This is a genomic window from Pseudonocardia sp. DxW (genome assembly GCF_058448985.1).
Map to the genome: position 1 here is coordinate 1 of NZ_JBZFLK010000020.1, position 111697 is coordinate 111697.

At 74.3% G+C, this 111697-nt stretch carries 116 protein-coding genes, 1 tRNA gene, 2 pseudogenes and 2 riboswitches (1 of these 121 cut by a window edge); of the genes and pseudogenes, 52 read left to right on the plus strand and 67 right to left on the minus strand.

Annotation, left to right across the window (positions count from 1 at the left end; translation table 11 throughout):
• Nucleotides 1-205: 205 nt before the first annotated feature.
• Nucleotides 206-277: transfer RNA gene (locus ACVJO7_RS26110), tRNA-Asn, on the minus strand.
• 174 nt (nucleotides 278-451) lie between these two features.
• Between ACVJO7_RS26110 and ACVJO7_RS26115 the strand changes: the two genes are divergently transcribed.
• Complete coding sequence (locus ACVJO7_RS26115; protein ID WP_358482736.1) at nucleotides 452-652, plus strand: hypothetical protein; 201 nt, start codon at nucleotides 452-454, stop codon at nucleotides 650-652.
• A 19-nt stretch (nucleotides 653-671) separates the two neighbouring features.
• Here ACVJO7_RS26115 and ACVJO7_RS26120 read toward each other — a convergent pair whose 3' ends face one another.
• The 5 genes from ACVJO7_RS26120 to ACVJO7_RS26140 form a co-directional block, all read right to left on the minus strand.
• Nucleotides 672-1442: a trans-aconitate 2-methyltransferase gene (locus ACVJO7_RS26120; RefSeq protein ID WP_491675068.1), complete on the minus strand. Its 771-nt coding sequence runs from the start codon at nucleotides 1440-1442 to the stop codon at nucleotides 672-674.
• Nucleotides 1439-1954, minus strand: coding sequence for a hypothetical protein (locus ACVJO7_RS26125; RefSeq protein WP_358482731.1), 516 nt, complete (start codon nucleotides 1952-1954; stop codon nucleotides 1439-1441). Before ACVJO7_RS26125 ends, ACVJO7_RS26120 begins: the two co-directional genes overlap by 4 nt.
• Nucleotides 1951-3816: a DNA primase gene (gene dnaG / locus ACVJO7_RS26130; protein WP_344020129.1), complete on the minus strand. Its 1866-nt coding sequence runs from the start codon at nucleotides 3814-3816 to the stop codon at nucleotides 1951-1953. The genes ACVJO7_RS26125 and dnaG overlap by 4 nt, the downstream gene beginning before the upstream one ends.
• 24 nt (nucleotides 3817-3840) lie before the next feature.
• The gene (locus ACVJO7_RS26135; protein ID WP_491675069.1) at nucleotides 3841-4779 is read right to left on the minus strand and encodes a DMT family transporter; all 939 of its coding nucleotides are present in this window, start codon (nucleotides 4777-4779) and stop codon (nucleotides 3841-3843) included.
• 136 nt (nucleotides 4780-4915) lie between these two features.
• The gene (locus tag ACVJO7_RS26140) at nucleotides 4916-5179 is read right to left on the minus strand and encodes a hypothetical protein (RefSeq protein ID WP_491675070.1); all 264 of its coding nucleotides are present in this window, start codon (nucleotides 5177-5179) and stop codon (nucleotides 4916-4918) included.
• Between the two features lie 111 nt (nucleotides 5180-5290).
• Here ACVJO7_RS26140 and ACVJO7_RS26145 point away from each other — a divergent pair, with 111 nt between their 5' ends.
• The 3 genes from ACVJO7_RS26145 to sigJ all read left to right on the plus strand — a co-directional run bounded on the left by ACVJO7_RS26145 (nucleotide 5291) and on the right by sigJ (nucleotide 7534).
• A complete protein-coding gene (locus tag ACVJO7_RS26145) occupies nucleotides 5291-5662 on the plus strand; it encodes a helix-turn-helix domain-containing protein (protein WP_344020135.1) in 372 nt (123 codons plus the stop codon).
• A 143-nt stretch (nucleotides 5663-5805) separates the two neighbouring features.
• Entirely contained in the window at nucleotides 5806-6252 is a 447-nt protein-coding gene (locus ACVJO7_RS26150; protein WP_344020137.1) for an Hsp20/alpha crystallin family protein, read from the plus strand.
• A gap of 43 nt (nucleotides 6253-6295) precedes the next feature.
• Complete coding sequence (gene sigJ / locus ACVJO7_RS26155) at nucleotides 6296-7534, plus strand: RNA polymerase sigma factor SigJ (protein WP_491675071.1); 1239 nt, start codon at nucleotides 6296-6298, stop codon at nucleotides 7532-7534.
• On the opposite strand, the gene ACVJO7_RS26160 is transcribed toward sigJ, so the two are convergent.
• Nucleotides 7501-8091: a carboxymuconolactone decarboxylase family protein gene (locus ACVJO7_RS26160; protein ID WP_344020141.1), complete on the minus strand. Its 591-nt coding sequence runs from the start codon at nucleotides 8089-8091 to the stop codon at nucleotides 7501-7503. The two genes, sigJ and ACVJO7_RS26160, sit on opposite strands and share 34 nt — an antisense overlap.
• Nucleotides 8092-8392: 301 nt before the next feature.
• Between ACVJO7_RS26160 and ACVJO7_RS26165 the strand changes: the two genes are divergently transcribed.
• Both ACVJO7_RS26165 and ACVJO7_RS26170 read left to right on the plus strand, forming a co-directional pair.
• Complete coding sequence (locus ACVJO7_RS26165) at nucleotides 8393-9265, plus strand: HNH endonuclease family protein (RefSeq protein ID WP_491675072.1); 873 nt, start codon at nucleotides 8393-8395, stop codon at nucleotides 9263-9265.
• A 47-nt stretch (nucleotides 9266-9312) separates the two neighbouring features.
• Nucleotides 9313-10029, plus strand: coding sequence for a YwaF family protein (locus ACVJO7_RS26170; protein ID WP_491675073.1), 717 nt, complete (start codon nucleotides 9313-9315; stop codon nucleotides 10027-10029).
• A 10-nt stretch (nucleotides 10030-10039) separates the two neighbouring features.
• Here the strand turns inward: ACVJO7_RS26170 and ACVJO7_RS26175 are convergent, their stop codons facing one another.
• Complete coding sequence (locus ACVJO7_RS26175; protein WP_491675074.1) at nucleotides 10040-11449, minus strand: sodium:solute symporter family protein; 1410 nt, start codon at nucleotides 11447-11449, stop codon at nucleotides 10040-10042.
• Between the two features lie 45 nt (nucleotides 11450-11494).
• On the minus strand, nucleotides 11495-12526 hold the full coding sequence (locus ACVJO7_RS26180) for a MurR/RpiR family transcriptional regulator (RefSeq protein WP_491675075.1): 1032 nt from the start codon (nucleotides 12524-12526) through the stop codon (nucleotides 11495-11497).
• Nucleotides 12527-12603: 77 nt separating this feature from the next.
• Between ACVJO7_RS26180 and ACVJO7_RS26185 the strand changes: the two genes are divergently transcribed.
• Nucleotides 12604-13860, plus strand: a complete 1257-nt coding sequence (locus tag ACVJO7_RS26185) for a metal-dependent hydrolase family protein (protein ID WP_491675076.1) — start codon at nucleotides 12604-12606, stop codon at nucleotides 13858-13860.
• Between the two features lie 57 nt (nucleotides 13861-13917).
• Here ACVJO7_RS26185 and ACVJO7_RS26190 read toward each other — a convergent pair whose 3' ends face one another.
• The 3 genes from ACVJO7_RS26190 to ACVJO7_RS26200 form a co-directional block, all read right to left on the minus strand.
• Nucleotides 13918-15213 (minus strand): deoxyguanosinetriphosphate triphosphohydrolase, encoded by a 1296-nt coding sequence (locus ACVJO7_RS26190; RefSeq protein WP_491675167.1) that lies wholly within the window; start codon nucleotides 15211-15213, stop codon nucleotides 13918-13920.
• A 103-nt stretch (nucleotides 15214-15316) separates the two neighbouring features.
• A complete protein-coding gene (locus ACVJO7_RS26195) occupies nucleotides 15317-15934 on the minus strand; it encodes a YdcF family protein (protein WP_491675168.1) in 618 nt (205 codons plus the stop codon).
• Nucleotides 15935-16038: 104 nt separating this feature from the next.
• Nucleotides 16039-17079, minus strand: a complete 1041-nt coding sequence (locus ACVJO7_RS26200) for an XdhC family protein (protein WP_491675077.1) — start codon at nucleotides 17077-17079, stop codon at nucleotides 16039-16041.
• Nucleotides 17080-17417: 338 nt separating this feature from the next.
• Here ACVJO7_RS26200 and ACVJO7_RS26205 point away from each other — a divergent pair, with 338 nt between their 5' ends.
• Both ACVJO7_RS26205 and ACVJO7_RS26210 read left to right on the plus strand, forming a co-directional pair.
• Nucleotides 17418-18830: a hemolysin family protein gene (locus ACVJO7_RS26205; protein WP_491675078.1), complete on the plus strand. Its 1413-nt coding sequence runs from the start codon at nucleotides 17418-17420 to the stop codon at nucleotides 18828-18830.
• On the plus strand, nucleotides 18827-19816 hold the full coding sequence (locus ACVJO7_RS26210; protein ID WP_491675079.1) for a hemolysin family protein: 990 nt from the start codon (nucleotides 18827-18829) through the stop codon (nucleotides 19814-19816). The genes ACVJO7_RS26205 and ACVJO7_RS26210 overlap by 4 nt, the downstream gene beginning before the upstream one ends.
• Before the next feature lie 71 nt (nucleotides 19817-19887).
• Here ACVJO7_RS26210 and ACVJO7_RS26215 read toward each other — a convergent pair whose 3' ends face one another.
• Nucleotides 19888-21294: a glycine--tRNA ligase gene (locus tag ACVJO7_RS26215; protein WP_344020162.1), complete on the minus strand. Its 1407-nt coding sequence runs from the start codon at nucleotides 21292-21294 to the stop codon at nucleotides 19888-19890.
• 103 nt (nucleotides 21295-21397) lie between these two features.
• The gene (locus tag ACVJO7_RS26220; protein ID WP_491675080.1) at nucleotides 21398-21727 is read right to left on the minus strand and encodes an antibiotic biosynthesis monooxygenase; all 330 of its coding nucleotides are present in this window, start codon (nucleotides 21725-21727) and stop codon (nucleotides 21398-21400) included.
• Nucleotides 21728-21830: 103 nt separating this feature from the next.
• Between ACVJO7_RS26220 and ACVJO7_RS26225 the strand changes: the two genes are divergently transcribed.
• The gene (locus ACVJO7_RS26225; protein ID WP_344020166.1) at nucleotides 21831-22205 is read left to right on the plus strand and encodes an ArsR/SmtB family transcription factor; all 375 of its coding nucleotides are present in this window, start codon (nucleotides 21831-21833) and stop codon (nucleotides 22203-22205) included.
• Nucleotides 22206-22228: 23 nt separating this feature from the next.
• Nucleotides 22229-22666, plus strand: coding sequence for a Fur family transcriptional regulator (locus ACVJO7_RS26230; RefSeq protein WP_491675169.1), 438 nt, complete (start codon nucleotides 22229-22231; stop codon nucleotides 22664-22666).
• Between the two features lie 4 nt (nucleotides 22667-22670).
• Here the strand turns inward: ACVJO7_RS26230 and ACVJO7_RS26235 are convergent, their stop codons facing one another.
• On the minus strand, nucleotides 22671-24026 hold the full coding sequence (locus ACVJO7_RS26235; RefSeq protein WP_491675081.1) for an aminotransferase class V-fold PLP-dependent enzyme: 1356 nt from the start codon (nucleotides 24024-24026) through the stop codon (nucleotides 22671-22673).
• Between the two features lie 50 nt (nucleotides 24027-24076).
• Nucleotides 24077-24190, minus strand: a riboswitch (SAM riboswitch).
• 143 nt (nucleotides 24191-24333) lie between these two features.
• On the opposite strand from ACVJO7_RS26235, the gene ACVJO7_RS26240 reads away from it, so the two are divergent.
• Nucleotides 24334-25017 carry a hypothetical protein gene (locus ACVJO7_RS26240; protein WP_344020176.1) on the plus strand — a complete coding sequence of 228 codons (684 nt, stop codon included), beginning with the start codon at nucleotides 24334-24336 and terminating at the stop codon, nucleotides 25015-25017.
• Nucleotides 25018-25097: 80 nt separating this feature from the next.
• A complete protein-coding gene (locus ACVJO7_RS26245) occupies nucleotides 25098-25433 on the plus strand; it encodes a DUF2795 domain-containing protein (protein ID WP_491675082.1) in 336 nt (111 codons plus the stop codon).
• Between the two features lie 70 nt (nucleotides 25434-25503).
• On the opposite strand, the gene ACVJO7_RS26250 is transcribed toward ACVJO7_RS26245, so the two are convergent.
• The 17 genes from ACVJO7_RS26250 to ACVJO7_RS26330 form a co-directional block, all read right to left on the minus strand.
• Nucleotides 25504-25905, minus strand: a complete 402-nt coding sequence (locus ACVJO7_RS26250; protein ID WP_344020179.1) for a hypothetical protein — start codon at nucleotides 25903-25905, stop codon at nucleotides 25504-25506.
• Complete coding sequence (locus ACVJO7_RS26255; RefSeq protein ID WP_491675083.1) at nucleotides 25902-26699, minus strand: isoprenyl transferase; 798 nt, start codon at nucleotides 26697-26699, stop codon at nucleotides 25902-25904. Before ACVJO7_RS26255 ends, ACVJO7_RS26250 begins: the two co-directional genes overlap by 4 nt.
• 32 nt (nucleotides 26700-26731) lie before the next feature.
• Nucleotides 26732-27118, minus strand: coding sequence for a hypothetical protein (locus ACVJO7_RS26260; RefSeq protein WP_491675084.1), 387 nt, complete (start codon nucleotides 27116-27118; stop codon nucleotides 26732-26734).
• Between the two features lie 88 nt (nucleotides 27119-27206).
• On the minus strand, nucleotides 27207-28088 hold the full coding sequence (recO, locus tag ACVJO7_RS26265) for a DNA repair protein RecO (RefSeq protein ID WP_344020184.1): 882 nt from the start codon (nucleotides 28086-28088) through the stop codon (nucleotides 27207-27209).
• Nucleotides 28089-28134: 46 nt separating this feature from the next.
• Nucleotides 28135-29040 carry a GTPase Era gene (era, locus tag ACVJO7_RS26270; protein ID WP_491675085.1) on the minus strand — a complete coding sequence of 302 codons (906 nt, stop codon included), beginning with the start codon at nucleotides 29038-29040 and terminating at the stop codon, nucleotides 28135-28137.
• Nucleotides 29037-30317: an L-2-hydroxyglutarate oxidase gene (gene lhgO / locus ACVJO7_RS26275; protein ID WP_491675086.1), complete on the minus strand. Its 1281-nt coding sequence runs from the start codon at nucleotides 30315-30317 to the stop codon at nucleotides 29037-29039. Before lhgO ends, era begins: the two co-directional genes overlap by 4 nt.
• Before the next feature lie 79 nt (nucleotides 30318-30396).
• Entirely contained in the window at nucleotides 30397-31818 is a 1422-nt protein-coding gene (locus ACVJO7_RS26280) for a hemolysin family protein (RefSeq protein ID WP_491675087.1), read from the minus strand.
• Nucleotides 31819-31858: 40 nt separating this feature from the next.
• On the minus strand, nucleotides 31859-32404 hold the full coding sequence (gene ybeY / locus ACVJO7_RS26285; RefSeq protein ID WP_491675088.1) for an rRNA maturation RNase YbeY: 546 nt from the start codon (nucleotides 32402-32404) through the stop codon (nucleotides 31859-31861).
• Nucleotides 32405-32471: 67 nt separating this feature from the next.
• Complete coding sequence (locus tag ACVJO7_RS26290) at nucleotides 32472-33557, minus strand: PhoH family protein (protein ID WP_491675170.1); 1086 nt, start codon at nucleotides 33555-33557, stop codon at nucleotides 32472-32474.
• A gap of 124 nt (nucleotides 33558-33681) precedes the next feature.
• Nucleotides 33682-34389, minus strand: coding sequence for an alpha/beta hydrolase (locus tag ACVJO7_RS26295; RefSeq protein WP_491675089.1), 708 nt, complete (start codon nucleotides 34387-34389; stop codon nucleotides 33682-33684).
• Between the two features lie 402 nt (nucleotides 34390-34791).
• Complete coding sequence (locus tag ACVJO7_RS26300; protein WP_344020196.1) at nucleotides 34792-35556, minus strand: 16S rRNA (uracil(1498)-N(3))-methyltransferase; 765 nt, start codon at nucleotides 35554-35556, stop codon at nucleotides 34792-34794.
• Nucleotides 35553-35921, minus strand: coding sequence for a hypothetical protein (locus ACVJO7_RS26305; RefSeq protein ID WP_491675090.1), 369 nt, complete (start codon nucleotides 35919-35921; stop codon nucleotides 35553-35555). Before ACVJO7_RS26305 ends, ACVJO7_RS26300 begins: the two co-directional genes overlap by 4 nt.
• Before the next feature lie 101 nt (nucleotides 35922-36022).
• Complete coding sequence (gene dnaJ / locus ACVJO7_RS26310; protein WP_358482685.1) at nucleotides 36023-37195, minus strand: molecular chaperone DnaJ; 1173 nt, start codon at nucleotides 37193-37195, stop codon at nucleotides 36023-36025.
• Between the two features lie 53 nt (nucleotides 37196-37248).
• A complete protein-coding gene (gene hrcA / locus ACVJO7_RS26315) occupies nucleotides 37249-38268 on the minus strand; it encodes a heat-inducible transcriptional repressor HrcA (protein WP_491675091.1) in 1020 nt (339 codons plus the stop codon).
• Between the two features lie 51 nt (nucleotides 38269-38319).
• On the minus strand, nucleotides 38320-39522 hold the full coding sequence (hemW, locus tag ACVJO7_RS26320) for a radical SAM family heme chaperone HemW (RefSeq protein ID WP_491675092.1): 1203 nt from the start codon (nucleotides 39520-39522) through the stop codon (nucleotides 38320-38322).
• Between the two features lie 43 nt (nucleotides 39523-39565).
• Complete coding sequence (locus ACVJO7_RS26325) at nucleotides 39566-40357, minus strand: hypothetical protein (RefSeq protein WP_491675093.1); 792 nt, start codon at nucleotides 40355-40357, stop codon at nucleotides 39566-39568.
• An 11-nt stretch (nucleotides 40358-40368) separates the two neighbouring features.
• A complete protein-coding gene (locus ACVJO7_RS26330) occupies nucleotides 40369-40590 on the minus strand; it encodes a hypothetical protein (protein WP_491675094.1) in 222 nt (73 codons plus the stop codon).
• Between the two features lie 459 nt (nucleotides 40591-41049).
• On the opposite strand from ACVJO7_RS26330, the gene ACVJO7_RS26335 reads away from it, so the two are divergent.
• The 8 genes from ACVJO7_RS26335 (at nucleotide 41050) to ACVJO7_RS26370 (ending at nucleotide 48584) form a co-directional block, all read left to right on the plus strand.
• On the plus strand, nucleotides 41050-42717 hold the full coding sequence (locus tag ACVJO7_RS26335) for a nitrite/sulfite reductase (protein ID WP_491675095.1): 1668 nt from the start codon (nucleotides 41050-41052) through the stop codon (nucleotides 42715-42717).
• Between the two features lie 16 nt (nucleotides 42718-42733).
• Nucleotides 42734-42928: an Insertion element protein gene (locus tag ACVJO7_RS26340; RefSeq protein ID WP_344020209.1), complete on the plus strand. Its 195-nt coding sequence runs from the start codon at nucleotides 42734-42736 to the stop codon at nucleotides 42926-42928.
• Nucleotides 42925-43629 (plus strand): phosphoadenylyl-sulfate reductase, encoded by a 705-nt coding sequence (locus tag ACVJO7_RS26345; protein ID WP_491675096.1) that lies wholly within the window; start codon nucleotides 42925-42927, stop codon nucleotides 43627-43629. The genes ACVJO7_RS26340 and ACVJO7_RS26345 overlap by 4 nt, the downstream gene beginning before the upstream one ends.
• 18 nt (nucleotides 43630-43647) lie before the next feature.
• Nucleotides 43648-44568, plus strand: coding sequence for a sulfate adenylyltransferase subunit CysD (gene cysD, locus ACVJO7_RS26350; protein ID WP_491675097.1), 921 nt, complete (start codon nucleotides 43648-43650; stop codon nucleotides 44566-44568).
• Nucleotides 44568-45920 carry a sulfate adenylyltransferase subunit 1 gene (locus tag ACVJO7_RS26355; RefSeq protein WP_491675098.1) on the plus strand — a complete coding sequence of 451 codons (1353 nt, stop codon included), beginning with the start codon at nucleotides 44568-44570 and terminating at the stop codon, nucleotides 45918-45920. Before cysD ends, ACVJO7_RS26355 begins: the two co-directional genes overlap by 1 nt.
• A 360-nt stretch (nucleotides 45921-46280) precedes the next feature.
• Nucleotides 46281-46406 (plus strand): hypothetical protein, encoded by a 126-nt coding sequence (locus ACVJO7_RS26360; RefSeq protein ID WP_344020217.1) that lies wholly within the window; start codon nucleotides 46281-46283, stop codon nucleotides 46404-46406.
• A gap of 104 nt (nucleotides 46407-46510) precedes the next feature.
• On the plus strand, nucleotides 46511-47413 hold the full coding sequence (locus ACVJO7_RS26365) for a sulfite exporter TauE/SafE family protein (protein ID WP_491675099.1): 903 nt from the start codon (nucleotides 46511-46513) through the stop codon (nucleotides 47411-47413).
• Between the two features lie 67 nt (nucleotides 47414-47480).
• Entirely contained in the window at nucleotides 47481-48584 is a 1104-nt protein-coding gene (locus ACVJO7_RS26370; RefSeq protein ID WP_491675100.1) for a YeiH family protein, read from the plus strand.
• Nucleotides 48585-48620: 36 nt separating this feature from the next.
• On the opposite strand, the gene ACVJO7_RS26375 is transcribed toward ACVJO7_RS26370, so the two are convergent.
• Nucleotides 48621-50651 (minus strand): FAD/NAD(P)-binding protein, encoded by a 2031-nt coding sequence (locus ACVJO7_RS26375; RefSeq protein ID WP_491675101.1) that lies wholly within the window; start codon nucleotides 50649-50651, stop codon nucleotides 48621-48623.
• Nucleotides 50652-51097: 446 nt separating this feature from the next.
• On the opposite strand from ACVJO7_RS26375, the gene ACVJO7_RS26380 reads away from it, so the two are divergent.
• From ACVJO7_RS26380 to ACVJO7_RS26390, 3 genes are all read left to right on the plus strand, one after another.
• Entirely contained in the window at nucleotides 51098-51352 is a 255-nt protein-coding gene (locus ACVJO7_RS26380; RefSeq protein WP_358482663.1) for a hypothetical protein, read from the plus strand.
• Between the two features lie 82 nt (nucleotides 51353-51434).
• A complete protein-coding gene (locus tag ACVJO7_RS26385; RefSeq protein ID WP_344020900.1) occupies nucleotides 51435-52208 on the plus strand; it encodes an enoyl-CoA hydratase-related protein in 774 nt (257 codons plus the stop codon).
• 28 nt (nucleotides 52209-52236) lie between these two features.
• A complete protein-coding gene (locus tag ACVJO7_RS26390) occupies nucleotides 52237-53088 on the plus strand; it encodes an NAD-dependent protein deacetylase (protein ID WP_491675102.1) in 852 nt (283 codons plus the stop codon).
• Here the strand turns inward: ACVJO7_RS26390 and ACVJO7_RS26395 are convergent.
• Nucleotides 53060-53266 (minus strand): hypothetical protein, encoded by a 207-nt coding sequence (locus ACVJO7_RS26395; protein ID WP_491675103.1) that lies wholly within the window; start codon nucleotides 53264-53266, stop codon nucleotides 53060-53062. The genes ACVJO7_RS26390 and ACVJO7_RS26395 overlap by 29 nt on opposite strands.
• A 44-nt stretch (nucleotides 53267-53310) precedes the next feature.
• On the opposite strand from ACVJO7_RS26395, the gene ACVJO7_RS26400 reads away from it, so the two are divergent.
• Nucleotides 53311-54276, plus strand: a complete 966-nt coding sequence (locus tag ACVJO7_RS26400) for a zinc-binding dehydrogenase (protein WP_491675104.1) — start codon at nucleotides 53311-53313, stop codon at nucleotides 54274-54276.
• A gap of 251 nt (nucleotides 54277-54527) precedes the next feature.
• A complete protein-coding gene (locus ACVJO7_RS26405; RefSeq protein WP_344020237.1) occupies nucleotides 54528-54956 on the plus strand; it encodes a MarR family winged helix-turn-helix transcriptional regulator in 429 nt (142 codons plus the stop codon).
• Between the two features lie 88 nt (nucleotides 54957-55044).
• On the opposite strand, the gene lepA is transcribed toward ACVJO7_RS26405, so the two are convergent.
• Entirely contained in the window at nucleotides 55045-56907 is a 1863-nt protein-coding gene (gene lepA, locus ACVJO7_RS26410; RefSeq protein ID WP_491675105.1) for a translation elongation factor 4, read from the minus strand.
• Nucleotides 56908-57282: 375 nt separating this feature from the next.
• Here lepA and rpsT point away from each other — a divergent pair, with 375 nt between their 5' ends.
• The gene (rpsT, locus tag ACVJO7_RS26415; protein ID WP_344020241.1) at nucleotides 57283-57546 is read left to right on the plus strand and encodes a 30S ribosomal protein S20; all 264 of its coding nucleotides are present in this window, start codon (nucleotides 57283-57285) and stop codon (nucleotides 57544-57546) included.
• A gap of 77 nt (nucleotides 57547-57623) precedes the next feature.
• Here rpsT and holA read toward each other — a convergent pair whose 3' ends face one another.
• Nucleotides 57624-58610: a DNA polymerase III subunit delta gene (gene holA, locus ACVJO7_RS26420; protein WP_344020243.1), complete on the minus strand. Its 987-nt coding sequence runs from the start codon at nucleotides 58608-58610 to the stop codon at nucleotides 57624-57626.
• Nucleotides 58611-58737: 127 nt separating this feature from the next.
• A riboswitch (SAM riboswitch) is annotated at nucleotides 58738-58888 on the plus strand.
• Nucleotides 58889-58894: 6 nt separating this feature from the next.
• Between holA and thrC the strand changes: the two genes are divergently transcribed.
• Nucleotides 58895-60163, plus strand: coding sequence for a threonine synthase (thrC, locus tag ACVJO7_RS26425; RefSeq protein ID WP_491675106.1), 1269 nt, complete (start codon nucleotides 58895-58897; stop codon nucleotides 60161-60163).
• Nucleotides 60164-60502: 339 nt separating this feature from the next.
• Here thrC and ACVJO7_RS26430 read toward each other — a convergent pair.
• The 7 genes and pseudogenes from ACVJO7_RS26430 to rsfS all read right to left on the minus strand — a co-directional run.
• Nucleotides 60503-62694 (minus strand): annotated as a pseudogene (locus ACVJO7_RS26430) (ComEC/Rec2 family competence protein); the annotation flags it as partial.
• Complete coding sequence (locus ACVJO7_RS26435; RefSeq protein WP_491675107.1) at nucleotides 62694-63689, minus strand: ComEA family DNA-binding protein; 996 nt, start codon at nucleotides 63687-63689, stop codon at nucleotides 62694-62696. The gene ACVJO7_RS26435 and the pseudogene ACVJO7_RS26430, both read right to left, overlap by 1 nt.
• A gap of 196 nt (nucleotides 63690-63885) precedes the next feature.
• Nucleotides 63886-64743 (minus strand): DegV family protein, encoded by an 858-nt coding sequence (locus ACVJO7_RS26440; RefSeq protein WP_491675108.1) that lies wholly within the window; start codon nucleotides 64741-64743, stop codon nucleotides 63886-63888.
• Nucleotides 64744-64847: 104 nt separating this feature from the next.
• Nucleotides 64848-66287, minus strand: coding sequence for a xylulokinase (locus tag ACVJO7_RS26445; RefSeq protein WP_491675109.1), 1440 nt, complete (start codon nucleotides 66285-66287; stop codon nucleotides 64848-64850).
• On the minus strand, nucleotides 66284-67027 hold the full coding sequence (octT, locus tag ACVJO7_RS26450) for a diglucosylglycerate octanoyltransferase (RefSeq protein WP_491675110.1): 744 nt from the start codon (nucleotides 67025-67027) through the stop codon (nucleotides 66284-66286). The genes ACVJO7_RS26445 and octT overlap by 4 nt, the downstream gene beginning before the upstream one ends.
• Nucleotides 67020-67640 carry a histidine phosphatase family protein gene (locus ACVJO7_RS26455; RefSeq protein ID WP_491675111.1) on the minus strand — a complete coding sequence of 207 codons (621 nt, stop codon included), beginning with the start codon at nucleotides 67638-67640 and terminating at the stop codon, nucleotides 67020-67022. The genes octT and ACVJO7_RS26455 overlap by 8 nt, the downstream gene beginning before the upstream one ends.
• On the minus strand, nucleotides 67637-68029 hold the full coding sequence (rsfS, locus tag ACVJO7_RS26460) for a ribosome silencing factor (RefSeq protein WP_344020258.1): 393 nt from the start codon (nucleotides 68027-68029) through the stop codon (nucleotides 67637-67639). The genes ACVJO7_RS26455 and rsfS overlap by 4 nt, the downstream gene beginning before the upstream one ends.
• A gap of 144 nt (nucleotides 68030-68173) precedes the next feature.
• Here rsfS and ACVJO7_RS26465 point away from each other — a divergent pair, with 144 nt between their 5' ends.
• Nucleotides 68174-69016: a MaoC family dehydratase gene (locus ACVJO7_RS26465; protein WP_491675112.1), complete on the plus strand. Its 843-nt coding sequence runs from the start codon at nucleotides 68174-68176 to the stop codon at nucleotides 69014-69016.
• Between the two features lie 132 nt (nucleotides 69017-69148).
• Here ACVJO7_RS26465 and ACVJO7_RS26470 read toward each other — a convergent pair whose 3' ends face one another.
• Nucleotides 69149-69829: a hypothetical protein gene (locus tag ACVJO7_RS26470; RefSeq protein WP_491675113.1), complete on the minus strand. Its 681-nt coding sequence runs from the start codon at nucleotides 69827-69829 to the stop codon at nucleotides 69149-69151.
• A gap of 253 nt (nucleotides 69830-70082) precedes the next feature.
• Between ACVJO7_RS26470 and ACVJO7_RS26475 the strand changes: the two genes are divergently transcribed.
• The 5 genes from ACVJO7_RS26475 (at nucleotide 70083) to ACVJO7_RS26495 (ending at nucleotide 74820) form a co-directional block, all read left to right on the plus strand.
• Nucleotides 70083-71138: a FecCD family ABC transporter permease gene (locus ACVJO7_RS26475; RefSeq protein WP_491675114.1), complete on the plus strand. Its 1056-nt coding sequence runs from the start codon at nucleotides 70083-70085 to the stop codon at nucleotides 71136-71138.
• Nucleotides 71135-72238, plus strand: coding sequence for a FecCD family ABC transporter permease (locus ACVJO7_RS26480; RefSeq protein ID WP_491675115.1), 1104 nt, complete (start codon nucleotides 71135-71137; stop codon nucleotides 72236-72238). The genes ACVJO7_RS26475 and ACVJO7_RS26480 overlap by 4 nt, the downstream gene beginning before the upstream one ends.
• A 2-nt stretch (nucleotides 72239-72240) precedes the next feature.
• Nucleotides 72241-73101, plus strand: coding sequence for an ABC transporter ATP-binding protein (locus ACVJO7_RS26485; protein WP_491675116.1), 861 nt, complete (start codon nucleotides 72241-72243; stop codon nucleotides 73099-73101).
• Nucleotides 73098-74066 carry an ABC transporter substrate-binding protein gene (locus ACVJO7_RS26490; RefSeq protein WP_491675117.1) on the plus strand — a complete coding sequence of 323 codons (969 nt, stop codon included), beginning with the start codon at nucleotides 73098-73100 and terminating at the stop codon, nucleotides 74064-74066. The genes ACVJO7_RS26485 and ACVJO7_RS26490 overlap by 4 nt, the downstream gene beginning before the upstream one ends.
• Before the next feature lie 64 nt (nucleotides 74067-74130).
• Nucleotides 74131-74820: a class I SAM-dependent methyltransferase gene (locus tag ACVJO7_RS26495; protein ID WP_491675118.1), complete on the plus strand. Its 690-nt coding sequence runs from the start codon at nucleotides 74131-74133 to the stop codon at nucleotides 74818-74820.
• Here ACVJO7_RS26495 and ACVJO7_RS26500 read toward each other — a convergent pair.
• Nucleotides 74790-75527, minus strand: a complete 738-nt coding sequence (locus ACVJO7_RS26500; RefSeq protein ID WP_491675119.1) for a class I SAM-dependent methyltransferase — start codon at nucleotides 75525-75527, stop codon at nucleotides 74790-74792. The genes ACVJO7_RS26495 and ACVJO7_RS26500 overlap by 31 nt on opposite strands.
• 374 nt (nucleotides 75528-75901) lie before the next feature.
• On the opposite strand from ACVJO7_RS26500, the gene ACVJO7_RS26505 reads away from it, so the two are divergent.
• Nucleotides 75902-76204 (plus strand): DedA family protein, encoded by a 303-nt coding sequence (locus tag ACVJO7_RS26505; RefSeq protein ID WP_491675120.1) that lies wholly within the window; start codon nucleotides 75902-75904, stop codon nucleotides 76202-76204.
• A 49-nt stretch (nucleotides 76205-76253) separates the two neighbouring features.
• Here ACVJO7_RS26505 and ACVJO7_RS26510 read toward each other — a convergent pair whose 3' ends face one another.
• The 4 genes from ACVJO7_RS26510 to ACVJO7_RS26525 all read right to left on the minus strand — a co-directional run bounded on the left by ACVJO7_RS26510 (nucleotide 76254) and on the right by ACVJO7_RS26525 (nucleotide 80666).
• Nucleotides 76254-77297 (minus strand): alcohol dehydrogenase catalytic domain-containing protein, encoded by a 1044-nt coding sequence (locus ACVJO7_RS26510; protein ID WP_344020301.1) that lies wholly within the window; start codon nucleotides 77295-77297, stop codon nucleotides 76254-76256.
• Nucleotides 77298-77443: 146 nt separating this feature from the next.
• Nucleotides 77444-79264 (minus strand): helix-turn-helix domain-containing protein, encoded by a 1821-nt coding sequence (locus tag ACVJO7_RS26515; protein ID WP_491675121.1) that lies wholly within the window; start codon nucleotides 79262-79264, stop codon nucleotides 77444-77446.
• A gap of 5 nt (nucleotides 79265-79269) precedes the next feature.
• Entirely contained in the window at nucleotides 79270-80334 is a 1065-nt protein-coding gene (locus ACVJO7_RS26520) for an alpha/beta fold hydrolase (protein WP_491675122.1), read from the minus strand.
• Nucleotides 80335-80441: 107 nt separating this feature from the next.
• Complete coding sequence (locus ACVJO7_RS26525) at nucleotides 80442-80666, minus strand: hypothetical protein (protein WP_491675123.1); 225 nt, start codon at nucleotides 80664-80666, stop codon at nucleotides 80442-80444.
• Nucleotides 80667-80853: 187 nt separating this feature from the next.
• On the opposite strand from ACVJO7_RS26525, the gene ACVJO7_RS26530 reads away from it, so the two are divergent.
• Nucleotides 80854-81153 carry a hypothetical protein gene (locus ACVJO7_RS26530; protein ID WP_491675124.1) on the plus strand — a complete coding sequence of 100 codons (300 nt, stop codon included), beginning with the start codon at nucleotides 80854-80856 and terminating at the stop codon, nucleotides 81151-81153.
• Nucleotides 81154-81169: 16 nt separating this feature from the next.
• Here the strand turns inward: ACVJO7_RS26530 and ACVJO7_RS26535 are convergent, their stop codons facing one another.
• Nucleotides 81170-81589, minus strand: coding sequence for a pyridoxamine 5'-phosphate oxidase family protein (locus ACVJO7_RS26535; RefSeq protein ID WP_491675125.1), 420 nt, complete (start codon nucleotides 81587-81589; stop codon nucleotides 81170-81172).
• Nucleotides 81586-82467, minus strand: a complete 882-nt coding sequence (locus tag ACVJO7_RS26540; protein WP_491675126.1) for an NAD(P)H-binding protein — start codon at nucleotides 82465-82467, stop codon at nucleotides 81586-81588. Before ACVJO7_RS26540 ends, ACVJO7_RS26535 begins: the two co-directional genes overlap by 4 nt.
• An 81-nt stretch (nucleotides 82468-82548) precedes the next feature.
• Here ACVJO7_RS26540 and ACVJO7_RS26545 point away from each other — a divergent pair, with 81 nt between their 5' ends.
• Nucleotides 82549-83529 carry an AraC family transcriptional regulator gene (locus tag ACVJO7_RS26545; protein ID WP_491675127.1) on the plus strand — a complete coding sequence of 327 codons (981 nt, stop codon included), beginning with the start codon at nucleotides 82549-82551 and terminating at the stop codon, nucleotides 83527-83529.
• Between the two features lie 17 nt (nucleotides 83530-83546).
• On the opposite strand, the gene ACVJO7_RS26550 is transcribed toward ACVJO7_RS26545, so the two are convergent.
• A complete protein-coding gene (locus ACVJO7_RS26550; RefSeq protein ID WP_491675128.1) occupies nucleotides 83547-84452 on the minus strand; it encodes a LysR family transcriptional regulator in 906 nt (301 codons plus the stop codon).
• 161 nt (nucleotides 84453-84613) lie between these two features.
• On the opposite strand from ACVJO7_RS26550, the gene ACVJO7_RS26555 reads away from it, so the two are divergent.
• Together ACVJO7_RS26555 and ACVJO7_RS26560 are read left to right on the plus strand one after the other, a co-directional pair.
• Entirely contained in the window at nucleotides 84614-85213 is a 600-nt protein-coding gene (locus ACVJO7_RS26555; protein ID WP_344020319.1) for a hypothetical protein, read from the plus strand.
• Entirely contained in the window at nucleotides 85210-85983 is a 774-nt protein-coding gene (locus tag ACVJO7_RS26560) for an SDR family NAD(P)-dependent oxidoreductase (protein WP_491675129.1), read from the plus strand. Before ACVJO7_RS26555 ends, ACVJO7_RS26560 begins: the two co-directional genes overlap by 4 nt.
• 9 nt (nucleotides 85984-85992) lie before the next feature.
• On the opposite strand, the gene ACVJO7_RS26565 is transcribed toward ACVJO7_RS26560, so the two are convergent.
• Together ACVJO7_RS26565 and ACVJO7_RS26570 are read right to left on the minus strand one after the other, a co-directional pair.
• Nucleotides 85993-87429, minus strand: coding sequence for an ATP-binding protein (locus ACVJO7_RS26565; RefSeq protein ID WP_491675130.1), 1437 nt, complete (start codon nucleotides 87427-87429; stop codon nucleotides 85993-85995).
• Nucleotides 87426-89126, minus strand: a complete 1701-nt coding sequence (locus tag ACVJO7_RS26570) for an NAD(P)/FAD-dependent oxidoreductase (RefSeq protein WP_491675131.1) — start codon at nucleotides 89124-89126, stop codon at nucleotides 87426-87428. Before ACVJO7_RS26570 ends, ACVJO7_RS26565 begins: the two co-directional genes overlap by 4 nt.
• 414 nt (nucleotides 89127-89540) lie before the next feature.
• On the opposite strand from ACVJO7_RS26570, the gene ACVJO7_RS26575 reads away from it, so the two are divergent.
• The 3 genes and pseudogenes from ACVJO7_RS26575 to ACVJO7_RS26585 all read left to right on the plus strand — a co-directional run bounded on the left by ACVJO7_RS26575 (nucleotide 89541) and on the right by ACVJO7_RS26585 (nucleotide 90921).
• Nucleotides 89541-89996, plus strand: coding sequence for a hypothetical protein (locus ACVJO7_RS26575; RefSeq protein ID WP_491675132.1), 456 nt, complete (start codon nucleotides 89541-89543; stop codon nucleotides 89994-89996).
• Between the two features lie 230 nt (nucleotides 89997-90226).
• A pseudogene (locus ACVJO7_RS26580) lies at nucleotides 90227-90544 on the plus strand (PH domain-containing protein); the annotation flags it as partial.
• An 83-nt stretch (nucleotides 90545-90627) separates the two neighbouring features.
• Nucleotides 90628-90921 (plus strand): SHOCT domain-containing protein, encoded by a 294-nt coding sequence (locus ACVJO7_RS26585; RefSeq protein ID WP_491675133.1) that lies wholly within the window; start codon nucleotides 90628-90630, stop codon nucleotides 90919-90921.
• A 38-nt stretch (nucleotides 90922-90959) separates the two neighbouring features.
• Here the strand turns inward: ACVJO7_RS26585 and ACVJO7_RS26590 are convergent, their stop codons facing one another.
• Entirely contained in the window at nucleotides 90960-91106 is a 147-nt protein-coding gene (locus tag ACVJO7_RS26590) for a hypothetical protein (RefSeq protein WP_491675134.1), read from the minus strand.
• Nucleotides 91107-91739: 633 nt separating this feature from the next.
• Here ACVJO7_RS26590 and ACVJO7_RS26595 point away from each other — a divergent pair.
• Entirely contained in the window at nucleotides 91740-92651 is a 912-nt protein-coding gene (locus tag ACVJO7_RS26595; protein ID WP_491675135.1) for a putative RNA methyltransferase, read from the plus strand.
• Nucleotides 92652-92969: 318 nt separating this feature from the next.
• Here ACVJO7_RS26595 and nadD read toward each other — a convergent pair whose 3' ends face one another.
• Both nadD and ACVJO7_RS26605 read right to left on the minus strand, forming a co-directional pair.
• Entirely contained in the window at nucleotides 92970-93563 is a 594-nt protein-coding gene (gene nadD / locus ACVJO7_RS26600; protein WP_344020353.1) for a nicotinate-nucleotide adenylyltransferase, read from the minus strand.
• Between the two features lie 9 nt (nucleotides 93564-93572).
• Nucleotides 93573-94205, minus strand: a complete 633-nt coding sequence (locus ACVJO7_RS26605) for an alpha-ketoglutarate-dependent dioxygenase AlkB (protein ID WP_491675136.1) — start codon at nucleotides 94203-94205, stop codon at nucleotides 93573-93575.
• 62 nt (nucleotides 94206-94267) lie between these two features.
• Between ACVJO7_RS26605 and ACVJO7_RS26610 the strand changes: the two genes are divergently transcribed.
• Nucleotides 94268-94930, plus strand: a complete 663-nt coding sequence (locus ACVJO7_RS26610; RefSeq protein WP_491675137.1) for a DUF998 domain-containing protein — start codon at nucleotides 94268-94270, stop codon at nucleotides 94928-94930.
• An 80-nt stretch (nucleotides 94931-95010) separates the two neighbouring features.
• Here ACVJO7_RS26610 and ACVJO7_RS26615 read toward each other — a convergent pair whose 3' ends face one another.
• Both ACVJO7_RS26615 and ACVJO7_RS26620 read right to left on the minus strand, forming a co-directional pair.
• Nucleotides 95011-95373 (minus strand): hypothetical protein, encoded by a 363-nt coding sequence (locus tag ACVJO7_RS26615; protein ID WP_491675138.1) that lies wholly within the window; start codon nucleotides 95371-95373, stop codon nucleotides 95011-95013.
• A gap of 136 nt (nucleotides 95374-95509) precedes the next feature.
• Complete coding sequence (locus tag ACVJO7_RS26620) at nucleotides 95510-96550, minus strand: iron-siderophore ABC transporter substrate-binding protein (protein ID WP_491675139.1); 1041 nt, start codon at nucleotides 96548-96550, stop codon at nucleotides 95510-95512.
• A 75-nt stretch (nucleotides 96551-96625) separates the two neighbouring features.
• On the opposite strand from ACVJO7_RS26620, the gene ACVJO7_RS26625 reads away from it, so the two are divergent.
• On the plus strand, nucleotides 96626-97255 hold the full coding sequence (locus tag ACVJO7_RS26625) for a hypothetical protein (RefSeq protein WP_491675140.1): 630 nt from the start codon (nucleotides 96626-96628) through the stop codon (nucleotides 97253-97255).
• Between the two features lie 21 nt (nucleotides 97256-97276).
• Nucleotides 97277-98113, plus strand: a complete 837-nt coding sequence (locus ACVJO7_RS26630) for a hypothetical protein (protein WP_491675141.1) — start codon at nucleotides 97277-97279, stop codon at nucleotides 98111-98113.
• A gap of 4 nt (nucleotides 98114-98117) precedes the next feature.
• On the opposite strand, the gene ACVJO7_RS26635 is transcribed toward ACVJO7_RS26630, so the two are convergent.
• The 6 genes from ACVJO7_RS26635 to ACVJO7_RS26660 all read right to left on the minus strand — a co-directional run bounded on the left by ACVJO7_RS26635 (nucleotide 98118) and on the right by ACVJO7_RS26660 (nucleotide 104173).
• Nucleotides 98118-98738 (minus strand): DUF4232 domain-containing protein, encoded by a 621-nt coding sequence (locus ACVJO7_RS26635; RefSeq protein ID WP_491675142.1) that lies wholly within the window; start codon nucleotides 98736-98738, stop codon nucleotides 98118-98120.
• 74 nt (nucleotides 98739-98812) lie between these two features.
• Entirely contained in the window at nucleotides 98813-100249 is a 1437-nt protein-coding gene (locus tag ACVJO7_RS26640) for a vWA domain-containing protein (protein ID WP_491675143.1), read from the minus strand.
• A 113-nt stretch (nucleotides 100250-100362) separates the two neighbouring features.
• Nucleotides 100363-101274 (minus strand): serine protease, encoded by a 912-nt coding sequence (locus ACVJO7_RS26645; RefSeq protein WP_491675144.1) that lies wholly within the window; start codon nucleotides 101272-101274, stop codon nucleotides 100363-100365.
• Between the two features lie 155 nt (nucleotides 101275-101429).
• Entirely contained in the window at nucleotides 101430-102314 is an 885-nt protein-coding gene (locus ACVJO7_RS26650) for an AAA family ATPase (RefSeq protein WP_491675145.1), read from the minus strand.
• Between the two features lie 81 nt (nucleotides 102315-102395).
• Nucleotides 102396-103199, minus strand: coding sequence for an ABC transporter permease (locus tag ACVJO7_RS26655; protein ID WP_491675146.1), 804 nt, complete (start codon nucleotides 103197-103199; stop codon nucleotides 102396-102398).
• Nucleotides 103196-104173, minus strand: coding sequence for an ATP-binding cassette domain-containing protein (locus ACVJO7_RS26660; protein WP_491675147.1), 978 nt, complete (start codon nucleotides 104171-104173; stop codon nucleotides 103196-103198). Before ACVJO7_RS26660 ends, ACVJO7_RS26655 begins: the two co-directional genes overlap by 4 nt.
• A 102-nt stretch (nucleotides 104174-104275) precedes the next feature.
• Between ACVJO7_RS26660 and ACVJO7_RS26665 the strand changes: the two genes are divergently transcribed.
• The 4 genes from ACVJO7_RS26665 to ACVJO7_RS26680 all read left to right on the plus strand — a co-directional run bounded on the left by ACVJO7_RS26665 (nucleotide 104276) and on the right by ACVJO7_RS26680 (nucleotide 108785).
• Nucleotides 104276-105091: a TetR/AcrR family transcriptional regulator gene (locus tag ACVJO7_RS26665; protein WP_491675148.1), complete on the plus strand. Its 816-nt coding sequence runs from the start codon at nucleotides 104276-104278 to the stop codon at nucleotides 105089-105091.
• Nucleotides 105092-105125: 34 nt separating this feature from the next.
• Complete coding sequence (locus ACVJO7_RS26670) at nucleotides 105126-107237, plus strand: RecQ family ATP-dependent DNA helicase (protein ID WP_491675149.1); 2112 nt, start codon at nucleotides 105126-105128, stop codon at nucleotides 107235-107237.
• Between the two features lie 93 nt (nucleotides 107238-107330).
• The gene (locus ACVJO7_RS26675) at nucleotides 107331-108311 is read left to right on the plus strand and encodes an ABC transporter substrate-binding protein (RefSeq protein WP_491675150.1); all 981 of its coding nucleotides are present in this window, start codon (nucleotides 107331-107333) and stop codon (nucleotides 108309-108311) included.
• A gap of 39 nt (nucleotides 108312-108350) precedes the next feature.
• Nucleotides 108351-108785, plus strand: coding sequence for a nitroreductase family deazaflavin-dependent oxidoreductase (locus ACVJO7_RS26680; protein WP_491675151.1), 435 nt, complete (start codon nucleotides 108351-108353; stop codon nucleotides 108783-108785).
• Nucleotides 108786-108817: 32 nt separating this feature from the next.
• Here the strand turns inward: ACVJO7_RS26680 and ACVJO7_RS26685 are convergent, their stop codons facing one another.
• Nucleotides 108818-110080: a methyltransferase domain-containing protein gene (locus tag ACVJO7_RS26685; protein WP_491675152.1), complete on the minus strand. Its 1263-nt coding sequence runs from the start codon at nucleotides 110078-110080 to the stop codon at nucleotides 108818-108820.
• A 149-nt stretch (nucleotides 110081-110229) separates the two neighbouring features.
• Between ACVJO7_RS26685 and ACVJO7_RS26690 the strand changes: the two genes are divergently transcribed.
• Nucleotides 110230-110409, plus strand: coding sequence for a hypothetical protein (locus tag ACVJO7_RS26690; RefSeq protein WP_491675153.1), 180 nt, complete (start codon nucleotides 110230-110232; stop codon nucleotides 110407-110409).
• Nucleotides 110406-110846: a hypothetical protein gene (locus tag ACVJO7_RS26695; protein ID WP_491675154.1), complete on the plus strand. Its 441-nt coding sequence runs from the start codon at nucleotides 110406-110408 to the stop codon at nucleotides 110844-110846. The genes ACVJO7_RS26690 and ACVJO7_RS26695 overlap by 4 nt, the downstream gene beginning before the upstream one ends.
• Before the next feature lie 117 nt (nucleotides 110847-110963).
• Here ACVJO7_RS26695 and ACVJO7_RS26700 read toward each other — a convergent pair whose 3' ends face one another.
• Nucleotides 110964-111697, minus strand: partial view of an ABC transporter substrate-binding protein gene (locus tag ACVJO7_RS26700; RefSeq protein ID WP_491675155.1) — the 3' portion only. The gene runs 313 nt beyond the window's last position; 734 of the gene's 1047 nt are visible here — the last part of the coding sequence; the start codon falls outside the window, past its right edge; its stop codon occupies nucleotides 110964-110966.

The following is a 111697-nucleotide window of genomic DNA, read 5'->3' on the forward strand; positions in this document are numbered from 1 at the left end:
CAAGATCCGGTCCTGCCCGAGCCGGGCCGCCGAGCTCGTCGCCGCAGTTCAGACCCTCATGATCGCCAACGGATGATCAGGTTGGCAAAGGCTCAGTGACAGCCCTGGCGGCGGCCGAGGTGTGGGAAAGCAGGAATGTAAGCGGAAAGTAAGAAGCCGATCAGTCTGAGTACTGACCGACTGACCGGCTGACCTGCGGGAAGTGCTCCTCCGATTGGACTCGAACCAATAACCGCCCGATTAACAGTCGGGTGCTCTGCCATTGAGCTACGGAGGACCGTTCACGCCGCCCGAACCCTCGTCCCGGCGACGGACAGGACTCTACAACACGCTCCGGAGCGCCTCGGCAACCCCCCGTTCGGCCGCCGTTACCGCAGGTCGAGCCGGGATCCGGGTGCCGCACGACGGTCCCCGGCGGTCCGGGTACGGTCGCGGTCGGGAGGTGAGGGGAATGGTCAGGTTCCTCGTGGGGGTTGCCGTCGGGTACGTCCTCGGCACCAGAGCCGGGCGTGAGCGCTACGAGCAGCTCGTCCGCGCCTACCATCGCACCGTCGATCATCCCGCGGTCCAGGGCGCCGCGGGCGTCGCGCAGGCCGGGGTCGAGAACGTGGTGGGCAGGATCGGCGGCGAGCGCCGCGACGGCGAGAGCTGACGCGGGCCGGCGGCGCGGGTCAGCGGCGCCGGGCCACCGCGAACACCCGGCGGAACGGGAAACGGGTCCGGCCGTCGGGACCCGGCGGGTAGGCCGCCCGCAGGCGGGGCGCGAGCTCACCGACGAACCGGGCGTAGCCGGCGTCGTCGAGGGCGTCCCGGACCGGCCGCAGCGCGGTGCCCTCGATCCAGCGCAGGACGGCATCGTCGCCGTCCAGCGCGTGCAGGTAGGTCGTCTCCCAGACGTCGGCGTCGGCGCCGGCCGCGGACAGCAGCTCGGCGTAGCCGGCCGGATCGAGCACCGTCCCGGCAGCGCGGAGCGCGAGCCGGTCCCGCCACTGCGGCTGCGCGGCGAGCTCCCGGATCAGCACGTGCGACGGTGCGCCGAAGTTGCCCGGCACCTGCACCGCGAGCCAGGCGCCCGGCCGGAGCGCGGCCAGCCAGCGCCGCAGCACGTCGTCGTGCCCGGGCACCCACTGGAGCACCGCGTTGCTGACGATCGCCCCGGTGTCCGGCGCCGGTGTCCACTCGCGGACGTCGGCCGGTACCGCGTCGACGCCTGCGGCGCGGGCCGCACGGACCATCTCCGGCGAGGAGTCGAACGCCTCGACGGCCGCACCGGGGAACCGGGCGGCCAGCAGCCCGGTGAGGTGGCCGGGCCCGCACCCGGCGTCGACCACCCGGGGCAGGGCCGGATCGAGCGGCCCGATCTGCGCGACGAGATCGACGAACGGGCGCGACCGGTGATCGTCGAACGCCCGGTAGAGCGCCGGTTCCCAGGTCGGGTTCACGGGCTTCCGGGCAGCCGATCCGCCAGCCCCTCGGCGAGCCGGCGGGCGGCGACCGGGTCGGTGCCGGCGTCCGGACGGACCTGCAGGACCAGCCCGTCCCGGCCGGGCACCTTGCGCTGCAGCACCCAGGCCCCTCCCCCGGGCAGCTCGCGCCGGTTGCGGGTGCGGATGGACTGGGTGACCCGCTCGTGCACCGCCTGCGGCACCTTCCCCGGCTCGGTCAGCCGGTACCGGACCGGGCGGGAGTCGGTCAGCAGCTCGACGGCCGGCCCGACCTGCTCGGCGACCGTCGGCGTCACCACCAGCGAGGTCTTGTCCCAGGCGGCCTTGGCGATCTCGTGCCAGCCGATCCGCTCACCGGACGGCGGCCACACCCCCCAGGAGGTGACGACGAGCATCCCGCCGCCGGACACCTCGGCCGTCGCGACGACGGCCTCCTCGTCGGCGAGGTTGTCCGCGACCGCGTCCGGCACCGGATCGCGGCCGAACAACCGGCTCCACAGCCCCGTCACGACGCCACCCCCGATGCCTGTTCGCGGAGCGCGATCCGGTACTGCTCGAGCGGGACGAGCACGCCGAACAGCTCGTTGTACTCCTCGACGTCGGTGGTCGCGTTGGTCCGCTGCAGCTGCGACTTCAGGTCGGCGATCTCCCGCTCGACCAGGCCGAGCCGCACCCCGGCCAGCACGCCGTTGACGTAGCGCACCTCGTCGGTGTTCCGCTTGGGCAGCTCCAGATCCTCCACCGCCATCTCGCTGACCAGCCGCTTCACGTCCTCGGTCGCCACCTGCGCGACAACGGCGTCGAGCCACTCCGGGCCGTCCAGCCCGGACTGGACCCCACCGGCGGCCATGATCGCCCGGTGCACCGCCGCGAACTGCGGGTGCGTGAACCCGGCCTCGGGCAGCTCGTCGAACCCGGGCCCGACGACGCCGGGGATCTGCAGCGCCGCCTTCAGCGCCTCCCGCTGCAGGTGCAGCCGGGCGTCGCCGCGGGGCGGCGCGGGCGGCGCGGCCCGGCGCCGGGACCGGCCCTCGACCGGGGCGCCCGCGGTCTCCCGCACCCGGCGCACGACGACGGCGATGTCGTCCCAGCCGACCCAGCCGGCGAGCCGGCGGGCGTACTCGTCGCGCAGGTCCTCTCGCTTGATCCGGGCGACCAGCGGGACGGTGCGCTGCAGCGCCGCGACCCGGCCCTCGGCCGAGCTGAGGTCGTGCGAGCGGAGCTCGGTGCGGATCGCGAACTCGAACAGCGGCTCGCGCCGGGCGACCAGGTCCTTGACGGCCGCGTCGCCGTGGTTGTTGCGCAGGTCGCACGGGTCCTGCCCGTCCGGGGCGACGGCGACGAAGGTCTGCGCGGCGAAACTCTGGTCCCCCTCGAACGCCTTCATCGCGGCGCTCTGACCTGCGGCGTCGCCGTCGAAGGTGTAGATGACCTCGCCGCGGTCGAACGAGTCGTCGCCGATCAGCCTGCGGATGACCGAGACGTGCTCGGAGCCGAACGCCGTCCCGCAGGACGCGACCGCGGTCGGCACCCCGGCCAGGTGCATCGCCATCACGTCGGTGTACCCCTCGACGACGACGACCTGCCGCGACTTCGCGATCTCCCGCTTGGCCAGGTCCAGGCCGAACAGCACGTGCGTCTTGCGGTAGACCGGCGTCTCGGAGGTGTTGAGGTACTTGGCCTCGATGCCGTCGTCGTCGAACAGCCGCCGCGCCCCGAACCCGACGACGTCACCGCCGAGATCGCGGATCGGCCACAGCAGCCGCCGGTGGAACCGGTCGATCGCGCCGCGCCTGCCCTCCTTGGAGATCCCGGACTTGATCAGCTCCTCGAGCTGGAAGCCCTGGCCGAGCAGGTGCTTGGTCACGGTGTCCCAGCCGGCCGGGGCGTAGCCGCAGCCGAACGTCTCGGCGGCGGCGTCGTCGAACCCGCGCTCGGCCAGGAACTGGACGGCGGCCCGGCCGGCCGGGGTGCGCAGCTGCTCGGCGTAGAACTCGGCGGCCTTCTTGTTGATCTCCAGCAGACGGCTGCGGGTGCCGCGGTCGCGCTGCACCGACGAGCCGCCGCCCTCGTAGGTGAGCCGGACGCCGCACCGGTCGGCGAGCCGCTCGACCGCCTCGGGGAAGCCGACCATCTCCATCTTCATGATGAAGTCGATGACGCTGCCGTGCTCGCCGCAGCCGAAGCAGTGGAAGGTGCCGTGCGAGGGCCGGACCGTGAACGACGGCGACTTCTCGTCGTGGAACGGGCACAGGCCCTTCAGCGAGCCGGCGCCGGCGCGGCGCAGCGCCACGTACTCCTCGACGATCTCCTCGATCCGGGTGCGGTTGCGGACCTCGGTGATGTCTGAGTCCCGGATCCGTCCCGCCACGGGGACGATTCTAGGCGCGCCCGGTCAGGGTGGTGGGACGGCGGCCCCCGCCGCTACCGGCTCGGCGTCGCGTCCCGGCCGGTCCCGGCCCCACCGCCCGGGGAACCTGCCCAGGCCGACGAACATCCCGACCAGCGCGATCGCCAGGCCGAGCACCGCCTGCGCGGTGAGCGGCTCCCCCAGCACCGGGACCGCGGTGAGCGCGGTCGTCGCGGGCACCAGGTTCAGCAGCGACGACACGTACACCGTCGACCGCCAGCGCAGCAGCAGGAACATCAGCACGAACGCGCCCGCCGAGTTGATCACCCCGAGCCAGACCACCGCCAGCCAGCCGCCGGCCGTCGGCGGCAGCCAGGCCACCCCGAGGAACGGGAACGCCGCCAGGGTGGCGACCAGCGAGGTCGCCATCTGCACGACCACGCTCGTCACGACGGGGGTGCGGTCGTTGAACCGCTTCTGGTAGAGCGTCCCGGCGGTCAGCGCGAGCATGCCGAGCACCGGGAACACGACGCTCCAGCCCAGGCCGCCGCCGAGGTCGTCGGCCAGGACGACGTACACGCCGGTCGCCCCGATCAGCAGGCCGATCACCGGAGCGGGGCCGAGCCGGGTCGCGAGCAGCAGCGGGGTGAGCAGCCCGACCAGCAGCGGCGCCATGCCGAGGATCAGGCTGGACAGCCCGGCGGGCACCCCGGAGGCGAGCCCGGAGTAGACGAACGAGAACTGTCCGACCTGCAGCAGCAGCGCGGTGACGGCGAGATGCGGCCAGGCCCGGCCGACCGGCAGCGCGGGCCGCAGCACCGCCGCGGCCGCCAGCATCACGGCCAGCGCGATCACGAACCGCCACAGCAGGACCGCGGGGACCTCCAGATGGCCGGTGGCGATCTTGCCCGCGATGAATCCGGACGCCCAGAGCGGGACGAACAGCACGCTCAGTGCGGGCACCAGCCAGCGGGAACGGGTCACCGACCCACTCCATCGCGTTGCTAACGAGGTGGCAAGCCGAGGAGACCCGGGCCTCACCCGCACGGGCGGGGCCGACCGCGGCCCGACCGCGGCCCGACCGCGGCCCGGCCGCGCTCAGACCGGACTCAGACCCGGCTCAGACCGCGGTCAGGTCGCGGCCCGGTCGCGCCACCCGCCGGTCCGGCTCCGCACGGTTCCGGCGGGCGGCGGCCCACTCGTCGTACACGGCCAGCACGGCGGTCGCGAGCGGGATCAGCACCAGGGCCGCCACCACCCACACGACGTCCTCGCCCCGGTCGATCCACTCCACCGGGGTCCTCGCACCGAGCACCACCCACAACACCGCGGCCGCGGCGGCCAGGACCAGCAGCGGAAGCACCGCCCGCAACACCCTCGCCATCCCCTCCTCCTCGCCAGCACGTCACCGACACGACGTTATCTATAGTTGTAGCGGTAGATTTACCTCATCGGCAACTTCACCACCGGTACATCACCGGGAGAACGGAGACGCATGGGACTGGACCGGCTCGACGACCCCGACTACCCGTCGATGGCGATGGGCGAGGCCGCCCACGTCCTCGACGTCGAGCCGGCCTTCCTGCGCAGCCTCGACAGCGCGGGCATCGTCAGCCCGCACCGCTCGACGGGCGGACACCGACGCTACTCCCGCCGCCAGCTCGAACACGCGGCCAGGCTGCGCGAGCTGCTCGACGACGGACACTCCCTGGAGTCGGCGTCCTGCATCGACCAGCTGCGCTCGGACCTGACCGCGAGCGAGTCACAGCTCCACGCGGCGCACGCGGAGGTCGACCGGCTGCGGCGGGCGATCGAGGACCTCGGCGGATCGAGCGGGACGACGGCACCATCGGATCGGCAGCCTTGACAGTCGAAAATCTATAGTGCAGACTTGAGTTACGTCAGAGCACACCGGCTCTGACCATCGGAGAAGGAGACACGACACAGTCGGCCGGACCGCGGTTCCGCTGGCGCGGGCCCCGACCGGCCGCTGGGAAGGGGTGGTTCGACATGCTGATGCGGACTGATCCGTTCCGCGCACTGGACCGGCTCGCCGCGCAGGCCCTCGACGCGGGCGGGACCTGGTCCCGGCCGGCCGCGATGCCGATGGACGCCTGGCGCCACGGCGACGAGTTCGTGGTCGAGTTCGATCTTCCCGGCATCGACCCCGACGCGGTGGAGCTGTCGGTCGAGCGCAACACGCTGACCGTCAGGGCCGAGCGTCGACCGGCCGGTGCCGCCAACGCCGACCAGGTCGAGTGGGTCGCCTCCGAGCGCACCTACGGCGTCTACTCGCGCCAGCTGTTCCTCGGCGAGAACCTCGACACCGCCAACATCCACGCCTCGTACGAAGCCGGGGTGCTGCGCATCCGGATCCCGGTCGCCGAGTCGGCGAAGCCGCGCACGATCGCGATCGCGTCCGGGCACTCCACCGACCGCACGCAGATCAACGCCTGATCCCGGTCGCCCGCAGCGACCGGACGTGAGGGAGGTGGTGGAGGTGACCGCCGATCCCGCACCGACGCCCACGACGATCCCGGCCCCCGGGGACGCCGACGGCATCGGGCCCCGGATCGACGCGGTCTTCGACGAGGAGTTCCTGGCGGTCGTCGCCGCCTCCGGGCCGTGGCCCACCGGCACGGCCCCGCGGCGGGCGAGCGGGCGCGGGCGCCGGCCGGTCCGGGTCGGCACCCGGCCCCGTCCACCCGGGTCGCAGCACGGCGTCCGGCCCGCCGGGCGCCGCCGGCCGGCGGGCGGCCGGCACCGGCTCCGGCCCGACCAGCGATCTCCTCCGCAGGCCCGCGTGCACCGACCGGCACCGCCCGGGCGGGTCCGTCCCACGACCCGCCCGGGCCCGATCCCTCGTACCGTCGTCGGGGTGTCCGATCTCGCCGCGGCCTTCGAGACGCACCGGCCGCACCTGGTCGGCGTCGGCTACCGGATCACCGGGAGCCTCGCCGACGCCGAGGACGCCGCCCAGGAGGCGTGGCTGCGGCTGTCCCGGCTGCCCGATCCCGGCGCGGTCCGCGACCTGCGCGGCTGGCTGACCACCGCCGTCGCCCGGCTCTGCCTGGACCGGCTCCGGTCGGCCGCCGCCCGCCGCGAGCAGCACGTCGGCCCGTGGCTGCCGGAACCGGTCGTCGGCGGGGCCGATCCCGCGCTGGACGCCGTGCTGCGGGCCGACGACGTCCGGATGGCCGCGATGCTGGTGCTCGAACGGCTCTCCCCCGACCAGCGGGTCGCGTTCGTCCTGCACGAGGCGCTCGACCTGCCGTTCGCCGAGATCGCCGGGGTGCTCGGCTGTACCGAGGCCGCCGCCCGGCAGCGGGCGTCGCGGGCCCGTCAGGTGCTCGCCGACGCGCCCGTTCCGCCACCGGTCCCGGACGCCGAGGCCGCCCGCGTCCTGGCCCGCTTCGGCGCCGCACTGGCCACCGGCGACGCCCGCGCCGTCGCCGAGGTGCTGCACCCGGACGTCGTGTTCGTCTCCGACGGCGGCGGTGCCGTCCGGGCCGCCCTGCACCCGGTGCACGGCCCGGCGAAGGTGGCCCGGCTGCTGGTCGGGCTGGCCGGCCGCGGCGACCTGCCCGCCCGGCTGCGCCCGGCGACGGTCAACGGCGCCCCCGGCTGGCTGCTGCCCGGCCCGGACGGCGACCCGCCCGCGGCGGCCGCCGCCGTCGCGGTGCGGGACGGCCGGATCGTCGCGATCTACGGCGTGCTGGACCCGTCCAAGCTCCGGTGACCGGCCGGGACCGCGCACGCCGCGTCGAATCCCTGGTCGGTGATGCCGAGCGCGTGGTTGGCCCGGGCCCGCATGTTCTCGACCGCGATCATCTGGGTCAGCTCGACGAGCCCGGCCCGGCCGAACTCCCGTTCCAGCTCGGCCACCTGGTCGTCGGTGACGGTCATCGGCTGGGCGGTCATCGCGTCGGCGTAGCCGATCGCGAGCCGCTCGGCCGGGCTGAAGTGCGGGCTGGTCGGGTACTCGTCGATGTGCCTGAGCCGGTCCACGTCCAGGCCGGAGAGCCGCTGCAGCATGGTGCCGAAGTCGACGCACCAGGAGCAGCCGACGACGGTCGCCGTCCGGTAGACGGCGATCTCCCGGACGCCCGCCGGGAGCAGGGTCGCCGCCCGCTCCCAGCCGAGCTCGCTGACCACCGACGCCCAGAACAGCCGGCGATGGTGCCGGGCGACGGCGAACGGCTCGGGCACGGACCCGTAGCGGCGGCGGGCGATGCGGTAGGCGAGACGGCCGAGCGGGCCTGCGTCGGCGTCGGTGACGGCGGGGATGCGGGGCACGGGAACCTCCCGGGTTCGTGCGGACGGGTCACCGGTGGGACGGGACGGGCCGGCGATTCGTGACGGCCGCGCTCGTGACCTGTCTCACGACGCGGTCCGGCGCCGGGCCCGAACCCGGCCGGCGGACCGAGCGCCGCCCGACCGGCGGCTCGAAACGCCTGCACGACACGGTTGCGCGCGGCTGCGCGAGCGGTCCCGGCGCGGCTGCGCGCACGGTCCGTGTGCGACCGGGCGGCCGGCGTGAAGAATCCCCCGGCGTGTCCGGCGCGGTCCCGGCGTTCGCGATCGCGATCATCGTCGGGTGCGTGCTCGGGTCGATGTCGTCGCGGTGCTGGCGGCGGTTCTGGTGCTGGCCGGGTGTGGTGCCCCCGGATCGTTCGTGGACGTCTGGGCCGCCGGGCCCGGCACTCCGACCGTGGACACCGAGATCACCGACCCGGACGGCCCGCACGGCCAGCGCGGCACGGCCCGGTGGGCTCCCGCCGGCGACGCGGACGCGGCGGGTGGCGCGGTCCGGGCGGACGGGTCGGGCGGGACCGGCGGCACCAACGGCGCCGAGGCGGCCGGGAACGCCCTCGCCGTGCTCGGGACCCTCGAGGTCAAGGGCCGCGCACCGAAGACCGGGTACGCCCGCACCGAGTTCGGCCGCCGCTGGGCCGACATCGACCGGGACGGCTGCGACCAGCGCAACCAGGTGCTCGCCCGGGACATGGACCGGGAGACGTTCAAGGCCGGGACGAACGACTGTGTGGTGCTGACCGGCACCCTGCGCGACGCCTACACCGGGCAGACGATCTCGTTCACCCGCGGCCAGGGCACCAGCGAGCGGGTCCAGATCGACCACGTCGTCGCACTGTCGGACGCCTGGCAGAAGGGCGCCCAGCAGCTGGACGCCACCGCCCGCGAGCACATCGGCAACGACCCGCTGAACCTGATCGCGGTCGACGGCCCCACGAACAGCCGCAAGGGCGACGGCGACGCCGCCACCTGGCTCCCGCCGGACACCGGCTACCGGTGCGCCTACGTCGCGCGGCAGGTCGCGGTGAAGGCCAGGTACGACCTGTGGGTCACCGCCGCCGAGCGGGACGCCATCGCCCGGGTGCTGGGCAGCTGCCCGGACCGTTCGGTCCCGACCGACGCCGACGCGATGCTCCCGGCGGTCAGCCTGCGCTGAGCGCCGCCGGGTGGCGGCCCGGCCCGCACACCGGTAGAAGCGGAGGCGTGCAGCCGGACGACGACGTCTTCGTGCCCTACGGCACGACGCACTGGACGGCGCTGACGATCGGCGCGGCGGTCGCCGTGCTGCTGGTGCTCGCCGGGCGGCGGATGCGCGGGACCGCCACCCAGGTCACCACCGGCCGGGTGTTCGCGCTGGTGATCGTCGGCGTCCAGCTGTCGATGCAGGTCCGGCGGCTGCTCCCGGAGAACTGGGACCTCTACACCTCGCTGCCGCTGCAGCTCAGCGACCTCAGCTGGGTGGCCGCGGCGTACGCGCTGTGGACGCACCGCTGGTGGGCCTGCGCGCTGACCTACTACTGGGGCCTGACGCTCACCCCGCAGGCCCTCCTCACCCCGGCGCTGGACTCGCCGGACTTCCCGCGCATCGAGTTCCTGGACTTCTGGGCGCTGCACCTGTTCGTCACCTGGGCGGCGGTCTACCTGACCTGGGGCGTCGGGATCCGGCCGACCTGGCGCGGCATGCGCGCGACGGTCGCGGCGACCGTCGGCTGGGCGGTCGTGGCGTTCAGCGTGAACTCCTCGCTCGGGACCAACTACGGGTTCCTCAACCACAAGCCGTCGAACCCGTCGCTGCTCGACCTGCTGGGCCCGTGGCCGTGGTACCTGCTCGTGGAGTTCACGCTGGTGGTGGCCGGGTGGTGCCTGATCACCTGGCCGTGGACGCGCAGCCGGCAACGGGCGGACACCCGCGCCGGTTGATCCCGGCGGATCAGGCCGCCGCGGGTTCCTCGGCCGGCGCCACCCGGCGGGGGAACAGCAGCGCCGTGACCACCAGGGTCGCCAGTGCCGCGGGCAGCGACACCACGACCGAGTTCAGCTCCGACGCCCGGCCGGACACCTCCCACGCGACGGTCACCGCACCCCCGACCACGATCGTCGCGATCGCCGACACGGTGCCGGCCCGGCGCCAGAACAGCGCCGCCAGGATCACCGGGGTCAGCGCCGCGCCGTACATCGTGTAGGCGTACATCTGCAGTTCGAGCACCGTCGGGAAGAACTGGACCATCACGAAGGCCAGCACGGCGAGCAGCAGCACCGACGACCGCCCGACGGCGACCCCGAGCCGTCCCCCGGCGCGCTCGGGCCTGCCCAGGAAGACCAGGTCGTAGACGATGTTCGCCGAGCTGGTGAGCAGGTAGGACGAGCCGGTCGTGACGATCAGCGCGAACGCCCCGACCAGCAGCAGCCCACCGACGACCGGTGGCGTGAGGTCCCCACCGGCGAGCGCGAGCACCGCGGTGTCCGCCTCGATGCCCGGCAGCAGGAAGCTCGACGTCGAGGCCAGCAGCACGATCGGGGTGATCATCAGCAGCGCACCGCCGAAGAACAGCAGGGTCGCCCGGACCGCCGTCCGCGAGTCCCGCGCCGCGGAGAGGCGCTGGTGCATGTTCTGGTCGCCGAGGATCAGCAGGAACACCGGCAGGAAGTAGCCGAGCAGCGCCAGCGGCGGCAGGCCGCCGGTGATCGTGCTCAGCGCCGGGTCGAGCCGGTCGACGTAGCCGCCGAGGCCGCCGACGTCGGTGGCGAACAGGTAGACCAGGCACACGAACAGGCCGAGGACGACGAGCGCCGAGGACAGCGCATCGGTCCAGGCGACCGACTTCAGACCGCCGGACATCGACAGGACGGTGACCAGCACGGCGGCCACCACCGCGCCCTGGGTCTCCGAGACCGGCACCATCAGCGAGATGATGTATCCGGCGCCGGTGAACTGGTACGCCGTGATGCCCACGAATGCGATGATGATCATGACCGTGCCGACGTAGCGGGCGGCCGTCCCGTAGCGCTCCTGGAACAGCTCCGGCACGGTCCGGAAGCCGCCAGTGCGGACCCTCGTGACCAGGATCAGCAGGCAGAGAATGCCGATCAGCGTGCCGGCGAAGAAGAACAACCCGGGGATCGGACCGTAGGTGTAGACGAAGTTCGCCCCGCCGACGATGGAGCCGCTGCCGACGAACGTGGCGAGCATGGTCGCACCCAGCACCGTGGTCGACAGCGAGCGGCCGGCGAGCACGAAGTCCTCGCCGTCGCGCATCGCCGACGCCCGGGAGAACCGCAGGGCCACCACGGCCATGAAACCGAGATAGACCACCAGCAGGGTGACGTTCAGCGCGGACATGGCGGGATCGTAATTGCAATGTTCGTTGCAGTGAAGCCCCCGCGGTCACTCGTCCTCGACCACCCCCAGCGATTCCCACAGCTCGTCCAGCTCGGCGAGCCGGGCGCGGGTGGCAGCCGGCTCGGCGTCGGCGAGCAGCCGCAGGATCGTCTGGGTGACGCTGACCGCACAGACGATCGACGGCACGAACCCGCGCCCCTCGCTCGGCACCGCGATCACGACGTCGGCGAGCTCGGCGACCGCCGAGCGCCGGTCGACCACCGCGACCACGGTCGCGCCGGCCCGGCGGGCCACCTCCGCCGTCCGACGGACCGCCACCGAGGTGCGCCACAGGCTGAACGTCAGGAAGCAGTCGCCGGCACCGAGCAGCCGCGCACTGTTCAGCATCGCCGTCGCGGCGCCGTTCTGGACCGTGACGTCGTGCCCGATCATCTGTGCGACGTGCGCGAGCTGGATTCCCGGGGCGGCATAGGTGCCGGTGGCGAACACGACGGTCCGGCGGGCGGTGCGGATGACCTCGGCCGCCCGGTGCACGGCCGCCGGATCGACGCCGGCGAGCATGGTGCGCAGCAGGTGCACGTCGTGCCCGACAACCCGGTGCAGCACGTCCCCCGGATCGTCGCCCGGCGGCCCGCCACCGGTGCCACCTGCGGGCCCGCCCGGCACGCCGTCACCGACGCCGTCCCCGGGCCCGCCCGGCACGCCGCCACCCGCGGACCCGCCCGGCGCCCCGTCACCGGTCCCACCGTCGGGCCCGCCCGGCCGGCCCGGCGCACCGTCACCACCCGTCCCGCCGCCGGGCCCGGCGTACAGGTCGTAGATCCGGTCGACGGCCAGCGACGACAGGTAGCGGCTGCGCAGCTCGGTCGCGAAGTCCGGCCAGCCCCGGAACCCCACGGCCTGGGCGGCGCGTACCACGGTCGCCGGGTTCACCCCCGCCGCCCGGGCGACCGTGTGGGTGGAGGCGTAGGCGCACAGCTCGGGATCGGCCGCCGCCGCGTCGAGCACCGCGCGGACGCCGCGGCCGAGCGACCGCTCACCGGTCAGGCCGTCCAGCCACCGCCGCAGATCGGCCATCCGGTCGCCCCTCGCTTTCGTCGTCATCTGCAACATATACTGCAGTCACGTCGTCGCAACGTGTCGCTGGAGGCATCGTGCACCTGTCCCCCGTGCTGACCGCCGTCCGCAACGCCCGCGTCGTCGATCCCGGATCGGCGACGGTCAGCGAGCCGCGCGACATCCTGCTCCACGAGGGACGGATCACCGGGATCGCACCGCCGGGCACGGCCGGAACCGGCGCGGACGGGCTGGACGCCGGTGGCCGGATGGTCCTGCCGGGCCTGATCGATGCGCACGTGCACGTCACCGCGTCGACCGCGGATCTCGCCACGCTCGGGGACACCTCCCCGTACCTGGTCGCCGCGCACGCCCAGCGGTTGCTGCACGGCATGCTCGCCCGCGGGTTCACCACCGTGCGCGACGCCGCCGGGGCCGACCACGGGCTCGCCGAGGCGCTGGACCGGGGCCTGTTCGTCGGTCCCCGGCTGTACTTCGGTGGCAAGGCGCTGTCCCAGACCGGCGGGCACGGCGACGTACGCGGCCCCGGCACCCAGGTGCTCGACCGGCACGCCTGCTGCCCGCACCTGAGCGTCGTGTGCGACGGCGTGAGCGAGGTCCGCCGCGCAGCCCGCGACCAGCTCCGCACCGGCGCCGACCACGTCAAGGTCATGCTCTCCGGTGGGGTCGCGTCCCCGACCGACCGCGTCGACTCCACCCAGTTCTCCGACGAGGAGATCCGCGCGATCGTCGAGGAGGCCGAGGCCGCCGACCGCTACGTCCTCGGTCACGCCTACACCGCCCGCGCCGTCGATCGCGGGCTGCGGCTCGGGGTCCGGTCCATCGAGCACGGGAACCTGATCGACGCGGGCAGCGTGGCGCTGTTCCGCGAGCACGACGCGTACCTCGTGCCGACCCTGGTGACCTACGACCGGCTCGAGGCCGAAGGCGCCCGGCACGGCCTGCCCGTCGCGTCCCAGCGCAAGATCGGCCAGGTGCTCGCGGGCGGTCTCGACGCGCTGCGGCTGGCCACCGAGGGCGGGGTGAACGTCGTGTTCGGCACCGACCTGCTCGGCGAGATGCAGCAGCACCAGTCCACCGAGTTCCGCATCCGGGCCCGGGTGGTGTCCTCGGCCGAGGTGCTGCGCTCGGCGACGACGACGGCCGCCCGGCTGCTGCGCGCCGAGGGCGAGCTCGGGTTGGTCGCCCCCGGTGCGCACGCGGACCTGCTGGTCGTCGACGGGGATCCGCTCGACGACGTCACCGTGCTGGCCGATCCGGTACACGCCCTGCACGCGGTCGTCAAGGGGGGTCGTCCGGTCGTCGACGACGCCGGGCTCGTCGGGAGCGTCTGAGCACCGGCGGTCGGACCACCGCGCCGGCAGCTCAGGCCGCTCGGCGGCGCGGGGCACCTACCGGCATGCCCTCCGATGCCACGCGACGGCCTGCTGATCGGTGAGCAACGCGACCTGGTCGAGCACCACCCGCAGCCGGGCCCGGTCGTCCGGCGCGACGGCCCAGTCCTCGGCGCGGACCGGATCGAGCCCGGCCGGCCCGCGCGCGACCAGCGTCGCGACCAGCTCGTGCAGCAGCTCGCGCTGCCGGGCCTGCATCGCCAGCCGTTGCGGGTCGCTCATCACGTACCGGGTGGCGAGCTCCTTGAGCAGCACCACCTCGGCCTGCGCCTCGACCGGCACGACCAGGTCGGCGCGGTGCCGGGCGAGCGGCGCGTCGCCGTGGGCGTCGAGGGTGGCGTCGGTGGCGGCGAGCGCGAACCGGCCGACCAGCTCGCTGGTCATCCGCTTCATGGCGACCAGGTCGTCGCCGCCCGCGGTGCGCACGTCGAAGCCGTGCACCGCGCGGACCACCGGCAGCGCGTTCAGCTGCGCGGCCGCCTCGGCGCAGGCCTCGGCGTCGGTGCCGAACCGGCGGGCGGCCTCCGCGGCGAGCGCCTCCCGTTCGGACCGCGAGGACAGCACGGCCAGGTCCATCCGGCCGGCCAGCACCGCGTCCTCGACGTCGTGCACCGAGTAGGCGACGTCGTCGGCCCAGTCCATGACCTGCGCCTCCATGCAGCGCGCGCCGGGCCGGGCGCCGAGCCGCACCCATTCCAGGGCGGGCAGGTCGTCGACGTAGGCGCCGAACTTGCGCTCGGCGCCGCGCCGGGCCCACGGGTACTTCGTGGCGGCGTCCAGGGTCGCCCGGGTCAGGTTGAGCCCGCCGGGGCCGCGCCCGTCCGACGAGCGGGCCTTGGGCTCCAGCCGGGTCACGATCCGCAGCGTCTGCGCGTTGCCCTCGAACCCGCCGCAGGCGGCGCCCGCCTCGTCGAGCGCGCGCTCGCCGTTGTGCCCGAACGGCGGGTGGCCGATGTCGTGGGCGAGGCCGGCGGCGTCGACGACGTCCGGATCGAGGCCGAGCTCCTCGGCGATGCCGCGGCCGATCTGGGCGACCTCCAGCGAGTGCGTCAGCCGGGTGCGTGGGATGCCGGTGACCTCGGCGCCCTCCCCCGGCCCGACGACCTGGGTCTTCCCGGCGAGCCGGCGCAGCGCCGCCGAGTGCAGCACCCGGGCGCGGTCCCGGGAGAACGGGCTGCGCCGCTCCACCCGGCCGCGCTCCCCCAGGCCGGATCCCTTGGGCGGCTCGGGATGGCGCCGCTCGGCGTCGGCCGGGGTGTACCCGGGGGACGGCGCGACACCGGGCCGGGGCACCGACGAGATCCCCGGCGGCCCGGCCGGCCCGGCCTGCCCGGGCAGCACGGACGGCCCGGGTGTCCCGGGCGGCCCGGACAGCTCCGGCAGCTCGGCCACGGCCTCAGCCCTGCCCGGAGCTCGCCGTGTCGACCGAGGCGTGGGTCAGCGCGTAGAACAGCAGCGCCCCGGTCTCCCGGTAGATGTAGCGCAGCTGGGTCTCCCGGGTCTGCACGATCGGCCCGCTGCGGGTCGGCGACGTCCACGCCTCCAGCCCGGCGTCCCGCGCCATCGTGCGGGCCCGCAGGCTGTGCCACGGGTCGGACACCAGCAGCGCCGACGACCAGGCCTGCGACCGGGCGCTCGCGGCGACCGCCTGCAGGCTGCCGAGGGTGTCCGCGCCCTCCGGCACCGCCTCGACCGCCGACGCCGGGACCCCGCGGGCGACCAGCCAGTCCCGGCTGGCCTCGGCCTCGGTGTAGCGGTCGCCGGTGCGACCGCCGCCGACCGTGACGATCCGCGGGGCGACGCCGTCGGCGTAGAGCTGGGCGGCGTGCCGCAGCCGGGCGGCGAGCACCGCGCTCGGCTCCCCGTTGTACTGGGCGGCCCCCAGCACGACGACCGCGTCGACCGGGCGCTGGTCGTCGACCCGGGCGACCTGCCAGACCCGCAGCGCGGTCACGCCGACGACGGCGATCAGCATCACCAGCCCGCCGACCAGCAGCCGGGCCCCCCAGGTCATCCCGGTCCGGACCGGGCCGCGGGCCGGGGCCGGGCGGCCGCGGGCCGGGCCGCCGGGCGCCACCGGTGCCGCGCCGCCGAGGCCGCGGCGGGAGGAGGCTGCGCTCATCCGCCGATCCGTCCGGTCGAGCCCGCCAGCGCCGACGCCGACCGGCCGGCCCGCAGCGCGATCACCTGCGCGACGATCGACACCGCCGTCTCGGCCGGGGTGCGGGCGCCCAGGTCCAGCCCGACCGGGCCGTGGATCGCGGCGAACCCGGCGTCGTCGACACCGGCCGCGGCCAGCCGCTCCCGGCGGGCGGCCTGGGTACGGCGGGAACCGAGCGCGCCCAGGAAGCCGCGGCCGTGCGCCAGTCCCTCGAGCAGGATCGCGTCGAACGCCGGGGAGTGGTCGAGCAGGACCAGCACGTCGGCGTCGGTGAAGGCGGCGACCGCGGCCTGCGCGTCGGCCACCGTGGTGACGGTGCGCGCCGACCAGCCGAGCAGCCCGGCCTGCGCGTGCAGCGCGGCGCCCAGCGCACCCTCGCCGACCACCAGCAGCGACGGCACCGGCACCCACACGTCGACCAGCACCGGGGTGCCCGCGGCATCGCTCTGCTCGGTGGCGGTGGCGCCGCGGCGCAGCAGCGCGCGGGCCGCGGCGGTGGCCGCCTCGTCGACCGCGGGCGCGCCCAGCGACCCGTGCCCGGTCGCCAGGTCGGGCCCGGTCAGCACCAGCGCGGACGTGCCGTCGAGGGTGGACAGCAGGGCCGCGGGGCGGGCCGCCTCCAGCGCCTCGCCGAGTGCCGCGGCCGGGCCGGGCGGCAGCGGGTGCCCGAGCAGGGTGGCGCCGCCGGCGCAGGCCAGCCCGGCTTCCAGCGCGGAGGACTCGGCGACCCGGGTGTCGCGGACCGCCGCCGCACCCGCGGCCGCCTCGGCGGCCAGCGGACCGGCCGCGTCGTCCAGCGCGCCGAGGTAGAGCAGGCCGGCCAGCTCGCCGGCCGGGGTGCCGGCCAGCAGCTGGCCGGACTCGACCGAGCCGAAGCCGTGCCGCTCCAGCACCCGGACCACGCCGATCCCGGGCGCTCCGCCGGCCGCCCACCGGCTCAGGGCGGCGCCGAGCGCGCGGCGCGGATCGGCGGGGGGCTGGGACGGACCGGTGCTCACGGCCGCCAGGGTAGCGACGGGGACCGACATGTTCCGGAGGGGAGCGCGGCCGGCGGCGCCGGGGGACCTTCCGGGTCCGCCGCCGGGTCACAGGGCCGGGTCACGGGGCCGAGTCACAGTTCGGAGACACGTGAGGAGGCCGACACGACGAGTGCGGCGCGGAACCGTACTATTCCGGCACGCGTTGTACGCGTCGACGACACATCCGATCGCGAGTCAGGAGTCATGGACCCCAGCGACAGTCCCGGCGCCGTCCGGCACACACCCGGACGGCGACCCCGCATCGCCCTCGTTCCCGCCCGTACCCACGGGCCCGACCGCCGGGCGGTGACGCTCCGGTGATCGGCACGATCCTCGGAATTCTGCTCGGCATCCTGGTGGTCCTGGCGATCACCGCACTCACCGGCTACTTCGTGGCGCAGGAATTCGGCTACATGGCCGTCGACCGCTCCCGGCTCAAGGCCAAGGCGGCCGAGGGCGACACCGGAGCGATCCGCGCACTCGACATCACCCGGCGCACCTCGTTCATGCTGTCCGGCGCCCAGCTCGGCATCACCGTGACCGGCCTGCTGGTCGGTTACGTCGCCGAGCCGCTGATCGGCAACGGCATCGGCGAGCTGCTCGGCGTGGTCAACGTGCCGAGCGGCATCGGCGTCGCGATCGGCATCACGTTCGCGCTGCTGCTCGCCACCGTCGTCCAGATGGTCTTCGGTGAGCTGTTCCCGAAGAACCTGGCGATCGCCCGGCCGGAGCCCGTGGCGCGCTGGCTGGCGCTGTCCACGAAGACCTACCTGGCGATCTTCGGCTGGATCATCAAGCTGTTCGACGCCGCGTCCAACCTGCTGCTGCGCGCGCTGCGGATCGAGCCGGTGCACGACGTCGAGCACTCGGCCACCCCGCGCGACCTGGAAGCGATCATTGACGACTCGCGCGACTCGGGCGATCTCGCCCCGGAGTTCGCCGTCCTGCTGGACCGGGTCGTCGACTTCACCGACCGGACGGCGCGGGCCGCGATGATCCCGCGCCCGCGGGTGTCCTGGGTGCGCGACGACGCCACCGTGGAGAGCCTGATCGGCCAGATGGCCGTCCAGCACTCCCGCTACCCGGTGCTCGGGACGCCGCCCGACGCGGCCGACCCGGACAATGCGATGGAGCTGGTCGGCGTCGTCTGCCTCAAGGACGTGCTGGCCCTGTCCGAGCGCACCGACCTGGGTGGCCGCGGCGCGGCCGACGTCCTGGTCTCGGAGCTGATGCGGGCGCCGGTGCTGGTGCCGTCCTCGCTGCCGCTGCCGCAGGTGATGGCCCGGCTGCGGGAGGAGGGCGAGGAGCTCGCCTGCGTGCTCGACGAGTACGGCGGCCTGGCCGGCGTCATCACCGTCGAGGACGTGGCCGAGGAGCTGGTCGGCGAGATCACCGACGAGCACGACCAGGCGGGCACCGACCAGGCCCGGCAGGCCGAGGACGGCTGGGTGGTGCCGGGCGACCGGCACGTCGACGAGGTCGGCAGGCTGATCGACGCCGAGCTGCCCGAGGGCGACTACCAGACCGTCGGCGGCCTGGTGATGGCCGAGCTGCAGCGGCTCCCGGAGCCGGGTGACGAGATCGTCGTCATGATCCCGGCCGAGAGCCCCGACGACCCGCCCCGGGCGCTGCGGATCAGCGTCCAGGAGGTGGACCGGCGGGTCCCGTCCGCGGTGCACCTGGTGTGGACCGAGCCCGCCGGGGCCGATGAGCAGGAGGTGCGGGCATGAGCGTCACCTCGATCGTCGTCTCCATCGCCCTGGTCGGGCTGAGCGCGTTCTTCGTGGCGGTGGAGTTCGCACTCGTCGCCGCCCGGAACTACCGGCTGGAGGAGGCCGCGCAGACCTCGGCGTCGGCGCGCGCCGCACTGCGCAGCGCGAAGGACCTGTCGCTGCTGCTGGCCGGCTCCCAGCTGGGCATCACGCTGTGCACGCTGGGGCTCGGTGCGGTCGCGAAACCGGCCGTCGAGTACGCCCTGCGGCCGGTGCTGGAGGGATGGGGGCTGGCCTCCGGCATCGCCGCGGTCCTGTCGTTCATCCTGTCGCTGATCGTGGTCACCTTCGTCCACCTGGTGGTGGGCGAGATGGCGCCGAAGTCCTGGGCGATCTCGCACCCGGAGCGTTCGGCGATCATGCTGGCGATCCCGATGCGCGGCTTCATGGTGCTGACCCGGCCGATCCTGGTGCTGCTCAACGGCCTGGCGAACCGCTGCCTGCGGGCGGTCGGCGTCGAACCGGTCGACGAGATGGCCTCCGGCCGCAACGCCGACGACCTGCGCGAGCTGGTCGACCACTCGGCGAAGACCGGTGCGCTGGACCAGGAGCGGCGCGACCAGCTGGTCACCGCGCTGGAGCTGGAGCGGACGCCGCTGAGCGAGCTGGCGCACGAGCCCTCCGGGGTGGCGGCTGACGACGACGCCAGCACCGTCCAGGAGACCGCCCGGCGGACCGGCCACCTGCGGCTGATCGTCCGGGACGGGGACACCCCGATCGGCTACGTGCACGTGCGGGACACGCTGACCCGCGAGCCCGGCACCCGGGCCCGCGAGCTGATGCGGCCCGTCCTCACGCTCCCGGCGGACACCCGCTACAACGCGGCGGTGAACACGATGCGCGAGCAGCGTGCGCACCTGGCGCTGGTGGAGTCCGACGGCGACCTGATCGGCATCATCACGCTGTCCGACCTGGTGGAGCGGCTGCTGCCCGAGCCGGTGTAGCACCCGCGGCACGCAGATCGGCCCCCGCCCGTACCCACGGGCGGGGGCCGATCCGTGTCGTGCGGGGCCGGTCAGCAGCCGAGCAGGCGGGTGGCCAGGTAGGTCTCGACCTGGTCCAGCGCGACCCGCTCCTGGGCCATCGAGTCCCGCTCCCGGATGGTCACGGCCTGGTCGGTCAGGGTGTCGAAGTCGACCGTGATGCAGAACGGCGTGCCGATCTCGTCCTGCCTGCGGTAGCGGCGGCCGATCGCGCCGGCGTCGTCGAAGTCGACGTTCCAGCTCTTCCGCAGCTGCGCCGCGAGATCGCGGGCCTTCGGCGACAGCTCCGCGTTGCGCGAGAGCGGCAGCACCGCGGCCTTCACCGGGGCGAGCCTGCGGTCCAGCTTCAGCACGACGCGCTTGTCCACGCCGCCCTTGGCGTTGGGCGCCTCGTCCTCGGTGTAGGCCTCGATCAGGAAGGCCATCATCGACCGTCCGACGCCGGCCGCGGGCTCGATCACGTACGGCCGGTAGCGGGTGTCGGTGGCCTGGTCGTAGAACGACAGGTCGACGCCCGAGTGGTTCGAGTGCGTCGTCAGGTCGAAGTCGGTGCGGTTCGCGATGCCCTCGAGCTCGCCCCACTCCTGGCCGGTGAAGTTGAACCGGTACTCGATGTCGACGGTGCGCTTCGAGTAGTGGGAGAGCTTCTCCTTCGGGTGCTCGTACTGCCGCAGGTTGGCGCCGTCGATGCCCAGGTCGGTGTACCAGCGGGTGCGCTCGTCGATCCAGTACTGGTGGATCTCCTCGTCCTGCCCCGGCTCGACGAAGTACTCCATCTCCATCTGCTCGAACTCGCGGGTCCGGAAGATGAAGTTGCCCGGGGTGATCTCGTTGCGGAAGCTCTTGCCGATCTGGCCGATGCCGAACGGCGGCTTCTTGCGCGAGGTCGTCTGCACGTTCAGGAAGTTGACGAAGATGCCCTGGGCGGTCTCCGGGCGCAGGTAGGCCATGCCCTCCTCGGACTCCACCGGGCCGAGGAAGGTCTTGAGCATCATGTTGAACTCGCGCGGCGCGGTGAACTGGCCGCGGGTGCCGCAGTTCGGGCAGGGCACCTCGGACAGGTCGTTCGGGTCGGCGGCCTCCGGGTCACGGCCCTTGCGCTCGGCGAACTCCTCGGCGAGCTGGTCGGCGCGGTAGCGCTTGTGGCACGACGTGCACTCGACCAGCGGGTCGGTGAAGGCGTTGACGTGCCCGGAGGCGACCCAGGTCTGCCGCGGCAGGATGACCGACGAGTCCAGGCCGACGACGTCGTCGCGGCCGGTGACCATGGTCTTCCACCACTGGCGCTTGATGTTGTCCTTGAGCTCGACGCCGAGCGGACCGTAGTCCCACGCCGACCGGGTACCGCCGTAGATCTCCCCGGAGGCGAAGACGAATCCGCGACGCTTGGTCAGCGCGACGATGGTCTCGATCTTGGCGGAGGTCGGCTTGCTGGCCACTGGCGGTACTCCAGGTCCGGGATTCGGGAATGCCCACCCGCGGATTCGCAAGGTGGGTTCTACAGATTACCGGCCCCGCATGACCCGATTCCGGCCGCCCGGCTCAGCCGAGCAGCGAGGGGTGGTGGGCGACGGACGCGCCGGGAGCCACCGACAGCAGGGTCTCGTGCGTCGACTCGGTCGTGGTGTCGGCCTCCGCCAGCAACGGGTGCACGTGCTCGCGGACCGGGAACGGCCCGAGCGCCCGCCGGTAGGCGTCGACCGAGTCGAAACGGACCGTCAGCACCCACTGCTGCCGGTCCTCGATCGCTCGGCCCGCCTCGCCGCCCCGGCAGCCCGGCTGGGCGGCGAGCAGCTCCAGGGCGCGGGCGGCGCGCGCGGTGAAACGGGGGGCCTCGTCGGGCGACACGGTGAACCGGCAGACCAGCAGCACGGCGCGACGATAACGAACACGCCTACCATGTCGGGTGCGGCCGGCTGGGCTCGATCAGCGCCGGGGGTGTGGCCGCCATCTCCGGGGACGGGACGGAACCACGATGTCTGCCGCAGCGGAGACCACCCGGACCCCGGGGTCGGACGAGCACGCCGGGGAGCACCACCCCGCGCCGGCTCCCGGCCCGGTCCGCGATCCGCGCACCCTCGCGGCGGCCGGCGACCTGCTGCGCGCGCTGGCGGCGCCGGTGCGGATCGCGATCGTCCTGCAGCTCCTGGAGCACGCGCGCTGCGTGCACGACCTGGTCGACGCGCTGGGCGTCACCCAGCCGCTGATCAGCCAGCACCTGCGGGTGCTGAAGTCGGCGGGTGTGGTCGAAGGTGAGCGCAAGGGCCGGGAGGTGCTCTACTCCCTGGTGGACGACCATCTCGCCCACATCGTGGTGGACGCGGTGGCGCACGTGGAGGAGGACTCGTGAGCGATCAGGCGGTGCAGGACGGGGTGGAACAGACCGAGCGTGCCGAGCGCTCGACGGCCGGTCCGCGCGGCATCCGGGCGACCCGGCAGCGGGCGGCGGTGATCGCGCTGCTCGACCGGATCGAGGACTTCCGGTCCGCCCAGGAGATCCACGAGGAGCTCCGCCGCACCGGCGAGGGCATCGGACTGACGACGGTGTACCGGACCCTGCAGACCCTCGCCGAGGGCGGCGAGGTCGACGTGCTGCGGACCGGCTCCGGCGAGGCCGTCTACCGGCGCTGCGCCAGCGAGCACCACCACCATCACCTCGTCTGCCGGCGGTGCGGCGCCGCGGTGGAGATCGAGGGGCCCGCCGTGGAGTCGTGGGCGCAGTCGATCGCCGAGCAGCACGGCTTCACCGACCTGTCGCACACCCTGGAGATCTTCGGGCTGTGCCGGGCCTGCTCGGCGGGCCGCGGCTGATCCCTCAGCGGTCGCAGCCCGGCAGCCCGGGCCGCTCCCCCAGCCCGAACGGGTCCAGCGGGCGCGGGTCCGGGGTGGGCGTCCAGCGGCCGTCGACGACGGCGTAGGTCCATCGCGGGCCGCGCCGGGCCAGCCGGCCGAGGGCGTCCACCAGCCGGTCGACGTCGGACCCGGTGCTGCGCAGGCCGAGCGAGGCGCGGACGGCGTCGTCGCCGTCGTTGCAGCGGGCGAGCAGCGGGTGCGCGCAGAACCGGCCGTCCCGCACGCCGATGCCGTGCTCCGCGGACAGCGCGGCCGCGACCAGCCCGGCCGGGAGATCGCCGAGGGTGAACGAGACGGTCGCGGTCCGGTCCGGCGCGTCGTCGAAGATCGACAGCGTGCGCAGGCCGGGCACCGAGGCGAGCCCGGCGTGCAACCGTGCGGCGAGCGCCCGCTCGTGCGCGGGCAGCTCGTCGTCGATCACCGGCTCCAGCGCGCGGCAGGCCGCCGCCAGCGCGGCCGCACCGAGCACGTTCGGCGTGCCGCCCTCGTGCCGCTGCGGCGCGGGCAGCCAGGCCACCTCGGTGCGGTCCCCGGCGACCGCCACCGACCGCACGGCACCGCCACCGGCGAGGTGCGGCTCGGCGGCGTCCAGCCAGTCCCGGCGCCCGACCAGCACACCGGCCCCGAACGGCGCGTAGATCTTGTGCCCGGACAGCGCGAGGTAGTCGGCGCCCCAGCCGGCCAGGTCGAGCCTGCGGTGCGGGGCGAGCTGTGCGGCGTCCACGCAGACCCGGGCACCGGCGGCGTGCGCGATCGCCACGACGTCGGCGATCGGCAGCAGCTCACCGGTCACGTTCGACGCCCCGGTGACGGCGACCAGCGCGGCGTCCGGGCGGGCGATGAGCTCGGCACGCAGCGCGTCCAGGGTCTCGGCGATCGTGCGTCCGGCCCGGACCACCCGGTGCTCGCCGTGCCGCCAGGCCAGCAGCGTCGCGTGGTGCTCCAGGTCCAGCGTCACCACCGGCCCCGGGACCGCCCGGGCGAGCAGACCGAGCGCGTCGGTGGTGTTGCGGGTGAACACGACGACGTCGTCGGGCCGGGCGCGGACGAAGCGGGCGACGTCGGCGCGCGCGTTCTCCAGCAGCGACGTGCAGACCCGCGAGGTGTAGCCGGCACCCCGGTGCACGCTGCCGTGGTAGGGCAGCACCTGCGCGACGTGCGCGGTGACCGCGGCCAGCGCGGGCGTCGAGGCGGCCGAGTCGAGATCGCAGTACCGGACCGGCCCGTCGTCGACCAGTGGCACGGTGAGATCGGCGCCGGTGACCGCGGGGAGCGCGGCGGCAGGGCGGGTGGTGTCGTGAAGCAGGGCAGCGGTCATGTCCGTCCTCCGGATCACAAGGATCCGGGGCAGCCGTGCTGCGGGTGCCGGATCCGCGCTTGCCGGCGCGGGTTTCGCGACGGCCCGGTCATCACCCGGGGCACCCCACCGCGGAGGAGGGTTGCCGGCCAGCAAGCCGGGGCTTCGCGCTGGCACTCGTGACCTTTCGGTGCAGGAGGCTAGCACCGGCCGCCGGATCGGCGGCACGGTGGCCACCCGGAGAGGCACAGGTCACAGAACGTCTCATAACGCGACACCGTGCCGCGGCACCCGCCGATACCGTGATCCACCGGAGGTGGGGTCGACGATGACCGACACGCACGACGACGGCGCACCCGGTGACGGTGCCCCCGCGGCACCGACCACGGTGCGGCGGATCGACGTCCCGGAGTCCGGCGAGCTGGCACAGCTCGCGGCGGTCTTCGAGGACCTGCAGTACGTGCTGCGCTGCTGCGAGCACCTGGTGACCGCACTCGGCGGGCCGGAGTCCGGCCCGGTCCGGGTGGACGCCGATCCGGCCCTGGTCGAGGCGCTGTGGACGGGGGCGGTGATCGGCTACGTCCGCTGCTTCTCCGGCCGCACCAAGACCCTCACCAAGGCCGACCTGGAGAAACTGGAGCTCGACGGCGACGTCGGCGACTTCCACGAGATGGTGGTCAAGCTGCGCGACCACTACGCGTCGCGGCACGTGAACCCGCGCGAGTCGTACTCGATCGGGGTCGCCCAGTCGAACGACGGCACCCCGCGCGGCGTCGCGATCGTCTCCACCCCGCGGCCGCTGGTCGACGAGACCACGGTCCGCCTGCTCGGCCGGGTCGCCTACGGGCTGTCCGGGCTGGTCGACGCCCGGATGACGAAGTCGCAGAACGACGTGCTCGGCGTCGCCCACGACATGACGCCCGCCCAGCTCTCGGCGCTGCCGCTGGTCCATCTCGCCGGCGAGGCGGAGGCGGCCGGACCGGCCGACGGGGAGAGCCCCGCCACCGGGTGACGCCCGCGGTGCATGGATCGCCGCACACCGGTAACCCTCCTGTCGACGAGCACGATCGCCGACGAGGAGGCAGTCCCCAGATGACGACCCGCACGACCACCCCCGACGCCGTCCACACCGCGCTGGACGGCGTCACGTTCCCGGCCGGCAAGGACGAGCTCGCCGCCGGGGCGGAGCGCAACGGCGCCGACGCCGCGACCGTCGAGGCGATCCGGGCCGTCCCGGCCGCGGACTACGGCTCGGTCACGGACGTCGTCGCCGCGGTCGACACCGCCGACGAGTCGCGGGAGGAGACCGAGCAGCTGCGGGCCCAGCGGCGCGCCCGGCACACCCACCCGGGCCTGTCCGAGGCGACCAAGGACGTCGACCCGGTCAACCCGATCGCCGAGGAGCTCGGCACCAACCGCAAGCGGTGAGGACGGGGCCGGGCCGGGCGACCGGCCCGGCCACCGGCCCGGCCGTCACACAGCTCAGTCGTCCACGAGTTCAGTCGTCCACGAGTTCTGCGCGCATGCTCGACGCCGACGACACGACCAGCATCAGCAGCGTGCCCATCGGCGCCTCGGCCAGGCCGGACGCCGGGAACGCATAGCGCAGCGTCACGTCCCAGCCGCGCTCGCCGCGCACCACCCGCGGGGTCCCGAACAGGCCCTCCCCCACGCCGAGACCGACCCGCGACGGCACGTCCGGATCGGCCAGGTCCCACGCCACCACGCAGGTGATGTTGAGGACCGGCAGGCCCTCCTCCAGCTCGGTGCCCTGCACGACGCACAGCACGCCGCCGTGCGCGAAGGTCAGCGCACCGTCGTCGTCGACGACGACGTCGTGGAACCGCTCGAGCGCCGCCCGGGCCGTCCCGAGCATCCCGGTGATCACCGCGTCGGTCACTGGCTCCGCACCCCGTCCGCCGTGCCGGCGTTGTCCTGCGCCCCGCCGAACCGCCGGTCCCGGCGGGCGTAGATCTCGATCGCCTGCCAGATGTGCCGGCGGTCGAAGTCCGGGAACAGCGTGTCCAGGAATACCATCTCGGCGTACGCGCTCTGCCAGAGCAGGAAGTTCGACGTCCGCTGCTCCCCCGACGACCGCACGAACAGGTCGACGTCGGGCATGTCCGGCTCGTCCAGGTGCCGGGCCAGCATCCGTTCGTCGATCTTGTCCGGGTTGATCCGCCCCTCGGCGGCGAGCCGGGCGATCTGCCGGACCGAGTCGACGATCTCCGCCCGGCCGCCGTAGTTCACGCACATCGTGAGGTTCAGGACGTCGTTGTGCCGGGTCCGCTGCTCGGCGACCTCGAGTTCCTTGATCACCGACCGCCACAGCCGGGGCCGCCTGCCCGCCCAGCGGACGCGCACGCCCATCGCGTCCATCTCATCCACCCGGCGGCGGATCACGTCCCGGTTGAAGCCCATCAGGAAGCGGACCTCGTCCGGGCTGCGCCGCCAGTTCTCGGTGGAGAACGCGTACGCCGACAGCCAGCCGACACCCATGTCGATGCAGCCGCGGGCGACGTCCATCAGCGATGCCTCGCCGCGCTTGTGGCCCTCCGTGCGGGGCAGGCCGCGGGCGTTCGCCCAGCGGCCGTTGCCGTCCATCACGAGGGCGACATGGCGCGGTACCAGCGCCGCCGGGATCGCCGGGGGCCGCGCGCCGGACGGGTGCGGTGGGGGAGGCTGGAACGGCACGTCCTGCACCCTACGTCGGCCCCCGGGACGGCTCAGATCCGGAACTGCTCGTCCGGTTCCTCGCGCACCGGCCAGGCCGGCACCTCCGAGTCCTCCAGCCGCTCCACGGTCTCCCGCAGCTCCCGCATCCCGCGGCGGCCGCGGGCCCGGTCGACCTCGGACAGCGGCTCGCTGTCCTCCGGGCGGATCACCGGCAGCATCGGGATCGCCGGCCAGGCGCCGTCCTCGGTGCGGGCCCGGACCTGGCGCATCGCCCGCGTCGGGCCGTCCGGCGGGGACTCGGGCAGCAGCTCGGTCCGCAGCGGGATGAGCTGGGTGGGCGCGACCGGCAGCCGCTGGGTCGCAGCGGCGAGCCGGCGGGTGCGCTCGGTCGCGGCCGCGTCGTCCCGGCCGTCCCGGGTGTGGGGTGGTGGGGTCACGTGCGCCTCTCCGTCGGATCCGATCGGTCAGCTTCGATCACGGGAGCGTAACGAGCGGCGGAGCGGGGTTGCCCGGCGGAAGCCCGGATCACCCGGTGGAGTCGGCGGATGTGGCACGATACGCGACCGGCGGTCCACCGTCGGCGGGCCGGGCACCGGCCGGACCGTTCGACGCCGCCGGGAGGCCTTCCGGCGGGCGCTGCGGCGCAACCGGATCCGGCCCGGGACGGGTCCGGGGCCTGCGGTCCACCAGCGGCAACGAACGGAGCTGCCGCTCCAGGTGCCACTGCAGGTGGGCCGCGACCAGGCCGCTGGCCTCGCGGCGGGTCGGGTCGGCCGAGGCGTCGGCGACCGTCCAGTCACCGTGCAGCAGCGCCTCCAGCAGCGTGACCGTCTCGGCGGCCGGGGTGACCGACCCGGGCGGCCGGCAGCGCGGGCAGACCATCCCGCCGCCGGCGACGGTGAACGCCCGGTGCGGGCCCGGTGTCGCACAGCGCGCGCAGTCCGACAGCGACGGCGCCCAGCCGGCGTGGCTCATCGCGCGCAGCAGGAACGCGTCCAGCACCAGCGCCGGTTCACGCAGGCCGTCGGCCAGCGCCCGGGTCGCGCCGAGCAGCAGCAGGTACACCCGCAGCGACGGCTCCCCCTCCTCGGAGACCAGCCGGTCGGCGGTCTCCAGGATCGCGCAGCCGCACGAGTACGCCGACCAGTCGGCGACGATCGCCGGGGCGAACGCGTCGACGGTCTGGGCCTGGGTGACGACGTCGAGCGTGCGGCCGGTGTAGCACTGCACGTCGACGTGGTTGAACGGCTCCAGCCGCGCCCCCCAGCGCGACCGGGTGCGGCGCACACCCTTGGCGACCACCCGGATCTTCCCGCGCTGCCGGGTGAGCATCGTGACGATCCGGTCGGCCTCGCCGAGCTTCTGCACACGCAACACGATCCCGGTGTCGCGGTACAGCTGGGCCATGCACCCAGCGTAGGCGCTGCCCCGCGGCCCGGCGCGCAGGCTCGGCTCAGAAGCCGAGCTTGCGCAGCTGCTTGGGGTCGCGCTGCCAGTTCTCCGCAATCTTCACGTGCAGGTCGAGATAGACCTTCGTGCCGAGCAGCCGCTCGATCTGCCGCCGGGCGTCCGAACCGACCTGCTTGAGCCGGGCACCGCCGCGGCCGATCACGATCCCCTTCTGGCTGGACCGCTCGACCCAGACGATCGCGTGGATCTCCAGCAGGTTCGTCTTCTCGATTGTCTCCTCGACCGTGACCGCGATCGAGTGCGGCAGCTCGTCCCGCACCCCCTCCAGGGCGGCCTCCCGGATGAGCTCGGCGACCAGGGTCTCCTCCGGCTCGTCGGTGAGGTCGCCGTCCGGGTAGAGCTGCGGGCCCTCCGGCAGCTGCGCGACCAGCAGATCGGCGAGCAGCGACACCTGGAACCCGGACTGCGCCGAGGTCGGGACGACCTCGGTGAAATCCATCAGCCCGGAGACCTCGGCCAGCCGCTCCGCCACCTGTTCCGGCGGTGCCAGGTCGGTCTTGGTGACGACGGCGATCACCGGGGTGTGCACGGCGACCTTGCGCAGCTCCTCGGCGATGAACCGGTCGCCGCGGCCGACCTTCTCGTTCGCCGGGACGCAGAACCCGACGACGTCGACCTCCGCCCAGGTCTCGCGCACCACGTCGTTCAGCCGGGAGCCGAGCAGGGTCCGCGGCCGGTGCAGACCGGGCGTGTCGACCAGGACGATCTGGGCGTCCTCGCGGTGCACGATGCCGCGGATCGCGTGCCGGGTGGTCTGCGGCCGGCTGGAGGTGATCGCGACCTTCCGGCCGACCAGCGCGTTGGTCAGCGTCGACTTGCCGGCGTTCGGCCTGCCGACGAAGCAGGCGAAGCCGGACCGGAAACCCTCCGGGGAGGTCGGGAGCGTCACGCGGCGGCACCCAGCCGGCCGAGGATCTCCCGGCCGATCGGCAGGGCCGCGGTCGCCGCCGGGGACGGCGCGTTGAGCACGTGGAGGATGGACCCGGCCGCGCCGGCGCCGTCCGGGCCGGGCTGGTCGAGGAACAGGAAGTCGTCGACCAGGGTGCCGTCGGCCTTCACCGCCTGCGCCCGGACGCCGGCGCCGGCCGGGTGCAGGTCTTCCGCGGTCACGTCGGGGAGCATCCGCTGGATCTGGCGGACCATCGCCCGGCGGGACAGCGACCGCTGCACCTCGCCGATGCCGTAGCGCCAGTGCTTGCGGGCGATCCGGATCATGCCGGGGTAGGTGAGGGTGCCGAGCAGCTCGGCGGGCCGGATCGTGCGCCAGTCGTAGCCCTCCCTGGCCATCGCCAGTACGGCGTTCGGCCCGGCGTGCACGTGGCCGTCGATGCCGCGGGTGGCGTGCACCCCGAGGAACGGGAACTCCGGATCGGGCACCGGGTAGATCAGGCCGCGGACCAGCGACGCGGCCCGTTCGGAGAACCCGGAGTACTCGCCGCGGAACGGGACGATGCGCACGCCCGGATCGGCGCCGGCCAGGGTGGCCAGCTCGTCGCAGCGCAGGCCGCCGCAGACCACGACCCGCTTCCCGAGCAGATCGCCCTGCGAGGTCCGGACCACCACGTCGGACGGGCGCCGGGCGAACCCGGTGACGGCCCGGCCCAGGTGCACCTCGCCGCCCGCCTTCTCCACCAGCTCGCCCAGCTTCTCGGCGATCGCGCGGTAGTCGCAGATGCCGGTGGAGGGCACCCACAGCGCGGCGAGGCCGCGGACGTCCGGCTCGTAGGTCTTCATCCCGTGCTCGTCGAGCCGGTGGTTCTCCACCCCGTTCGCGTCGCCGCGGCGGGCCAGCTCGTCGAGCCGGGGCAGCTCCGCGGGCTCGGTCGCCACGACCAGCTTCCCGCACACCTGGTGCGGCAGGTCGTGCTCCCGGCAGAACGCGACCGTCTCCGCGCACCCGGCGACCGCGAGCCGGGCCTTGTAGCCGCCGGGCGCGTAGTACAGACCGGAGTGGATGACGTTCGAGTTGTTGCCGGTCTGGTGGTTCGCCAGCCGGGGCTCCCGCTCGACGACGGCGACCGACAGCCCGGCGGCGGTCGCGGCGAACGCGGTGGCCAGGCCGACGATGCCGCCGCCGACGACCACCAGGTCGTAGGACGGTGTCGGGGGCAGTCCGGCACCGGCCGGGATCGCCCCCGGGGCGCCGTCGCGGTCGCTTCCAGCCATCGGTTCCTCCTCCGGTCCCGCGGCGGGCGGGGCCGTTGTGCTGCTCGTCCGCACGGCCGGTCCGGGCCGTGCCGGGGTCTTACGCCCGGTCGGCGCGGACCGCGCCGCTGTGCTCCGCCGGATCGCCCGCGGCCGGATCGGGGCCGTCGTCGGGCTGCGCGGGCGTGGTCTCGTCGTCGTCTGCCACCGGTTCGAGCGGGCTGACCAGCACCGATGTGATCCGGATCCGGCCGCGGGCGTCCTTGCCGCCCTCGCCCTCCAGGCGGAGCAGGCCCTCCACCTCGGCGACCGCGCCGGGCAGCGGCACCTTGCCCAGGCGCTGGGCGAGCAGGCCGCCGACGGTGTCGACGTCGGCCGTCTCCAGCGCCCGGCGCAGCTCCTCCTCCCGCGGGGTGCCGCGGAAGCGCCCGGCGAACAGCTCCTCCAGGTCCTCGACCGGCAGCCGGGAGGCCACCCGGAACGCGCCGTCGTCGACCTCGGCGACCTCCGGGATCTCCTCGGTGTCGTACTCGTCGGTGATCTCCCCGACGATCTCCTCGAGGATGTCCTCGATCGTCACCACACCGGCCGTGCCGCCGTACTCGTCGACCACGACGGCCATGTGGTTGCGGGTGCGCTGCATCTCGCGCATCAGCTCGTCGCTGCGCTTGGAGTCGGGCACGAACGCGGCCGGCCGGAGGATCTCGGGCAGCGACTTCTGCGGGGCGCCGCGGAACTGCGCGTCGTCCCGGGCCCGGACCAGGTCCTTGAGGTACGCGACGCCGATCACGTCGTCGATGCCCTCACCGAGCACCGGGATCCGCGAGTAGCCGCTCTTGAGGGCCAGCCGGAGCACCTTGTCGACCGGGGTGTCGCGCTCGGCCCAGACCACGTCCGGCCGCGGCACCATGATCTCCCGGACCGGGGTCTCCCCCAGCTCGAACACCGAGTGGATCATCTTGCGCTCGCCCTCGTCGACCACGCCCCGGTTGCTGGCCATGTCGACCAGCTCGCGCAGCTCGACCTCGGTGGAGAACGGCCCGTCCCGGAAGCCGGGGCCGGGGGTGATCGCGTTGCCGAGCAGGATCAGCAGCTTCGCCAGCGGGGACAGCACGGTGCCGAGCGCCCGGATCGGCGCCGCGAGCAGCAGCCCGATCCGGTACGGGTGCTGGCGGCCGAGCGTGCGCGGGCCGACGCCGACCAGCACGTAGCTCGCGATCACCATGATCACCCCGGTCAGCAGGAGGCCGATCCACGGCGCGGAGAACAGCGGAGCGAGCGCGACCGCGAGCAGGATGACGGCGACGGTCTCGCAGGTCACCCGCAGCAGCATCAGCAGGTTGACGTGCCGCGGCCGGTCCGCGACGACCGCCGACAGCGCGTTGCCGCCGGCCCGGCCGCTGCGCACGACCGCCTCGACCCGGGCCCGCGAGATCGACATCAGGGCCGAGTCGGCGGCCGCGAACACCCCGGCCAGCAGAACGAGAAGAAGTGTGGCGACGATCAGCCAGACGGTGGTCACTGGTCCTCCGGAGCCGCGTGATCAGGGTCGGACGGTACGGTCACCGGCCCGTTTCCTCCTCGAAACCGGCGGCGCCGAGCAGCCGGTCGTCGCTGCGGCGCTGGGCCTCCCGGGCCCGCAGCTGGGCCCGGTCGTCACGCCAGCGGACCAGCAGCCGGTTCTGCAGCGCGAACATCTCGCGCTCGTCCTCCGGTTCGAGATGGTCGTAGCCGAGCAGGTGCAGGATGCCGTGCACGGTCAGCAGGTGCAGCTCGTCGGCCAGGGTGTGGCCCGCCTTGCGGGCCTGGTCCCTGGCGAACGCCGGGCACAGCACGACGTCGCCGAGCAGGGCGGGGCCGAGATCCGGCGCATCGGGGCGCCGGCCGTCCTCGGCGAGCGAGTCCATCGGGAAGGCCATCACGTCGGTGGGGCCGGGCTCCTCCATCCAGCGGACGTGGAGCTCCTCCATCGTGTCCAGGCCGACCGCGGTGACCGCCAGCTCGGCGGCCGGGTTCACCTTCATCGCGTCCAACGCGTACCGGGCGACCGACACGATCTGTGCCTCATCGATCGCGATCCCGGACTCGTTGACGACCTCGACGCTCACCCGTGTCGCCCCGTCCCCACCGTCTCGTCCGTCTGGTTCCCGGCCAGCGTAGACGGGTGGTCCGACACTATCGGCGGCGCCCGCCGTGCCGGGTCGGCGGACCGTTGCGCGGCGCCCCGTTCCCGGCGTTCACCGCCGCGCGGCGCTCGGACACCGCGTCGAACCGGGCGTAGGCGTCGACGATGTCGGACACCAGCCGGTGCCGGACGACGTCGGCGCTGTCGAGGTAGGAGAAGTGCACGTCCTCGATGCCCTCCAGGATGTCCTGCACCACGGCGAGCCCGGAGCGGGCGTTGCCGGGCAGGTCGACCTGGGTGATGTCACCGGTCACCACGATCTTCGAGCCGAAGCCGAGCCGGGTGAGGAACATCTTCATCTGCTCGGGCGTGGTGTTCTGCGCCTCGTCCAGGATGATGAACGCGTCGTTGAGCGTGCGCCCCCGCATGTACGCCAGCGGCGCGACCTCGATCGTCCCGGCGGCCATCAGCTTGGGGATCGACTCCGGGTCGATCATGTCGTGCAGCGCGTCGTAGAGCGGCCGCAGGTACGGGTCGATCTTCTCGAACAGGGTGCCCGGCAGGTAGCCGAGCCGCTCCCCCGCCTCGACCGCCGGCCGGGTCAGGATGATCCGGTTGACCTGCTTGGCCTGCAGCGCCTGCACGGCCTTCGCCATCGCCAGGTAGGTCTTGCCGGTACCGGCCGGGCCGATCCCGAACACGACGGTGTGCGCGTCGATCGCGTCGACGTAGCGCTTCTGGTTCAGCGTCTTCGGGCGGATCGTCTTGCCGCGCCGGGACAGGATGTCCAGGCTCAGCACCTCCGCCGGGGACTCGCCCAGCCGGCCGCACTCGGCGTCGGCGTCGGCGTCGGCGTCGGCGAGCATCGCCACGGTGCGCCGCACCGTGTCCGCCCCCACCAGCTGGCCACGCCCGGCGAGGGTGATCAGCTCGGTGAAGACCCGCTCGGCGAACGCGACGTCGCCGGGATCACCGGAGAGGGTCAGCTCGTTGCCGCGGACGTGGACGTCGGCGGCCAGCTCGTCCTCCGCGGTACGGAGGCTCTCGTCGCGCGAGCCGAGCAGCGAGAGCAGCGCGGTGTCCGGTACGGAGATCTTCGACCGGACGGTCCCGCCCGGTGCCGCGTCGGACCGCAGGTCGGTCCGGGGAATGGAGCCGGGGTCGGTGCCGGTCAAGGGTGTGATCGCCTGCCTCTGTCTCGCGCGGTCGGTTGCCGGAATGGTACCCGCGCAACGCCGCCCGGCACCCGCCCATTCCGGCTCACCCGTCGACGAGCCCCTCCAGTGCACCCAGCGCCGCGGCCCAGCCGGGATGCGCGGGATCGATGAGCTGCACGTGGTCGGCGCCCTCGACCCGGACCAGCTCCGCGGAGTCGCCCGCCGCGGTCGCCTCGGCGACGAACGCCTCGCTCTGCGCGATCGGGACGGTCGCGTCGGCGGTGCCGTGCACGCACACCGACGGCACCCCCAGCGGCACCCTGCGGATGGGGCTCGCGATCGCGTACCGCTCCGGCGCCGAGCGCGGGGTGCCGCCGACCAGGGCGTCCACCGCGCTGTCGCCCAGGGAGGCGGCCGCGGCCAGATCGAGCACACCGGCCAGCGGGACGACGCCGGCCATCCGCACCACCGGATCGGCACCCGGGTCACCGGGCTGCTGGCCCGGCCGGGCGGCCAGCCAGGCCGCCAGGTGCCCGCCCGCGGAATGCCCGAGCGCGTAGACCTTGCGGAGGTCGAACCGGGTGCTGCGCAGGGTGGACAGGTGGTCGGCGGCCATCGCGACGTCGTCGAACGTGGCCGTCCAGCCACCGCCCGCGTCGACCCGGCGGTACTCGACGTTCCAGGTGGCGAACCCGGCCGCGACCAGCGCGGCCGCCACCGGGCGCATCAGCCCGAGATCGCTGCCGGCCCGCCAGAACCCGCCGTGCACGACGACGACGATCGCCCGCGGCAGCGGCCGGTCCTCCGGCACCGTGAGCTCGCCGAACTGGTCGGGATGGCCGCCGTAGGCGATCCGCTGCGGCTCGGGCGGGGCGCGGTCGCGGTGGCCTCCGGCTCGGCGGGGACGTCGTCCCGGCCGCCGCAGGCACCGATCAGCGGCGTCGCGGCGAGACCGCCCAGGAGCACCCCGAAGGTGCGGCGGTCGATCCGCGGGGAGTGGTGTGGATCACGCACGCGGCGGATCATCGCACGTGAACGGGACGACGACGAGCAGATCGACCGGAACGGGACCGTCCAGATGCAGGGCGCGGACCGGACGGCGGCCTCCCGTCCCGGTCCGCCGGCGGTGCATCTGCGCCCGTCCGGTGGGCCGGGACGTGGCCCGCGCCGACCATCATCGGCCACCTGCTGCCGCACGAGGCCGCGCCGGCGCTCAGCCGCCCGGATCGGCGGCGTCCCAGCGCCCGGTCCGGACCGCGATCGCACCGAGTGCCACGCAGGCGGCGGTCGAGGCGCGCAGGACCTCGGGGCCCATCCGGACCGGGACCGCACCGGCCCCGGTCAGCGCGGCGAGCTCGTGCTCGTCCACCCCGCCCTCCGGGCCGACCGCCAGCAGCACCTCACCGGACCGCGGCAGCTCGACGTCGGCCAGGCCGGCCCGGGCGGACTCGTGCAGCACCAGCGCGAGATCCGCCCCGGCGACCCGCTGCGCGAGCTGCCGGGTGCTGACCGGCTCGCCCACCTCGGGCTGCCAGGGCCGGCGGGCCTGCTTCGCGGCCTCGCGGACCGTGCTGCGCCAGCGTTCCAGGGCCTTCGCGCCGCGCGGGCCGTCGTCCCACCGGGCCACGCAGCGGGCCGCCTTCCAGGGCAGGAACCCGTCGGCGCCCGCCTCGGTCGCGGTCTCCACCGCCAGCTCACCACGGTCGCCCTTGACCAGTGCCTGCGCGACGACGACGCGGACCGCCGGCCGGGGAACGTGCACCACGTCGAGCAGGCGGACCGCCAGCGCGTCGCGGCCGACCGGGGCGACCGCCTCGGCGTGCGCGACGGCGCCCCGGCCGTCGGAGAGCATCAGCGCCTCGCCGGGCCGGAGCCGCCGGACCGTCGCTGCGTGCCTGCCCTCCGGGCCGTCGAGGACCGTCTCGGCGCCGGCCGGGGCGTCGATGCCGTCGACCAGGAAGAGCGGCGCCGTCGTCACGACGGCGGTGGGAGGCGGCGCAGGATCTCGCGGAGCATCCCGGTGTGCTCGGCCAGCGTCGCGGTGTGCTCGGCCAACGTCGCGGTGTGCTCGGCCAGCATCGCCGCGTGCTGCTCGTGCAGCCGCGTGTGCTCGGCCAGCGTCGCCGCGTGCTGCTCGTGCAGCCGGGTGTGCTCGGCCAGCGTCGCTGTGTGCTCCGCCAGCGTCGCCGCGTGCTGTTCGTGCAGCCGCGTGTGCTCGGCCAGGGTGCCGGTGTGCCCGTCGACGATGTCGCGGACGTCCACGACGGTGTCGGCGACGGCACGGAGGGTCTCGTCCTGGGAGTCGACACGGCGGGTCAGCGCGGCGATCTCTGATCGGGTCACGCCGCCCACCATGACAGCCGGACCGGTCCCACCGCGGCGGTTCGCGAAGATCGGGAAACGGCAGCCGCGGACGTCGGCACGGACCCCCACGGCGGGGCGTCTCATCGCCCGCCCCAGGTGTCGCGCAGCCGGGAGAACAGGCCGTGCCCGTTGCGCGCGCCGCCGACCAGATCGGGCTGCTCCTCGCCGCGCAGCCGCGCCAGCTCGCGCAGCAGCTCGGTCTGCTCCTTGTCCAGCCTGGTCGGCACCGCCACCTCGATGTGCACGAGGAGATCGCCGTAACCGTCCACCCGGCCGGTGGAGCGCAGCCGGGGCATGCCCTTGCCGCGCAGCGTGCGGACCGCGCCGTGCTGGGTCCCCGCCTCGATCCCGATCTCCTCCACGCTGCCGTCGAGCAGGGTCAGCGGCAGCGTCGTCCCGAGCGCGGCGGCGGTCATCGGGAGCGGCAGCGTGCAGTGCAGGTCCGAGCCGTCCCGGGTGAAGATCTCGTGCGGGGCCTCCTCGACCTCGACGTACAGGTCGCCGGCGGGCCCGCCGCCCGCGCCGACCTCGCCCTGGCCGGCCAGCCGCACCCGCATCCCCTCGGCGACGCCGGCCGGGATCTTCACCGCGACGTTGCGCCGGGACCGGACCCGGCCGTCGCCGGCGCACTGCCGGCACGGCTCCGGGATGACCTCACCGAACCCGCGGCAGGTGGGGCAGGGGCGGGCGGTGACGACCTGGCCGAGGAACGACCGCTGCACGCTCTGGATCTCCCCGGAACCGCCGCAGGTGTCGCAGGCGGTCGGGTGGGTGCCCTCGGCGCAGCCGGATCCCTGGCACTGGGTGCACATCACCGCGGTGTCCACGGTGAGATCGCGCTGCACGCCCGCGGCGCACTCCTCCAGGGTCAGCTCCATCCGGATCAGCGCGTCCGCGCCGGGCTGCACCCGGCTGCGCGGGCCCCGGCCGCGGCCACCGGCCGCGGTGCCGCCGAAGAAGGCGTCCATGATGTCGCTGAACCCGCCGAAGCCGGCGAACGGATCGCCACCACCGGCACCGCCACCACCGCCGCGCGGGTCCAGCGGGTCCCCGCCGAGGTCGACGATCCGCCGCTTCTCCGGATCGGTCAGCACCTCGTAGGCCGCGCTGACCTCACGGAAACGCTCCTGCGCCGCAGCGTCGGGATTGACGTCCGGGTGCAGTTCCCTGGCGAGTCTGCGGTACGCCCGCTTGATCTCCGCGGCGTCGGCGCCCTGCTCGACGCCCAGGATCCCGTAGTAGTCGCGTGCCACCTGGCTCTTTTCCTCTAGGTCCTTCGTTCACTGGCGGCGGGGAGGTCCGCCGATTACCGCCCGGTCAGGATCTCACCCACGTAGCGGGCGACCGCATGCACCGCCGAGATCGTGCCTTGGTAGTCCATCCGGGTCGGTCCGACGACGCCCATCCCGCCCAGCGGTGTCCCCGAGCCGTACCCGACGGTGACCACCGACGCGGTCCGCAGGTCCTCGGCCTCGTTCTCCTCGCCGATCCGGACCGTGACCAGCCCGGACTCCTGGGAGGCCGCGAGCAGCCGCATCACGACGACCTGCTCCTCCAGCGCCTCCAGCACCTGGCGCAGCGAGCCGGGGAAGTCACCGTGGCTGCGGGTGAGGTTGGCCGTGCCACCGAGCACCATCCGCTCCTCCGGGTGCTCGACGAGCGTCTCGATCAGCACCGTCGCGACCTGGGTCAGCGACATCCGCAGGTCGTCCGGGCCGGTCTCGGGGAGCTCGGCGACCGCGGCGGACGCCTCGGAGAGCTTCCGCCCGTTCAGCGCGTTGCCGAGCATCTCCCGCAGCCGGGACACGTCGGCGTCGTCGAGGACGTCACCGAGATCGACCACCCGCTGGTCCACCCGGCCGGAGTCGGTGATCAGCACCAGCATCAGCCGGGCCGGGGTCAGCTGGACGACCTCGAGATGGCGGACGGTGGAGCGGGTCAGCGTCGGGTACTGCACGACGGCGACCTGCCGGGTCAGCTGGGCGAGCAGCCGGACGCTGCGACGGAGCACGTCGTCGAGATCGACCGCCCCCTCCAGGAACGACTGCACGGCCCGCCGCTCGGCCGCGGACAGCGGCTTGACCTGCGAGATCCGGTCGACGAACTGGCGATAGCCCTTGTCGGTCGGGATCCGCCCGGCGCTGGTGTGCGGCTGGGCGATCAGCCCCTCCTCCTCGAGGACGGCCATGTCGTTGCGCACGGTCGCGCTGGACACCCCGAGGTTGTGCCGGTCGACGAGCGCCTTCGATCCCACGGGCTCGTGGGTGGAGACGTAGTCGGCGACGATGGCCCGCAGTACCGCGAACCGCCGCTCGTCGGCATTCATGTCCCGCGCACCTCCCCGGGCGGTGGGTCCCCTTCGGCTGTCCCGTCCATTCTATGCGCCGACGGGCGGTGCGGGCCGGGCCGTCGCCGCGGCGTGACCGGCGTCCCGCTCCGGGGCCAGCAGCAGATCGGTCACCACCCGGTCGGCCAGCAGCCGGCCCCGATCGGTCAGCACGGCCCGGCCCGCCGCGTGCGCGAGGGGTTCCAGCAGGCCATCGCCCGCCGCCCGGTCGGCGGCGTCCCGGCCCGCCGGATCGAGCAGGTCCAGGGCCATCCCCTCGGCCAGCCGCAGCCGCAGCATGACCCGCTCGGTGTAGCGCTCGGCGGCGGTGAGGTGCTCCCGGCCGCCCTCGGGCGACTCGCCGGCGGCGAGCCGGGCGGCCCAGCGCGCCGGGTGCTTGACGTTCCACCAGCGCACCCCGGCCAGGTGCGAGTGCGCGCCGGGCCCGACGCCCCACCAGTCGCCGTCGCGCCAGTAGCCGAGGTTGTGCCGGCAAGCGGCCCCCGGCAGCGACCAGTTCGACACCTCGTACCAGTCCAGGCCGGCCGCCCGCAGTCGCGCGTCGAGCAGCTCGTAGCGGGTGGCCGCGACGTCGTCGTCCGGTGCGGGCAGCTCGCCGCGGCGGACCCGGCGGTGCAGCGCGGTCCCGTCCTCCACGATCAGCGCGTAGGCCGAGACGTGGTCGGCTCCCGCCTCCAGGACGGCGTCGGCGGAGCGCCGGAGGTCGTCGTCGGTCTCGCCGGGGGTTGCGTAGATCAGGTCCAGGTTGACGTGGCCGAACCCGGCCGCCCTGGCCTCCCGGGCGGCGGCGACGGCGCGGCCGGGGGTGTGCGTGCGGTCGAGCACGGCGAGCACGTGCCGGGCCGCGGACTGCATGCCGAGCGAGACCCGGGTGTAGCCGCCGTCGCGGATGCCGGCGAAGAACCCGGGCGAGGTCGACTCCGGGTTGGACTCGGTGGTGACCTCCCAGCCCGGTGCGGTCCGGAACTCCGACCGGACGGCGTCGAGCACCGCCGACAGCCGCCCGGCGCCGATCAGTGACGGCGTGCCACCGCCGACGAACACGGTCTCGACGGTCCGGTCGCCGACCGTGCGGGCGGCCAGCGCGATCTCCCGGCGGGCGGCGTCGAGCCAGCCGTCCGGCGAGGACGCGTCACCGGCCAGCTCGGAGGCGGTGTAGGTGTTGAAGTCGCAGTAGCCGCAGCGGGTCGCGCAGAACGGCACGTGGACGTAGATCCCGAAGGGGGGTGGCACGCCTTCCGAGTGTGCCACCCCCGCCACAGCGCACTCAGCGCACTCAGCGCACGGTCCCCCGGCGGGCCCGCCGCACCGCGGCCTCGAGGGCACCCAGGTCGAAGCCGTGCACCGGGTAGGACACCCGGCCGGGTCCGGTCTCGAGCAGCTCCAGCAGCACCTCGTCGTCCGGGCGGTGCCGCAGCGTCACCAGCAGCCGCGCCGGCAGGAGCCACTCCGCGCCCGGGCGCCGGTGACCGACGACGTCGAGCTCCAGCCCGGAGACGGCGGACCACGGGAGGCGCACCGGCCGGTCCCGCTCGGTCGGGACGACGAGCTCGATCCCCTCGCCGGTGAACCTCACCCGGCTGTGCCGCCGGATCCGGGCCAGGCCGGCGGCCGTCCCGACCATGCCCAGCAGGCAGATGCCGCCGACCGAGCAGAACAGCACCCATCCGACGAGACCGAGTTCGGTACGGCCGCGCAGGTCGAGCACGATGCCGGCGGCGCAGACCACGACGATCGTGGCCGCGGCCACGGCCGGCGCGGCACCCCGCAGCACCGCTCCCCACGCCGGCCCGACGGTGCCCGGCACGGGCTCCGGCCCGGCGGCCGGGCGGGCGGTCCAGCCGGACCCGTACGCCGCCCCGGCCCGATCGAGCGGGCCGGTCCCGATCTCACCGGACGGCACCCGGCACCGGCGCAGCCGGTCCCGCACGGCCCCGGCGTCGAACCCGGCGAGGCCCAGCTGCAGCCGCCCGGCCGGCACGTCGATCTCGAGCACGTGACCGGCGTGCAGGTACCGGTGCGTGGCCCCGTTCCACCGGCGGACCTCCCGCACCCCGGCCCCCAGCACCTGCGCCGGGGTCAGCCGGACCGGATCCGGCCAGCCGTGGGCGACGATGCCGCCGGCCCCGACGTGCAGTCGCCCGCCCCGCGCGCGGAGCGCACGGCCAGGGCCGCGCCGAGCCCGAGCACGCCCACCACGATCGCGGCCGCGACGAGCAGGCCGGTCAGCCCGTCCCCGGGCCGTCCGGCTCCGGCCGCCGCCGTCGGCACGAGCAGCAGCACGGCCGCGCCACCGGCCACGACCGGGGGCAGGGTACCCGGCGGAGGGCCGCGGCCGGAGCGGCTCGTCGGCGGAGGTGCCCTCGGGCACCGCGGGCGGGTCGGGGGTGCTCATGACGGGATCGTCGGCTGCCGGAGGGGCGTCGCACGGCGGATCGGCCGTCCCCGTTCGCAGGTGCGAAGCCCGGGCGGATCGACAGACCGGGTTCCGCGGTGAATCATCGGGGGCGGGCAGCCCGGTGAGCCCCGTCCCACTATGCGAACTGCCCTTTGGCTCCCGTCCGGACACCATGAGAGGCTGGACAACGTGCACGCGCTCCGTCTCCGCCTCGTGGCCCGTCGCCACGTGGACCTGAACCGGACACGCAGCGCGCTCTGTCGCCGTCCCTCCTGACGGCCCCGTATTCCCACCCCGGGCCGCTCCGCGTCCGTCCCGGGCCGGGGTGTGCCCGCGCCACCGACACCCGGAGCACCCACCACATGGCGCCCTCGAAGACCGCTCCTGGCCGCGCGCGCGGCCAGGGCCAGTGGAAGCTCGGCCACCGCGAACCGCTCAACCCGAACGAGCGGAGCAAGCGCGACGACAACCCGCTCAACGTCCGGTCCCGGATCGAGAACATCTACGCCAAGCGCGGTTTCGACTCGATCGACCCGGCCGACCTGCGCGGGCGTTTCCGCTGGTGGGGGCTGTACACCCAGCGTCGTCCCGGGATCGACGGCGGCCGCACCGCGGCGCTGGAGCCCGAGGAGCTCGACGACTCCTACTTCATGATGCGGGTCCGGCTCGACGGCGGCGCCGTCTCGGCCGCGCAGCTGCGCGCGCTCGGCGAGGTGTCCCGGGACTACGGCCGGGACACCGCCGACGTCACCGATCGCGAGAACATCCAGTACCACTGGATCCGGGTCGAGGACGTCCCGGCGATCTGGACGAAGCTCGAGGGCCTGGGCATGCAGACCACCGAGGCCTGCGGTGACTGCCCGCGGGTGGTGCTCGGCTCCCCGGTCGCCGGGGTGTCCGCCGCGGAGGTGCTCGACCCGACCCCGGCGATCGACGAGATCGTCCGCCGGTTCATCGGTGACCGGGAGCTGTCCAACCTGCCGCGCAAGTTCAAGTCGGCGATCTCCTGGCAGCAGGACGTGGCGCACGAGGTCAACGACATCTCGTTCGTCGGCGTCGAGCACCCGGAGCACGGCCCCGGCTTCGATCTGTGGGTCGGCGGCGGCCTGTCCACCAACCCGAAGATCGCGCAGCGGCTCGGGACGTGGGTGCCGCTCGACGAGGTGCCCGACGTGTGGCACGGCGTCGTGCAGCTGTTCCGGGACTACGGCTACCGCAGGCTGCGGCACCGCGCCCGGATCAAGTTCCTGATCGCGGACTGGGGCGCGGAGAAGTTCCGTCAGGTGCTGCAGGACGAGTACCTGGAGCGGCCGCTGCTCGACGGCCCGGCGCCCGAGGTCCCGGAGCGGCCGATCGACCACGTCGGCGTGCACAGGCAGAAGGACGGGCGCAACTACGTCGGCGTCGCACCGCCGTCCGGCCGGGTGTCCGGCACGACGCTGATCGCCGTCGCCGAGGCCGCCGAGCGGGCCGGCTCGGACCGGATCCGGTTCACGCCGTACCAGAAGATCGTCGTGCTGGACGTCGCCGACGACCGGCTGGACGGGCTGATCGAGGACCTCAACCGGCTCGGCCTGCCGGCCCGGCCCTCCACCTGGCGCCGGTCGACGATGGCCTGCACCGGCATCGAGTTCTGCAAGCTCGCGATCGTCGAGACCAAGGAGCGGGCGATCCGGCTGGTCGAGGACCTGGAGAAGCGGCTGGCCGACGTGGTGCCGGACGTCCCGATCAGCCTGCACCTCAACGGCTGCCCGAACGCCTGCGCCCGCACGCAGGTCGCCGACATCGGCCTGAAGGGCCAGATCGTCACCGACGCCGACGGCAACCAGGTCGAGGGCTTCCAGGTGCACCTCGGCGGCGGGCTCGGCCTGGACGCCGGCTTCGGCCGCAAGCTGCGCGGGCTCAAGGTCACCAGCGCCGAGCTGGGCGACTACGTCGAGCGCATCGTCCGGAACTTCGCCGCCCAGCGCGCGGACGACGAGCGGTTCGCGCAGTGGGTGCTGCGGGCCGACGAGGCGGACCTCAAGTGAGCGCGGGAGGCACGGAATGAGCCAGCGAGCCGCACCGTTCTACTGCCCGTACTGCGGGGAGGAGGACCTCCGGCCGGCCGAGCGCAGCCAGAACAGCGCAGGCGGAGCGAGCCTGAACGCCGCGTGGTGGTGCGCCGGCTGCCTGCGCACGTTCGTCGTGACCTTCGTCGGCATCGGCGTCCCGGAGACATCTGGAGCGGATCGATCATGAGTGTTGCCCTGGAGACCGACCTGCGCGCGACCGCCGAGCGCGGCGCGGCCGAGCTGGGCCCGGACGCGACGGCCGAGCAGCTGCTCGGCTGGGCGGCGGAGACGTTCGGCGACCGGCTGATCGTCGCGTCCAACATGCAGGACGCGGTGCTGGTCGACCTGGCCCACCGGGCGAAGCCCGACGTGGAGGTCCTGTTCCTGGAGACCGGCTACCACTTCGCCGAGACGATCGGCACCCGGGACGCGGTCGACGCCGTCTACCCGGAGCTGACGATCGTCAACGCGGCCGCCGAGCAGTCGGTGGCCGAGCAGGACGCCGAGTACGGCCGCGACCTGTTCGCCCGCGAGCCGGACCGCTGCTGCGCGCTGCGCAAGGTGGTGCCGCTGCAGCGCACGCTGTCCGGGTACGACGCCTGGGTCACCGGGGTGCGCCGGGTGGAGGCGCCGACCCGGGCGGCCACCCCGCTGATCACCTACGACGACAGGTTCGGCCTCGTCAAGATCAACCCGATAGCGGCGTGGAGCGACGCGGACGTGGACGCCTACATCGCCGCCCACGGGATCCTGGTGAACCCGCTGGTCGACGCCGGCTACCCGAGCATCGGCTGTGCACCGTGCACCGCGAAGCCCGCCCCGGGCTCCGATCCCCGCTCCGGCCGCTGGTCGGGCCGGGCCAAGACCGAGTGCGGCCTGCATGGCTGACACGGACTCACGAGGGAGATGGGTGTGACCACCGCTGTCACGAGCCCGAAGCTGGACGCGCTGGACGCGCTCGAGTCGGAGGCGATCCACGTCTTCCGCGAGGTGGCCGGCGAGTTCGACCGGCCGGTGATCCTGTTCTCCGGCGGCAAGGACTCGACCCTGCTGGTGCACCTGGCGGTGAAGGCGTTCGCCCCGGCCCCGGTGCCGTTCCCGCTGCTGCACGTCGACACCGGCCACAACTATCCCGAGGTCATCGAGTTCCGGGACCGCATCGCCGCGACGCTGGGCCTGCGGCTGGAGGTCGCGCGGGTCGAGGACTACCTCGCCGACGGGCGGCTGGTGGAGCGGGCCGACGGCACCCGCAACCCGCTGCAGACCCAGCCGCTGCTGGACGCCATCGCCGAGCACCGCTTCGACGCCGTGTTCGGCGGCGGCCGCCGGGACGAGGAGCGGGCCAGGGCCAAGGAACGCATCATGTCGCTGCGCGACGCGTTCGGCCGCTGGGACCCGCGCAAGCAGCGACCCGAGCTGTGGAACCTCTACAACGGCCGGCACGCGCCCGGCGAGCACGTCCGGGTCTTCCCGATCTCGAACTGGACCGAACTCGACGTGTGGCGCTACATCCGCCGCGAGGGGATCGAGCTGCCGCCGATCTACTTCGCGCACTCCCGGCCGGTGTTCCGCCGGGACAGCATGTGGCTGGCCGAGGGCCCGTGGGGCGGGCCGCGCGCCGGCGAGACCCTGGAGACCCGCACGGTCCGCTACCGGACCGTCGGCGACGGGTCGTGCACCGGCGCGGTCGAGTCGACCGCGTCCACGCTCGACGAGGTGATCGCCGAGGTGACCGCGTCCCGGCTCACCGAACGGGGCGCCACCCGGGCCGACGACCGGCTCTCCGAGGCCGCCATGGAGGACCGCAAGAAGGAGGGCTACTTCTGATGGCCGGCACAGACTCGGCACAGCCGCGGGACCTGCTGCGGTTCGCCACCGCCGGCTCCGTGGACGACGGCAAGTCCACCCTGGTCGGACGGCTGCTCTACGACACGAAATCGGTGCTGGCCGACCAGATCGAGGCCGTCGAGCGCGCCTCTGTCGACAAGGGGCTGACGACGCCGGACCTGTCGCTGCTGGTCGACGGGCTGCGGGCGGAGCGCGAGCAGGGCATCACGATCGACGTCGCCTACCGCTACTTCGGCACCCCGACCCGCGAGTTCGTGCTCGCCGACACCCCGGGCCACGTCCAGTACACCCGCAACACCGTCACCGGCGCCTCCACCGCGGAGCTCGCGGTGCTGCTGGTCGACGCCCGCAACGGCGTCGTCCCGCAGACCCGGCGGCACGCCGCGGTGCTGTCGCTGCTGCGGGTGCCGCGGCTCGTGCTGGCCATCAACAAGATCGACCTGATCGACTACGACGAGGCCAAGATCGCCGACATCGAGCGCGAGTTCACCGACCTCACCCGCTCGCTCGGGTTCGACGATGAGGCCGTCCAGGTGATCCCGCTGTCCGCGCTGGTCGGGGACAACGTCGCCACCCGCAGCCGGCGCACCCCCTGGTACACCGGTCCGACCCTGCTCGAGCACCTGGAGGACGTCCCGGTCGGCGGGGTGGGCGGGAGCGCGGCGGCCGACGCCCCGTTCCGGCTGCCGGTGCAGTACGTGATCCGGCCCCGCAACAGTGCCGAGGCCCGCTCCGCCGACGCGTCGCTCGGGGACCTGCACGACTACCGCGGCTACGCCGGCCAGGTCGCGTCCGGCACCGTGCGGCCCGGCGACGAGGTCGTCGTCCTGCCGGAGGGGCACCGGACGACGGTCTCCGAGGTGCGCACCGCGGACGGCCCGCTGGCCGTGGCCGGCGCCGGACTGTCGGTCACCGTGCTGCTCGCCGACGACATCGACGCGCCGCGCGGCGCGATGATCGCCGCCGCGGCCGATCCGCCCGAGGTCACCACCGAGCTGGACGCGACGCTGTGCTGGCTCGCCGAGAAGCCGCTGACGCCCGGCGCCCGGCTGCTGCTCAAGCACGGCACCCGGACCACCCCGGTGATCGTCGGTGCGCTGGCCGCGCGGCTGGACACCGAGGCGGTCACCTACACCGACGCCCCGGACCGGCTGGAGATCAACGACATCGGGCGGGTGTCGCTGCGGGTCGCCGATCCGCTGCCGGTCGACGCCTACGCCCGGGTCCGGACCACCGGCGGGTTCCTGCTGATCGACCCGCCGACCGGGAACACGCTGGCCGCCGGGCTGGTCGGCGATCCGCTCGCCGCCGTGCCGGGCGCCGGGGGCTGAGACCCCGGGAGCCCGGACACCGGAGCCACCCGGCGCGCGGCGACACACCGACCGAGAGACCGACCGACCGACACATCGTCCGCCGCACCGGCCCGGTCACGCAGCACCGCGTGACCGGGCCGGTCGCATTCCGGACGGCTGCGCAGCGCACGCACGGCACCCGGCCGGCCGGCCGGACCGGCTCGGCCCCGTCGGGCCAGGTCCGGCCGGTGCCGCCCGCTCCGTCCGGCCGGCCCGGCTGGTCCGGCCGACGGGGCGCACGTTCCTCCGGTTCCGCCAGGGTGTCCGGACGCCCTGGCCGCGCTCCCAGCGGCCGGACGCCGGGTTGTCCGCACCGACCGGCCGATTCACCATGGAACGATGCGCCACGACACCGCCCCGGGCACCGCCCGAGCCGTCGTCGCGCGCGTCCGGCCGGTCGATCTCGAGCGGTTCTGGCCCTCGCGCCGCACGGACGCCTTCGACGAGTCCTGTCGTCCCTGCTGACCGGCCCGTAGCGCCCCCGCGCCCGGCCGGGACCGAGCTCTGCCCCGGCACGGCCCGCGGTGTCCCCGCGCGCCCCCGAACCGCCCCCACCAGAAGGACCCATCGTGCGCACGCTCATCGTCTTCGCGATCGTCGGCTTCGCCGCCCAGCTCGTCGACGGCGCCCTCGGCATGGCCTACGGCGTCACCTCGACCTCGCTGCTGCTGGTCGCCGGGATCAACCCGGCCACCGCGAGCGCGTCGGTGCACCTCGCCGAGGTGGGCACCACGCTCGCCTCCGGCGCCGCGCACTGGCGGTTCGGCAACGTCGACTGGAAGCTCGTGCTCAAGCTGGGCGTGCCCGGCGCGGTCGGCGCGTTCCTCGGCGCGACGGCGCTGTCGGCAGTGTCCACCGAGAGCGCCGCGCCGTACATGGCCGGGATCCTGCTCGCGCTCGGCGTCTACATCCTGCTGCGCTTCTCGATCCGGCCGCCGCGGGTGTCCGCGGCCCGCCGCTCCCCGCACGGGGCGCGCTTCCTGTCCCCGCTCGGCGTGGTCGCCGGCTTCGTCGACGCCTCCGGTGGCGGCGGCTGGGGCCCGGTCGCCACCCCGGCGCTGCTGGGCGCGGGCCGGACCGCGCCGCGCACCGTCGTCGGGTCCGTCGACACCTCGGAGTTCCTGGTGGCCGCCGCCGCCAGCGTCGGCTTCCTGATCGGACTGGGGCACGAGGTGCTCGATCCGGCCACCATCGGCGGACTGCTGATCGGCGGCGTGCTCGCCGCCCCGCTGGCCGCCTGGCTGGTCACCAAGATCCCCGCGCCGGTGCTGGGCACCGCGGTCGGCGGCATCATCATCCTCACCAACGCGCGGGTCGTGCTGCGGACCTTCGACGCGGGCACCGCCACGACCGTCGCCGTGTACGCGACGGTCGTGGCGCTGTGGGTCGCCGCGATCTCGGTGGCGGTCGCCCGGCTGCGCCGCACCCGCGCCGAGGAAGCCGAGCAGGAGCCGGTGGGCGCCGGGACCTGAGCCGGCGGGCGGGCCCGCTGTCCGGACACTCGTCCCGCCCCGCGGACGCCTCTTGCCCGCTGGTCCCGTGACCGATCAGCAGACCACCACCGGCCCCCGTTCGACGACGGCCTGGGCGCTCGGCGGCGTCGCCGTCGTCGTCGCGATCGGGGCTCTCGTCCGGTTCCTGGAGCAGGCCGTCCCGGACGCCGCCGCGGACACCGCATGGGCCGAGATCGCCGAGGCCGTCGAGTACCCGGTGTACGCGATCCTGCTCGGCCTGCTCGGCAACGTGCTGCTCACCGTCACCGGGCTGCGCGAGCGGCTCTCCGGCGGGTTCTGCACCGAGTTCTTCATCAAGACCGGCCTGGTGCTGCTCGGCGCCTCGATCGACTTCTCGGTGATCGTGCGGGCCGCCGGCCCGGCGGTGCTGCAGGCGCTGGTGCTGATCACCGCCGTGTTCGGCTTCACCTGGTGGCTGGGCGGCAAGCTCGGGGTGGACGACAAGCTGCGGGCGCTGCTCGCCTCGGCCGTGTCGATCTGCGGGGTGAGCGCGGCGATCGCCGCCGCGGGCGCGGTGCAGGCGAAGAAGGAACAGCTCGCCTACACCGCCAGCCTGGTGATCCTGTTCGCGCTGCCGTCGATCTTCCTGCTGCCGGCCGCGGTGAGCGCCCTCGGGCTCTCCCCCGCCGTCGGCGGCGCCTGGATCGGCGGCAACATCGACACCACGGCCGCGGTCAGCGCGGCCGGTGCGATCGTCGGTGAGGAGGCGCTGCAGATCGCCACGATCGTCAAGACCACGCAGAACGCGCTGCTCGGGGTGGTCGCGGTCGCGCTGACCGCCTACTTCGCGCTGAAGGTCGAGCGGACCGGATCGGCCCGGCCGGGCGTGCGGGACTTCTGGGAGCGGTTCCCGAAGTTCGTGCTCGGTTTCCTGGCCGCGTCGATCATCGCGACGGTCTTCATCGGCGTGGTCGGCTCGGACGCGGCCCGGCCGCTGATCAGCGACGTCAACGCCTTCCGGACGACGTTCCTGATCCTCGCGTTCGTCTCGATCGGGCTGGAGTTCCGGGTGGCGCCGCTGCGCGACGCCGGCTGGCGTCCGGTCAGGGTGTTCGCCGCCGCGACCGGCGTCAACCTGGCCGTCGGCCTCGGGCTGGCGGTGCTGCTGTTCTCCGGGGTCACGGTCTGACCGCGGGGCCGGGGCCGCACCCGGTGCGGCCCCGGCTCAGGCGGCCGAGCTGGCGTCCGCGCTGCGGCCGGGCAGCGCGCCCAGCACCGCCCGGGCGACGGCGTCGTTGTAGCGCAGGCTCTGCGCGTTCATCCCGGGCCGGGTGAACGCCCCGGCGAGCTTCACCGTGGTGTGCGGGCCGACCGCGAAGCGCCGCTCGTGCACCCCGCCGTCCGCGGTGTACAGCGCGCCGTCGGCGGGACGCACGGACAGCAGCCCGGTGTTGCGCAACGGGCTGCCGTCGTCGTCGTGGAGGATCTCCTCGACGGCCTCGCCGCGCTCCAGCAGCCCGCGGAGCAGCGGATCGGCGGTGCGGGACAGGCTCGGGTCGGGCAGCCGCGCGTCCACCAGCACCTGCGCGGTGACCGGATCGGCGCCGGCGAGCGTCGCGCTGGTGGCGTGGAAGCCGTCCCGGTCGGCGGTCACCTCCATCCCGGCGCCCAGGAACTTCAGGTGCCCGCCGAGGGAGAGCGCGAGCATCTCGCGGACCCGGAAGCCGGGCGGGCCGGAGGCGACGGAGTTGAAGAAGCTCTGCCACCACGGCAGGTCCCGGGCCCGCGAGCGCGGCGAGAGCACGCCGGAGCCGGCCAGCCGGGTCGTCTCGCCGAAGACCGACAGCATCGCCACGAACGCGCCGAGGTGCGGGGTGTGCCGCTCGTCGACGTGCTGGCGCAGGTCCTCCGCGATCCGCTCCCGGACCGCCGCCTGCAGCGACTCCAGATCGGGGGCGTGCAGGCCCTCCAGCGGACGGTCGAGCGCGGTCAGGTCGAGCCGGTCGAGCGGGTCCGGGACGGTGGCGGCGATCAGCTCCGCCTCCTCCGCCGAGTCGTGCGGCGCCGCGGCGAAGCGCGCCGCGAAGTCCGCCCAGCCGGTGCGGACCCGGTCGGGATGGCCGTGGAACAGCTCGTGGTACCAGCCCCAGCCGATCTCCTTGGCCATCAGCGGCCAGACCTGCTCGCGGAAGTCGACCGGACCGCCCCCGGCGACCAGCCGGTCGGTGACCTCCGGCGGGAGGAACCGCGGCAGCGGCGGGCGGCCGCCGCGCAGCTGGTAGTGCGTCTTCGAGTGGTAGGTGGCGCCGCGCGGGGAGCCGGCGACGAGCACCGGCTCGCGGCCGGACGGGACGTACCGCAGCCGGCCGGGCCCGCCGTCGTCGTCCGGGACGAACCGCCCGCCGCGGCCCTCGAACAGCAGCACCACCAGGTCGACGAACGCCAGCCCCAGCCCGCGGGCGAGCACCGGCTCCCCCGGCCCGATCACCGACAGGTCGGAGTCGGAGGTCTGCTCCGGCGGCAGGTAGCGCAGGCCGAGATCACGGGCGCGCGCCTGCAGCTCGCGCTCGGCCGGGGTCGGGGCGGCGTCGAGGTGCCCGGAGGCCAGCACGACGGCGTCGGCCCGCAGCGTCGCCCCGGACGTCAGCCGGACCACCTGGTCGGCGTCGTCCTCGGTGACCGACTCCGCCGTCGTGCGGTGCACGTGCACGCGCATCCCGGCGGGCGCCCGGTCGAGCACCTCGCGCAGCACGGCGCCGAGGTAGTGGCTCTGCAGCCGCCGGGTGGGGAAGGTCGACGCCGTCACCGTCGCCAGCTCGGCGGCACCCTCGGGACCGAGCTCGGCCTGCGGGTCGCCGTGCTCGCGCAGCTCCCGGGCCCACTCCCAGAACGACGGCCCGGGCGCGACCGGGCCCTCGCAGACCACCGAGTCGTCGGTCCACATGGTGACGTCGGCGGCCATCGAGTTCATCGCCAGCAGCGGGGACTGGGCGTGCCGCCAGATCCGCCCGGCGCCGGCCGGGTACGGGTCGACCAGGTGCACGTCGAGGCCGGGGCCGGCCAGGACGTCGGCGTGCATGCCGGGCGCACCGGCGACCATGCGTTCCAGCACACCGACGCCGCGCGGGCCTGCTCCCACGATGACCACGGCGGGAGCGCGCGGAGCCGGGCGCGGGGCGGAGCTCCGGGCGCCGGTGCTGCCGGACCTCGTGCTGCCGGACCTCGTGCTGCCGGACACGGTGTGGTTGGTGGACATCGACGCTCCTGGGGAGAGTGGGACCGGGCGGCGGGGCCGGGTCTCACAGCGCCGTGCGCAGCCGGCACAGATCGACGTGCCTGCGCTTGACCAGGGGGACGTCCACGGGTCCACGGTAGGCCGACCACCCCGCGCCGGGCCACCCACCGGATCGTCGCACCCGGCCCGGCACCCCGGCCGGCCACCGGCCGGGACGGTGACGGCGGGTGCCCACGACCGGCGGTTCCACTCACCCGCCCGGCGCACGATCACTCTCCGCCGCAGAGACGATCACGACCGGTCACCGACGAATCACCCCCGGCCACCGTGTCCTGCGTCGCACCCGTGTTCTACACGTCGTCAAAGACGGCGGACGCGGGTACAACGGAGATCGACCCACTGAATCGAGCCGGATGCATCGACCCGATGCCACACCCGACCCCGACACGTTCAACGGAGAACGTCGCATGACCGCAGAGCTGATCCGCCCGGAGACCCCGGGCGGCACACCGACGGGCGGCGAGCACCCGATCCCGGCGCCCGCCGCCGAACGCAGTGCCGTCGACCGGCTGCTGGACTCCCTCGACGACCTGGTCCGCAGGCACCGGGCGCTCGCCGCGCACGACGGCGGCTGTGCCTCGCTGCACGCCGAACTCATCGCCGCCGAGCTCGACCAGCAGCTCGCGGTGCTCCGGACGGTGCCCCGGCAACCGGGGCACTGAGCCGCCGGCCCGAGCCGCGCGTCCCGGGCCGGCGGTTGTCTAGGGTTCGACCGTGTCCGAAACCCCTGTGCCCGATGCAGCTGTGCCGGCCGAGCTCGTCCATCTCGACGTGACCGCAGGCGTCGCGACGATCACGCTCGACTCGCCGCACAACCGCAACGCGCTCTCCGCCCAGCTGCGCCGCGAGCTGCTCGCCCACCTCGACACCGCGATCGCCGACGCCGGGGTGCGGGCGATCGTGCTGACCCACACCGGCACGGTGTTCTGCGCCGGGATGGACCTCAAGGAGTCGAAGGGCGCCGACGCGCAGCAGCAGGGCGTCACCGAGGTCCCGCGGATCCTGTCCACGCTGTGGGACTCCCCCACCCCGGTCGTCGCCCGGCTCGCCGGACCGGCCAGGGCGGGCGGGGTCGGGATCGTCGCCGCCTGCGACGTGGCGGTGGCCGCCGAGCCGGTCACCTTCGCGTTCTCCGAGGTCCGGATCGGCGTCGTCCCGGCGGTCATCTCGGTGACCGTGCTGCCCCGGCTGGCCGCCCGGGCCGCGCACGAGCTGTTCCTGACCGGCGAGACGTTCGACGCCCGGCGGGCCGCCGCGATCGGGCTGATCAACAGCGCGGTGCCGGCCGAGCAGCTCGACGACGAGGTCGCCCGCTACACCGGGATGTTCCGGCTGGGCGCCCCGGGCGCGCTGGCCGGGACCAAGGCGATGCTCCGCCGCGAACGGCCGGCCACGATGGCGGAGGACTTCGCCGCGATGAACACCCTGTCGGCGTCCTACTTCGCCTCGGACGAGGGCCAGGAGGGGATCAGGGCGTTCGGGGAGAAGCGCAGGCCGGCCTGGGTTCCGCAGGACTGACCGGGCGGACCGGCCTACCCTGGTCGGCATGACCGCTCCGGCACCCGGGATCAGCACCGACCCGGACACGGTGGCCGAGCTCCTGGCCGGACGCCGGCTGGTCGCCCTGACCGGTGCCGGGCTGTCCACCGACTCCGGGATCCCGGACTACCGTGGGCCGGGCTCGCGGCCACGCAACCCGATGACGTACTCCGAGTTCGTCTCCGGGGTGCCCGCGCAGCGCCGCTACTGGGCGCGCAGCCACGTCGGCTGGGCGCGGATGCGCCGGGCCGAGCCGAACCCCGGGCACGTCGCGCTCGCCGCGCTCGGGGCGGCCGGCCTGGTCGAGCGGCTGATCACCCAGAACGTCGACGGCCTGCACGACGCCGCCGGGCACCGCGGGGTGATCGACCTGCACGGCCGGATCGACGAGGTGGTGTGCCTGGACTGCCGCCGGACCAGCCCGCGCGATGAGCTCCAGGCCCGGTTGACGGCGTCGAACCCGGGATTCACCGAGGCGCACAGCGCCGAGGTCGAGACGGCCCCGGACGGCGACGCCGCCGTCGAGATCACCGAGGGGTTCCGGATCGTGCCGTGCGCCGCCTGCGGCGGCACGCTCAAGCCGCACGTGGTCTTCTTCGGCGAGAACGTCCCGCGCGACCGGGTGGCCCGCTGCTACGCCGCGGTCGGCGCGCTGACCCCCGACGACGGTGCGCTGCTGGTCGCCGGGTCGTCGCTGCAGGTCATGTCGGGCCTGCGGTTCGTCCGGGCCGCGTGGAAGGCCGGGGTCCCGGTGGTGATCGTCAACCGGGGGGCGACCCGGGGCGACGAACTCGCCACCGTCCGGGTGGACGCCGGCTGCTCGGAGACCCTCACCGCGCTCGCCGCGCGTCCGCTCTGATCCCCCGGTCCCGGCCGTGGGGCGCCCGGTCGAACCGCTCGGTGACCCGGTCCAGCCCGATCGCCACGCCCGCGCACAGCGGCAGCACCACGACGGTCACGAACACGACCTGGAAGAGGAACGGGAGCTGGGTCAGCCACAGCTCGAAGGCGTCCCAGGCGTCGATGATCGTGCGCACACTCCACACGGTAGTACGGCCGCGCAGCGACTAGGTTCGGGCCCATGTTCGCTGTGTACGCCCAGGAGCCCAACGCCGACGCCCCGCTCGACTCCCTCGTCGTGGGCGAGCGACCCGATCCGAAAGTCCCGGACGGCTGGGTCTCGGTGTCCGTCTCCGCCGCCAGCCTCAACATGCACGACCTGTGGACCCTGCGCGGTGTCGGCATCAAGCCCGACCAGTTCCCGATGATCCTGGGGTGCGACGGTGCGGGCACCCTCGACGACGGCACCGAGGTCGTGCTCTACCCGATCATCGGCGACCCGGACTGGCGCGGGGACGAGACCCTGGACCCGAAGCGCACCCTGCTGACCGAGCGGCACCAGGGCACGATGGCCGACAAGGTGATCGTCCCGGCCCGCAACGCCGTCCCCGCGCCGAAGGGGCTCACCCCGGCGCAGGGCGCCGTGCTCGGCACGGCCTGGCTCACCGCATACCGCATGCTGTTCACCAGGTCCGGTCTGCAGCCCGGCCAGACGGTGCTGGTCCAGGGCGCGTCCGGCGGGGTGTCGACGGCGCTGGTCCAGCTCGGCGTGGCGGCCGGCCTGACGGTCTGGGTCACCGGCCGGGACGAGGAGAAGCGGGCACTGGCCGAGCGGCTCGGCGCGCACGCCACCTTCGAGTCCGGGGCGAAGCTGCCCGGCAAGGTGGACGCGGTGATGGAGTCGGTCGGCGAGGCCACCTGGAAGCACTCGATGCGGGCGCTGAAGCCGGGCGGGCGGATCGTCATCTGCGGCTCCACGTCCGGGCCGAACCCGCCCGCGGACCTGCAGCGGCTGTTCTTCCTCCAGCTCGAGGTCGTCGGCTCGACGATGGGGACCCGGGAGGAGCTGGCGAACCTGATGGACTTCGTGGCGACGTCCGGCATCACCCCGGAGATCGGGATGGAGCTCCCGATGGAGTCGGCGAAGGAGGCGTTCGAGGCGATGGCGGCCGGTCGGACGGCCGGCAAGGTCGTGCTGACCCGCTGAGCGGACGGCCATATCGTCCCGCGTCACAGGTCTGTTACGTGATCCGGATGTGATGCAGTCGTGATGCACCCGGATGGCGGTGGCCGGTGTCCATCCACGCTGGTCCGGGCCATGTTCGTCACCGCAGTGTGACGACCGCCCGGCGCTGGGGTCCGGTTTCCCCAGGACAGGGTCGGATTTCGCCGGTTCGGCAAGTACAGTCCGTCATCGTGACCGAGCCTTTCAGTCGACGGGCGTCGGGTGCTGCCACCATGGCAGCCCCGGCGCCTGGAGCCACGGGTGTCGTCGAGTTCCTGGATCGGGTCGACCACGCCGTGGCCACAGCCCTGTCCACCAATCCCTCCACGACCGAGGTCAGCCGTGACGGCTGGCGGGTCCTGCTGATGCTCGCCCGCGGCACCGGCCGCAGCATGGGCGAGATCGCGGGACACACGTCGCTGCCCGCACCCACCGCGACCCGGATCGTGGACCGTCTGGTCGAACGGAAGCTGGCCTACCGGTCGGCCGATCCGCTCGACCGCCGCCGGGTGCTGGTGCACCTGTCGGCCGAGGGGCGGACCGTGGTCGAGTCGGTGTGCCAGCGGGTGCAGCGCATCCTCTCCCCGCGCCGCGCTCCCACCGCCCGTGCCGCCGCGTGCGACAGCACGATCCCCGGCCCCCGCGCAGGATCCGTCGTGTAGAGCTCCCTCCCCCCTCCCCCTCGCCCCCACGTACACCACGGGCCCGGAACCTCTCAGGGATCCGGGCCCGCTCTCATGTCCGGGTGCGCTACTTCTTGGGCTTCTCGGTCGCCTGGCCGCCGCCGGTGGACAGCGCCGCGACGAAGGCCTCCTGCGGGACCTCGACCCGGCCGATGGTCTTCATCCGCTTCTTGCCCTCCTTCTGCTTCTCCAGCAGCTTGCGCTTGCGGCTGATGTCGCCGCCGTAGCACTTGGCGAGCACGTCCTTGCGGATGGCGCGGATCGTCTCGCGGGCGATGATCCGCGCGCCGACGGCGGCCTGGATCGGCACCTCGTACTGCTGGCGCGGGATCAGCTCGCGCAGCTTGGTGGCCATCGACGTGCCGTAGGCGTACGCCGAATCCTTGTGCACGATGGCGGAGAAGGCGTCCACCGGCTCGCCCTGCAGCAGGATGTCGACCTTGACCAGGTCGGCCGCCTGCTCGCCGGCCTCCTCGTAGTCGAGGCTGGCGTAGCCGCGGGTGCGCGACTTCAGCGCGTCGAAGAAGTCGAAGATGATCTCGCCCATCGGGATCGTGTAGCGCAGCTCGACCCGGCTCTCGGACAGGTAGTCCATCCCGCCGAGCTGGCCGCGCCGGCTCTGGCAGAGCTCCATGATCGTGCCGACGAACTCCGACGGCGTGAGGATCGTGATCTTCGTGATCGGCTCGCGGATCTCGGCGATCTTGCCGGTCGGCCAGTCGCTGGGGTTGGTGACCTCCAGCTCGGCGCCGTCGTCGGTGGTGACCTGGTAGACGACGTTGGGCGCGGTCGAGATGAGGTCCAGGTCGTACTCGCGCTCCAGCCGGTCCCGGGTGATCTCCAGGTGCAGCAGGCCGAGGAAGCCGCAGCGGAAGCCGAACCCGAGCGCCGCCGACGTCTCCGGCTCGTAGGTGAGCGCGGCGTCGTTGAGCTGCAGCTTGTCCAGCGCCTCGCGCAGCTCCGGGTACTGCGAGCCGTCGATCGGGTACAGCCCGGAGTAGACCATCGGCTTCGGCTCGCGGTAGCCGGTCAGCGGGGTGCCGGCGCCGTGGCGCTTGCTGGTGACGGTGTCGCCGACCTTCGACTGCCGGACGTCCTTCACCCCGGTGATCAGGTAGCCGACCTCGCCGACCCCGAGCCCGTCGCTCGGCTTCGGCTCGGGGGACACGATGCCGATCTCCAGCAGCTCGTGCTCGGCGCCGGTGGACATCATCTTGATCTTCTCGCGGGGCGAGAGCTTGCCGTCCACGACGCGGACGTAGGTGACGACGCCGCGATAGGTGTCGTAGACCGAGTCGAAGATCATCGCCCGGGCGGGCGCGTCGGCGTCGCCGACCGGGGCGGGCACCTGGGCGACCACCGCGTCGAGCACCGCCTCCACGCCCTCGCCGGTCTTGGCGGAGCAGCGCAGCACGTCCTCCGGCTCGCAGCCGGTGATGTGCGCGATCTCCGCGGCGTAGCGCTCCGGATCGGCCGCCGGGAGGTCGATCTTGTTCAGGACCGGGATGATGTGCAGGTCCTTCTCCATGGCCAGGTAGAGATTGGCCAGGGTCTGCGCCTCGATCCCCTGCGCGGCGTCGACCAGCAGGATCGCGCCCTCGCAGGCCTCCAGTGCACGGGACACCTCGTAGGTGAAGTCCACGTGCCCCGGGGTGTCGATCAGGTGCAGCACGTGCTCGGTCTGCTCGCCGTCGGCGTTCTTCGCCGTCCACGGCAGACGCACGTTCTGCGCCTTGATCGTGATGCCGCGCTCGCGCTCGATGTCCATCCGGTCCAGGTACTGCGCCCGGGCGCTGCGCTCGTCGAGCACGCCGGTCACCTGCAGCATGCGGTCGGCCAGCGTCGACTTCCCGTGGTCGATGTGCGCGATGATGCAGAAGTTCCGGATGCGCTCCGGCGGGGTGAACGTGCGGTCGGCGTACGTCGTCACTCGGTTGTACTCGGCTTTCGCTGTCGCGTCGGGTCCGCGACCATCGTCCCATGTCGCGACCGGCGGCCCCCACGGCAGCCGGGTGCGCCGGTCGGGCCGGGCTCCTGCGGAGGAGGGATCGCCGTGGGAGGGGCCGGCGAGGCGGCCGGACGAGGGGCCCGCGGTGCTCGACGGTAGATTCGTCCCGTACCGCGTCCGGAGAGGTCCGGTACCGGCGGAGCGGCCCCGCAGGGAGCCCGGAATTCCCCGCTGGTAGCCTTGACCGCTGAGCGCTCGGCGTGCTCGCCCGGGACGGTATGACCGTCCGGTGCCGCCGGAGCGGACCGGACTCGAGCAGACCAGCCGAAACTCAGCAGGCAGGAAGACCAGGTAGACGTGGCCAACATCAAGTCGCAGATCAAGCGGGTCAAGACCAACGAGAAGCGCCGCCAGCGCAACAAGTCGGTGAAGTCGTCGGTCAAGACCGCCATCCGCCACTTCCGCGAGGCCGCGGAGCAGGGTGCGGACAACGCCGCCGAGCTGCAGCGCAAGGCGGCGCGGGCCCTGGACAAGGCGGCCGGCAAGGGCGTCATCCACAAGAACCAGGCGGCGAACCGCAAGTCGTCGCTGGCCAAGCAGCTCAACAAGATCGGCTCCTGAGCACGCCGCTCGCGCAGCACGACGGCGCCGTCCCGCACCGGGGCGGCGCCGTCGTCGTGTGTGGGGGCCCTTCCGGGTCAGCGCGCCGTGCGGGCCTCGACGACGGCCAGCACCGCCCGTTCCAGCGCGTACCCGGGATCGGCGGCGACACCCTTCACGTCGGCGTTGACCCGGGCGGTCGCGGCGATCGCCACGGCCAGCTGCTCGGGACGCCACTGCCGGACGGTGCCCTGCGCCTTGCGGATCTTCCACGGCGGCATGCCCAGCTCGCCGGCCAGCCGGTTCGGGTCGCCGCGGCCCGCGGAGCCGACCTTCGCCAGCGTCCGCACCGAGTCGGCCAGCGCGTCCGCGATCAGGACGTGCGGGACCCCGAGCACGAGGGCCCAGCGCAGCGCCTCCAGCGCTCCGCGGCGGTCCCCCGCCACCGCCGCGTCGGCGACCGCGAAGCCGGACGACTCGGCGCGACCGCGGTGGTAGCGGCGCACCCCGGCCTCGTCGATCTTCCCGCCGGTGTCGGCGACGAGCTGCCCGGCCGCCGCGGCGAGCTCGCGCAGGTCCGATCCGACCGCCTCGACGAGCACGGCCAGCGCACCGGGGGTGATGCTCCCGCCGTTGCGCCGCACCTCGGCGTGCACGAAGTCGGACCGCTCGTCGGCGCGGGTGATCCGGTTGCAGGTCGTCACCTGCGCGCCGGCCTTCTTCAGCAGGTCGACCACCGCCTTGCCCTTGGCGCCGCCGGCGTGCTGGGCGACCAGGACGATCCCCGGTGCCGGATCCTTCGTGTACTCGGCGAGCGCGGCGAGCATGTCCTTGGTCGTGTCCTGGGCGTGCGTGAGCACGATCACCCTGCTCTCCGCGAAGAGCGACGGGCTGAGGTGGCCGGCCAGCTCGCCGGGCGCGACCTCGGACGTGCGGAACCGGCGCAGCTCGACCTCGGGATCGTCCTGCCGGATCCGGCGGACCAGCTCCGACACCGCCCGTTCGGCCAGGAACTCCTCGTCGCCCACCACGAGCTGCAGCGGGGCGGGCGGTCCGGCGTCACGCGTCCTGCTCACGCCGTTCATCGTGGCCCACTCCCCCGACAGCCGGTGAGCCGCGTCCCCATCGGGACGGTTCGGCTGGCCAGGGGCGCACCACGTCGCGTAGCGTTCTCGTCGCCCGGCGGATCTTCGGCCGGCCACAACCGCATATGGCTCATCCAGAGGGGCAGAGGGAACGGCCCGTTGAAGCCCCGGCAACCGGCGTCGCACGACGATCCGCCCGCCTGCGCGTGACCGCGCGGCAGGACGTCGACGAACACGGTGCCAATTCCGACCCGCCGGCCCGGCGGGACAGATGAGGAGATCTCGTGACTCTCACTGCTGCGCCCGAAACGACCTCCGCCTACGACCTCGGCCCGGCCCGCGCGCTCTCCTGCCGGGAGTGCGGCCACGAGGTGCCGCTGGCCGCCGAGTTCGCCTGCCCCCGGTGTTTCGGGCCGCTCGAGGTGGCCTACGACTTCCCGAAGGTGACCCGGGCGGCGATCGAGGCCGGACCGAAGTCGATCTGGCGCTACAAGGACCTGCTGCCGGTGCCGAGCACCGTGCGGGAGCACCGCAACACCGAGCCCGGCCTCACCCGGCTGATCGAGGCGGACAACCTGGCCCGGGCGCTCGGCGTCCGGAAGCTGTGGGTGAAGGACGACACCGGCAACCCCACCCACTCGTTCAAGGACCGGGTCGTCGCGGTGGCCCTCGCCGCGGCCCGCGAGCTCGGCTTCTCGGTGCTGTGCTGCCCGTCCACCGGGAACCTGGCGAACGCCGTCGCGGCCGCCGCGGCCCGTGCGGGCTGGGACTCGGTCGTGCTCATCCCGTCCTCCCTGGAGCAGCCGAAGATCATCACCACCGCCGTGTACGGCGGCACGCTGCTCGCCGTGGACGGCAACTACGACGACGTGAACCGGCTGGCCACCGAGCTCGCAGCGGAGCACGAGGACTGGGCGTTCGTGAACGTCAACGTCCGCCCGTACTACGCCGAGGGCTCCAAGACCCTGGGCTACGAGGTCGCCGAGCAGCTGGGCTGGCGGCTCCCGCAGCAGGTGGTCGTCCCGGTCGCCTCCGGATCGCAGCTCACCAAGATCGACAAGGGGTTCACCGAGCTGGGCCGCCTCGGCCTGCTCGAGCCGACCCCGTACACCGTGTTCGGGGCGCAGGCCACCGGCTGCTCGCCGGTCGCCACCGCGTTCGAGGCCGGCCACGACGTGATCCAGCCGCAGAAGCCGGACACCATCGCCCGGTCGCTCGCGATCGGGAACCCGGCCGACGGCCCGTACGTCCTGGACTCCGTCCGGCGCACCGGCGGCTCGCTCGCGCACGTCTCCGACACCGAGGTCGTCGCGGGCATCCGGCTGCTCGCCGAGACCGAGGGTGTGTTCGCCGAGACCGCGGGCGGGGTCACCGTCGCCACCACCCGGAAGCTGCTCGAGGCCGGCAAGCTGGACCCGGACGCCGAGACCGTCCTGATGATCACCGGTGACGGGCTGAAGACCCTCGACGCGGTGTCCGGCGAGGTCGGCCCGACGGCCACCGTGCCGTCCACCAGCGCGGCCGTGCGCGAGGCGCTGGCGCAGCGCGGCTGAGCCGGACCGGTCGGGCCCGCCGGTCCCGGGCGGGCGGCGGCCCCGCCCGCCCGGCGCCGGACGGGGCCCGCCCCGCACGACGACGGTCAGCTCCGCCGGGTCGGCCCCGGTCACCGCGAGATCACCCGAGCGGTCGGTCCTGGCGACCACGATCCCGGCGCGCAGCATCCGATCGACCAGCTCCGGGTTCGGGTGCCCGTAGCTGTTGCCGTTGCCCGAGCTGACCAGCGCCGCGCGGGGCCGGACCGCGTCGAGGAGCCCCGGGACGACCTTCCCGGAACCGTGGTGCGGCATCTTCAGCACGTCGGCCCGCAGGCCGCTGCCCGAGGCGATCAGGTCGTCCTGCGCGGCGAGCTCGATGTCGCCGGTCAGCAGCACCGATCCGGCCGGCGTGACGGCGTGCAGCACCAGCGAGCCGTCGTTGACCGCGGTGCCGTCGTCGCCGTCCACCGAGCCGGGTGGCCGCACCGGGCCGATCACCCGCACCCGGAGTTCGGGCCAGCGCAGCTCACCGCCGCGGGCGAGGGCGACGACCGGCACACCGGCCCGGCCGGCGACCCGGACGAGCTCACGCATCGCCGACGCCGGCTCCCGCACCGGTCCGACGGCGACCCCGCCGGCCCCCCGGCCGCGCAGCGCCCCGGCCAGACCGCCGTGATGGTCGGCGTGCAGGTGGGTGATCACCACCAGGTCGATCACCCGGACACCGAGCCGGTCCAGGCAGACGTCGACGGCGTCGTCGGTCGACCCGGTGTCGACCAGCACCGCGTGCCCGGTGACGCCGGTGGCCAGCACCAGGGCGTCGCCCTGCCCGACGTCGCAGGCGATCACCCGCCATCCCGCCGGCGGCCAGCCGGGCGGCACGAACCGGGTCGGGACGAGCACGATCAGCGCGCCCACCAGCGCCGCGACCAGCGCGGCCCGCAACCGCGGGACCCGGCCCATCGCCAGCAGCGCCAGCAGCATCCCGGCGAGCAGCAGCGCACCGGCCGTGCCGGCCGGCCACGGCACCTCCGCCCCCGGTACCGCCGCGGCCCGGTCCCCGACCAGCACCAGCCACTGCACGAACGGGCCGGCGAGCCGGGCGCACAGCCAGGTCGCGTCGGCGCTGACCGCCGAGAGCACGGCGCCGAGCACACCGAGCACGGTCGCCGGTGCCACGGCGGGGGCGGCGAGCAGGTTCGCGACCACGGTGACCAGACCGATCCGGCCGTTCAGCCCGGCCAGCAGCGGGGCGGTGGCGAACGCCGCGACGACCGGGACGACCAGTGCCTCCGCCGGGCCGGGTGGTACGCCGCGGCGCCGCAACGTGGCCGACCAGCGGGGCGCGAGCAGGACCAGCGCACCGGTCGCCGCGACCGACAGTGCGAACCCGGCGGCGACGGCGAGCGCCGGATCGGCGAGCAGCAGCCCGAGCACCGCGGCGGACAGCGCGGGCAGCGCCGACCGGGCCCGCCCGACGGTCAGCGCGAGCAGCACGATCGCGCCCATCACGCCGGCCCGCAGCACCGACGGGGACGGCCGGGCGAGCACCACGAACCCGAGAGGGCCAGCATCGCCGCGGCCGCCGCGATCCGCGGATCCACGCGGAACGCGCGGAGCAGGAGCAGCACCGCCCCCGTCACCACGGTCACGTTCGCGCCCGACACCGCGACGAGATGCGCGAGACCGGCGGTGCGGAAGTCCTGCTCGGTCTCGGCGAGCTGGGAGCGGGTGTCGCCGATGGCGAGCCCGGGGAGCAGGCCGGCCGGCGCCTCGGGGAGCGCGGCGAGCGAACCGTCACGCAACCCGTCGCGCAGCCCACCGGCCACGGTCTGCCACCAGGGCGGCGGCCCGACGTCCTGCGGCGCCCCCCGCACCCGCAGCACCGCGACGGTGAGATCGGGCCGCTGGGCCGGTGCCAGCAGCCCGGACGCGGTGACGGCCTGCCCGGGCAGCAGCCCTGCCCAGGTGTCGGCCGGCGCCAGCAGCAGCACCTGCCCGCCGGTCGTCCACGAGCCGTCCCCCGCCGTCGCGGCGACCAGCTCGGCCGGGACGAGCGCGATCGCCCGCGCCGAACCCGACTCGTCGCCGCCACCGGGACCACGCAGGATCCGCGGGTCGTCGCCCAGCACCACCCGGACCTCCGCGGCCGCACCGCGCTCGGCGGGCCCCCGGAGCGGGTGCGCGGCCAGCACCGAGGCGTGCCCGGTCACCAGCACCGCTGCCACCACCGCGCAGCCGCCCGCGGCCAGCACGATCGAGCCCGGGGCGGCCGCGCGGGCGCTGATCCGCGCCCGGAGCAGCGCGGTGAGGACGACCGTCGCCGCGGTCAGTGCGGCGGCGATCCCACCGGCCGTCCCGCCGAGCAGCCCGCACAGGACAGCGCCCCAGGTCGCCAGCGCCGCGGGGACGAGCCGGAGATCGGGCGGGGCGGGGCGGTCCTCCCTGTCTGTGCTGTCTGTGCCGACCGTGCCGAGTGCACGGTGACGGGCCGGGCCCGGCCGAGGGGTGGTCCACCGCCCGGCGCCGGAGCTCTGCCGGGTGTGCATCAGACCCGGACCAGGTCCTTGAGCTGCGCGAACCGGCGTTCGCCGATCCCGTCGATCTCGCGCAGCTGCTCCACCCGGCTGAACCGGCCGTTCGCGGTCCGCCAATCGACGATCTTCGTGGCCGTCACCGGCCCGACGCCGGGCAGCGCGTCGAGATCGGCCGCCGTCGCCCGGTTGAGATCGACCTTCCCGGTGCCGGGTGCGCCGGCGGCACCGGGTTCGGCGCCGGAGGCCGGTTCGCCGCCGGGGACCGCCGGCGCGTCCGGTGCGGCGCCGGGGACGCCGATCGCGATCTGCTCGCCGTCGCCGACCCGGCGGGCCAGGTTGACCCCGGTCAGGTCCACGCCCGGCAGCGCGCCGCCCACCGCGTCGACCGCGTCGGCGACCCGCGAGCCGTCCGGGATCCGGACCAGCCCCGGCCGCGCCACCCGGCCGACGACGCTGATCACCAGCGGCCCGGCGGTGACCGGCGCCGCGGCGTCCGGGAGGTCGGCGCCCTCCGGGCCCGCCGCGGCGACCGGGGCGGCCGTCACCTCCGGCAGCCCGGCGACGGGCTGTGCGGTGGGCCTGTTCGACCACACCCCGGCACCGGCCAGCAGGGCACCGCCGAGTACGACACCGACCAGCACGATCGCGGCCGGCCGGCCCGGGTCGACCCGGGCCCCGGACAGCGACGGCGGCAGCCAGCGCAGCGCGGTCCGGCGCAGCAGCGACGGGCGGGCGCCGTGCGGTGCGGCGCCGGCGGGCCGCACGGAACCGGCGCGGCCCGGCGGGCGCGATCCCGCGGCGACCGGGCCGGACGCCACGATGTCGAGCGGAACCGTCGGCGGGTCCGATCCCCGGCCGGCCGGGGCCTCCGGGATCCGGCCGCCGGCACCCGGCGCCGCGGCCGGACCGGGACGGTCCGGTAACCCGGCGGGCGGGCGCCGCGGCGGGTGCGCGGTCAGCCCGGCGAGTCGCCGGGACGGGACTCGACTGACATCCGACCTGGTCACGCCCCCGACGCTAGGAGCGCGGACGGGTCGTGCAGCGGCGAGTTCCGAACCTGTGGATGTACCGGCCGGTTGTGGATGGACCGGGCTCCGCGGGGCCCGGAACGCCGGTCACCACCGGTGCCCGCTGGTACACATCGACCGGTGCCGGCGACCGCCGGACGAACGGGTCACGGAGGTGGTGGCGGTGCGGCAGAGCTCATCCGGCGGGGACGACCACGACCCCCACCAGCCCGGGGCCGACGTGCGCCCCGATCACCGCGCCGACCTCCGACACCTGTACCTCCACGGCGTGCGGGAGCTGCTCGCGGAGCCGATCGGCGATGTCCTCGGCCCGGTCCGAGGCCCCGAGGTGGTGTACCGCCAGCCGGGCCCCCGGCCCGGCCGCCGCCCCGACCGCCAGTGCGACGAGTCGTTCGGTCAGTCGCGCCGTCGTGCGCACCTTCTCCAGCGGTGCGATCCGTCCCTCGGACAGGTGCAGCAGCGGTTTCACCGCGATCGCCGCCCCGAGCAGCGCGGAGGCCGCACCGATCCGCCCACCTCGGCGCAGCCGTTCGAGGTCCTGCACCCCGAACAGCACCCGGCACCGGGCTGCGACCGCGGTGGCCGCGGCCTCGGCCGCGGCACCGTCGCCGCCACCGGCGGTGACGTCCGCCGCGGTCAGCACGGCGAAGCCCAGCCCCATCGCGACGGCTCGCGAGTCCACCACCCGGATCCGGTCCGGGGCGGTCTCCTGGGCGGCGAGCCGGGCCGCGTCCCAGGTGCCGGACAGCTCACGCGACAGGTGCACCGACACGATCTGCTCGGCGCCACCGCGCAGGATGTCCTCGTACAGGGTGGCGAACGCCGCCGGGGCCGGCCGCGAGGTCTGGACGTCGAGGCTCCGGTCGGCGAGCGCGGCGACCAGCTCGGCCGGGGTGATGTCGACGCCGTCACGGGCGGTCCGGTCGCCGTAGCGCACCTCCAGCGGCACGACGTGCAGTCCGCGCCGATCCGCCACGCCGGGCGGGAGGTAGGCGGTGGAGTCGGTGACCACGGCGACCGGCGAGCTGGACACGCGGGGACCCTACCGGGGTGCGGGGGCCGGGCCGGGCGGACTGCCCGCCCGGCCGTGCGGCCGCGGGGAGCCACGGTGCCCGGCGCGGTGCCCTGCCCGGTCGTTCACCGGAAGATCGGCGCCAGGGCCCGCTGGGCCTCGAGGTACCGGCCGTGGGCGTCGTCGAGCCGCCGGCGCTGCCGCGGATCGGGCGTGAACTCGCGGTCCACCCGCACCATCCGGGCCGCGAGCCCGGCGACCGAGTCACCGGTTCCGACGGCGAGCCCGGCGAGCATCGCGGCGCCGAGCACTCCGGCGTCGCGCTCGGCGGTGCGGCGCAGCAACCGGTCCAGCACGTCGGCCTTCACCTGGCACCACAGGTCGCTGTTCGCTCCGCCGCCGCAGACGGCGAGCGCGGGGACCGGCGCGCCGGCGGCGCTCTCCAGCGCGGCGAGCACGTGCCGGGCGGCGTGCGCGACGCCCTCCAGCACGGCCAGCGCCAGCTCGGCACGGCCGGTGCCTAATCCGGCGCCGAGCCAGTGGGCGCGCAGGTGCGGGTCCCACAGCGGGGCCCGCTCGCCGGCCAGCTGCGGGAGGAACAGCACCGTCCCGGACCCGGCGGTCCCGGCGAGCCCGAGCAGTTCCTCGACGGTCCCGCCCAGCACCGAGCACGCCCAGGTCAGGGCGTCGCCACCGGCCTGGGTCGGTCCGGCGTGCACGTGCAGGCCGCGCCAGGTCGGGAAGGTGACGATCCCGGGGGCGCCGCCACCGGGCGTCGCGGCGACGGCGACGACCTCCGAGGTGCCGGCGACGTCGATCGCGTCGCCCGGGGCGGCGATCCCGCCCCCGAGCAGCGCCGACCAGGCGTCCATCGTCCCGACGGCGACGGGCAGGCCCGGCGGGAGGCCACCCGCCCCGGTGGTCTCCCCCGCCACCGAGGCCGGGTCGGCCAGTGCGGGCAGCAGCCCGCGCAGGCCCGGGACGAGCAGGTCCAGCCATGCCGGATGGTCGCCGTCCGGGCCGACCAGGCCGATCGAGGACAGCGGATCCGCGACGGCCCGGCCGGTCAGCTGCGCCAGGATCCAGTCCTTCGGGGCCAGCAGCCGGGTGGTGCGCCGCCACACGTCGGGGCGGTGGGTCCGCAGCCAGGCCGCGCGGGCGGCGGGGTGCGAGGCGTCGACCGTCCCGAGCCCGCCGCGCACCCGCGCCCGATCGGCCGCGGCCAGCCGCTCGGTCAGACCGGCGGCGGTCTCCGCGCAGCGGCCGTCCTGCCAGGTGATCGCCGGGTGCAGCGGCGTGCCGGCGTCGTCGGCGACGAGTTGGGTGTTGACCTGCGCGCACAGTCCGACGGCGGTGAGATCACGCAGCGCACCGGCCGCGTCCAGCTCGGCGACGGCACCGGTCAGCCCACGCCACCAGTCCGCCGGATCCTGCTCGGCCCAGCCCGGCCGGGGCCGGTGGGTGGGGTGGCGGCGGGTCGCCGCGGCGATCCGCTCGCCGTCGTCGGTGAACACGGCCAGCTTCACCGAGGTGGTGCCGAGGTCGATTCCGAGCAGCCTGCTCACGACGCGGTGTCCGCTGCGGCCGGGCGCCCGGCGAGGAGCTCCGCGAGCGCGTCACCGACGGCCCGGTGCGCCTCCCAGCCCCAGTGCATGCCGTCCGGGTTGCCGCGCCCGCCGAGGACGTGCGCGGCGACCAGCGGTGCCACGTCGAGCAGCGACACCGCGGGAACGACCGCCGCCCAGGCCCGGATCGCCGCCTCGGTGGCCGACCGGTGCGGGTGGGCCGATCCGTAGTCGGCGGCCCGGTGCACCGACGGCAGCATCGCCACCACCGGCAGCCCCGGTCGCAGCGCATGCACCCCCGCCCGGCAACGCTCCAGGTGCTGCACGGTGAGCCGGGGCGGGAGCGTCGCCGGGCCGCCGCCGGGCAGCCGGGCCAGCGCGGGTGCGAGCACCGGCTGCGCGCGCCGGTAGCCGGCGCGGACGATCCGGCGCAGCGACGGCGGCCGCAGCACCGGGATCAGCTCCCGCAGCGCGGTCGGCAGCGGGGAGGGCAACGAGTCCATCCCGGACACCCCGAGGACGACGGCGTCGACCCGGGGCAGCGCCGCCCACACCCGGGGATCGCCGGTGATCGCGGCCCAGGCGTGCCGGGCCGTCCACCCGGCCCTGGCGACCAGCTCCACCTCGCCGCCGAGCCGGTGCGCGGCGACGTTCGGCCACAGCCGGGCCTCGTCCGCCGGGTAGGGCCGGTCCGGACCGTGGAAGGCCAGCGAGTCGGCGACGACCAGGAGGTCAGGCACCGATGTTGTACCCCGACAACCGCCAGCGCGGATGGTCCTCGCGCCGGGCCACCACGGCCCACTTCGCGTTGCCCATGCCGCCGATCACCGGCCACGCCGACTCCGGCAGGTCGAGCAGCCCGCACACCATCCCGGCGATCATCCCGCCGTGCGCGACGAGCAGCACCGAGCGCTCCACCGGGTCGTCGGCGTACTCCAGGTCCAGCTCGGCGACGACCGGCAGCGACCGGGCGACGACGTCCACCCGGGACTCACCGCCGGGCGGCGCCCACCGCGGGTCGGACCGCCAGGAGGCGATCGCGCCCGGATCGGTGGTCTCGATCTCGGCGACGGTGCGGCCCTGCCAGTCGCCCAGGTGCGTCTCGCGCAGCCGCTTGTCCACCGACACCGACAGCCCGGACAGGGCCGCGACGGCCATCGCCGTGTCGTACGCGCGGCTCAGGTCGGAGGTGATGATCCGGTCGAACGCCACGCCGGCGAGCAGGGGTGCCGCCGCGGCGGCCTGCGCGCGGCCCGCGTCGGTCAGCTGGGTGTCCAGGTGCCCCTGCATGCGGCCGCCGGCGTTGTACCCGGTCTGGCCGTGCCGGAGCAGTGTGACCCGCCGCAGCGTCATCCCGCGTCGTCCTCGTCGTCGCCCGGCGGCTGGGCCCGCGGCACCTCGATCGCCGGGCAGTCCTTCCACAGCCGGTCCAGCCCGTAGAAGCCGCGCTGCTCGGTGTGCATCACGTGCACGACGATGTCGGTGAAGTCCAGCAGCACCCAGCCGTTGTCGGCGTCGCCCTCGCGGCGGGTGGGCTTGCTCCCCCGCTCACGCAGCTTCTCCTCGACCGCGTCCACGATCGCCTGGACCTGGCGCTCGTTCTGCGCCGACGCCAGCAGGAAGCAGTCGGTGATCACCAGCTGCTCCGACACGTCGAGGGCGATGATGTCGGCGGCCTTCTTGTCCGCCGCGGCGGCCGCAGCCACCTTCGTCAGCTCGATCGCCTCCGGTGATGCCGTCACTGCGCTTCACGTCCCCCGCTCGGTTACCTCGGACGGACCCGCCCGACGACACCACAGTGTGTCAGCCGCGCCGCCGGGGGTTGGGCGGCGGGCACCGCGCGGGATAGGTTCACGCCCACGGTGGACCGTCGAAGGAGACTCCCCATGGCGTTGGCCCCCGACCTCGAGGGCGTGCAGTGCGAGCCGGTCAACTTCGCGTGGGCCCGGGACGACGTGCTCCTCTACGCGGTCGCCGTCGGCGCGGGCGCCGGGGATCCGGCCGCCGAGCTGGCGCTGACCACCGAGAACACGGCCGGTGTGCGTACCGTGGTGCTGCCCTCGTTCGCCGAGCTGGTGACCCGCAACGCCCGGGTCGATCTCGGCGACATCGACCGGTCCCGGCTGGTGCACGCCGAGCAGTCGTTCCGCCTCGCCGCCCCGCTCCCCGTGGAGGGCCGCGCCCGGGTCACCTCGACGGTCACCGAGGTGCTGGACAAGGGCTCCGGCGCGCTGGTGCGGACCGAGGCGGAGGCGGTCGACGTCGAGACCGGCGCGCCGCTGCTGTCGACCGTGCGCTCGGTGTTCATCGGCGGCGAGGGCGGGTTCGGCGGCGCCCGGGGCTCGCGGCCGCCCAACCCGGTCCCGGACCGGGCACCTGATCACGTCGTCACCTACCGGACCTCCCCCGGCCAGGCCCTGCTCTACCGGCTCACCGGGGACCGCAACCCGCTGCACACCGACCCGGAGTTCGCCGCCAAGGGCGGCTTCGAGCAGCCGATCCTGCACGGCATGTGCACCTACGGCTTCACCGCGCGGGCGCTGGTCGCGACCGTCTGCGACTCCGACGCCGGGGTGCTGCGCGGGATGGACGCCCGGTTCACCCGGCCGGTCGTGCCCGGCCAGACGCTGACCGTCGCGGTGTGGCGGGACGGGGACGCGGTCGCCTTCCGGACCGCGGTCGGCGACGAGATCGTGCTCGACCACGGGTCGGCGACGCTGGCGGGCTGACCGGGCAGTCGGGCCGGTCGGGCAGCCGGACCGGTCGGGCAGCCGGACCGGTCGGGCAGCCGGGCGCGTCGGGCGGCCGGGCGCGTCGGGCGGCCGGGCGCGTCGGGCGGCCGGGCCGGTCGGCCTTGCGGATCAGGAGACCGCGACGGCGACCCGGACCTGCACCGGGTCTCCCGGATAGTCCGCCCCGTCCCGGTAGGCGAGCTCGGACAGCGCGTCCAGCGCGGCGATCTGCGGGTAGCTGCGGTGCGGGTCGTTGCGGTGCGGCCAGCGGTGGTCGAGCTCCCGGAACCCGACGGCCCGGTGCCGGGTGGTCGCGAGATAGCGCGGGTTGTCGCGGACGAACCGGGCGTAGGCGTGCCGCAGCTCGGGCCGGCGCGGGAGCTCCACCCGGACGAACCGGTCGACGTCGGCGCCGATCTCGTGCACGTACTCCCCGCACAGCTGCACGACGAACGGCGCGACCCACGGCTCGTCCACCCCGAACAGCTCCCGCACCGCGCGCTGGCGCAGGCCCGCGTTCTCGCTGCGCGACATCCACGCGGCCACCACCGCCTGCCGCCGCGGGGTCAGCCGCGCCACGTAGGTCGCGGCCGGCCACGGGAACGCCACCCGGTACGGGATCTGGACGGGATCGCCGTCGACGTGCACGTCATGGTCGGCGACGCCGCCGCCCGCGTCCTGCACGAGCTGCGCCGACACCGCCCCCCAGGAGGCCAGCGCGTGCATGGCGACGTGCGCGTCCCGGCGCACCGGTGGCGGCACCGCGCGCAGCAGGAGCCCGGCGACGGCCGGGGTCGGGACGTCGATCACGACCCCACGGTAACCCGATCAGCGCAGCTCAGCGTCACCGACTGTCAGATTTCGCACTCTGTCATCACTCACTCGGCGGGGAGTGACGACCGAGGATCGACCCGCCGCCGGAGCCCGCCGACCCGGACGTCTCGATCGCATCTCGACATCGGGCCCATCTTGCCCACCACGAAACCAGGTCATAGGTTAGCCAACGCTAATCAGGTGCCCCGCGATCCGCAGCGGGCGGTCACCGGGGGGAGGTGGGCGGGCGATGAGCGCTGCCACGGGTGTGACCGTGCCCGGGACGCCGCCGGGCCGCACACGCACCGGGATCGGCGTACGCGCCGCCGGGCTGCTGGTCTCCGGCGCCGTCCTTCTGGGGGTGTGCCTGCTCAGCGTGATGGTCGGCGCCAAGGAGATCCCGGCGTCGACCGTGCTGGACGCGTTCACGGTGTTCGATCCCACGAACAACGACCACCTGTTCGTCCGGCTGGAACGGGTGCCCCGGACGGTGCTGGGACTGCTCGTCGGGCTGGCCCTCGGCCTGGCCGGGACCGTGATGCAGGCCGTCGCCCGCAACCCGCTGGCCGATCCCGGCGTGCTCGGGATCAACGCCGGGGCGTCGCTGCTGGTCGTCGTCGGTATCACCACGTTCGGCCTGACCGCACTGTCCGGCTACGTCTGGTTCGGGTTCGTCGGTGCCGCACTGGCCGCGGTCGTCGTCTACGGCGTCTCCGCGCTCGGCCGGGAGGGCGCCACCCCGATCAAGCTGGCACTCGCCGGCGCCGCCGCGAACGCCGCGTTCGTCTCCTTCACCACCGCCGTGCTGCTCACCAACTCCGACGCGTTCGAGCAGTTCCGGCTCTGGCAGGTCGGCTCACTGGCCGGCCGGGACTGGGAGGTCGTCACCTCGGTGACGCCGTTCATCGCACTCGGCGCCGTCGTCGCGCTGCTCTCCGGCGGACTGCTCAACACCCTCGCCCTCGGCGACGACATGGCCAGGGCGCTCGGCGCGAACATCACCCGGGCGCGGGTGGTCTCCGGGCTGTCGGTGGTGCTGCTGTGCGGCGCCGCCACCGCCGCGGCCGGGCCGATCGGGTTCGTCGGGCTGGCGATACCGCAGGTCGCGCGGTTGATCGCCGGCCCGGACAACCGGTGGCTGTTGCCCTACGCCGCGGTGCTCGCGCCGGTGCTGGTGCTCGGCGCCGACGTGCTCGGGCGGATCATCGCCCGCCCGGGCGAGGTGCAGGTCGGGATCCTCACCGCCGTCATCGGGGCGCCGGTGTTCATCGCGCTGGTGCGCGGACGGCGGGTGAGCAGCCTGTGAGCATCGAGGCCCCCCGGGCGACCGGCCCCGGCGAGGGCGCGTCCGGCCCCGCCGACACGGCGTTCGGCGCCGTCGAGCGGGCCGCGGTGCTGCGCAGCCGGGCGGCGGCCCGGGTCCGGCGGATCGGCGTCGGCCTGTCGCTCGGCGCGGGCGTGCTGCTGGTCGCCGCGGTGTCGCTGTGCGTCGGCGAGTCGCTGATCCCGCTGCCCGACGTGCTGTCCACCCTCGCCGGGCAGGGCAGCCGCAACACCAACTACGTGATCCTGGAGCTGCGGCTGCCGCGGATCGTCACCGCGATCCTGGTCGGGATCGCGTTCGGCATGTCCGGAACCGTGATCCAGTCCCTGCTCGGCAACCCGCTGGCCAGCCCGGACGTGATCGGGATCAGCACCGGGGCCAGCACCGCCGCGGTGTTCGGGATCGTGCTGTTCGGCCTGGACGGACTGGGCGTGTCGGCGATGGCGCTCGGCGGGGCGCTGCTCACCGCGGCCGCCATGTACGCGCTGGCCTGGCGCAACGGCGTCACCGGCTACCGGCTGATCCTGGTCGGCATCGGGCTGGCCGCGCTGCTGCTGAGCGTGATCAGCTACTTCATGACCCGGGCGCAGGTCACCAGCGCGTCCGATGCGCTGGTCTGGATCAGCGGCAGCCTCAGCGGACGCAACTGGTCGCAGGCCGTCCCGCTGGCGATCACGCTGGCGGCGCTGGTCCCGGTCACCGTGCTGCTGGCCCGGGTGCTCGGCCTGCTCGGCATGGGCGATGACGCCGCGAAGGGGCTCGGGGTGCCGGTCCAGCAGGCCCGGCTGGGGCTGCTGGTCTCCGCCGTCGCACTGGCCGGGGTGGCGACGGCGGCGAGCGGGCCGATCGCCTTCGTGGCGCTGCTGGCCGGGCCGATCGGCCGCAGGCTGGCCCGCGACGGGAGCCCGGCGCTGCTCGCGTCGGCCCTCGTCGGCGCCCTGATCGTGCTGGTCGCGGACATCCTCGCGCAGCACACACCGGGCCTGCCGCTGCTGCCCGTCGGAGTGCTCACCGGCGCGATCGGCGCGCCCTACCTGCTGTTCCAGCTGACGACGATGAACCGCGCCGGCCGAGGAGGATGACGATGACCCAGGACACGGCCGGCAGCCCACGGCACACCCTGCGCGCCGAGCACCTCCGCCTCGCCTACGACAAGCGCGAGGTCGTCGCGGACCTCAGCATCGACGTGCCCACCGGGGCCGTCACGATGATCATCGGGCCGAACGGCTGCGGGAAGTCGACCCTGCTGCGCGCGCTGGCCCGGCTGCTCACCCCGGTCGAGGGCACCGTCTACCTCGACGGCCGGGACATCGGCGAGGTCCCCAACCGCGAGGTCGCCACCGTGCTCGGCATCTTGCCGCAGTCCCCGGTCGCACCGGACGGCATCACCGTCACCGACCTGGTCAGCCGCGGCCGCTACCCGCACCAGGGCTGGTTCCGGAAGTGGAACGCCGAGGACGACGAGGCGGTCGCGCACGCGCTCGCCGTCACCTCCAGCGGTGAGCTCGCCGACCGGCCGGTGGACCAGCTCTCCGGTGGCCAGCGCCAGCGGGTGTGGATCGCGATGGCCCTGGCCCAGCGCACCGACCTGCTGCTGCTCGACGAGCCGACCACCTACCTCGATCTCGCCAACCAGGTCGAGCTGCTGGACCTGCTGACCGACCTGAACCGCCGGTCCGGCACGACGATCGCGGTCGTCCTGCACGACCTCAACCTCGCCTGCCGCTACGCCGACCACCTGGTCGCGATGCGGGCCGGTTCCATCATGGCCGAGGGCCATCCGTCCGAGATCGTCACCTCCGAAATGATCAAGGAGGTGTTCCGGATGGACGCCGACATCCTGCGCGACCCCGTCTCCGGGACACCCATGATCGTGCCGATCGGGCGGCACCACGTCTCGGCCACCGCGCCGAGCAGTACGGACGAAGTGGAGAACACAGCATGAGGTTCCAGCGACGACGCCTGGTGGCGGGCGTGGCGACCCTGCTCGCCGGCGCACTCGTCCTCGCCGGCTGCGGCCAGGTCGAGGAGACCCCGGCGGCCGACGGCGCCACCATCGAGACCATGTTCGGGCCGGTCACGGTGCCCGCGGACCCGCAGCGCGTGATCGCGCTGGGCTGGTCGGACGCGGAGGCCGCGCTGGCGCTCGGCGTGCAGCCGGTGGCCGTCAGCGACTGGATGGCCTTCGGCGGCAACGGCGTCGGCCCGTGGGCGGACGACCTGGTCACCGAGCCGCCGACGCTGCTCGGCACGCTCGAGCTCAGCTACGAGCAGATCTCGTCGCTCGAACCGGATCTCATCCTCAACACCCGCTCGGACAACAGCCGGGAGAAGCACGACGAGCTGTCCAAGATCGCGCCGACGGTCTCGGCGCCGGCCGGCGTCGTCGCCTACGGCACGTCCTGGCAGCAGCAGCACGAGATGGTCGCCGCGGCGCTCGGCAAGCAGGACGAGGGCGCCCAGCAGATCAGCGAGATCGAGCAGGCCTTCGCCGACGCCCGGGCCGCGAACCCCCAGTTCGAGGGGAGGACGGTCGCGGTCGGCGCGTACTTCAGCGACCAGTACGGCGGCTACGTCCGCGGCGACGGCCGGGTCGACTTCATGGAGAGCCTCGGCTTCGTGAACAAGCCGGAGATCCAGGACCAGGCCGGGGACAGCTTCTACATCGAGCTGGCCCGCGAGCAGATCGAGCAGCTCAGCGCCGACCTGACGGTGATGTTCCCGATCGGTGCCGACGCCACCCCGCTGCGCGAGGACCCGGTGCTGAACCAGATCCCGGCCGCCCGGGCCGGCCACCTGCTGATCCTGGACGACGCCACCCTGGTCGAGGCGTTCTCGGCGGGATCGACGCCGTCGACCCGGTACGCGATCGACAACGCCGTGCCGCTGTTCGCCGAGACACTGTCCTGACACCCCGCCCCCGTCCCGGCGGACCGCCGGTGACGGGGGCCGGACCGGCGCTACGCTCCCGCCGGTGACGACGCCGAACGCGCAACAGTGGTCGGTGTGGGCCGGTAGCGGCGGGGACTTCTGGGCCGCACACGCGGCCCGGTTCGACGCCGGGGTCGCCGGCTACCTCCCGGAGTTCCGGGCGAATGCGGCCGTCCGGCCCGGCGAGCGGGTGCTGGACATCGGCTGCGGTGCCGGGACGACCACCCTCGACGCCGCCGCTGCCGCCGGTCCGGACGGTGCGGCGCACGGCGTCGACATGTCCGAGGCATTGCTGTCGATCGCCCGCAGCCGCCCGACCGGCCCGGGGCGGGCGAGCTTCGCCGTCGCCGACGCCCAGACCGACGATCTCGGCGCCGGCACCGCCGACGTCGTGATCAGCCGCAACGGCGTGATGTTCTTCGACGACCCGGCCGCCGCGTTCGCGAACCTGCACCGCGCGCGTCCCGGCGGCCGGATCGCGCTGCAGGTCTGGCAATCGCTCGCCGAGCAGGAGTGGCCGACCGTCGTGCACCGTGCGCCGGAGCTCCCCGATCCACCCGCGGACGGCCCGAGCCCGGTGTCGTTCGGCGATCCGGACCGGTGCCGGGCGCGGGCACGCCGGACCGGACGGCGTCGCGCTGGGTTCGGCCGCCTGGTTCGTCCGGGCCGTCCGCGGCTGAGTCCCGGCGGCGGGCGTGCCGGTCAGCGGGGGCGCAGCACGTATCCGGTGTAGCCGTAGTCGGCACCGAACTCCTCGCGGACCCGGATCTCCCGCCCGACCTCGTCGAGCACCTCCGGATCCACCCCGTCGGCGCGCAACAGCTCCAGCCGCGCGGCGAGCGGGCGGTAGTAGGCGTCCCAGTCGCAGTCCGGGAGCAGATGGGTGGCCGCCACCGTGTACCCGGCCTGCTGGGCGGCGGCGACGTTGCCGGCGGTCGTCCGCATCGCCGGGTACCCGGCGTCCCAGAACTGCCTGGCCCCGGGCGACGGGTCGGTCGTGGTCCACTCGGCCTCGGTGAGCACCAGGGTGCCGCCGGGGGCGAGCAGCCGCCGCCACGAGGCCAGTGCCGCGTCGAAGCCCATGATGTAGGCCGCGCCCTCGGCCCAGACCAGGTCGGCCTCGCCGTCGGGCAGCGGCAGGTCGTCCATGGTCGCGACCAGCGGGCGGACCCGCTCGCCCAGTCCGGAGATCGCGGCGTGCGCCTGCAGCCGTGCCAGGTAGGGCTCGTGCGCGTCGACGGCGATCACCTCGCCGCCGGTCGCGGCGGCCAGCGGCAGCGTCGCCGGGCCGGTGCCGCTGCCGATGTCGACGATCCGCGGTGCCTCCGGGAGCGGTCCGACGAGCTGCAGCAGCAGCGCCGTGGTCTCCTCCGATCCGGGTGCCTCGCGGGGCAGATCCTCGTGCGCGGCCAGGAAGGCCTGCTCCAGCGGTGTGCTCACGGCCGCGGATCATGCCCGGCCGGGCCGGTCCCCGCAGCAGACATACCCAGGCATGATGAAATCCGTGCACCTCGACACTGGCTGACGGCGGTCCCGCCGCTCGCGATCTACCTGCTGTGCGCGGTGGTGGTCGGCGTGGAGAGCGTCGGCGTGCCGTTGCCCGGCGAGATCGTGCTGGTGGGGGCCGCGCTGCTGGCCACCCGCGGGCCGGGGATCGATCCGGTCGCGCTGGCCGGAGCGGCGACGGCCGGGGCGGTCGTCGGTGACTCGATCGGGTACTCCGTGGGCCACCGGTACGGCACCGGCCTGCTGGACCGGCCCGGCCGCCGGTTCCCCGCCATCTGGGGCCGGGCCACGTCGCGGTGGCGCGCCGGGTGTTCGAGCGGCACGGTGGGTGGGCGGTGCTGTTCGGGCGGTTCGTCGCGCTGCTGCGGATCCTGGCCGGCCCGCTGGCCGGGACGATGCGGATGCGCTACCCGGCGTTCCTCGCCGCGAACGCCACCGGTGCGGTGCTCTGGGCCGGCGGCACGGTGGCGGCGGTGCAGCTGCTCGGGCTGGTCGCCGAGACCTGGCTGAAGCGGTTCTCCTGGGTGGCGCTGGTGGTCGCCGTCGTGCTGGGGCTGCTGGTGTCGCGGCAGGTGCGGGCCCGGCTGGAGCGGGCCGCGTCCGACGAGTGAGGCCCCGGCGGGCCGGCCGATCCGCTCGGCCGGCCGCGGGGGCCCGGCCTCAGGGCCGGATGACGACCTTCAGCGCCTGGTTGGCGGCGGCGTTCTTGAACACGTCGTACGCCTCGTCGATCTGGTCGAAGGTGAACTCGTGGGTCCCCATCTTCTCGGCCGGGATCCGTCCGCCGGCGACCATCTTCAGCAGCGTCGGGATCGAGACGGTGTCGACCAGGCCCATCGTCAGGGTGACGTTGGAGATCCACATGTCCTGCATCGGCAGCTCCACCGGGGTGCCGTGCACGCCGACGTTGGCGATGGTGCCGCCGGGCCGCACCAGCGACGCGGCGGTCAGCAGGGTCTCCGGGTAGCCGACCGCCTCGATGGCGACGTCGACGCCGAGCCCGTCGGTCAGCGCCGTCACGTCCCCGACGGTGCCGGGCCCGACCTCGACGGCGTCGGTCGCGCCGAACTCCAGCGCCTTCTCCAGCCGGAACTTGTTGGAGTCGATGGCGATCACCTTCGACGCGCCCCACAGCCCGGTCGTCAGCACCGCGGACAGGCCGACCGCGCCGGCCCCGACGACGGCGACGGTGTCACCGGGCCGGACGTTGCCGGCCAGCACGCCCACCTCGTACCCGGTGGGCAGCGAGTCGGCCAGGAAGATCGCCTGCTCGTCGCTGACGCCCTGGGGTACCGCGTAGAGCGAGGTGTCGGCGTAGGGCACCCGGACGTACTCGGCCTGGGTGCCGTCGATCAGGTGCCCGAAGATCCAGCCGATGCCGCCGACGGTCTGGCAGTGCGACGGCATCCCGCGCTGGCAGTACGCGCAGCGGCCGCACTTGGTGATCGCCGGGACGAGCACCCGGTCGCCGACCGAGAACCCGCTGACCGCGTCGCCGACCTCGGTGATCGTGCCGACCGCCTCGTGACCGAGGATCCGGCCGTCGGTGACCGCCGGGACGTCGCCCTGCAGGATGTGCAGGTCGGTGCCGCAGATGGTGGTGGTGTCGACCTTGACGACGACGTCGGTCGGGTCCTGGACGGCCGCGTCCGGGACGTCCTCCCAGGCCTTGCTCTCCGGGCCGTGGTACACGAGTGCCTTCATCTGCTGCCTCCGCGTGGTCGCAGGTGGGTCTGGTCCAGCGTCCTCGACGCTAGTGACCCGGAACACATTCGACTGTCGCGATATGGGACTGTTCCGCAGCCGGTGGGTGCCGTGGCAGGGCCGGTCGTCCCGGGAACGGGACACTCTCAGCCGATGTAGCTGATCCCGAACGCGTCGATCTTGCGGTACAGCGAGGACCGGGCGATGCCGAGCATCTCGGCGGCCTTGTAGCGGTTGCCGCGCGACTCGTAGAGCGCCTGGATGATCGCGTCGCACTGGGCGGCCTCGAGCATCGACATCCGCGGCGCGCGGCCGGTGAAGCAGGACGCGGGCAGGTCCGGCGCCTGGATCACGCCGACCGGTTTGCGGGCCACCACGTAGCGCAGCACGTCGGTCAGCTCGCGCAGGTTCCCCGGCCAGGCGTACCCCTCCAGCACCCGGACGACCTGCAGCGACAGCCGCAGCGACCGGCCGCCGGAGAGCGAGTGCAGGATGGACAGCGCGATGTCGCCGAGCTCGTCGGCGCGGTAGCGCAGCGCCGGGACCCGGACGGTCTCGTGGAAGTGCCGCAGCAGCAGTCCGTAGGGCCGGGTCGCGTCGACCGACGCGGAGTCGACGCAGCCCGCGACGAGCAGCGGCCCGGGCATCGCGACCAGGGTGCGCAGCGACTCGTCGAGCCGGCGCGCGGCGACCGGGCCGAGCAGGTTCAGCTGGGACAGCACCAGCAGGTGCGGCCGGTCCCCCGGTTCGCGGGCGACCGGGGCGAGCGGGTCCGGGCCGCCGTTCCCGATCGTCGCGCAGTCGACGACCCGGGTGCGGCCCTGCGGGTGCGCCCGCCGGAACTGCTCGACGGCCAGCGTCCGCTTCCCGGCGCCGGCCTCCCCGACGAGCAGCTGGTGCCGCCCCTGCCCGACCGCGGCGGCGACCTCGTGCCGGGCCCGCAGGTACGGGCTGAGCAGCTCGCGGTTGGCCCGCCGCCGGGCCTCGGAGTGCGCGCGACCCTCGCCGTCGCGCAGGTCGGCGGCGTAGTCGCGGCGGCCGGTCGGGGCGACGTGCGAGCCCTGCCGCCGCACCGCCTCCGGGACGACCGCGGCCCGGGACTCGTCGACCGGCCCGCCGGCGACGACGCAGCCGCCGCCCGGTACCGGCGTCACGCCGAGCTGCGCACACCGCCCGGACGGCAGGTCGGCGTGCCGGGTCCCGTCCTCGCACAGCACGGCGCCGCCGAGCGCGAGATCGGCGAGCACCTGCTGGTCGGCGGCGGGCAGCCGGCGCACCCCCGGCGAGGTGAGCAGGAACGCCCCGTCGGTGGCCAGCACCCAGGCGTGGCCGGTCGCCTCGGCGGCCGCGTACCCGTCGTGCACCGCCCTGGCGAGCCGGGTCCGGCGGTCCCGGACGAGCGCGCCGACGTCCGCGGCGAGCCCGCGGGCGACGGCGAGCCCCAGCTCACCGGGCGGGTCGGACACGTGCCCGAGGACGACGACGGCGTCGCACGGCCCGCCGTCGTCCCGCCCGACGACGGCGGCCGCCTCGGCCAGCCAGGTCAGGTCCGGATGCAGGTGCTCGGGACCGTCGACGCGGGCCGCGCCGCCGGTGTGCGGGGCGAGCGCGGCGGCGGTGGTGCCGGCGACGTCCTCGGCGAGCCGGAACCCGGGCGTGAACCCGACGGCGTCGAGCAGCGCCGCGAGCCCGCCGCCGCCGTCCCGGCGGACCCGCAGCACGCCGTCCTCCCCGACCAGCGCCAGCGAGCACGGCAGGTCGGGGGTGAGCGTCAGGAACCGGGCGAACACCTCGTCGGCCTCGGCGACCGCCGAACCGGCGGCCTCGTGCCCGGCGAAGACCGGCTCCCCCACCTTCGAGCGCTCCCAGGAGCGGAGTACCTCGGGGCGCACCGCGGGCGACCGGCCGGCGGCGCCGTCGGCCAGGAAGCTGCGGCGCGCCGACTCGATCGCGACCGGGTCCGTCACCGTCGTCAGGCGTCGGTGTCGAGCAGCTCCTGCAGGTAGCTGTCGACCTGCCCGATGTAGGTCGGCGAGACACCGAACAGGGCGAGGTGCCCGAGCAGGTCGTCGATCACCCGGATCGTGGCGTGCGGGGTGAGCTCCAGCTCGGCCTCGTGGTCCCGGACCGGGAAGAACATGTCCTCGTTGATCGGGATGATCCGGGCGACGGCGGTGTTGCGGCCCAGTGCGGCCTCGAGGTCGCCGCCGGTGTGCCGGGCGACGTCGCCGCGCTGCCACTTCCAGGCCATGCAGAGCAGGTCGTTGGGGTCCATCTGGGTGAAGTAGGGCTCCAGGAAGCCCTCGATGAACGCCTCCTTCGACTCGAACTCCAGGGCCCGCCACAGCTCCTGCTTCCAGAACTCGGTGGAGAAGCCCATCACCGCCCAGATGCCGGCGTGCCGCTTCAGGCCGTCGACGACGTCGGCGTTGGAGGAGTACTCGCCGTCCTTGAAGCCGGGATCGGAGGTGATCGCCTCGATCAGGGCCTTGGTGTAGAGGAAGTCGTGCGGGGTGTTCTGCGCGGTCCCGGCGATCGGGGCGGCCCGCCGGACCTTCCCGGGGAAGCGCACCATCCACTCGTAGGTCTGCTGGGCGCCCATCGAGCCGCCGACGACGAGCTGCAGCGTCTCGATGCCGAAGTGCTCGCGCAGCAGCTGCTCCTGGGCGCGCACGTCGTCGCCGATCCGGACGTGCGGGAAGCGCGACATGGCGATCTTGGCGTTCGCCCCGGCGGCGTTGTGCGGGCTGGTGGACAGCCCGTTGCCGATCTGGTTGATCACGACGATGAAGTACCGCTCCGGGTTCAGCGCCCGGTCCGGGCCGATGTAGACGTCCCGGAAGATCTGGTGCGTGCCCGAGTACCAGGTGGTCACCAGGATCGCGTTGTCCCTGGCCTCGTTCAGCGTGCCGAACGTGGCGACGGCCAGGTTCAGGTCGGGGATGACCCCGCCCTCCTCCAGGGCGAACTCCCCGATGCTCACCAGGTCGTAGTCACCGTGGAACTCGTGCGTGTAGTAGGGGTTCTCGATCGCCATTGATCCTCTGCTCCTCGACGCCGCGGGCCTGCTCCGCGACTCTCCCCCGTTGTGAGTCGGGACACAAGCAGCGGCGTCCGGCGCGCCCGGCGTGACCTGCCGGAAGGTCAGGTCCAGAGCACGACGAGCACGAGCATGCCCAGCACGACGAGATTGCCGAGGACGACCAGTGCCAGCCACGGCCAGCCGGGCGACGCGGGCGTCCCGGCGGGGGCCGGGGCCACGGTCGCGGATTCGTCGTGCAGCCGGTGGCGGGGGCCGGAGCGGCGCAGCGACTCGATGTCGGAACGGCCGAGGATGGGCGCGGTCAGGGCGTCGGCGTCGACGTTCATACCCGGTCAACGCGCGACTCGACGACAGGGAACCGCAATTCGACCCCTCGTGTCCCGCAACATGATCGAAGTAGCGCCGCGTGTCACGCGGGGCACCGGGCCACCCGCAGGCCCCGCCGTCCCGCGGAGCGGCCGTCACCCCGCGTGCCCGGTCGCGCGGGCGGCCGCTGGACGTACGCTGCGCCACATGGACTACGCGATGGTGGGCCTGCTGGTGCTCGGCGCGGTGCTGGTGATCATGGCGGCGCTGGCTGCGGACCGCCGCGACCGGGAGCGCGAGCGGGCCCGGCTGCGGAACGTCGAGCGCAAGCTCGACGCCGTCCTCGACCACCTCGGGATCGACTACGAGCGGCCCGACCTGAGCCGGGTCGAGGCGCTGCTCGCGGAGGGCAGCGACGTGGCCGCGGTGAAGGCGTACCGGGAGACGACCGGCGCCTCGCTGGTCGAGGCGAAGGAGCAGATCGACCGGATGCGGGACCGCACCTGAGTCCGGACGGCCGGGCTCAGAACGAGAACCGGGACACCTTCTCCGGGTGCAGCTGCACCCGGAGATTGTCCCCGGCGAGCATCCCGGCCAGATCGTCGGCCCGGTCGACGGGATCCCAGTAGCGGCCGGCGAGCCGTTTGACCAGCTCGTCCACCCCGTCGTCGTGCAGCGTGGTGCGGCCGGCGACGGCGACCCAGCGTTCGCGCTCGCCGACCGGGGCGGCGACGACCAGCGACGCGCGCGGATCGCGTTCGAGATGGCGCAGCTTCGGCGAGCCCCGCAGGGTGAACAGCGCGATCGTGCCGTCCGCGACGGCCTCGAACCAGACCGGCCGCGGCTGCGGCGGCTCCGCGGCCCCGGCGACGGTCAGCAGGCCGAGCAGCGGGCGCCCGAGGAACTCGACGTCCTCGGCGGTGAGTGCGGTGCTGGTGCTCATCGTGTCCCTCCCGTCGGTCGGCCGCGCCAGGCACCGGCGGCGGCGGCGCGGACGACGTAGTCCTCGAAGGGCCGCGGTGCGCGTCCCAGCACGGTGGCGACCCCGTCGGTGGTCGGGGCGCCGGCGCCGCGTTCCATCATGACGAACATCGCGGTGACCAGCTCCGCCTCGTCGCGGTGCACACCCTGCTCGACGAGCGACGCGGTGTAGGCGTCCGGTGACACCTGCCGGTAGCTGATCGGCCGGCCGGACGCGCCGGCGATCAGGTCGACGGCCTCGGCGAAGCGCACCGCACGCGGGCCGGTCAGCTCGTGCACCAGCCCGGCGTGCCTGCCGGGCTCGGTGAGCACGGCCGCGGCGACGTCGGCGACGTCCTCCAGGTCGACGAACGGCTCGGGCACCGGGCCGGCCGGCAGCGCGAGCGAACCGGCCAGCAGCGGGGCGTGGAAGACGTCCTCGTCGAAGTTCTGCGCGAAGTTCGACGGCCGCAGCACGGTCCACTCCAGGGCCGAGGAGCGGACCGCGTCCTCGGCCGAGAGCATGTCCCGGCCGAACGTCGTGTCGCCCCAGTCGTCGGCGGCGCGCCCGGACAGCAGCACCAGCCGGCGCACCCCGGCCGCCTCGGCCCGGTCGACGAACCCGTGCACCGGGCCGGGCACGGTCGGCGCGACGACGTAGACGGTGCCGACGCCGCGCAGCACCGCGTCCCATCCGGCCGGGTCCGACCAGTCGAACCGGGTCGGGCCGGAGCGGGACGCGGGCCGGACCGGGACACCGCGCATCCGCAGCCGGGGGACGATCCGCCGGCCGGTCTTGCCGGTGGCGCCGAGTACCAGCGTCCTGTCCGTGGCTGTGGTGTCCGTGGCTGTGGTGGTCATGGCACCGAGTCAACGCCGCCGGATCGGACGATTCCATGGACAGGAAGCCGGATCTCCTGTGTGTTCGTCTAGCCTGGCGGGGTGGACGCGTTCGGTGACCTGTTCCGCGGGGTCCGTGCCCAGGGCTCGCTGTTCGGCAGCTCGACGCTGACCGCACCGTGGTCGCTGCGGTTCGTCGACGGCGCCCCGCTCACCCTGTGCACGGTGCTCGACGGCGCCGGATGGATCGTGCCGGACGGGCGTCCACCGGAGCATCTCGCGGCCGGCGACATGCTGGTCGTGCGCGGTCCGGCCCGGTTCTCCTTCGTCGACGCGCCCGGGACGGCCGCCGAGCCGATCGAGTGCGGCGAGTCCTGCGCGGTGCCGGAGCTGGGCGGCACCCGGCACCGGCTCGGCTGGCACGACGACACCGCCGACCACCCCGGTTCGACGACGCTGGTGACCGGCGCGTACCCGGTGACCGGCGAGATCGGGCGACGGCTGCTCGACGCACTGCCCGACGTGCTGCGGCTCGCGCCCGACGGCACCGCCGACGCGGTGCGGGCGTTGCTGGCCGCGGAGGTCGCCGTCGACGCGCCCGGTCAGCAGGTGGTGCTCGACCGGCTGCTGGACTGGCTGCTGGTGTGCACGCTGCGCGAGTGGTTCGACCGGCCCGGCGGGGCGCCGCCCGCCTGGTACAGCGCGCACCGCGATCCGGTCGTCGGCCACGCGCTGCGCCTGCTGCACGAGGAACCGGCCGCGCCGTGGACGGTGTCGTCGCTCGCCGAGCGGGCCGGGGTGTCCCGGGCGACGCTGGCGAAACGGTTCACCGAGCTGGTCGGCGAGCCCCCGCTGACCTACCTGACCGGCTGGCGGATGACCCTCGCGGCGGACCTGCTGACCGGCCGGGACGGCGCCACCGTCGCCGAGGTCGCGCGGAGCGTCGGCTACTCCGACGCGTTCGGGTTCAGCGCGGCGTTCAAGCGGGTGCGCGGGGTGACCCCCAGCGACTTCCGGCGCACCGGCGGCGGGCCGGTCGCCGGGTCACCGCCCGGGTCGCCGGCCGCCGAACGGTCCGGCTGAGCCGCCCGGCCCCGGTCTCAGCTCCCGGCGCCGAACGTGTCCTGCACCGCCCGCGTCGCCCGGCGCAGCGCCGCCACCAGCGTCGACTGCTCGCCGTCCAGGGTGCACAGCGAGATCGGGCACGGATCGACGTCGAGCACCGGCACGAACGCGACGTCCGGATGCCGGAAGCTGTCCGCGACCGATCCCCCGGTGATCGCGATCGCCGCACCCCGGCCGACGACCTCCAGCAGCTCGTCCATGGTGTGCACGACCGGGCCGTAGCGCACCGGCGCCCCGCTGGGCCGCGGATCGCAGGCCCACCACCGCACCCACACCCGGTCGCTGCGGTCGTCGTCGACGTGCGGCTCCCCGTCGAGATCGGCGAGCGTGACCACGGACCGGGCGGCCAGCCGGTGCCCGGCCGGGAGCGCGACGACCCGGGGTTCGTGCCGGACCAGGTCGAACCGCAGCCCGCCGGGGTCGGCGACCGGCGGCCGGACCAGTGCCGCGTCGACGGTGCGGTCGCGGACCGCGCTCACCTGCTCGTGCCACGGCAGCTGGACGAGCTGGACGCTCACCGCCGGGGCGTCGCGCTGCAGCAGCTCCAGGATCCGCCGGGTGTGCGTGCCGGTCGCCGCGCTCATGAACCCGAGCCGCAGCACGCCGTGCAGGTCCCGCCGGTACGCCTCGATGCCGGCGACCGCCCGGTCGGCCGCCGCCAGCGCCGCCCGGGCGTCCGGCAGGAACCGGCGGCCGGCCTCGGTGGGGACGACCGGATGGGCGCTGCGGTCGAGCAGCTCCACCCCGAGCCTGCGCTCCAGCGTGCGGATCTGCTTGCTCAGCGCCGGGCCGCTCACCAGGAGCCGGGCGGCCGCACGGCCGAAGTGCCCCTCGTCGACGACGGCGACGAGATAGCGCACCAGGTGCAGGTTCAGGTCCACGGCGACTCCTCCGTCGCCAGTGTTGCACGCCATGTCGCTACCGGCGTCAACACCTGCGGTGATAACCGATCGGTTCACACGAGCGCCGGAACATGTCCTGGACGCTGCGCCGCCCGGCGGGCGAGCCTCTGCCGCACCACCAACGACGGAGGTACCACCACATGAGCCGTTACGAGCAGGAGTTCGTGACGATGTTCGCCGGGCTGGAGAAGCAGCTGGAGAACATCGAGAACCCGCGGCACCGGAAGATCCTCAAGAACTACCGCCTGCACGGTCTGCTGGAGGTGTCCGGGCGCTACCAGGAGCTGCTCGCCCCCGAGATGACCGTCGAGCACCCGCAGTACCGGCTGCACGAGGGCGGCCAGTCGATCGTCCTGGACGGGATGGCCGAGGTGACCGGCTTCTACGAGTCGCTGGTCGCGGCCAACGCGCTGGTCATGTGGGTGGCCGACCAGGACATCGCGGTCAACGACCACGGCTTCTCCGGCGAGGTCGTGTTCAACGCGTTCGTCCCGGCCCCGATGCTCGGCGAGAGCGCGTTCGGCAACGTCCGGGCCGGCGACGACCCGGCCGAGATGTACCTGCTGCGCCGCACGCTCGCGTTCGTCTGGCCCTACGACGAGCGGGGCAGGCTGATCGGCGAGCACGTCTACGAGGACGGCGCCTCCCGCGAGATCACCCGCCCGGACCCGGCCGACGTGATCACCGCCGAGCGGGCCGCCGAGCTGCTCGCCCCGGAGATCGCCCGGGAGCTGCCGTGAGCGTCGCACTCGTCACCGGGGCGGCCGGCGGCCTGGGCGCGGCGATCGCCGCCCGGCTCGCGCAGGAGCAGCCGGTGCTGCTCACCGACGTCGACGCAAGCCGGCTCGCCGAGGTCGCCGGCAAGCTCGCCGCCGACGGCGCGCGGGTCGCGCACGCGGTGTGCGACGTGGCGGACCGGGCGTCGGTCCGGGCCGCGTTCGACGCCGCCGAGGCCGAGCTCGGCGAGGTCGACGCACTCGCGAACGTCGCGGGCGTCGGGATGTTCGTGCCCTTCACCGAGCTCACCGAGCAGCAGTGGGACCGCACGTTCGCGGTGAACACCCGGGGCACCTTCCTCACCTCGCAGGAGCTGTTCCTGCGCCGGGCGGGCCGGCCGGGCGCGATCGTCAACATCGCCTCGATCGGCGCCCGGCTCGGCCTGGAGGTACTCGCCGACTACGGCCCGTCCAAGGCCGCGGTGATCGAGCTGACGCACGTGCTGTCCCGGGTGGGGGCACCGACCGGGCTGCGCGCCAACACCGTGATGCCCGGGCTGATCTGGACCGACATGTGGCGCACCACCAGCGAGTGGCTGCTGGCGAACGACCCGGCGCACGCCGGGTCGACCCCGGAGACGATCTTCCAGGGGTTCGTGGAGTCGATGGTGCCGATGGGGCGCCCGCAGACCCCGGAGGACCTCGGCGAGATGGTCGCGTTCCTGCTCTCCGAGCGGGCCGCGAACGTGACCGGCCAGACCATCGCGGTCGACGGCGGCACCGTGCTCACCTGATCCGCCCGGTCAGTCCTGCGGCTCGGCCACCTCGAACGGCAGCAGCACCTGGAAGCGGGTGTTCCCGGGCTCCGAGAGCACCCGCAGGTCGCCGTGGTGCCGGCGGACCACGATCCGCCAGGAGATGTCCAGGCCGAGGCCGGTGCCCTCGCCGACGGCCTTGGTGGTGAAGAACGGCTCGAAGATCCGGGAGCGGATCTCCTCCGGCACGCCCGGCCCGGTGTCGGCGATCTCGACCAGCAGCCGGTCGCCGTCCCGGCCGGTGCGCACGGTGAGGGTGCCGTGCCCGTCCATCGCCTGCACCGCGTTGTCGATCAGGTTCGTCCACACCTGGTTCAGCTCGGCGGCGTAGACCGAGATCGGCGGCAGGCTGCGGTCGAAGTCCTTGACCAGGGTGACGCCGTCGCCGAACTTGCCGCCCAGCATGACCAGCGTGGACTTCAGCAGGTCGTGCACGTCGACCGTCTGGTAGGGCGCCCGGTCCATCTGCGAGTACTGCTTCGCGGCGCCGACCAGGGTGGACATCCGGGTGGTCGAGTCGGCGATCTCGTTCATCAGCAGCTCGGTCTCGACCGTGTAGTTCAGCCAGCGGACCGCGCTCTCCAGCAGCGGCTCGGGCACGCTCGCCCGGACCTGCTCCAGCCAGTCGACGTCGATCCCGGCGGCGGCGAAGTTCGGGGCGACGTCCCAGGCGCCGGCGATGCCCTGGTCCTCCATCCACTCGCCGACCGCGTCCTCGGCGTCGCCCGCCTCGATCGGGCTCAGGTCGGGGGCCTTGCCGACCCGGTCGGCGGCGTCCTCCTGCAGCCTCATCAGGGTCTCCAGATCGGCCCGCTGGTAGGGGCCCGCCGCGATCAGGCCGAGCTTGTGCCGCATCGCGGCGACCCGCTCGCGCAGCGTGGCCGTCGCCCGGACCGCGGCCGCGGCCGGGTTGTTGAGCTCGTGGGTCAGGCCGGCCGACAGCGAGCCCAGCGCCAGCAGGCGCTCCCGCTGGGCGACCGCCTGCTGGGTGTTCTTGATCCCGAAGAACAGCCCCTCGAGCAGGTGCAGCGCCATCGGGAACCACGCCTGCATGAGCACCGCGAGCTTCTCCGCGTCGAGCACGTAGAACCGGGACGGCACGGTGACCCGCAGCGAGTTGCCGTACACCTGCGGGACCCGGTCGCCGAGGTAGGCGGTCCACGCCCCGGCGTACACGCCGCGCTGCGAGGTCCGCTCCACCTCGACGTCCTCGCTGCCGGACCGCCTGCTGATCACCACGGTGCCCTCGATGAGCACGAAGAAGCAGGTCGCGGCGTCGCCCTCGGTGTAGACCGGGCCGGGCTGGTGCAGCTCGACCCGGCCCTGCTCGCAGAGCGCGCCGAGCTGCTCGTCGGCCAGCTTCTCGAACAGGAACAGGGTGCGCAGCTCGTCCGGGTCGCAGCTGGTCTGCACGGCTTCGGTCATGACGGGTTCTCCAGGTACCGGTGGACGAGCGACACGGCCATCGCCCCGTCGCCGACGGCCGACGCGACCCGCTTCACGGACTCGGCCCGCACGTCGCCGGCGACGAACACCCCGGGCAGGCTCGTCTCCAGGTGCAACGGATCGCGGTCGGCGTTCCATCCCGCCGGGCGCCTGCCGTCGGTCAGGAGATCCGGGCCGGCCAGCACGAAGCCGCCCGCGTCGCGCCGGATCCGCTCGCCCAGCCACTCGGTCCGCGGGCTGGCGCCGATGAACACGAACAGGTAGCAGGCGTCCACCGTCTCGGTCTCGCCGGTCGCGCGGTCCCGCAGCGTCAGCTTCTCCAGGTGCTCGCCGCCGGTGGCCTCGACGACCTCGGTGCCGGTGCGGACGGTGATCGCGTCGATCCCGTCGATCTGCTCGATGAGGTACTGCGACATGGAGTCCTGCAGGCCCGGGCCGCGCACCAGGATGGTGACGCTGCCGGCGAAGCGGGCGAAGTACACCGCGGCCTGACCGGCGGAGTTCGCGCCGCCGACGATGTAGACGTCGTCGCCGGAGCAGGCCGACGCCTCGGTCAGCGCGGAGCCGTAGTACACGCCGCGGCCGACCAGGTCGGCCAGCCCGGGCGCGGTGAGCTCCCGGTAGGAGACCCCGGTGGCGAGCACGACGGCGTGCGCGTGGATCGCCGTGCCGTCGGCGAACCGGACCGTGCGGGCGCTGCCGTTGGCCTCCAGCCCGACGACGTCGCGGGTGGTCAGCACCTCCGCGCCGAGCCGGACGGCCTGCCGGCGGGCCCGGTCGGTGAGCTGGGCGCCGGACACGCCGTCCGGGAAGCCCAGGTAGTTCTCGATCCGCGAGCTCTGCCCGGCCTGGCCGCCGGTCGCGGTGCGCTCGACCAGCACGGTGCGCAGCCCCTCGGACGCGCCGTACACGCTCGCGCCGAGCCCGGCGGGGCCGCCGCCGACCACCACGAGATCGTAGAAGTCGGTGGCCGGGACCGTCGCCAGCCCGACCCGGTCGGCGAGCTGCACCTCCTCGGGCGCCACCAGGCACTCACCGGCCGGCGAGATCACCACCGGGAGCCGGGAGTCGTCGACCCCGGCGGCGGCCAGCAGCCGGCACGCCTCCGGCGCCTCCACCGGGTACCAGCGGTACGGGACCTGGTTGCGGGCCAGGAAGTCGCGGAGCTCGTGCGAGCGGGCCGACCAGCGGTGCCCGATCACCCGGGTCTCGCAGACCTCGCGGCGCTCGGCCCGCTCCCACGCCTCGATCATCGCGTCGACGACCGGGTAGAGCTTCTCCTCCGGCGGGTCCCACGGCTTGAGCAGGTAGTGGTCCAGGTCGACGACGTTGATCGCGGTGATCGCCGCGGAGGTGTCCGCGTAGGCGGTGAGCAGCACCCGGCGGGCCATCGGGTAGAGATCGAGGGCATGCTCGAGGAAGTCCAGGCCGTTCATACCGGGCATCCGGTAGTCGGCCAGGAGCACGGCGACGTCGTTGCCGCGCAGCGCCATCTCCTTGAGCGCGTCGAGCGCGGCCTGGCCGGACTCGGCGCGGACCACCCGGAACCGCTCGCCGTAGCGGCGGCGCAGATCGCGGGCCACCGCCCGGGAGACGCTCGGATCGTCGTCGACCGTCACCAGTGCGGGTTTCGCGGGCAGGAACGAGCCGGCGGACGACGCCGGGGATTCCGTCATGACACCATCCTGCCGTGCCGACGGCCGTCGCGGCAGGCTCATCGGGCGGCCCGCGCTTCCCGGCCGTTGTGGCGTAGCGGGCGGTAGGCGAGCCGGCGCAGCGCGGTCTCGGCCGGCCCGCTCCATCGCGTCGGCCGGCCAGGTCCCGATCCCGACCGCCGGCGCCGACCAGCGGGTGAGGTGGGCGCCGAGCGCGAGCCCGGACCCGCCGAGCAGCCGGGCCCGGACCACCGACCGGGCCAGGTACCCGCTCGTCGAGCGGCGGCCCGGCGCGACCAGCGCACGGACCGGCCGCGGGGTGTTCCCGCCCGCCCGGGTCCCCGGCCGGACGGCCCGGTCGCGGGCGCGGCCGGACTACGCTGTCGCGACACGGCCCGGCGCTGCCGGCGAGGATCTCCGACGGTGGTGGCTGGCATGTCCGATCAGGCCGGGGGCGCCCGCCCGCAGGTGAACCCACGGCTCGCGGCCGATCTGGTCGACGTGTTCGTCTACGTCGTCGTGCTGAACCTCTTCGTCGAGTACCTGCCCCGGGTGCTGAGCGAGACGTTCACCCTCACGCTGCTCACGGCCGTGCTGCTGAAGGCCGTTCTGGAGGTCGTGCTCGTCGCCAAGCAGCGGGTCGTCGCACGGCTGCGCGGGGCGTCCACCCCGCTCGGGAAGGTGACGGCCGCGGTGGGTCTCTGGCTGGTCGCGTTCGGGAGCAAGTTCGTCGTCCTGGAGGCGGTCGACCTGGTCTTCGGCGACCGGGTCAGCCTCGGCGGCTTCGTCTCGGTGACGCTGCTGGTCGTCACCCTGATGCTGGCGCGCTCCGGCGTCCGGTGGCTGCTGCACGGATCCGACGGGCGGGTGCCGCAGGTCGACGCCCGGTAGCGGGCCGCGGCGGTGGGCGGACCTCGTTCCTACACCGGAGGCCTCGCCCGGGCGTTCCCGTCGGCCCACCTGGACCGGCTGCTCCGGTTGACGGCGGTGTGGGTCCCGGCGGGCCGTTCCGTGGCAACGTCTCCGCCGCACCCGCGGAGGTCGGGGCGGCGGCGGACCACGATCCCCCATGAGAGGCTGGGCCTCATGAGCGAGGACATGCGCGCCGACATCGCAGCGGCATGGGGAACCTGGCCAACAAGCTCGGCAGGAAGCGGGACGTCCGCAAGCTCCCCGAGTACCTGAACGGCGGTGAGGTCGTCCTCGCCATGGCCGGTGGGCTCACCGCGGGCAACAGCGGCCTGCTCGTCGCCACCGATCGGCGAGCGCTGTTCGTCTCCGAAGGCATCGTGAACCACAGCTTCGAGGACTTCCCGTACGACCGGATCACCGGCGTGGGCTCGTCCCGCGGCCTGCTTCTCGGCAAGATCATGATCGCGACCGCCGGGGCGTCCCGCGTCGTCACGCAGGTGGACAAGGGCGAGGCCGAGGCCGTGGCCGCGATCCTGCGCGAGCGGGTGGAGGCCGTGACCCGGGAACGGTATGCGTCCCGCCCGCCACGGCCCCACCGCACATCCAGCAGATGCCGCCGCACCATGCCCACCCGCCGCAGTACCACGACCCCCAGCACTACAGCACCCAGCACCACAGCACCCAGCACCACAGCACCCAGCACCACAGCCCCCAGCACCACGCCCCGCCGCAGCACTACGCCCCGGCGCCCGCCTCGATGCCGGCCCACGGGGCCCCGGCCCCCTCGGCGCAGGCCGGGTTCGGTGTCGCCGCCGAGCTCCGCGAGCTCGCCGAGCTCCGGGACCAGGGCGTGCTCACGAACCAGGAGTTCGAGGACCAGAAGGCGCGCCTGCTTCGCCGGTAGACCGGCGCCGCCCGCCGGCGGTCACGCCGAGCACGGCGTCAGCAGTCGTCCTCGGGGACCAGGCCCTGCTCGCAGGCGTACTGCAGCTGAACCTCGCCGCTGGTCGGCGCGCGACCGGCGGACGTACCCGGGTCCAGGTACCCCTGGTAGGCCGCACAGGACGGGTCGAACTGCCCGGCGGCCATCGCCCGCTGCGCGCAGCCGGCATCGGACGTCGCCCGCGCGGCCCCGCAGGGTCCGGGTCCTCGCTGCGACGGGCAGCCTCCTGCGCCGCCGCGGCGACCCGGTCGTGCGTCGCCACGATCGCCTCGTCCACCGCCGACCGCAGCCCGGACGAGCCGGCATCGACCCGGGGCAGCAGACCGGCGGCGGGCGCGGAGGAGCTCGTCGCCGACGGGGCCGCCGGTTCGAGGGCGACCCGGTCCGCACCCGACGCGGCGCTGCACGCGGACGCGGCGAGGGTGGCGGCGACGGCAGCGACCAGGACGTGGCGACCGATTCCCACGGACCCCCTCTACCCGACGGTCGACCCCGTGAGCTGGGGTTCTGCCCACTGTGTCGCGAACGGTCCAACGAGGGTTACTGCGACTGAGGGATCGTCATCCGATCCGGTGTCGACTCGACGCTCGACGACGACCGGGCAGGTAGGGTCCGGGCCCATGTGGCTCCCGCTCGCGAAGCGCCCCCGCACCGCCTGAGGCGGTGCACCCCGCCGTCCGGCCTCGCGGTCCGACGGCCTCTAACCCGTGCCGACATGGGCTCGTCGTGCAGACGTGCCACCGCCGCGTCCCCCTCCGGTTCACAGGGACTGCGCGACCGTGGAGAACACACCCGCCGTCGGCTGCCACTCCGACGGCTCCGCCCGATACCCGACCCCGCTGGACGCCGTGCTCCGGCGGCTGCGGTGCCCGCTGTGCGATGCCGCTGCGCTGCAACGGAACACCGACACCCTCCGGTGCCCGGCGGGGCATTCCTTCGACATCGCCCGCCAGGGCCATGTCACGCTGCTGCCCGGCCGGCGCCGCCACCGCGGGGACACCGCGGCGATGGTGGCGGCACGCGAGTCGTTCCTGGGACAGGGCCACTTCGGGGCACTGCGCTCGACGATCACGGCGTTCGCCGTCGAGCACACTCCCCGGCAGGACGGACTCGTCGCCGATCTCGCCGGAGGCACCGGCCACTACCTCGGAGCCGCCCTCGACGCGCTCCCGGGCGCGTGGGGCGTGACCCTGGACCTGTCCGTGGCGGCACTCCGACGCGCAGGCCGCGCCCATCCGAGGGCCGCTGCCGTCGGCGCGGACATGTGGCAGCCACTGCCGCTCGCGTCGAGCTCGACCGACGTCGTGCTGAACGTCTTCGGTCCACGGACACCGGCGGAGATCGATCGTGTCCTGACGCGTGACGGGATCGCGATCGTCGCGACCGCGGGCGCCGACCATCTGCGCGAGCTGCGCGGCCGACTCGGCGTGGTCGGCGTGGACCCCCGCAAGGCGGACCGGTTGCGCCACGCCTTCGCGGGCTTCACGGCCGTCGCCCGGCAACAGGTGCGATGGCGGCTCGCTCTGGAGCCCCGCGAGGTCCGCGCACTCGTCGGCATGGGGCCGAGCGCCCATCACGTCGACGGAGACCACCGTGACCGTGTGCTCGCACGGCTTCCGCGGATCGTGGGGCTGACCGCCGCGGTGGACGTCGTCGTCCTCCGTCGGGATGCGACCCGGGGCGCCGGATGACGCGGCACGTCGGGCGATCGGAGATCGTCCCGGACGCCCGATTCCGGAGACCGTGCGCAGTCGCCTGCCGTCAGGGCAGCAGGGTGAACGCGTCCACGTGCCGCGGCCGCACGACACGGAAGTGGCGGTGGTCGAGGGTCGCGACCTCGGCGATCCCCGGCTGCTCCGCCAGCGCGACCACGGGCGCAACCGATGCTCATGCGCGCGCCGACGCGCACGTCGACACGGCGCCGGGTGCGGGTCTCCGCTGACCGTCCGAGCCAGGTGATCTTGTACCGGATTTGTACCGACGGGGGTGCCGCCCAGAGAAGCCGCAGCTCAGCGGCCCGGATTCAGGTAGAGGCTGCGCTTGGAGATGTACTGGACGACCCCGTCCGGCACCAGATACCAGACCGGCCGCCCCGCGGCCACGCGCGCCCGGCAGTCGCTCGACGAGATCGCCATGGCCGGCACCTCGACGGTCGTCACCGACCCCTGCGGCAGGTGCCCGTCGGCGAGCTCGTAGCCCGGCCTCGTCACGCCGACGAAGTGGGCGTGCGAGAACAGCTCGTCGATCTTGTGCCAGGACAGGATCTGCTGGAGCGCGTCGGCGCCGGTGATGAAGAACAGCTTCGCCTCGGGCATCGCGGCGTGCAGGTCGGCCAGGGTGTCCGCGGTGTAGGTGGGGCCGTGCCGGTCGATGTCGACGCGGCTGACCGTGAAGCGCGGGTTCGACGCCGTCGCCACGACCGTCATCAGGTAGCGGTCCTCGGCGGGTGAGACGTCGCGGTCGGACTTCTGCCACGGCTCCCCGGTCGGCACGAAGATCACTTCGTCGAGGGCGAACCGGTCGGCCACCTCGCTGGCCGCCACGAGGTGGCCGTGGTGGATGGGATCGAACGTCCCGCCCATCACCCCGATCTTGCGCTGCATCGCCGCAGACTATGTCGCTCCCCCGGCCTGGTGCAGCCCCGGTGCGCCCGGATACAGGTGCCGGAACTGCACGCTGATCCGCGGCCCGGACACCGCCATCTTCGGCACGCTGTGTTGCCAGGTGCGCTGGCAGGTGCCGCCCATCACCAGCAGGTCGCCCGACGCCAGCGGGAACGACACCGACGCCCCGCCCCCGGTGGGCCGCAGCCGCAGCGGCCGGGTCGCCCCCAGCGACACCAGCGCGACGACGGCCTCGGGCCGCTCCCGCGCGACCCGGTCGCCGTGCCACGCGACGCCGTCCGCCCCGTCCCGGTAGAGGTTCACGCCGATCTGGGTGAACCGGACGCCGTACCGCTCCCCCAGTTCGGCGGCCATGTCCCGCAGCCGCACCGGCGGCCCGTCCGGCATGTCCGGTATCCAGCGGTGGGTCAGCCGCGGCTCGTCGACCATCCGGTCGTACATCCGGCGGCGGTGCCCGCGGAACGGCACCGACCTGCGCAGGTGGTCGAACAGCGCGTCCGGCCCGGGGACCCAGCCGGGTGCGACGTCCACCCACGCACCGTGCGCCAGCTCGTGCCGGAACACCGGCGCCGGCTCCGCCCCGACCTCGGCGAACAGCGATCCCTGCCAGCACGCGTCCACCCGACGGAGCCTACCTCGGATCGAACAGAAGTTCGAGTCTCCCGCCTGGGACGATCTTCGTCATGACGTCGCCGACTCCGCGCGCCGAGGGCGCCGTCCTGTCCTACCTCGGGCTCCGGCGGGCGGTCGGCGTGATCGGGATCGGGCTGCCGTTCGTGCTGGTCATCGGGGATCTGGCGCTCGGCGGCGACGGACTGCGCGACTCGATCAGCCGGTACTGGTACTCCCCGGTGCGTGACGTCTTCGTCGGCAGCATGTGCGCGATCGGTGTCTTCCTCTACTGCTACCGCTACGACCGGCCGGACCGGCTGCTGGCGAACGTCACCGGGACCGCGGCGATCGCTGTCGCGCTGCTGCCGACCAGCCCGGAGACGGGTGCGACGACGGCCGGGACCGTCGTCGGATGGCTGCACCTGGTGGCGGCGGCGATCTTCTTCGTCGGGCTCGCGGTGTTCTGCCTGGACCTGTTCACCCGCGGCGACGTGCACAACCCGCGCAAGGCCGCCCGCAACCGGGTCTACCGGATCTGCGGCGCGACGATCATCGCCAGCCTGGTGCTGGCGGCGCTCGACGCCGCGTTCCTGCCGGACGCGCTCGCCGCGCGCTGGAACACGCTGTTCTGGCTGGAGGCCGTCGCGATCCTGGCGTTCGGCGTCGCCTGGTTCGTCAAGGGCGACACCGTGCTGCGCGACCCGCCGTCGTCGGACCCGGCGCCGGCGACCTGAGGCCGGTCCCGGACAGGCGAACGGGCCGGTCCGGAGGCCCCCTCGTATCCGGAACCGGCCCGCCCACCGGAGCGGTCGGCTCAGCCGACCGGACCGGCAGCCATCTCCCCGCCGGTCGCACCGGTGATCAGCTCGAGCACGCCGGCCAGCGGCTCGGGGACCGGGGACTCCTTCTTCTCGTCCTTCTCGTGGCCGTGCTCGTGCTTGTGCTTCTTGTCGTGCTTCTTGTCGTGCTTGTGGTGACCGTGCTCGTGGTCACCGTCCTTGCCGTGGTCCTTGCCGTGGTCCTTGCCGTGGTCCTTGCCGTGGTCCTCGTGCTTCGAGTGGTCCTTGCCGGAGGACTCCTCGTAGCCGGTGGAGCCGGCGAAGGCCATTCCGGGGCCTGCGACGGCCAGGGGGAGCAGGGCCGCGCCGACGATCGCGCCGCGAACGGACTTCCGCATCTCACAACCTCCTTGTTGATCGATAGACCGTCGCAAACGGTCTTGCCGGGGTAACGAGGGCTGCGTGCGGCCGCAACGGAGCGTCACCCGATCGCGTCACGCTCCGAGGTCGTCGCAGGTCGGCGGCGGCGCGCCGTCAGGAGGTGGCCCGCGTCGCGGCCTCGCCGAGGATCGGCAGGTAGGAGTCCAGGACCCAGGGGATCGACAGCACCGACGGCGCGGAACTCGCGACCACCCGGTCGGCGCCGACCACCGGCGCGAAACCGCCGGCCGCCACCGCCGGGATCAGGTCGACGCCCGGCGTGTCGCGGAACGCCTGCTCCTCCTCCGGCGTCGCGAAGAACGCGATGAGCAGGTCCGACTCGACGCCGGACACCAGCTCCGGGCTCACCGTGTAGTAGACCTCGTCGCCGCCGGGGGCGTTCTCCTCGACGTAGGGCGCGAGCACGAGTCCCATGTCGGTGACGAGCTGGACCCGCACGTCGCCGGCCCGGAACACGCCGAGCGAACCGGCGTCCATCCCGCCCGAGTAGACGAAGGTCCGGCCCGCCAGCTGCGGGAACCGCTCGACCGCCCCGCCGAGGAGCGCCTGCGTCTCGTCGATCAGCTCCCGGGCCCGCTCCGGCTCGCCCAGCGCGTCACCCGCGATCCGGGTCTGGTCCTGCCAGCCGGTGGAGTAGGGCGCGTCCGGGTAGGCGACGGTCGGCGCGATCGCCGACAGCTGCTCGTACTCCGCGGGGGTCAGGCCCGAGTAGGTCGCGAGGATCAGGTCCGGCCGGGCCGCGGCGACCTGCTCCAGCGGGATCGCCGCGAGATCGTCGGTGCCGATGACCTGCGGGAACTCTCCACCGGACGCCTGGATCGCGTCGCGCACCCAGGGCAGCACTCCCTCGGCGTCGCCGCCGTAGACGGTCCGTGGGATCGCCACCGGCACCACGCCGAGCGCCAGCGCGACGTCTGCGTTCGCCGCGCTCAGCGTGACGACGCGCTGCGGGCGTTCGGGGACCACCGTCTCGCCCAGCGCGTGCGGGATCGTCACCGGGAAGCCGGCGGTGTCGGCAGCGGTGGTGTCGGCCAGGCGGTCGTTCCCCCCGCAGGCGGTGAGCAGGAACAGGCCGGCGGCTCCGGCCAGCACCCCCCGGCGAGTGACGGTGGACTGCGGTACTGCGACGGGCACGGAGATCCTCTTTCTGATGGGGAAGGCGAGCCTAACCTCGCACCCGGCGGAACCGGCTCGGATACGGTGGTGGCGATGGACACGACGTGGCCCGTGCTGACCCCGCTGACGCCGGAGATGCGCTGGTTCCAGCGCGGTCTCACCCTGCTGTTCGCGGCCGGTGCCGTGACGCCGATGGCCCTACTGGCGGTGGACGGGCTCGCGGCCTGGCAGTGGATCGTGTGGGCGTTCGGCCTTGTACTGCTGTTCGCGTCCGCCGTCGCGACGTGGCGGCTGTCCGGCAGCTGGCCCAGCCGCGTCGCGAACCCGGAGGTGCTGCGGGCCTCCCGGTGGCGGGACCGCCGGGCGGCACGACGAACACTCCTCGGCGGACGCGAGCTGGACGCCGCCGGCCGACGGCACGCCGCCGTGGCCGTCGCCACCTGGTCGAGCAGCGTGGGGCAGGTGCCCCTCTTCGGCACCATCGTGGGATTCCAGCTCGTGCTCCTCGCAGTGCGGACCGATCCCGACGCGATCACGTTCTTCGGCCCCGTCGTGATCGCGATCGGGTTCGTCGGGTTGGTCGTCGTCACCGTGTCGGGCAGCCGCCTGCCCGCTGCCGCCCGGCGGGCCGGGACCATGCCGGAGATCCTCGACCACGCCGTTCGGCGGGGCGACGTGCACACCCACCGAGCCGGCCGAGACCGTCGGGACGGCCCCGGGTGACCCGCGGGTAGCGTCGCCGCCATGCGCGCTCCGGACACCGGTGACCGGGCTCCCCGACCTGCCGGCCCCCGCTCCCCCGCCGTCGCCGACCGGCCGGACCTCCCGAGCTACCCGAATGCCGGACCCGGACCCGGCAGCAAGGCCGGCCCCGGAACTGCGGCCGGTGCCGGTCCCGCAGCCGGATCCGCGGCCGCCGACGGGCCCGACCACGGGACCCGTACCGGGCCGGCGGCCGGGGAGCCCGGTACCGGCCACGTCACCCCGGCCGGGCCGTGGCCGACGGTGCGCCCACCGTCCACCCGGGCGGTCGTCGCCGGGAAGGCGGCCGCGCTGGTCGGCGTCGCCTGGTTCTGCGTCGTGTTCTCGGTCGCCACCGACGTGCTGTCCCGGGCCGAGTACCTGCTGGCCGGTGTCGTCGCCGGCGGGGTGCTGAGCGCGGTCGGCGTCGTGCTGCTGTGGCTGTACGCCTCCCGCACCCCGGCCCGGGTCGCGCCCGCCCGCGGCCCGGACATGGGGCTGGCCACCGACCGGGCCACCGCCCGGGCGGTGCTGCGCTCCGGGGGCACGCCGGACGCCGAGCAGCGCAGGCTCGTCGCCGTCGACGTGCAGGCCGACGCCCGGTTGCCGCAGCTCACCGGGGCGACGTTCGCCCTGCTCGGCCCGCTGGTCGTCGCCGTGGCGAACGCGAGCGGATCGCTGCCCTGGCTCGGCCCGGTCACGGCCGGGCTGATCGTGCTGGTGCTGGCCGCGCTGGCCCGGCGCACCTGGTCGGCGTACACGCTGCACCGGATCGCGGACCGCCGGCACGTCGTGCCGCGGTTCGAGGGCACCGGCACGCCGTGGCGGCCCTGGCCCTGACCGGTCAGCCGGCCCCGGCGGTCACCGGCCCGATGTAGCTGCCCGGCCGGGTCGCGCCGCCCTGCCGCTGCACCGCTGCACCCGGCCAGCGCAGCACCGACGACGTCGTCTCGTCCGGCGGTGTCACGACCAGCTCGGTGGGCGTCCAGTCGCCGCCCGGCAGCCAGGTGATCACGGTGTGCGCGGTGCCGCCGGGCCCCAGCCGCACCGGGCCAGGCTGCTCCGCGGAACGCGGCAGCGAGTACGACGGGCCGAAGGTCGGGTCGTCCGGACCGCGCAGGTCGACGCCGCCGAACCCGCTCGTCGTGCAGGACCGCGACGAGGTGTTGGTCCAGACGACCGTGGTGTGCCGCTGGCCGGCCTCCCCGGTCGTGGCGCCGACCGCGGCGTCCAGCTCGGCGTCGGTGCACCGGCCGGTCCCGTCCTCGTTCCCGCCGGTCGGCGCGGGTGTCCCGGTGGCGGTGCCGGTCGCCGGAGCAGGCGTCGCGGACGCCGCCGCCGACGCCAGCGCCGACGGGGTGGCGACCGGCCCGGCCGCCGAGGGCCAGCCGTCGCCGCCGCAGCCGGCGAGCAGCAGGCCGGCCGCGCACGATGCCACCGCGAACGGCACCCGGGTGATCCTCATGGGGACACCCTTGCGCCGTGGACCGCTCGCCCGCATCCGGGCGCCGCCCGGTCCACCCGGCCGGGTGGCGGCACTCAGACCGGGAGCAGCCCCTCCACGACGTCGGCGAGCTGGGTCGCGGTGCGGCACTCGTGCATCGGCAGCACCTCGGCGTACTTCTTCGCCGCGGAGTCCCCGGTGCCCCACATCCGCTGCGGCTCCGGGTTCAGCCAGTGCGCGTGCCGGGCCCGGCCGGTCATCATCGCCAGGCCGCGCAGGTTCGGATCGCGGTAGTTGGTCCGGCCGTCGCCGAGCACCAGCAGCGACGTTCTCGGGGTGATCACCGCGGCGTAGTGCTCGACGAAGTCACCGAACGCGCTGCCGTAGTCGGAGTGCCCGTCGAACGCGGTCAGCCGGGCCTCGCGCAGCACCCGCGCCATCACCCCGCCCAGCTCCGCGCCCGGCTCGAACAGGTGCGTCACCTCGTCGGTGCGCTCCACGAATGCGAACACCCGCACCTTGGAGAACTGCTCGCGCAACGCCTGGACCAGCAGCAACGTGAAGTGGCTGAAGCCGGCGACGGACCCGGACACGTCACACAGCACGACCAGCTCGGGCCGCCCCGGCCGGCGGGTGCGGTACGCGGGCTCCATCGGCACCCCGCCGGTCGACATCGACCGCCGCAGTGTCCGCCGCAGGTCCAGCCGGCCGCGGTGGGCCCGGCGGCGCCGGGCGGACAGCCGGGACGCGAGCCGCCGGGCGAGCGGATGCACGGTGCGGCGCAGCTCGGCGAGCTGGGCGGTGTTCGCGGTGAGGAAGTCGACCCGGTCCGGCTGCTTCGGGGTCGCCGAGCGGGCGACCTGCTCGCGGCCGCGCTGCTCGGCCGTCCGGCGGCGCACCTCGTCGCGCACCATGTCCCGGAACCGGGCGATCCGGTCCCGCATCTCGCGGCGGCGGACCTCGGAGACGAAGTCGGTGTCCTCCTCGTGGCGCAGCCCGTCCAGGATCCGGGCGAGCAGCGTGTCCGGGGAGAGCGCGTTCAGCGCCTGGTAGGCCGACCAGTTGGGCTGTGCGGCCTGCCCGCGCACGCCCTGGCCCGCGGCGCCGGACGTGCCGATCGCCTCGACCGCCGCGCGGGCCAGCTCGCGCAGGGTCTCCTCGTCGCCGTCGCGGAGCAGATCGGCGAGGATCTCGCGCAGCGCGTCGACGTCGACCGGGCCGGTGCCGTCGCCGGTCGCGTCGTCGGTGCGGGGCACGTCGACCTCGGACACCCCGGCGCCGAGCGCGGGCGGGAACCACAGGTCGAACAGCGCGTCGAAGGTGTCGCGCTGGCCGGACCGGCGCAGCAGCGCCGCGGCGAGCCCCTCGCGGAGCTGATCGCGGTGCAGCAGGTCGAGCGCGCCGAGCACGCGTGCGGCGTCGACCGTCTCCCCCGGCCCGACGGCGACGTGGTGCCGGCGCAGCGCGGACACGAAGTCGACGAGATGCCCGGGCAGGCCGTGCTCGGGGCCGGACGTCGGCGGTGCGGTCACCGACCCATCATGCGCGAGGGGACCGACATTTCGCGACGTCCCGGCCGTGCCGCCGAGCGACGGCCGGGACGTCGTCGTTCACCGCGGTCCCACACCGCGGGGTCCTCCACCCCTCAGCCGAGGTCCACCGGCACCGGGTTCGGGGTGAACGACAGCTCGCCGGTGACCAGCCGCAGCGCACCGCCGAAGCCGCCGGGGCCGTTCGCGTGGTCGAGCGCGCTGCGCAGGTCGGACACCCCGTTGGCGCCCGCGACCGGGGCGAGGTTCAGCGTGGACAGCACGCCGAGCGCGGTGCCGTCTCCGGAGAGGTAGCCCGAGCCGGAGTCGCCCGGGATGCCCGGCAGCACCGTGCCGACCTGGTGCGTCCAGCCGCCGCCGGTGGTGCCGAGCGAGACGCCGGTCTTCGGCCGCAGCGCGGTGATCCCCTGGCGCAGCGAGGAGTTGCCGTAGCCGAAGACGGGATCGCCGGCCCGGGTGCCGTCCGGGTCGACGCCGGTCGGGCCGCCGTAGAACGGCATGGTCGGGTTGGTCCGGCCGATGTCGGCCGGGTCGATCCGGACCAGCGCGAAGTCGTTGTAGCGGCAGGCGTCCGGATCGGTCTCGCCGGTCTCCTGCATGGTCAGCCAGGACGAGTAGGCCAGCGTGCCCGGGTGCTCCGCGCCCTCGATCTCGACCGGTGTCCCGAGCGGCAGCGAGCCGGTCTCGCAGCCGTCGATCTCGGTGGTGGCGCCGGTGCCCGCGCAGTGCGCGGCCTGCCCGAGGAAGACGTCCGCGCCGTCGGTGAACACGAAGTTCGCGGTGCACTGCGCCTCGCCCGCGGTGTAGGTCATCACGCCGGGCACGACGGTCGCCTCGTCCGGCGTCGCGAACCCGGTCCCCTCCTGGGCGGACGCGGTCCCGGCGGCCGCGACGACGAGCGCCAGCACGGCCGCCGCCGCCGCGCCGGTCCGGGCGAGGTGACCGCGGGCCGGTCGGGCCGGGCGGGCTACCCGGGTGGTGCGGTCGCGCTCCGGCACGGCGGTCATCGGCGTCGGGCCTCCGGGTTCGTCACGGTGGGGTCAACCGGCTCAACTGGCGCGGCGCCCCGTGGTTACGCGACGTACCGCCGGATCGCCGATCTTCACTCCATCGAGCGCCCCTCTTGTTCGGCCGGACGGCGGATGGTAACCGTCCGTCCGAGTCAGTTGAGTCGCAGCTCGGCGGCCGCCTTGTCGGCGTCCGAACGGTGCTTGAGCACGACCCCCAGGGTGGCCCGCACAGCGTCGTCGTCGAGGGTGTCCAGGCCGAGCGCGAGCAGCGTGCGGCCCCAGTCGATGGTCTCCGCGACGCTGGGGACCTTGCGCAGCTCCATGGCGCGCAGCACCCGCACCGTGCGGACCAGCGCGTCGGTGAGCTGCTCGGTCAGCTCCGGGACCCGGGTGAGCACGATCCGGCGCTCCAGGTCGGCATCCGGGAAGTCCAGGTGCAGGAACAGGCAGCGCCGCTTGAGCGCCTCGGACAGCTCGCGGGTGGAGTTGGAGGTGAGCAGCACGAACGGCCGCCGGTTCGCCGTGACCGTCCCGAGCTCGGGGATGGAGACCTGGAAGTCCGACAGCACTTCCAGCAGCAGGCCCTCCACCTCGACGTCGGCCTTGTCGATCTCGTCGACCAGCAGCACCGTCGGGTCGGTGCGGCGGATCGCGGTGAGCAGCGGGCGCGGCAGCAGGAACTCCTCGGAGAACACGTCGTCGCGGGTGGTGTCCCAGCCCTCCTCGCCGCGGCTCGCGGTGATCCGCAGCAGCTGCTTGGCGTGGTTCCACTCGTAGAGCGCGCGGGCCTCGTCGATGCCCTCGTAGCACTGCAGCCGCACCAGCCCGGCGTCGGTCGCCGCCGCCACCGCCTTCGCCAGCTCGGTCTTGCCGACCCCGGCCGGGCCCTCCACCAGCAGCGGCTTCCCGAGCCGGTCGGCGAGGAACACCGTGGTCGCGACCGCCGTGGACGCCAGGTAGCCGGCGTCCCCGAGCCGCTCCACCACGTCGGCCACCGAACCGAACGCGGGCTGGTGGGTCGCGTCGCGTGGGGTCACGGCGATCATCCTGCCCTGCTCCCGGACGCGGCGCCGCCCCCTCCCCGCCGCGGGGTGACCCGGGTCACCCCGCGGCGGGCCTCACCGGCTGCGCCGGGCGAACGCCCAGGACGCCGCCGCGAGGAACAGCACGGCCGCGCCGGCGCACCAGGCCAGCGCGACCGCCACCGTCGACCCCAGCCGCACGGCCGGGGCGCCGTCGGACCCCATGCCCACCAGCAGCCCGCGGACCGACTCGATCACCGGCGTCACCGGCTGGACCTCGGCGAACCCGCGCAGCCAGCCGGGCATCGTCTCCGGCGGGACGAACGCGCTGGAGACGTAGGGCAGGAAGAGCATCACGAACCCGAATCCGCCGGCCGCGGCGGGTGTGCGCACCACGACGCCGACGAACACCGACACGCAGGTGATGGCGAGGATGTAGGCGGTGACGACGCCCACCGCGCCCAGCCCGGCGGCGATGCCGGCGTCGGCCCGGAAGCCGATCAGGGCCGCCACGCCGAGCACGATGGCCGTCGTGACCAGGTTGCGCGCCACGCTCGCCAGCACGTGCCCGGCCAGCACCGTCGCGCTCGCGACCGGCATCGACCGGAACCGGTCCATGATCCCGTCCGCCATGTCCTGGGTGACCGCGATCGCCGTGTTCGACGCCCCGAAACCGGCGCACAGCAGGATCACGCCGGGGGTGGCGTAGGTCAGGTAGTCGGTGCCGACCTCCATCGCGCCGCCGAAGACGTAGACGAACATCAGCATGATCAGGGTCGGCATGATCAGCGCGACCAGGAGTTCGTCGGGATCGCGGCCCGCGAGCCGCAGCGCCCGCCCGGTCATGGTCGCGGTGTCCGGGCCGAACCGCGTCCACCGCGCCTGCACCGGGGCGCTCACGCCGCGGCTCCCCGGTCGCCACCGGCCGCCGCGGCCCCGCGATCGCCACCGGCCGCCCGGCCGGTCAGGGCGAGGAACGCGTCGTCCAGGCTGGGCGCCCTGACCTGCCACTGCTCGGGCACGGCACCCGTCCGTTCGACGCCGGCGAGCACCTGCCGCACGTGCCCGACCGAGCCGTCGGTGGGCACCCGCAGCGTCCGCGAGCCCGGGACCGGCAGACCCAGCGCCGCGGCCACCCTGGTCGCCTCCGGGCCGGCGGCGAAGGTGAGCTCGACGCCCGCGTCGCCGACCCGGCGCTTGAGCTGGGCCGGGGTGCCCTCGGCGACCACCCGGCCGGAGTCGATCATCGCGACCCGGTCGGCGAGCCGGTCCGCCTCCTCCAGGTACTGGGTGGTGAGGAACAGGCCGGCGCCGTCGGCGACGACCCGCTCGATCACCTCCCACATCCCGCGCCGGCTGCGCGGGTCGAGGCCGGTGGTCGGCTCGTCGAGGAACAGCACCCGGGGGCGCCGGACCAGCCCGGCGGCCAGGTCGAGCCGGCGGCGCATCCCGCCGGAGTAGGTGTCCAGCCTGCGGTCGGCCGCGGCGGCCAGGTCGAAGGCGTCGAGCAGCTCGTCCACCCGGGGGCGCACGGCGCGCCGCGGCAGGTGCGCCAGCCGGGCCATCATCGTCAGGTTCTCCCGGCCGGTCAGCTTCCCGTCGACGGCCGCGTACTGGCCGGTGAGGCCGATGACCTCGCGCACCCGGCGGGCCTCGGACACCACGTCGAACCCGGCGACCCGGGCGGTCCCGCCGTCCGGGCGGGCCAGCGTGCCGAGGATGCGCACGGTGGTGGTCTTCCCGGCGCCGTTCGGGCCGAGCAGGGCGAGCACCTCGCCGCGGCCGAGCTCCAGGCCGACGCCGTCCAGCACCCGCACCGAGCGGTAGCTCTTGCGCAGGCCGGTGGCCTGCACGAGGAGATCCGTTCCGGTCATCGCCGTCCCCCTTCTGATTACGGTACAAACTGTTTATAGCATTAACTGCTTACCGTGGACACCGTCGGCGTCCCGCCGGATCGGGACGGGAGGATGGGCGGCATGGGCGAGCACGAACCTGATCCCGGCCTCCCGCCGACGCTGCGGAGGCTGTGGGGCCGCGCGGAGCCGCCGCGGCGGGGGCCGAAGCCGGCGCTGAGCGTGGACGCGATCGTGCGGGCCGCCGCCGCGATCGCCGACGCCGAGGGGCTCGCGGCGGTGTCCATGGCCCGGGTCGGTGACGCGCTGGGCTACTCGGCGATGGCCCTCTACCGGCACGTCGAGAGCAAGGACGAGCTGCTGGCCCTGCTCGCCGACCACATCGCCGCGGACCTGGCGATGCCCCCGCACGCCGGTGACTGGCGGTCCGGGCTGCACGCCTGGACGCTCACCCAGATCGAGGCAGTGCTCGCCCGGCCCTGGTTCCTCGACCTGCCGCTGGCCACCGTGCAGCCCGGGCCGAACCGGGTGCGCTGGCTGGACGAGGCGTTCGGGGTGCTGCGCGGGATCGACCTGCCCGCCGCGGAGAAGCTGGCGATCATCGGCCTGCTGGCCCAGCACGTGCTCGCCGAGGGCCGGGTGCAGGTGGAGGCCGGGCGGGCGGCGGCGGCCGGGGCCCGGCGGGCCCGCGGGCTCCCGGCCGACGCCCCGGTCGGCGGACTCACCCCGGACGAGCTGGCGGCGGCGAACCCGCTGAACGACTTCGAGGCCGTGCTGCGCCTACTCGCGGAGCCGGCCGACTACCCGCACCTGACCGAGGCGCTGGCCGGCGGCGAGGGCGGGTTCGGCGCCGCCGACCCGGACACCGACGTCGACTTCGGGCTCACGATCGTGCTCGACGGCGTCGAGGCGTACCTGCGACGCCGCGGCGCCCGGTGACGCGCGCGCGGAACTGTCGGGGGGTGGGTGCAGCATGGCGGGCATGACGGCTGAGGGGGACGCCGCGCTGCGGGCGCGGGCGGAGGAGGTGCTCGGGCAGCTGGCCGGCCCGGGCGCCCGGCTGCGCGAGGACCAGTGGACGGCGATCTCCGCGCTCGTCGCGCAGCACCGCCGGGCACTCGTCGTGCAGCGCACCGGCTGGGGCAAGTCGGCGGTCTACTTCGTGGCCACGGCGCTGCTGCGCGAGCAGGGCGCCGGGCCGACGGTGATCGTCTCGCCGCTGCTCGCGCTGATGCGCAACCAGATCGACGCGGCGATCCGGTCCGGGATCGTCGCGGTCACCGTGAACTCGGCCAACGCCGACGAGTGGGACGCGGTGTACGCCGACATCGCGGCGGGCGACGTCGACGTGCTGCTGGTCAGCCCGGAGCGGCTGAACAACCCCGACTTCCGGGACCGGGTGCTGCCGAAGCTGGCGGCGAGCGCCGGGATGCTGGTGGTCGACGAGGCGCACTGCGTGTCCGACTGGGGGCACGACTTCCGGCCGGACTACCGGCGGCTGCGCACGCTGATCGCGGAGCTGCCGCCCGGCATCCCGGTACTGGCGACGACGGCGACCGCGAACGACCGGGTGGTCACCGACGTCTCCGAGCAGCTCGGGATGGGCCGCGACCAGCAGGACACGCTGGTGCTGCGCGGCTCGCTGGACCGCGAGTCGCTGCGGCTGGCCGTCGTGTCGCTGCCCACCCCGGCGCGGCGGCTGGCCTGGCTGGCCGCGAAGCTCGACGAGCTGCCCGGCGCCGGGATCGTCTACACGCTCACCGTGCAGGCCGCCGACGAGGTCGCCGAGTTCCTGCGCGAGCGCGGGTTCGCGGTGCGCTCCTACTCCGGGAAGACCGATCCGGAGGACCGGCTGACGGCCGAGTCCGACCTGCAGGAGAACCGGGTGAAGGCGCTGGTGGCGACGTCCGCGCTCGGCATGGGCTTCGACAAGCCCGATCTCGGGTTCGTCGTGCACCTGGGCGCGCCGGCCTCACCGGTCGCCTACTACCAGCAGATCGGCCGCGCCGGGCGCGCGCTGGAGCGGGCCGAGGTGGTACTGCTGCCGGGCCGGGAGGACCGCGACATCTGGGCGTACTTCGCGTCCCTGGCGTTCCCGGCGGAGCCGCTGGTCCGCCAGACCCTCGACGTGCTGTCCGACCATCCGCAGTCGACGGCGTCCATCGAGACCCGGGTGGACCTGTCCCGCACCCGGCTGGAGATGCTGCTCAAGGTGCTCGACGCCGACGGTGCGGCGAAGCGGGTGAAGGGCGGCTGGATCGCCACCGGCGAGCCGTGGGTGTACGACACCGAGCGGCACCAGCGGGTGAACGAGGCCCGCCGGGCCGAGCAGCAGGCGATGCTCGACTACATCGCGACGTCCGAGTGCCGGCTGGTCTTCCTGCGCCGCCAGCTCGACGACCCGGATCCGACGCCGTGCGGGCGCTGCGACACCTGCACCGGCACGGTGTGGTCGAACGACGTGCCGGCCGACGGCGAGCAGGCGGCGGCCGAGCGGCTGACCCGCCCCGGGATCGAGCTCCCGCCGCGCAAGATGTGGCCGTCCGGGATGAAGGAACTCGACGTCCCGCTCTCCGGCCGGATCGCGGCCGGCGAGCAGGCCGGGCCCGGGCGGGCGGTCGGGCGGCTCTCCGACATCGGCTGGGGCACCCGGCTGCGCGAGCTGCTCGCCGGGCCGGACGAGCCGGTCCCCGCGGACGTGCTCGACGCGGTGGTCCGGGTGCTGGCCGGGTGGGAGTGGGAGCAGCGCCCGGTCGGCGTGGTCGGGATCGGCTCGCGGACCCGGCCGCACCAGCTCGACCACCTGACGCGGCGGATCGCCGAGATCGGCCGGCTGCCGCTGCTCGGGTCGCTGCCGCCGGCCGGGGAGCGGCCGGGCCCGAAGGAGAACTCCGCCCAGCGGCTCGCCGCGGTGTGGTCGGCGCTCGACACCGGCACGCTGCCCGACCTGTCCGGTGTGGACGGGCCGCTGCTGCTCGTCGACGATCTCGTCGACTCCGGGTGGACGATGACCGTGGCGGCCCGCGCCGTCCGCCGGGCAGGTGCGCCCGCTGTGCTCCCGATGACACTTGCGGTCGCCGGCTGATCGGCTATTGACAATCCCCTCGGGTGAGTAGAGGTTTGCCTCGCCTTACCGAAGGGATACCTCATGAAGTCATTGCCGCTCAGGCGGTTCCCCGTGGTCGCCACCCTGCTGTCGGCCGCGGTCGTGCTCGCCGGGTGCAGCTCCCCCGCGTCCGAGGACGGTGCGTCGGCGGACCCCGCCGACGGCCGGTTCCCGGTGACGATCACGCACGCCTTCGGCGAGACGACGATCCCCGAGAAGCCGCAGCGCATCGTCGCGCTCGGCGCCAACGACCTGGCCGTGGCCCAGGCGGTGGACGCCCCGATCGTCGGAGCCGTGCAGAACGTGAGCGGGTCCGGCCCGGCGCTGCCGTATCTCGATCCGCTGCCCGCGGAGGTGCTGTCGATCAGCGGCGAGACCCCCACGATCTCGGCCGAGCAGATCGCCACCTTCGATCCGGACGTGATCCTCGCGGTGTCCGCGTGGCAGGTCGCCGACCGGGCGACCTACGACCAGCTCTCCGCGATCGCCCCGGTCGTCGCCCCGACCGAGGGCCTCTACGCCGCCTCCATGCAGGACGACGCCCGCCAGGTCGGCCGCGCGATCGGCGAGGAGGAGAAGGTCGAGGAGCTGATCGCCACCGCCGAGGGGCAGCTCGCCGAGGTCCGCGATCAGCTCCCTGGGCTCGCCGGGAAGACCTACCTCTACGGCCAGGCGCGCGGCGAGATCCTGCCGATGGTCGTCGGTGAGCAGAACCAGTCGACGGTGTTCATGCGGGCGCTGGGCCTGGACGTCCCGCCGTCGTTCAAGGACGCTCCCGCCTCCGACGATCTCGCGCCCGGCACCGTCGGCGTGTCCTACGAGGAGGTCGGCCGGCTCTCCGACGCCGATCTGCTCATCATGACCTTCGCCGGTGCCGACGACCGGGCGACGTTCGAGGGGAACGAGCTGGTGCAGCGGGTGCGCGCGGTGCAGGAGGGCAACTACGTCCCGATCGACCTCGACACGGCCGTGGCGCTGCAGGCGCCGAACCCGGTCTCGACCGGGTGGCTGCTCGACCAGCTCCGGCCGGCCCTGGAGAAGGTCGCCGGCTGATCGGGACCCGATGTCCTACCCGCGAGTAGGCTCGACCGCATGAACCCTCCGGACTTCGCGCTGAAGGCGATGAACGCCGGTCACCGCCTGCTGATCAAGCTCACCGGTGGCAAGGTCGGCTACTCGACGATGGGCATGCCGGTCGTGGAGCTCACCACCACCGGCCGGCGGACCGGCGAGCCGCGCACCGTGCTGCTGACCGCGCCCGTGCACGGCGACGGACGCTACGTCGTCGTCGCCTCCCGCGGCGGGGACGACAAGCACCCGGCCTGGTTCCTGAACCTGCGGGCGAACCCCGACGTCGAGGTCGCGGTGCAGGGTGGTCCGCGGGTGCCGATGCACGCCCGGGTCGCGTCCCCCGAGGAGCGGGCCGAGCTCTGGCCGACGATCACCGGGAAGTACCGCAACTACGCCGGCTACCAGCGCAGCACCGAGCGGGAGATCCCGCTGGTGCACCTCGAGCCGAAGGGCTGACCCGCACCCCGTTCCGGGTCGCGCCGATCCGGTCAGCCCGCGGGCCCGTCCCCCGGTGTGTCCCCGGTGGCCCGCGACCGCCCGGGCGGGGTGCGCTCGTCGGGCCGCGGCCCCCAGCTCGGGTACAGCAGCGTCCCGGCCGAGTCGGTGAGTGGCTCCCCGGCCGGCAGGTCGTCCTCCGCACCCGGGACGACCGCGTCGATCCGCAGGTCGGCGGCGTGCGGCCGGCCGGCCGCGATCCAGCCGGCCGCCAGCTCGGCGAGCCGGTCGGCGGCAGCGGCACCACCGGGGCCGAACGACCGGATCGTCGCGGTGGGTTCGGCGAGCAGCAACGCGCATCCCTCGCCGGCGCTGATGCCGAGCCCGGCCCGGCCCCCGGCCAGCGGGAACAGCGCGTCGGCGAGCCGCCCGCGGGCCGGTCCCAGCAGCCGGACGACCGCGGGCTCGGCGAGCGCGCACCACAGGCCGAGGCCGTCCCAGAGATCCGACACCGATCCCGGCGTCGGCGACGGGTGATCGGTCCCGAGGTCGCGCAGTGCACGTTCGAGCACCCCCGGATCGGGGTCCGGTGCGCCGTTGCCGGAGTGCTGCACGGTCCAGCCGGACCCGGGCAGCACGGTGTCGGCGCCCGGGTCGGCGCCCGCACCGCGGAGCCGGACGAACGCGCAGCTGCGCACCGACACCGACGCGAGCCGGTGCGGACCGGTTCGTGCGAACGCCACCGACAGCTGGCTGCCGCGCACGGTCAGCGGGAGCAGCAGTCGTCCGGTCGGGGTCAGCTGCAGCACCCACTCCGGGCGGATTCCGGTGGAGCCGACGGTCAGCTCGATCCGGTCGTAGGGCGCCGACGGCGGGTAGCCGTCGGCCCCGTCGGCGGTGACCACCTCGACCTCGTCGAGACCGGCCGCGAGCAGGTGGGCGCGGGCGCCCTCGACGAGGTCCTCGTCGATGTCGACCGTGGTCACCGCACCGCGGCAACCGACGATGTGCGCGAGCAGCCCGGCGTTCCAGCCCGCTCCGGCACCGATCTCGAGGACGCGGTGGCCGGGCGCGGCGTCCAGCTGTTCCAGCATGATCGCCACCATCGACGGCTGCGACACCGAGCTGACGGTGACGCCGTCGGCCGTCTTGATCGGCACGGCCTCGTCGGCGTAGGCGTCGAGCGGATCGCTGCCGGACAGGAACAGGTGCCGGGGCACGGCCTGCAGCGCGGCCCGGATCCGCGGGCTGTGCACCCGGCCGTCGCGCTCCAGGTCGGCCACCAGCCGGGCCCGGGCGTCCTCCGCCGTCCGCATGCCGCGCATCCTTGCGGGTAGTCCGTCCGCAGGACAAATCCCGCCCCGGGACGAACGACGTAGCCCGACCCCGTCAGCAGCGGCTCCCCTGCACCGCGCGGTGCTCCTACGCTCGGCGTCGTCACCGTCCCGCTCGACGAGGAGCACCGATGACCTGCCCCTCCACACATCCGGTTCCCGGCTCGCTGTTCGGCCGCCGGCACGTCGTGCTGCCCGGGACCGTCGGTGACGACGAGCTGCGCGCACTGGCCGCCGAGGCGGCGGTGCTCCCGGCGGAGCCGGCCGGGGACGGTGGCACCGTCGCGATCGCGTCGCTGCGCCGCCGGTGATCGCGGACGTCGCGCTCCGGCTGAGCGGGCTCGCGGCGGCCCGGCATCTGGCGTCACCGTTCGAACCGACCGAGGTCAGCTTCGTGACCCGGCACGCGGTGGCCGCGGTTCCGCAGCGCGAACAGCGCTACTACCTGGGCTGCACGGCGTCGGTAGTGCTCGCCGGGACCGGGACACTCACCGAGCATGCCGAGCACGACCGGGCCGATGTGCTGCACCGCAGCCGGATCGGGCCGGGGGACGTGGTCCTGCTCCGTGGCTGGAGCCCGCTCGGCGCGGCCGATCCGCGGCCCTACGTCCGGATCGTCGCCGACGGCGGTCCGCTGCTGATGATGCGACTGCGGCAGAACCTGGTCGGTTCGACGCGCGAGCAGGCCTGGCTCCCGCTGCTGACCGAGGCCGAGATCGCCGAGGCCCGCACACGAGCCCAGCAGTGACCCCCGCAGCCGACCACGCACCGCACCGGCCCACCCGCACGGGATTCCTGCGTTCGCACGGGATCGGATCCCGTGCGAACGCAGCGAACCCGTGCGGACACCGGCGGGGGGCGACGGTCAGGGGGTGGCGGCGGTGGGAGTGAGGGTGGTGTCGAGCCAGGTGTCCGGGTCGAGGCCGGGCGGGAGCTGGCCGATCCCGACGATCTCGTCGTAGGCCGCCTGCCAGCGCTCCGGCGAGACCCCGAGCAGCGTCTCACCCGAGGTGTAGGCGTCGACGTAGGCGGACAGCGCGGCCGTCGCCACCTCCGGATCGGCCAGCGCCGGGACCTGGTACTCCGAGCCGATCAGCCGCATCGTCTCGGCGAACCCGTTCGCCTCGTCGTCGATGATGAACTGCATGGCCTCCTCGATGGCGGCGGCGTAGCGCTCCAGCCGGTCGCGGGCCTGCGGGTCGGCCATCTGCTCGGCGGAGGTGACGTACATCTGGGCGCCGGCGTCGACGTCCTGGTTCGGGTCGTAGACGACGGCCTCGGGCCGGGTGCGGTCGAGGAGTACCGAGGTGTCCAGCGAGACGATGTAGGCGTCCACCCGGCCGGAGGTGAGGAGATCGAACACGCCGGGGCTCAGCCCGACGACCTGGCGGGGCACCTCCTCCGGCGGGACCCCGGCGGAGCCGGCGACCAGGTCCAGGGTGATCGAGCTGGTCCCGCCCTCGGACGGGGTTCCGACGAGCCGGCCGCGGAACTGCTCGGCCCGGGTGATCGGGGCGGCCTCGGTGGAGATCATCCGGATGGTGCCGGTGTGGATCGGCTCGCCGAACGCGAGCAGCGGGGCGTCGCGCTCACCGGCGG

Bases quoted from the DNA above. Each gene is read 5' to 3' on its own strand.
- ACVJO7_RS26115 (WP_358482736.1), top strand. From the start codon at position 452: ATGGTCAGGTTCCTCGTGGGGGTTGCCGTCGGGTACGTCCTCGGCACC.
- ACVJO7_RS26140 (WP_491675070.1), bottom strand. From the start codon at position 5,179: ATGGCGAGGGTGTTGCGGGCGGTGCTTCCGCTGCTGGTCCTGGCCGCC.
- ACVJO7_RS26145 (WP_344020135.1), top strand. From the start codon at position 5,291: ATGGGACTGGACCGGCTCGACGACCCCGACTACCCGTCGATGGCGATG.
- ACVJO7_RS26150 (WP_344020137.1), top strand. From the start codon at position 5,806: ATGCTGATGCGGACTGATCCGTTCCGCGCACTGGACCGGCTCGCCGCG.
- ACVJO7_RS26175 (WP_491675074.1), bottom strand. From the start codon at position 11,449: ATGTCCGCGCTGAACGTCACCCTGCTGGTGGTCTATCTCGGTTTCATG.
- ACVJO7_RS26180 (WP_491675075.1), bottom strand. From the start codon at position 12,526: ATGGCCGATCTGCGGCGGTGGCTGGACGGCCTGACCGGTGAGCGGTCG.
- ACVJO7_RS26195 (WP_491675168.1), bottom strand. From the start codon at position 15,934: ATGACCTGGGGGGCCCGGCTGCTGGTCGGCGGGCTGGTGATGCTGATC.
- ACVJO7_RS26210 (WP_491675079.1), top strand. From the start codon at position 18,827: ATGAGCGTCACCTCGATCGTCGTCTCCATCGCCCTGGTCGGGCTGAGC.
- ACVJO7_RS26225 (WP_344020166.1), top strand. From the start codon at position 21,831: ATGTCTGCCGCAGCGGAGACCACCCGGACCCCGGGGTCGGACGAGCAC.
- ACVJO7_RS26235 (WP_491675081.1), bottom strand. From the start codon at position 24,026: ATGACCGCTGCCCTGCTTCACGACACCACCCGCCCTGCCGCCGCGCTC.
- ACVJO7_RS26240 (WP_344020176.1), top strand. From the start codon at position 24,334: ATGACCGACACGCACGACGACGGCGCACCCGGTGACGGTGCCCCCGCG.
- ACVJO7_RS26245 (WP_491675082.1), top strand. From the start codon at position 25,098: ATGACGACCCGCACGACCACCCCCGACGCCGTCCACACCGCGCTGGAC.
- recO (WP_344020184.1), bottom strand. From the start codon at position 28,088: ATGGCCCAGCTGTACCGCGACACCGGGATCGTGTTGCGTGTGCAGAAG.
- lhgO (WP_491675086.1), bottom strand. From the start codon at position 30,317: ATGGCTGGAAGCGACCGCGACGGCGCCCCGGGGGCGATCCCGGCCGGT.
- hrcA (WP_491675091.1), bottom strand. From the start codon at position 38,268: ATGAATGCCGACGAGCGGCGGTTCGCGGTACTGCGGGCCATCGTCGCC.
- ACVJO7_RS26335 (WP_491675095.1), top strand. From the start codon at position 41,050: ATGGCGCCCTCGAAGACCGCTCCTGGCCGCGCGCGCGGCCAGGGCCAG.
- ACVJO7_RS26340 (WP_344020209.1), top strand. From the start codon at position 42,734: ATGAGCCAGCGAGCCGCACCGTTCTACTGCCCGTACTGCGGGGAGGAG.
- ACVJO7_RS26345 (WP_491675096.1), top strand. From the start codon at position 42,925: ATGAGTGTTGCCCTGGAGACCGACCTGCGCGCGACCGCCGAGCGCGGC.
- cysD (WP_491675097.1), top strand. From the start codon at position 43,648: ATGGGTGTGACCACCGCTGTCACGAGCCCGAAGCTGGACGCGCTGGAC.
- ACVJO7_RS26355 (WP_491675098.1), top strand. From the start codon at position 44,568: ATGGCCGGCACAGACTCGGCACAGCCGCGGGACCTGCTGCGGTTCGCC.
- ACVJO7_RS26360 (WP_344020217.1), top strand. From the start codon at position 46,281: ATGCGCCACGACACCGCCCCGGGCACCGCCCGAGCCGTCGTCGCGCGC.
- ACVJO7_RS26375 (WP_491675101.1), bottom strand. From the start codon at position 50,651: ATGTCCACCAACCACACCGTGTCCGGCAGCACGAGGTCCGGCAGCACG.
- ACVJO7_RS26380 (WP_358482663.1), top strand. From the start codon at position 51,098: ATGACCGCAGAGCTGATCCGCCCGGAGACCCCGGGCGGCACACCGACG.
- ACVJO7_RS26390 (WP_491675102.1), top strand. From the start codon at position 52,237: ATGACCGCTCCGGCACCCGGGATCAGCACCGACCCGGACACGGTGGCC.
- ACVJO7_RS26400 (WP_491675104.1), top strand. From the start codon at position 53,311: ATGTTCGCTGTGTACGCCCAGGAGCCCAACGCCGACGCCCCGCTCGAC.
- ACVJO7_RS26405 (WP_344020237.1), top strand. From the start codon at position 54,528: ATGGCAGCCCCGGCGCCTGGAGCCACGGGTGTCGTCGAGTTCCTGGAT.
- holA (WP_344020243.1), bottom strand. From the start codon at position 58,610: ATGAACGGCGTGAGCAGGACGCGTGACGCCGGACCGCCCGCCCCGCTG.
- ACVJO7_RS26455 (WP_491675111.1), bottom strand. From the start codon at position 67,640: ATGACGCTGCGGCGGGTCACACTGCTCCGGCACGGCCAGACCGGGTAC.
- ACVJO7_RS26465 (WP_491675112.1), top strand. From the start codon at position 68,174: ATGGCGTTGGCCCCCGACCTCGAGGGCGTGCAGTGCGAGCCGGTCAAC.
- ACVJO7_RS26475 (WP_491675114.1), top strand. From the start codon at position 70,083: ATGAGCGCTGCCACGGGTGTGACCGTGCCCGGGACGCCGCCGGGCCGC.
- ACVJO7_RS26485 (WP_491675116.1), top strand. From the start codon at position 72,241: ATGACCCAGGACACGGCCGGCAGCCCACGGCACACCCTGCGCGCCGAG.
- ACVJO7_RS26490 (WP_491675117.1), top strand. From the start codon at position 73,098: ATGAGGTTCCAGCGACGACGCCTGGTGGCGGGCGTGGCGACCCTGCTC.
- ACVJO7_RS26510 (WP_344020301.1), bottom strand. From the start codon at position 77,297: ATGAAGGCACTCGTGTACCACGGCCCGGAGAGCAAGGCCTGGGAGGAC.
- ACVJO7_RS26520 (WP_491675122.1), bottom strand. From the start codon at position 80,334: ATGGCGATCGAGAACCCCTACTACACGCACGAGTTCCACGGTGACTAC.
- ACVJO7_RS26525 (WP_491675123.1), bottom strand. From the start codon at position 80,666: ATGAACGTCGACGCCGACGCCCTGACCGCGCCCATCCTCGGCCGTTCC.
- ACVJO7_RS26530 (WP_491675124.1), top strand. From the start codon at position 80,854: ATGGACTACGCGATGGTGGGCCTGCTGGTGCTCGGCGCGGTGCTGGTG.
- ACVJO7_RS26535 (WP_491675125.1), bottom strand. From the start codon at position 81,589: ATGAGCACCAGCACCGCACTCACCGCCGAGGACGTCGAGTTCCTCGGG.
- ACVJO7_RS26540 (WP_491675126.1), bottom strand. From the start codon at position 82,467: ATGACCACCACAGCCACGGACACCACAGCCACGGACAGGACGCTGGTA.
- ACVJO7_RS26555 (WP_344020319.1), top strand. From the start codon at position 84,614: ATGAGCCGTTACGAGCAGGAGTTCGTGACGATGTTCGCCGGGCTGGAG.
- ACVJO7_RS26565 (WP_491675130.1), bottom strand. From the start codon at position 87,429: ATGACCGAAGCCGTGCAGACCAGCTGCGACCCGGACGAGCTGCGCACC.
- ACVJO7_RS26570 (WP_491675131.1), bottom strand. From the start codon at position 89,126: ATGACGGAATCCCCGGCGTCGTCCGCCGGCTCGTTCCTGCCCGCGAAA.
- ACVJO7_RS26575 (WP_491675132.1), top strand. From the start codon at position 89,541: ATGTCCGATCAGGCCGGGGGCGCCCGCCCGCAGGTGAACCCACGGCTC.
- ACVJO7_RS26585 (WP_491675133.1), top strand. From the start codon at position 90,628: ATGCCGCCGCACCATGCCCACCCGCCGCAGTACCACGACCCCCAGCAC.
- ACVJO7_RS26590 (WP_491675134.1), bottom strand. From the start codon at position 91,106: ATGGCCGCCGGGCAGTTCGACCCGTCCTGTGCGGCCTACCAGGGGTAC.
- nadD (WP_344020353.1), bottom strand. From the start codon at position 93,563: ATGCAGCGCAAGATCGGGGTGATGGGCGGGACGTTCGATCCCATCCAC.
- ACVJO7_RS26610 (WP_491675137.1), top strand. From the start codon at position 94,268: ATGACGTCGCCGACTCCGCGCGCCGAGGGCGCCGTCCTGTCCTACCTC.
- ACVJO7_RS26615 (WP_491675138.1), bottom strand. From the start codon at position 95,373: ATGCGGAAGTCCGTTCGCGGCGCGATCGTCGGCGCGGCCCTGCTCCCC.
- ACVJO7_RS26625 (WP_491675140.1), top strand. From the start codon at position 96,626: ATGGACACGACGTGGCCCGTGCTGACCCCGCTGACGCCGGAGATGCGC.
- ACVJO7_RS26630 (WP_491675141.1), top strand. From the start codon at position 97,277: ATGCGCGCTCCGGACACCGGTGACCGGGCTCCCCGACCTGCCGGCCCC.
- ACVJO7_RS26635 (WP_491675142.1), bottom strand. From the start codon at position 98,738: ATGAGGATCACCCGGGTGCCGTTCGCGGTGGCATCGTGCGCGGCCGGC.
- ACVJO7_RS26645 (WP_491675144.1), bottom strand. From the start codon at position 101,274: ATGACCGCCGTGCCGGAGCGCGACCGCACCACCCGGGTAGCCCGCCCG.
- ACVJO7_RS26660 (WP_491675147.1), bottom strand. From the start codon at position 104,173: ATGACCGGAACGGATCTCCTCGTGCAGGCCACCGGCCTGCGCAAGAGC.
- ACVJO7_RS26665 (WP_491675148.1), top strand. From the start codon at position 104,276: ATGGGCGAGCACGAACCTGATCCCGGCCTCCCGCCGACGCTGCGGAGG.
- ACVJO7_RS26670 (WP_491675149.1), top strand. From the start codon at position 105,126: ATGGCGGGCATGACGGCTGAGGGGGACGCCGCGCTGCGGGCGCGGGCG.
- ACVJO7_RS26680 (WP_491675151.1), top strand. From the start codon at position 108,351: ATGAACCCTCCGGACTTCGCGCTGAAGGCGATGAACGCCGGTCACCGC.
- ACVJO7_RS26685 (WP_491675152.1), bottom strand. From the start codon at position 110,080: ATGCGGACGGCGGAGGACGCCCGGGCCCGGCTGGTGGCCGACCTGGAG.
- ACVJO7_RS26690 (WP_491675153.1), top strand. From the start codon at position 110,230: ATGACCTGCCCCTCCACACATCCGGTTCCCGGCTCGCTGTTCGGCCGC.